78 protein-coding genes, 1 tRNA gene and 10 pseudogenes are annotated in these 87308 nt (G+C 70.3%); 39 read left to right on the top strand and 50 right to left on the bottom strand.

From position 1 onward, the window contains the following. Positions 1 to 196: 196 nt before the first annotated feature. Complete coding sequence (locus ACFWP5_RS12250; protein ID WP_384154153.1) at positions 197 to 1102, bottom strand: alpha/beta fold hydrolase; 906 nt, start codon at positions 1100 to 1102, stop codon at positions 197 to 199. 98 nt (positions 1103 to 1200) lie between these two features. Between ACFWP5_RS12250 and ACFWP5_RS12245 the strand changes: the two genes are divergently transcribed. Then, positions 1201 to 2121 (top strand): Rieske 2Fe-2S domain-containing protein, encoded by a 921-nt coding sequence (locus ACFWP5_RS12245; protein WP_384154151.1) that lies wholly within the window; start codon positions 1201 to 1203, stop codon positions 2119 to 2121. A gap of 180 nt (positions 2122 to 2301) precedes the next feature. Here the strand turns inward: ACFWP5_RS12245 and ACFWP5_RS12240 are convergent, their stop codons facing one another. The 3 genes and pseudogenes from ACFWP5_RS12240 to ACFWP5_RS12230 form a co-directional block, all read right to left on the bottom strand. After that, a complete protein-coding gene (locus ACFWP5_RS12240) occupies positions 2302 to 2598 on the bottom strand; it encodes a hypothetical protein (protein WP_384154149.1) in 297 nt (98 codons plus the stop codon). A 429-nt stretch (positions 2599 to 3027) separates the two neighbouring features. Continuing rightward, positions 3028 to 3348 carry a DUF6221 family protein gene (locus tag ACFWP5_RS12235; protein WP_384154148.1) on the bottom strand — a complete coding sequence of 107 codons (321 nt, stop codon included), beginning with the start codon at positions 3346 to 3348 and terminating at the stop codon, positions 3028 to 3030. 3 nt (positions 3349 to 3351) lie between these two features. Beyond that, positions 3352 to 3959: pseudogene (locus ACFWP5_RS12230) on the bottom strand (ATP-binding protein). 330 nt (positions 3960 to 4289) lie between these two features. Between ACFWP5_RS12230 and ACFWP5_RS12225 the strand changes: the two are divergent. From ACFWP5_RS12225 to ACFWP5_RS12215, 3 genes are all read left to right on the top strand, one after another. Then, positions 4290 to 5474, top strand: coding sequence for a glutamate--cysteine ligase (locus ACFWP5_RS12225; RefSeq protein ID WP_384154160.1), 1185 nt, complete (start codon positions 4290 to 4292; stop codon positions 5472 to 5474). 481 nt (positions 5475 to 5955) lie between these two features. Next, entirely contained in the window at positions 5956 to 6600 is a 645-nt protein-coding gene (locus ACFWP5_RS12220) for a hypothetical protein (RefSeq protein ID WP_384154146.1), read from the top strand. Positions 6601 to 6655: 55 nt separating this feature from the next. Next, positions 6656 to 7273 (top strand): class F sortase, encoded by a 618-nt coding sequence (locus tag ACFWP5_RS12215; RefSeq protein ID WP_384154144.1) that lies wholly within the window; start codon positions 6656 to 6658, stop codon positions 7271 to 7273. 163 nt (positions 7274 to 7436) lie between these two features. On the opposite strand, the pseudogene ACFWP5_RS12210 reads toward ACFWP5_RS12215, so the two are convergent. The 11 genes and pseudogenes from ACFWP5_RS12210 to ACFWP5_RS12160 form a co-directional block, all read right to left on the bottom strand. Next, positions 7437 to 7665, bottom strand: a pseudogene (locus tag ACFWP5_RS12210) (ATP-dependent helicase); the annotation flags it as partial. A 26-nt stretch (positions 7666 to 7691) separates the two neighbouring features. Continuing rightward, entirely contained in the window at positions 7692 to 8324 is a 633-nt protein-coding gene (locus ACFWP5_RS12205) for a hypothetical protein (RefSeq protein WP_384154142.1), read from the bottom strand. A 124-nt stretch (positions 8325 to 8448) separates the two neighbouring features. Next, positions 8449 to 9177, bottom strand: a complete 729-nt coding sequence (locus ACFWP5_RS12200) for a DUF6766 family protein (RefSeq protein ID WP_384154140.1) — start codon at positions 9175 to 9177, stop codon at positions 8449 to 8451. A gap of 86 nt (positions 9178 to 9263) precedes the next feature. Beyond that, positions 9264 to 9674 carry a hypothetical protein gene (locus tag ACFWP5_RS12195; RefSeq protein ID WP_384154138.1) on the bottom strand — a complete coding sequence of 137 codons (411 nt, stop codon included), beginning with the start codon at positions 9672 to 9674 and terminating at the stop codon, positions 9264 to 9266. Positions 9675 to 10031: 357 nt separating this feature from the next. After that, entirely contained in the window at positions 10032 to 10232 is a 201-nt protein-coding gene (locus ACFWP5_RS12190) for a hypothetical protein (protein WP_384154136.1), read from the bottom strand. A gap of 104 nt (positions 10233 to 10336) precedes the next feature. Continuing rightward, positions 10337 to 11452, bottom strand: coding sequence for an aromatic acid exporter family protein (locus ACFWP5_RS12185; protein ID WP_384154134.1), 1116 nt, complete (start codon positions 11450 to 11452; stop codon positions 10337 to 10339). Positions 11453 to 12737: 1285 nt separating this feature from the next. Further along, positions 12738 to 13105 (bottom strand): annotated as a pseudogene (locus tag ACFWP5_RS12180) (glycosyltransferase family 2 protein); the annotation flags it as partial. A 235-nt stretch (positions 13106 to 13340) separates the two neighbouring features. Beyond that, a complete protein-coding gene (locus ACFWP5_RS12175; protein WP_384154132.1) occupies positions 13341 to 13955 on the bottom strand; it encodes a TetR/AcrR family transcriptional regulator in 615 nt (204 codons plus the stop codon). Then, positions 13955 to 14803 (bottom strand): oxidoreductase, encoded by an 849-nt coding sequence (locus tag ACFWP5_RS12170; protein ID WP_384154130.1) that lies wholly within the window; start codon positions 14801 to 14803, stop codon positions 13955 to 13957. The genes ACFWP5_RS12175 and ACFWP5_RS12170 overlap by 1 nt, the downstream gene beginning before the upstream one ends. 215 nt (positions 14804 to 15018) lie before the next feature. Beyond that, a pseudogene (locus tag ACFWP5_RS12165) lies at positions 15019 to 15349 on the bottom strand (IS5/IS1182 family transposase); the annotation flags it as partial. Continuing rightward, positions 15350 to 15445, bottom strand: a pseudogene (locus tag ACFWP5_RS12160) (IS5/IS1182 family transposase); the annotation flags it as partial. A 473-nt stretch (positions 15446 to 15918) separates the two neighbouring features. Here ACFWP5_RS12160 and panD point away from each other — a divergent pair. From panD to ACFWP5_RS12140, 4 genes are all read left to right on the top strand, one after another. Continuing rightward, positions 15919 to 16338, top strand: coding sequence for an aspartate 1-decarboxylase (panD, locus tag ACFWP5_RS12155; RefSeq protein WP_384154128.1), 420 nt, complete (start codon positions 15919 to 15921; stop codon positions 16336 to 16338). A gap of 22 nt (positions 16339 to 16360) precedes the next feature. Further along, positions 16361 to 16705: a GNAT family N-acetyltransferase gene (locus tag ACFWP5_RS12150; protein WP_384154126.1), complete on the top strand. Its 345-nt coding sequence runs from the start codon at positions 16361 to 16363 to the stop codon at positions 16703 to 16705. A 110-nt stretch (positions 16706 to 16815) separates the two neighbouring features. Further along, positions 16816 to 17523, top strand: coding sequence for an aspartate/glutamate racemase family protein (locus ACFWP5_RS12145; RefSeq protein WP_384154124.1), 708 nt, complete (start codon positions 16816 to 16818; stop codon positions 17521 to 17523). A gap of 390 nt (positions 17524 to 17913) precedes the next feature. Next, positions 17914 to 18267: a hypothetical protein gene (locus ACFWP5_RS12140; RefSeq protein WP_384154122.1), complete on the top strand. Its 354-nt coding sequence runs from the start codon at positions 17914 to 17916 to the stop codon at positions 18265 to 18267. 115 nt (positions 18268 to 18382) lie between these two features. On the opposite strand, the gene ACFWP5_RS12135 is transcribed toward ACFWP5_RS12140, so the two are convergent. The 3 genes from ACFWP5_RS12135 to ACFWP5_RS12125 all read right to left on the bottom strand — a co-directional run bounded on the left by ACFWP5_RS12135 (position 18383) and on the right by ACFWP5_RS12125 (position 23275). Next, positions 18383 to 19270, bottom strand: coding sequence for a cellulose-binding protein (locus ACFWP5_RS12135; protein WP_384154120.1), 888 nt, complete (start codon positions 19268 to 19270; stop codon positions 18383 to 18385). A 199-nt stretch (positions 19271 to 19469) separates the two neighbouring features. Then, a complete protein-coding gene (locus ACFWP5_RS12130; RefSeq protein ID WP_384154118.1) occupies positions 19470 to 22247 on the bottom strand; it encodes an SUKH-4 family immunity protein in 2778 nt (925 codons plus the stop codon). Positions 22248 to 22255: 8 nt separating this feature from the next. After that, complete coding sequence (locus ACFWP5_RS12125; protein ID WP_384154116.1) at positions 22256 to 23275, bottom strand: SMI1/KNR4 family protein; 1020 nt, start codon at positions 23273 to 23275, stop codon at positions 22256 to 22258. A 336-nt stretch (positions 23276 to 23611) separates the two neighbouring features. Between ACFWP5_RS12125 and ACFWP5_RS12120 the strand changes: the two genes are divergently transcribed. Continuing rightward, positions 23612 to 24151, top strand: a complete 540-nt coding sequence (locus tag ACFWP5_RS12120) for a YwqJ-related putative deaminase (RefSeq protein ID WP_384154114.1) — start codon at positions 23612 to 23614, stop codon at positions 24149 to 24151. A gap of 115 nt (positions 24152 to 24266) precedes the next feature. Beyond that, on the top strand, positions 24267 to 24761 hold the full coding sequence (locus ACFWP5_RS12115) for an SUKH-3 domain-containing protein (protein ID WP_384154112.1): 495 nt from the start codon (positions 24267 to 24269) through the stop codon (positions 24759 to 24761). A 375-nt stretch (positions 24762 to 25136) separates the two neighbouring features. Here ACFWP5_RS12115 and ACFWP5_RS12110 read toward each other — a convergent pair whose 3' ends face one another. Beyond that, on the bottom strand, positions 25137 to 26453 hold the full coding sequence (locus ACFWP5_RS12110) for a sensor histidine kinase (RefSeq protein WP_384154110.1): 1317 nt from the start codon (positions 26451 to 26453) through the stop codon (positions 25137 to 25139). 217 nt (positions 26454 to 26670) lie between these two features. Here ACFWP5_RS12110 and ACFWP5_RS12105 point away from each other — a divergent pair. The 6 genes from ACFWP5_RS12105 (at position 26671) to ACFWP5_RS12080 (ending at position 31586) form a co-directional block, all read left to right on the top strand. Further along, positions 26671 to 26742: transfer RNA gene (locus tag ACFWP5_RS12105), tRNA-Gln, on the top strand. 131 nt (positions 26743 to 26873) lie between these two features. Continuing rightward, the gene (gene glmU, locus ACFWP5_RS12100; RefSeq protein WP_384154108.1) at positions 26874 to 28319 is read left to right on the top strand and encodes a bifunctional UDP-N-acetylglucosamine diphosphorylase/glucosamine-1-phosphate N-acetyltransferase GlmU; all 1446 of its coding nucleotides are present in this window, start codon (positions 26874 to 26876) and stop codon (positions 28317 to 28319) included. Between the two features lie 77 nt (positions 28320 to 28396). Continuing rightward, positions 28397 to 29377: a ribose-phosphate diphosphokinase gene (locus tag ACFWP5_RS12095; RefSeq protein WP_019064636.1), complete on the top strand. Its 981-nt coding sequence runs from the start codon at positions 28397 to 28399 to the stop codon at positions 29375 to 29377. A 341-nt stretch (positions 29378 to 29718) separates the two neighbouring features. Continuing rightward, complete coding sequence (locus tag ACFWP5_RS12090) at positions 29719 to 30303, top strand: 50S ribosomal protein L25/general stress protein Ctc (protein WP_384154106.1); 585 nt, start codon at positions 29719 to 29721, stop codon at positions 30301 to 30303. A 102-nt stretch (positions 30304 to 30405) separates the two neighbouring features. Further along, positions 30406 to 31008, top strand: coding sequence for an aminoacyl-tRNA hydrolase (gene pth / locus ACFWP5_RS12085; RefSeq protein ID WP_384154104.1), 603 nt, complete (start codon positions 30406 to 30408; stop codon positions 31006 to 31008). 77 nt (positions 31009 to 31085) lie between these two features. Further along, positions 31086 to 31586, top strand: coding sequence for a hypothetical protein (locus tag ACFWP5_RS12080; protein ID WP_384154158.1), 501 nt, complete (start codon positions 31086 to 31088; stop codon positions 31584 to 31586). A 74-nt stretch (positions 31587 to 31660) separates the two neighbouring features. Here the strand turns inward: ACFWP5_RS12080 and ppc are convergent, their stop codons facing one another. Beyond that, complete coding sequence (ppc, locus tag ACFWP5_RS12075; protein ID WP_384154102.1) at positions 31661 to 34402, bottom strand: phosphoenolpyruvate carboxylase; 2742 nt, start codon at positions 34400 to 34402, stop codon at positions 31661 to 31663. 307 nt (positions 34403 to 34709) lie between these two features. Here ppc and ACFWP5_RS12070 point away from each other — a divergent pair, with 307 nt between their 5' ends. Together ACFWP5_RS12070 and ACFWP5_RS12065 are read left to right on the top strand one after the other, a co-directional pair. After that, positions 34710 to 35726, top strand: a complete 1017-nt coding sequence (locus tag ACFWP5_RS12070; RefSeq protein ID WP_384154100.1) for an acyl-CoA desaturase — start codon at positions 34710 to 34712, stop codon at positions 35724 to 35726. Next, positions 35723 to 36400, top strand: a complete 678-nt coding sequence (locus ACFWP5_RS12065; protein ID WP_266771507.1) for a TetR/AcrR family transcriptional regulator — start codon at positions 35723 to 35725, stop codon at positions 36398 to 36400. The genes ACFWP5_RS12070 and ACFWP5_RS12065 overlap by 4 nt, the downstream gene beginning before the upstream one ends. Positions 36401 to 36496: 96 nt before the next feature. On the opposite strand, the gene ACFWP5_RS12060 is transcribed toward ACFWP5_RS12065, so the two are convergent. After that, positions 36497 to 36670, bottom strand: a complete 174-nt coding sequence (locus ACFWP5_RS12060; protein ID WP_384154097.1) for a CsbD family protein — start codon at positions 36668 to 36670, stop codon at positions 36497 to 36499. 168 nt (positions 36671 to 36838) lie between these two features. Between ACFWP5_RS12060 and ACFWP5_RS12055 the strand changes: the two genes are divergently transcribed. After that, positions 36839 to 37093, top strand: coding sequence for a type II toxin-antitoxin system Phd/YefM family antitoxin (locus ACFWP5_RS12055; RefSeq protein ID WP_384154095.1), 255 nt, complete (start codon positions 36839 to 36841; stop codon positions 37091 to 37093). Further along, on the top strand, positions 37090 to 37341 hold the full coding sequence (locus ACFWP5_RS12050) for a type II toxin-antitoxin system RelE/ParE family toxin (protein ID WP_384154093.1): 252 nt from the start codon (positions 37090 to 37092) through the stop codon (positions 37339 to 37341). The genes ACFWP5_RS12055 and ACFWP5_RS12050 overlap by 4 nt, the downstream gene beginning before the upstream one ends. Here the strand turns inward: ACFWP5_RS12050 and ACFWP5_RS12045 are convergent. Further along, complete coding sequence (locus ACFWP5_RS12045) at positions 37316 to 37699, bottom strand: VOC family protein (protein WP_384154091.1); 384 nt, start codon at positions 37697 to 37699, stop codon at positions 37316 to 37318. The two genes, ACFWP5_RS12050 and ACFWP5_RS12045, sit on opposite strands and share 26 nt — an antisense overlap. 3 nt (positions 37700 to 37702) lie before the next feature. Then, positions 37703 to 38506 carry a trans-aconitate 2-methyltransferase gene (locus ACFWP5_RS12040; RefSeq protein ID WP_384154089.1) on the bottom strand — a complete coding sequence of 268 codons (804 nt, stop codon included), beginning with the start codon at positions 38504 to 38506 and terminating at the stop codon, positions 37703 to 37705. Between the two features lie 119 nt (positions 38507 to 38625). On the opposite strand from ACFWP5_RS12040, the gene tamR reads away from it, so the two are divergent. Further along, on the top strand, positions 38626 to 39123 hold the full coding sequence (gene tamR / locus ACFWP5_RS12035; protein WP_384154087.1) for a MarR family transcriptional regulator TamR: 498 nt from the start codon (positions 38626 to 38628) through the stop codon (positions 39121 to 39123). Here the strand turns inward: tamR and ACFWP5_RS12030 are convergent. Both ACFWP5_RS12030 and ACFWP5_RS12025 read right to left on the bottom strand, forming a co-directional pair. Then, positions 39082 to 39189: pseudogene (locus tag ACFWP5_RS12030) on the bottom strand (DNA-binding response regulator); the annotation flags it as partial. The gene tamR and the pseudogene ACFWP5_RS12030 sit on opposite strands and share 42 nt — an antisense overlap. Before the next feature lie 56 nt (positions 39190 to 39245). After that, entirely contained in the window at positions 39246 to 40013 is a 768-nt protein-coding gene (locus ACFWP5_RS12025; protein ID WP_384154085.1) for a LuxR C-terminal-related transcriptional regulator, read from the bottom strand. A 262-nt stretch (positions 40014 to 40275) separates the two neighbouring features. On the opposite strand from ACFWP5_RS12025, the gene ACFWP5_RS12020 reads away from it, so the two are divergent. From ACFWP5_RS12020 to ACFWP5_RS12000, 5 genes are all read left to right on the top strand, one after another. Beyond that, a complete protein-coding gene (locus tag ACFWP5_RS12020; protein WP_384154157.1) occupies positions 40276 to 40746 on the top strand; it encodes a GNAT family N-acetyltransferase in 471 nt (156 codons plus the stop codon). Between the two features lie 62 nt (positions 40747 to 40808). Continuing rightward, positions 40809 to 41717 carry a sulfotransferase family protein gene (locus tag ACFWP5_RS12015; RefSeq protein ID WP_384154083.1) on the top strand — a complete coding sequence of 303 codons (909 nt, stop codon included), beginning with the start codon at positions 40809 to 40811 and terminating at the stop codon, positions 41715 to 41717. A gap of 55 nt (positions 41718 to 41772) precedes the next feature. Further along, positions 41773 to 43011 (top strand): MFS transporter, encoded by a 1239-nt coding sequence (locus ACFWP5_RS12010; RefSeq protein WP_384154081.1) that lies wholly within the window; start codon positions 41773 to 41775, stop codon positions 43009 to 43011. Positions 43012 to 43028: 17 nt separating this feature from the next. Continuing rightward, on the top strand, positions 43029 to 43271 hold the full coding sequence (locus ACFWP5_RS12005) for a hypothetical protein (protein WP_384154079.1): 243 nt from the start codon (positions 43029 to 43031) through the stop codon (positions 43269 to 43271). 8 nt (positions 43272 to 43279) lie between these two features. Next, entirely contained in the window at positions 43280 to 43594 is a 315-nt protein-coding gene (locus ACFWP5_RS12000) for a hypothetical protein (protein ID WP_384154077.1), read from the top strand. On the opposite strand, the gene galK is transcribed toward ACFWP5_RS12000, so the two are convergent. The 3 genes from galK to galT are packed head-to-tail and all read right to left on the bottom strand — an operon-like array spanning position 43534 to position 46719. Further along, entirely contained in the window at positions 43534 to 44676 is a 1143-nt protein-coding gene (gene galK, locus ACFWP5_RS11995; protein ID WP_384154075.1) for a galactokinase, read from the bottom strand. The genes ACFWP5_RS12000 and galK overlap by 61 nt on opposite strands. Positions 44677 to 44698: 22 nt before the next feature. Then, positions 44699 to 45661 (bottom strand): UDP-glucose 4-epimerase GalE, encoded by a 963-nt coding sequence (gene galE, locus ACFWP5_RS11990; RefSeq protein WP_384154073.1) that lies wholly within the window; start codon positions 45659 to 45661, stop codon positions 44699 to 44701. Next, positions 45661 to 46719 carry a galactose-1-phosphate uridylyltransferase gene (gene galT / locus ACFWP5_RS11985; RefSeq protein ID WP_384154071.1) on the bottom strand — a complete coding sequence of 353 codons (1059 nt, stop codon included), beginning with the start codon at positions 46717 to 46719 and terminating at the stop codon, positions 45661 to 45663. Before galT ends, galE begins: the two co-directional genes overlap by 1 nt. A gap of 173 nt (positions 46720 to 46892) precedes the next feature. Here galT and ACFWP5_RS11980 point away from each other — a divergent pair, with 173 nt between their 5' ends. Both ACFWP5_RS11980 and ACFWP5_RS11975 read left to right on the top strand, forming a co-directional pair. Further along, positions 46893 to 48572 carry a sodium:solute symporter family protein gene (locus ACFWP5_RS11980; RefSeq protein WP_384154069.1) on the top strand — a complete coding sequence of 560 codons (1680 nt, stop codon included), beginning with the start codon at positions 46893 to 46895 and terminating at the stop codon, positions 48570 to 48572. Positions 48573 to 48593: 21 nt separating this feature from the next. After that, positions 48594 to 48911, top strand: a complete 318-nt coding sequence (locus ACFWP5_RS11975) for a hypothetical protein (RefSeq protein ID WP_384154067.1) — start codon at positions 48594 to 48596, stop codon at positions 48909 to 48911. A 316-nt stretch (positions 48912 to 49227) separates the two neighbouring features. Here ACFWP5_RS11975 and ACFWP5_RS11970 read toward each other — a convergent pair whose 3' ends face one another. The 13 genes from ACFWP5_RS11970 to rsmI all read right to left on the bottom strand — a co-directional run bounded on the left by ACFWP5_RS11970 (position 49228) and on the right by rsmI (position 66909). Continuing rightward, entirely contained in the window at positions 49228 to 49920 is a 693-nt protein-coding gene (locus ACFWP5_RS11970) for a LuxR C-terminal-related transcriptional regulator (RefSeq protein WP_384154065.1), read from the bottom strand. A 256-nt stretch (positions 49921 to 50176) separates the two neighbouring features. Continuing rightward, entirely contained in the window at positions 50177 to 52036 is a 1860-nt protein-coding gene (locus tag ACFWP5_RS11965) for a PQQ-binding-like beta-propeller repeat protein (protein ID WP_384154063.1), read from the bottom strand. 46 nt (positions 52037 to 52082) lie between these two features. Next, positions 52083 to 53828 carry a PQQ-binding-like beta-propeller repeat protein gene (locus tag ACFWP5_RS11960; RefSeq protein WP_384154061.1) on the bottom strand — a complete coding sequence of 582 codons (1746 nt, stop codon included), beginning with the start codon at positions 53826 to 53828 and terminating at the stop codon, positions 52083 to 52085. A 201-nt stretch (positions 53829 to 54029) separates the two neighbouring features. After that, positions 54030 to 55832 carry an ABC-F family ATP-binding cassette domain-containing protein gene (locus ACFWP5_RS11955; protein ID WP_384154059.1) on the bottom strand — a complete coding sequence of 601 codons (1803 nt, stop codon included), beginning with the start codon at positions 55830 to 55832 and terminating at the stop codon, positions 54030 to 54032. A gap of 174 nt (positions 55833 to 56006) precedes the next feature. After that, entirely contained in the window at positions 56007 to 57014 is a 1008-nt protein-coding gene (locus ACFWP5_RS11950) for an N-acetylmuramoyl-L-alanine amidase (RefSeq protein WP_384154155.1), read from the bottom strand. Positions 57015 to 57299: 285 nt separating this feature from the next. Then, complete coding sequence (locus ACFWP5_RS11945) at positions 57300 to 59294, bottom strand: nitrate- and nitrite sensing domain-containing protein (RefSeq protein ID WP_384154057.1); 1995 nt, start codon at positions 59292 to 59294, stop codon at positions 57300 to 57302. 501 nt (positions 59295 to 59795) lie between these two features. Beyond that, on the bottom strand, positions 59796 to 60575 hold the full coding sequence (locus tag ACFWP5_RS11940; RefSeq protein WP_384154055.1) for an MHYT domain-containing protein: 780 nt from the start codon (positions 60573 to 60575) through the stop codon (positions 59796 to 59798). Between the two features lie 193 nt (positions 60576 to 60768). Beyond that, entirely contained in the window at positions 60769 to 61698 is a 930-nt protein-coding gene (locus tag ACFWP5_RS11935; RefSeq protein ID WP_384154053.1) for a 4-(cytidine 5'-diphospho)-2-C-methyl-D-erythritol kinase, read from the bottom strand. 27 nt (positions 61699 to 61725) lie between these two features. Further along, positions 61726 to 62802 (bottom strand): 16S rRNA (adenine(1518)-N(6)/adenine(1519)-N(6))-dimethyltransferase RsmA, encoded by a 1077-nt coding sequence (gene rsmA, locus ACFWP5_RS11930; protein ID WP_384154051.1) that lies wholly within the window; start codon positions 62800 to 62802, stop codon positions 61726 to 61728. A 145-nt stretch (positions 62803 to 62947) separates the two neighbouring features. Then, positions 62948 to 64249: a ubiquitin-like domain-containing protein gene (locus ACFWP5_RS11925; RefSeq protein WP_384154049.1), complete on the bottom strand. Its 1302-nt coding sequence runs from the start codon at positions 64247 to 64249 to the stop codon at positions 62948 to 62950. Between the two features lie 120 nt (positions 64250 to 64369). After that, positions 64370 to 65254, bottom strand: coding sequence for a TatD family hydrolase (locus ACFWP5_RS11920; protein ID WP_384154047.1), 885 nt, complete (start codon positions 65252 to 65254; stop codon positions 64370 to 64372). 47 nt (positions 65255 to 65301) lie between these two features. Next, a complete protein-coding gene (locus tag ACFWP5_RS11915; protein WP_384154045.1) occupies positions 65302 to 65745 on the bottom strand; it encodes a hypothetical protein in 444 nt (147 codons plus the stop codon). A 303-nt stretch (positions 65746 to 66048) separates the two neighbouring features. Then, complete coding sequence (rsmI, locus tag ACFWP5_RS11910) at positions 66049 to 66909, bottom strand: 16S rRNA (cytidine(1402)-2'-O)-methyltransferase (RefSeq protein WP_384154043.1); 861 nt, start codon at positions 66907 to 66909, stop codon at positions 66049 to 66051. Positions 66910 to 66971: 62 nt separating this feature from the next. Here rsmI and ACFWP5_RS11905 point away from each other — a divergent pair, with 62 nt between their 5' ends. Continuing rightward, a complete protein-coding gene (locus tag ACFWP5_RS11905; protein ID WP_384154041.1) occupies positions 66972 to 68714 on the top strand; it encodes a dolichyl-phosphate-mannose--protein mannosyltransferase in 1743 nt (580 codons plus the stop codon). Here the strand turns inward: ACFWP5_RS11905 and ACFWP5_RS11900 are convergent. Beyond that, complete coding sequence (locus tag ACFWP5_RS11900) at positions 68711 to 69574, bottom strand: calcium-binding protein (protein ID WP_384154039.1); 864 nt, start codon at positions 69572 to 69574, stop codon at positions 68711 to 68713. The two genes, ACFWP5_RS11905 and ACFWP5_RS11900, sit on opposite strands and share 4 nt — an antisense overlap. A 244-nt stretch (positions 69575 to 69818) precedes the next feature. On the opposite strand from ACFWP5_RS11900, the gene ACFWP5_RS11895 reads away from it, so the two are divergent. Together ACFWP5_RS11895 and ACFWP5_RS11890 are read left to right on the top strand one after the other, a co-directional pair. After that, a complete protein-coding gene (locus ACFWP5_RS11895; RefSeq protein WP_384154037.1) occupies positions 69819 to 71450 on the top strand; it encodes a penicillin-binding transpeptidase domain-containing protein in 1632 nt (543 codons plus the stop codon). A gap of 131 nt (positions 71451 to 71581) precedes the next feature. Then, a complete protein-coding gene (locus tag ACFWP5_RS11890; protein ID WP_384154035.1) occupies positions 71582 to 73261 on the top strand; it encodes a penicillin-binding transpeptidase domain-containing protein in 1680 nt (559 codons plus the stop codon). Between the two features lie 81 nt (positions 73262 to 73342). Here ACFWP5_RS11890 and ACFWP5_RS11885 read toward each other — a convergent pair whose 3' ends face one another. After that, positions 73343 to 73699 carry an SsgA family sporulation/cell division regulator gene (locus tag ACFWP5_RS11885; RefSeq protein WP_384154033.1) on the bottom strand — a complete coding sequence of 119 codons (357 nt, stop codon included), beginning with the start codon at positions 73697 to 73699 and terminating at the stop codon, positions 73343 to 73345. Positions 73700 to 73895: 196 nt separating this feature from the next. Between ACFWP5_RS11885 and ACFWP5_RS11880 the strand changes: the two are divergent. After that, positions 73896 to 74215 (top strand): annotated as a pseudogene (locus tag ACFWP5_RS11880) (energy-coupling factor ABC transporter permease); the annotation flags it as partial. 70 nt (positions 74216 to 74285) lie between these two features. On the opposite strand, the pseudogene ACFWP5_RS11875 reads toward ACFWP5_RS11880, so the two are convergent. Further along, a pseudogene (locus tag ACFWP5_RS11875) lies at positions 74286 to 74558 on the bottom strand (RNA-guided endonuclease InsQ/TnpB family protein); the annotation flags it as partial. 384 nt (positions 74559 to 74942) lie between these two features. Between ACFWP5_RS11875 and ACFWP5_RS11870 the strand changes: the two are divergent. From ACFWP5_RS11870 to ACFWP5_RS11845, 6 genes and pseudogenes are all read left to right on the top strand, one after another. Further along, positions 74943 to 75125, top strand: a pseudogene (locus tag ACFWP5_RS11870) (cobalt ABC transporter ATP-binding protein); the annotation flags it as partial. Then, positions 75122 to 75598, top strand: coding sequence for a MarR family winged helix-turn-helix transcriptional regulator (locus tag ACFWP5_RS11865; RefSeq protein WP_384154031.1), 477 nt, complete (start codon positions 75122 to 75124; stop codon positions 75596 to 75598). The pseudogene ACFWP5_RS11870 and the gene ACFWP5_RS11865, both read left to right, overlap by 4 nt. A gap of 123 nt (positions 75599 to 75721) precedes the next feature. Beyond that, the gene (locus ACFWP5_RS11860; protein WP_384154029.1) at positions 75722 to 76177 is read left to right on the top strand and encodes an organic hydroperoxide resistance protein; all 456 of its coding nucleotides are present in this window, start codon (positions 75722 to 75724) and stop codon (positions 76175 to 76177) included. Positions 76178 to 76214: 37 nt separating this feature from the next. Then, positions 76215 to 77390, top strand: a complete 1176-nt coding sequence (locus ACFWP5_RS11855) for a serine hydrolase domain-containing protein (RefSeq protein ID WP_384154027.1) — start codon at positions 76215 to 76217, stop codon at positions 77388 to 77390. 28 nt (positions 77391 to 77418) lie between these two features. Beyond that, positions 77419 to 77847: a RidA family protein gene (locus ACFWP5_RS11850; RefSeq protein WP_384154026.1), complete on the top strand. Its 429-nt coding sequence runs from the start codon at positions 77419 to 77421 to the stop codon at positions 77845 to 77847. Between the two features lie 93 nt (positions 77848 to 77940). After that, positions 77941 to 78222, top strand: coding sequence for a hypothetical protein (locus ACFWP5_RS11845; RefSeq protein WP_384154024.1), 282 nt, complete (start codon positions 77941 to 77943; stop codon positions 78220 to 78222). Positions 78223 to 78242: 20 nt separating this feature from the next. Here ACFWP5_RS11845 and ACFWP5_RS11840 read toward each other — a convergent pair. Further along, positions 78243 to 78362: pseudogene (locus ACFWP5_RS11840) on the bottom strand (EamA family transporter); the annotation flags it as partial. Between the two features lie 235 nt (positions 78363 to 78597). Here ACFWP5_RS11840 and chrA point away from each other — a divergent pair. Beyond that, positions 78598 to 79782: a chromate efflux transporter gene (gene chrA, locus ACFWP5_RS11835; protein ID WP_384154022.1), complete on the top strand. Its 1185-nt coding sequence runs from the start codon at positions 78598 to 78600 to the stop codon at positions 79780 to 79782. A gap of 523 nt (positions 79783 to 80305) precedes the next feature. On the opposite strand, the gene ACFWP5_RS11830 is transcribed toward chrA, so the two are convergent. The 5 genes from ACFWP5_RS11830 to ACFWP5_RS11810 form a co-directional block, all read right to left on the bottom strand. After that, entirely contained in the window at positions 80306 to 83059 is a 2754-nt protein-coding gene (locus ACFWP5_RS11830) for an alkaline phosphatase family protein (RefSeq protein WP_384154020.1), read from the bottom strand. A gap of 13 nt (positions 83060 to 83072) precedes the next feature. After that, complete coding sequence (locus ACFWP5_RS11825) at positions 83073 to 84422, bottom strand: ABC transporter permease (RefSeq protein WP_384154018.1); 1350 nt, start codon at positions 84420 to 84422, stop codon at positions 83073 to 83075. After that, on the bottom strand, positions 84419 to 85360 hold the full coding sequence (locus ACFWP5_RS11820; RefSeq protein WP_384154016.1) for an ABC transporter ATP-binding protein: 942 nt from the start codon (positions 85358 to 85360) through the stop codon (positions 84419 to 84421). Before ACFWP5_RS11820 ends, ACFWP5_RS11825 begins: the two co-directional genes overlap by 4 nt. A 120-nt stretch (positions 85361 to 85480) precedes the next feature. After that, positions 85481 to 86326, bottom strand: a complete 846-nt coding sequence (locus ACFWP5_RS11815; RefSeq protein ID WP_384154014.1) for a DMT family transporter — start codon at positions 86324 to 86326, stop codon at positions 85481 to 85483. Continuing rightward, positions 86323 to 86835 (bottom strand): YbaK/EbsC family protein, encoded by a 513-nt coding sequence (locus ACFWP5_RS11810; protein ID WP_384154012.1) that lies wholly within the window; start codon positions 86833 to 86835, stop codon positions 86323 to 86325. Before ACFWP5_RS11810 ends, ACFWP5_RS11815 begins: the two co-directional genes overlap by 4 nt. Positions 86836 to 87308: the final 473 nt, after the last annotated feature.

Raw genomic sequence — 87308 nt, 5'->3', positions numbered from 1 at the left:
GCTGGTCGGGCATGTCCTTCGGCACGGGCTTGGTCTCCCGCCCTTCGCCGTCCCCGTGACTCCCCGGACGGTGAACGCTCACGGTGCTCTCCCTCACTCGGCCAGACCTTGATTCGAGGCCGGGTACCCCGCACGGCGCGGTCGGCACTCTCCCGTACGCCCTGCTGCTCTGCCGCCCGATGCGCCGCCCACCATGTCAATCGGCTACGCCACCGTGCCCGTCGTGGTGCTCGTCCGCGTCCTCGTCGGCGAAGAAGTCCGCGGGGGAGCAGGCGAGTGCTTCCGGAGCCTGCTCCGCCATGTGGTGTCCCGAGTCGATGCCGTGACCGCGCAGGTCCGGCGCCCAAGCGCGCCAGATCCTCAGCGGGTCGCCGTACAGGTCCTCGAGGTCGTCCCGGAGCGACCACAGGATCAGTGCCGGACACCGGATGCGTGCCCCGGCCGCCCGGTCCTCCTCCTCGTGCTGCCTGTCGACGGTGAGACCGGCCCGGTAGTCCTCGAGCATCGCTCGTACGACATCGGGGTTTCTCGTGGCCTCTCGCCACTCGTCGTAGTTCTCCTTGCCCATGCTCCGCGGGTCGCCGCTGTACCAGCTGTCCGGGTCGGCATTGATGACCCTCTCGGGGATGTCCGGCTGGGCGAAGAAGAACCAGTGCCACCATCGCGTGGCGAATTCGGGCGTGATCCGGGACAGGTGCTCGGTGAGGGGCAGGCCGTCGATCAGGGCCACCTTCGACACGGCGTCCGGGTGATCGAGCACGAGCCGCAGGGCGACGCTGCTTCCGCGGTCGTGCCCGGCGAGGGCGAAGCGGCTGTGGCCGAGGAGACGCATCACCGCGACGACATCGGCGGCGACGGCCCGTTTGGAATACCCGTCGTGGTGCGCCGTGGGTACAGGCCCGCGCGAGCGGCCGTATCCCCGCAGGTCGGGACAGACCACGGTGAAGCCGCGCCGTACCAGCAGCGGTGCCGCCCGATGCCAGGTCGCGGAAGTCCGGGGATGACCGTGCAGCAGGACCACCGGTGGACCCTCGCCGCCGTGGCGGACAAAGATCGACGCGTCTTCGACCTCGACCCGCCTGACCTCGAAGCCCTCGAACAAGGCTCTACCTCCCACCCGAATGGACACAGAGTCGGCCGATGGCTCGCGTACCCCAGATGTTCGGGTTTGCCGCACGAGGAGCGGGAAAATCGGCAGCCATGACAACTGCCCCGAGCTTTCCGACAGCGGCCGCTCGAGCGGCCGCTCACGTACCCCGCCTGTTGCGTTCCTGCCTCGGCGCGCTGAAGCGGGTGGAGAACGCCGAGGCTCTCGACCGTGCGGTGACGCCCGCGCAGAAAGCCGTGCGGGCCCTCCCTCTCGGTCCGCTGCGCGATGTGCTCCACGGCCGCCAACTCGGCCATCCGCTCCATCCGGTCCTGGTGCAGGTGCCGATGGGCGCCTGGCTGTCGTCCGCCGTGCTGGACTTCGTGCCCGGTGCGCGGCGGCCCGCCCGTGTCCTCGTCGGCGTGGGCACGCTGGCGGCGCTTCCCGCCGCGCTGGCCGGCTGGACGGACTGGGCGGAGCAGCATGAGCAGCAGATGCGCACCGGCCTCGTCCATGCCGCCGCCAACGTCGGCGCCGTCTCGCTGTTCGGCGCGTCCTTCGCCGTGCGCGGACGTCACCCGGTGGCAGGCCGGGCGCTGGGACTCGGCGGCCTGGCCTTCGCGGGCGTCGGCGGGTTCGTCGGCGGCCACCTGGCATACCGGCAGGGTGCGGGAGCCAACAAGGCGGAGCCTGTTGCCCACTTGGTGGAGCCGGGCTGGCACCGGCTCGGTCCGGTGAGCGACCTGAAGGCCGGTGGGCCCGAGCGGCGCATGCTCGGCGAGGTGCCTCTGCTGGTGGTTCGCCACGAGGACGGCGGCGTCGACGTACTGGCCGACCGGTGCAGCCATCTGTCGGGGCCGCTGTCCGACGGCGCCCTCGATGACGGCTGTGTGACGTGCCCCTGGCACGGGAGTGTGTTCCGGCTGTCCGACGGCGCAGTGGTGAGCGGTCCCGCGACCGCGCCGCAGCCGTCCTTCGAAACCCGGATCGAACCGGACGGCATGCTCGCCGTCCGGCTGCCGGGCGCGGGCTGAGTAGGAGAAGGCCGAGAGGAGCGGGGGAGTGACGGGTATCGGGGGAGTCGCGGTAGGCGGCCGAGCCCTTTCCGAAGTGGCATCCCGTGGGGCCGAGTTGGCGTTCGCAGCCCACCCTCGGCGCCCAGTGCCGTCCGCTCAACCGCACGCCGGCCCACCCTCACCGCGCGTCCGCACGGTCTACAGCGCGTCCCTCGGGATCGATTCGCTCCACGTCCGGGAGGCGACGCGTCGGCCGCCCTCGTAGGCGTTCAGTGTGGCGTTGACGTGGAACTCCTCGGCGTCGCAGGTCAACGTCGTGCTCGTACGGACCTGTACGTCCCAGTTCCTGCGCCGGAAGCCCATCGTCCAGGTCACCTCGTCGGCCGGTGAGGTGAAGTCGTCGGCGACCGAGGTGTACCGCTCCTCAGCGCGGCAGCCGACGTCCAGGTCCATCGCGTCGAAGTGGACCGTGCCGCGGTCATTGACGATGTTCAACCGTGCCGGAGTCGATCAGCTCGCGGCTGACCTCCCAGCGCTGTTCGGGCGGAGTCATCCGGGTCGTCACGAGGGGGGCCGTGCCCTCGAACGTCTCGAAGGGGCCGGGGCATCCGGTTCGTCGGCCGGGCGGACCGGCAGGACGAGGCGGCACGGCTGCTCGTGCACGGTCAGGAGCGTGGGCCTCGGCGGTGGCCAGGCCAACGGCCAGTACGACGTGTACAGGGAGAGCTGGACGGATTTCAGCTGTCCGGAGAGGCTGGGGCGACAATGAGCCCTGCCGCGTCTGGCTGTGTAGGTGTCAGCAGGAGGCGTTTGTTGGTGACTTCGGATGGCGGTCGGCGGCCTGAGAGCCCGTAAATGTCGGTGAGATCTGTGCCAGAACCGAGATTTGAAGTCGCTCGGCTGTTCGGATCTGGCGGTTGCCGGTCAGGGATACCAGTTGTCCCGCCAGTCGGGATGCAGTTCGAAGGGCAGCGCGAGCGCCTTCATGGTCTGGAACGCGAGGGTCGAGTCCACGGGCCAGCCGGCCGCCTGCCGTTCGCGTTCGGTGCGCTGCTGGCAGTCCTTGAGGATGTGGCGGTCGGTCGCAATGCGTTCGAGCAGCCGGGCCGGGCAGGGACAGCGGCAGACGCGGCGGGTGTCTCCGTCCTGGATGGGGCGGTCCAGTTCGTGAAAGAGGGCGGTGTCGTGTTCTTCTTCGTCCCACCGGTCGTGGAGGAAGGACGCGAGATCGGTGAGGACTCCCACGGTTCAGCCGGCGTCGGCGCGTTCGGCGTGGGCCTTGGTCTGGGCGAGGCGGTAGGAGTCGGTGCCGGTCTCGATGATGTTGCCGCCGAAGGTGGGGCGGTCGACGATCGCGGAGCAGAGACGGGGATCGGTGAAGGTCTTCGGCCATCCGTCGAACGACTCGTTCGAAGCGATCGCCATAGAATTCTTTTCCTCACGCTCGCTCCGTCAAATCCTGGAAGAGGAGTTCGGCGCGCGGCGGTCCAGTTCCATGTAGCCGAGCTCGTCGATGCACAAAAGATCGACGCGTCCGTAACGGGCGATGGCCTTGGCCAGCACTTTGTCGTCGGCGGCCTCGACCAGCTCGTTGCCCAGCCTGGTCGCCAGCACGTACGTCACCCGGTAGCCCTTCATCGCGGCCTCCGTGCCCAGCGAGATCAGCAGATGGGACCTGCCCGTGCCCGAACCCCGATCAGGCAGAGCGGATGCCCCTTGCGGGCCCATTCGCAGGTGGCGAGCGTGTTGATGGTCGCCGCGTCGATGGTGGAGTTCGCGTCGTGGTCGAAGGCCCGCAGCGACTTCTCCCGCGGGAAGCCGGCCGCCTTGATGCGCCGCTCGGAGCGGCGCCGCACTCGGCCAGCACTCGGCCAGGAAACCCCGGTAGGACATCTGCTCGCGGGACGCGGATTCGGCAAGGTCGGGGAACCGACCCCGGATGGGAGGCAGCCGCAGCATCCGGCACGCCTGGTCGATGGCGGTGGTCGCGGCTTCCTCGGTCCATCGACGGAACGGAAAAACTGTTCATTCGGGGTGCGACAGCTTCACATGCGCGTGTCCGAGCCTATCCGCTCGCGTTCCGGGAACTCGACGGACATCGCACGCCGCCGCCTCCGCCGGACGTGGCCGCCCACCCCTCCGAGGCGGGTGGGCAGTCGGCACCACCTCAAGGAGTGACCGTGAACATGCGTATCGGAGTGGAGGAGGAGTTCCACATCCTGGGGGTGGAGAGCGGACGGCTCGTGCCGCGCGCCGACCCGGTGCTACGACGGCTTCCCCGGCGGAACTTCAGCCCGGAACTGCACCAATGCGTCGTGGAGTCGAACAGCGGGGTGCACATGACCCTGAACGACCTGTACGCCGACCTCGCCGAAACCAGACGGCGGCTCGACGCGGCGGCCTCCTCGCTCGGCCTCGCGGTGATGGCCGCCGGCGCGGCGCCCCTGGCGCCCGCGGCCCCCGGGCGCCCCACTCCCGACGCGCGCTATCGCCACATGGTCGAGGAGTACCGCCAGGTCGCCGACGAACAGCTCATCTGCGGCGCCCAGGTCCACGTCGACATACCCGATCGGGACACGGCGGTGCGGGTGATGTGCGCGGTCTCTCCCTGGCTGCCCGTGTTCCTGGCACTGTCCGTCAGCTCGCCGTTCTGGCGGGGGGCCGACACCGGCTACGCCAGCTGGCGCACGATGGTGTGGCAGCGGTGGCCCACCGCGGGACCGGTCGGCTGCTTCGCCGACGCGGCCGAGTACGACGCAGCGGTGCGCGACCTCATACAGGCCGGGATCATCACCGACGCCGGGATGATCTATTACGACATACGCCCCTCCGCACACCTGCAGACACTGGAACTCCGTATCTGTGACGCCTGCCCGCGCGTGGAGACCGTCGTGCTCATCGCAGCCCTGTTCCGCGCTCTGGTGACGGAGGCCTGCGAACTCCACCAGGCCGGTGCGCCGATGTGCCCGGGCCGCCACGAGTGGCTGCGCGGTGCCTCCTGGCGGGCTGCCCGGTCCGGCCTGGAGGGCGCCCTGATCGACCCGGAGACCCACAGGGAGGTACCCGCCGCGGAAGTCGTGCGACAGCAACTCGCCAGGGTGCGTCCCGCGCTTGAGGCCTACGGGGACTGGGAGACCGTCGAAGCCCTGACCGAGGCGGCTTTGGCCGACGGCAGCGCCGCCCAGCGCATGCGTCGCAGGGCACAGCAAGAGGGCCTGCCGGGCTGTGTGGACATGCTGATCGCCGAGACCCGTGGCGAGCGCGAGCGCCGCACGCCGACGCCCGCCGGTCGCAAGGACCTCCCGTCCTTTGTCGCGGGACTGCCCGGTCCCTCCTCGGGCTTCGGCGCGCCGGAGGCCATCGGCGGCTGACCTCCGGTGAAGGCGGCGAGGCCGACACCTGCCGTACGGCGTGCGCACTTCGGCGGCACTCGGCCCGTCATCGCCCTCTCGCGCATGTGTGGTTGGAGCGGAGAGATCGACTGTGACGGCCGACGCCGCCTCCTGGGCCCTACTGCGCTTGCGGTCCTCCTCGCCGGGCGTCGGCGCGCGCATCTGCCTGGTGATCCGGAGCGGGGTGCGCGGTTGAACGACCGTCTCCTCTTCCACCAACAGCGCGAGCCTTCTCCGCCGGACTTCCCGGCCGTTGGGCACCCTCGTGATCCCGCTCCCTCCTGCCACGTCAAGGGCCGGATCCTTCAGGTGAGGGGGACTCAGCTGCTGTATGGCGTGGGCTGTTTGAGCTATTTATGGCCGTCTTCGTGGTGTCTCAGTGGATCTTTCGAATCTTTATGACATTCATTACGTGTTCGCACGATTAGTACGACAATCGTTCTGGTTCGAAGGAGCCCGCATGTCCATCTCCTGGTCCCTCCGTTCGCGCAGCGCCCGTGGTGGCGCCGTGGTGGCCGCCGCCATCGCCGGTGCCACCCTCGCCGGAGCGGGCGCCGCCTATGCCGCTCCCGGCGACAGTGGCGACATCGACGTCCGCTCGATCGGGTGGCACGCGCGCGGCGGCGACGGGGTCGAGGTCTGTGAGTTCGTCCTCGCCGCCAGCAACTTCGAGTCGTTCCCGGCGGTGGCCTGGACGATCACGGCGCAGCCCCCGACCATTCCGCCCGGCGACACGCTGCAGAGCACACTGGCGCTGGTCAACGGGTCGGCGCATAGCGCGAAGTACCTGCTTCCGGAGGGTACGTACCAGCTGGTGTGGACCACTCCGGCCGGTCCGAAGCAGAAGAGGTTCTCGGTCGACTGCCGCAGGCAGGCCCACCACAGCCCGGGCCGCGCGGAAATCGGCCCGGGCACGGGCGGGTACTCCAAGCCCATCGGCGCGGTGCCCGCGGGCGGCGGTGGCGTTCCGGAGATGGAGAACCTCAGCTCCGGAAGCGACTCGAACGTCGGGACCACCGCCGCGCTGACGGCCGGCGGGGTCGGAATCGCGGCGCTGGTCCTGGCCCGCCGAGCCGCGCGCCGCCGTGCCCGCGACGAGGCGTAACGTCCCCAGCCGACGGCCACGACGACGGGGACCAAGTCGTGCGTGCCGTCTGTCGATGACGTTGGCTGTGACTTTCTCGCTGGTCACGGGCGTCTTCTGGGCGATTTCCGACTCATCGGACGGCCCATCATCGGTCACCGCCGTCCGCGGCGGTGACGCCGCGGGCGGCGCCCCGCCGCCGCGACAGGCGCCGCCCGCACCGCAAGTGCGCTCCCAGCCGGTGAAGATCGCCATCCCCGCCATCTTCATCGAGGCCCCGGTCACCAGCCTTGGCCTCGACAAGAAGGGCCAGTTGGGTGCTCCGCCCATGAGCAAGCCGAAAGAGGTGGGCTGGTTCCAGAACGGTCCCTCCCCCGGAGAGGCGGGAACCTCCCTGATCGTCGGTCATCGCGACACCAAGACAGGACCGGCGATCTTCCTCAACCTCAATGCCCTGCACCGCGGCGACGCGGTGAAGGTCACTCGGGCGGATCGGATCACCGCCATCTTCAGCGTCGACGAGGTGGAAAGGTACGCGAAGGACAAGTTCCCGAACGACAAGGTGTACGGGACCACCGGCCGACCCGAACTCCGGCTCATGACATGCGGCGGACGCTTCGACAAGCAGCACGGCTACTCGGCCAACGTCGTCGTCTTCGCCCACTTGGCCTCGCTCAAGAAACGAGCCGCCTGAGTAACGAGCCGCCTGAGTACGGAAAAAGCGCTGCGGAAGCGGCCGGTCACCTCGAAGGCGAGGTAACCGGCCGCCCGGCCTGTCCGCAGCTCATCTCCGCCAAGTGCGTATCTGGCTTTCGCGCGCGACCCGCAGGCCGAGGCCGAGGCCGACGAACGCGAGCGACAGGAACACCCACCTGGTTCAGTCGGCAGTCGCCGCGGTCGATCAGATTTGTGAGCCGGCCCGGGATCGCGACGACGGACCTCGGCCCTGCCTCGCAACGCGTCGGCCTGCTTGCCGATCGACATCCCGCCCACCACCGTGGCCGGCCGCAGCCTGAGGAGCGGTCGTACCCTGCCGGTCCGGCAGATGGAGGAACCCGACGACGTCACGAGGCCGGCCAGTTCCTTGAGGCACGTGTTGACGTCACCGCCGCTCACCTCGTGCCAGGCGCACCGCTCCCAGTAGGCCAGAAGCCGGTCATCGCCGCCTCGGCGCCGCAGCGCAGCGCGTTGAGGCTGCGGCAGGCGGCGGGGCCAGCGACGGCCTGGGCAATCTCCTTGCCGCGCTTGCCGGTGTAGGTGAACACGACCGCCCCGGCATGGCAGCGACTGTGCTCGCGCAGCAGCGTGGTGAGGCCGTAGCTGTCGTTCAGTTCGGTGTAGCGGTCGCTGCCGATGCGGAAGAAGCCCAGGTCGAGCAGGCGTACCGCCGTGGCCAGGACCCGCTGCCGGGTCAGCCGGCGGTCGCGCAGATGTCCCTCGACAGCCTCCCGTATCTCCGGCAGGGCCTCGGCCACATCGAGCACGTGCTCGTGCTTGGCCTGCTCCTGCTCGGCCCGGAACCGCGGGCGGTAGAGGTACTGGCGGCGTCCCGCGGCATCAGTACTGACAGCCTGCAGGTGGCCGTTGGCCCGGGTGCAGATCCACACGTCCCGCCAGGCCGGCGGTATGACCAACCCCCGGGTCCGGGCCAGCTGCTCCCCGTGGGCGTCGAGGTAACGGAAGCCGCGTCCGTGGCGCAGGCGGCGGTACCCGGGGTCAGTGGGACGGCTGTGCCGAAGACGCATCCCGGCCTCCTTGGACACACCTGCTGCGAAGCACCGCACAAGCTCCTTTCACCGCTCGGGGTGCGGCATGCCGCCGCCGCTTCGGAGCGTTCACCGGTTAGCGGTTGCCGGCCGGAGTTGCTCCTCATCCCCCCTCGATGCCGGTGGAGCCGTGGCTCGCGCCGACGGGCTTGGATTCCGGTGAGCCGCGTTGCCTCAGGTAGATGGAGAGAATGGCCATGGAGGCGACGGCCAACAGCTCGGACTGCCAGTTCTGCAGTGTGCGGCTCCAGAAGTCCGCGGAGGACAGGTACGCGGCCCAGCTGGTGGGGGCTTGGAGCTGCCGCAGCTGCTGTTCGTTGTAGGCGGCGACGCCGGTGATCGACTGGGCCAGCCAGGACAGCAGGAAGATGCCTCCCATGACGAGCCCCAGGGAGCGCGAGTAGACGAGCCCGCGCCAGTCCGTGGCCGCGGCCCAGCGCGGGGAACCCTCCTTGGCGTGCTCGCCGACCATCTGGTCCTTGTCCGACTCGGTGCCGGCCTTGTCGAGTTCCTTGGATTCCGGTGAGCCGCGTTGCAGCAGCCAGACCGTGCCGAAGATGTAGAGGAAGAACTGCAGGTACTCCGACTGCCAGTTCTCCGTGACGTCGACGGCGAAATCCGAGGTCGTCAGGTAGGCGCCGAAGCTGACGGGTGCCATGCCGTCGGTGACGAGCTGGTTGTTGAAGTCCGCGTGGCCCGCCACGGCCTGGCCTGCCAGAGCGAGCAGGAAGGCGATCAGGAAGAACAGACCGAGGCTGTTGTAGCGCAGGAAGCGCCGAACACGATGCCGGTCCGGTGCGGTGGCCTTGCCCGGGCCTGATGCGGGGCTCATCGGCGCATCAGTCCCAACGTCGTGAAGTAGACCAAGCCGACGGCGATCACCAGCAGCGTTCCGAGAAAAAGCACCCTCATGGCCTGTCACCCGCCCTTGATCTCGCATTGGTACGGCCGCTGCGGACGGGGCAGGCACCCGGCGGCCGTCACCTTCCAGACGGCGGAGAAACGCGCCAGGAACACCGTGTCGTGCTCAAGCACCACCCGGGCCTGGTCGCCGTACACATCCACGCCGCGCACGGCGCCCGCCGCAGGCAGGTCCTGCTCGCCGATCGCCTGCTCGCACCGGTGCTTGGCCGACTGCTCCAGTTCCTCTCTGGTGGCGGGCGCGAGCGCGGCGCACAGTCGTTCGGGCTGTCGCGCGTCCAGCGCCCGCTCGAACCGGGTGACCTCCGAGGTGACGGCATCCCGCCGCTCGGCCAGCGTGCCGCACCCGCTGACCGTGGCGAGGGCCACCGCCGCCGCGATGCCCACCCCGAACCACCGTCCTGACATCGCGCCTCCCATGCGGCCGGGGCTGGATCGGGCCGGGGAGCGCCCGGTCGAGCATGTGGAATGCGGCTACCCGCTCGTGGGACAACCACCCCGCCCTGTACGCAAGTGGAACCGGCTGCACGGTCCTCTGCGTCGTCCGGCGCGAGGCCGTCTCTCGTGGTCGTGGTGACGGCCGGGAAAGCCGGGTGGTCGAACGTCGCTGAGGCGGCGTTGAGGAACGCAGGGTCACGGGCCACAGCGTGGACGAACGGAGAGACCGTCTCCACGCCTCGCAGCCGGTGGGAGATGACCCGGTCGTCATGCACGGCGCGGGTTTTCGGTTCGTGGCGGATCTCGCCCCACCGCCGCGCGCCCGGCTCAGTCCTCGTGGGCGGCCTGCTCCTGCGCCTGCTGGTTGGGCGTGGTGGCGTCTCCGGCCTCGCCGCGCCGTCGCTCTGTTCGGCGTCGGTGTTCCGGGTTCGTCTGTGCCTCCTCGAACTCGTCAACGACCTGCTCCGCGGCCGTCTTTGCGTCGCGCTCAGGGTTGCGCTCGTGAGGACGGTCGTCTTTGTGGCGCATGACGCTCCTTGTCACCGGTGCTGAATATGCGGTACGGGTTCCCGTTACGGCCCGGTCGAAGCGGCGGTTCCTCGGGCGAGCCGTCCGGCGCGGTCGGGCGCTGGTCACGTCTTGTGGCCGATGGTGACCGAGGCCAGTTCTCCGAGCAGCCGTGTCGCGATGATCGCCAGTTCGCCCAGCGACGCCGTGCCGGCTCCCTCGCGGGGAGCGGAGAGCCCTGCGGCGAGCCTGCCGGCCGCGGCTTCGGCTTCTTCGAGGGCGGATTCGGCCTGCGGGGCTCGTTGACCTCCGGCGGTGAGGTGGCGCGCGTCCGCCTCGCAGGCACGGGCTGCGGCCTGGAGGAGCGTCGCCAACTCACGTTGGGCGGAGTACGGGGGAGCGGCGAACCGCGAGTTCTCGTAGGCGGTCTCGGCGAGGGAACGCAGCATGGCGACCAGATGGTCCGCGATCCTGTCCCAGCGGTAGGCGTCGTCACTGGGCGGAGGGGACGGCGGGGAACGGCGCAGCCGCCGGCCCGGGTTGAGGAGGCGGCTCTCCTCTGAGCGGCGCTGCGCCTCGTGCAGATCGGCCACGACCGGCAGGAGCCGCAGCGCGCGTCCGTACCAGTCCTCGGCCTCCTTGTCGCTGTAGCCCTTCTCGACCCCGTCGGCCACGTCGCGGAGCAGTCGTGCGAACTCGTCCGGGATGCGCGTCCGCAGCCGGATCAGCCCGCGGGTGTGGTCGGGCGGCAGGACCAGTGCGTTGACCGTGAGGCCGATCACCGCTCCCAGTACGGTCTCCAGGAGGCGGTGGAGGATGTCGACGGGTGCGGGCGTACCGTATGCCAGCACGAACACTGCGGCCGTCGGCGCGTACCACCCCTGGTCCTCGAGCCGGGGATAGGTGCCCATCAGCACGGTGAGCGGCAGGGCGATCGCCATCGCGGCCATCGCGTTGTGCGTGAGCGCCGCCGCCGCCGCGGCGACGAGTGTGCCGAGCGCGACGCCGGCGAACTGCTGGATCGCCGAGCGCACCGAGCGGTAGACGGTGCTGTTGACCAGGACCAGGGCTGTCCACGGTGCGAGCAGAGCCAGCGGCGCATGCCACCACCAACCCGCCAGCGCCCAGGCGCAGAGCGCGGCGCCGGCCGCCTTGAGGGCCTGCACGGCGGTGTCGCGCTCTGGGCCTGGCGCCGTCACCGCGTGGCGCACGGCACGTGCCGCCGCAGCGGTGTCCGTCATGAGTACGCGAGCCGGTTCACGTGACAATGTGCGGTCTCCCTCCTTGTTTCCTGTCGTCGTCGGACCGTCCGACGACGACAACCCGTATCGAGTCCCCCGCCAACTGGCAGGGCAGACATGGTCGGTGCTGTCGGTCGGCGTCCGGGCGCGGCCCGACAGCGCGTCGCGGGATGCCGGTCGGGTCGGCCCCGCGCCGGGTTTGTGCCGCATCGCAGGGGCACCCATGGAGGGTTCCAGCAGGGCAATTTCATCGCCCCCACGGCCCTGTGGCATCGGAGGACGCGGTGAGCCGGAAGATCACTCCCACCTGTCGCCGACACCGGGGATTCGGATGAACGACCTCATGACATCGCTGTCCCGGGCGCTGGCAGCCGCTGCTCGCGAACCCCCGGTGCCTGCTGCTGACCGGATGGTTCAGTTTCCTGGACGGGGAGGCGACCGCCGGCGACGTCCTGGCTCAACGCCGCGTCTCGGAGGCCCTCACCGCGAAGGGCATCCATCACGACACCGCGTGGAGTCCGGGCTTCCGCCCCGGCGCCCTCTCCCTGGAGGCGGCCAGACCGGACGACTACGACGCCCTGCTGTTCGTCTGCGGGTCCCTCCACGGCCTCCAGGTCATCGGGCTGCACCACCGCTTCGCCTCCTGCCGACGCCTCGCGGCCGGTGTCTCGGTGATCGGCGCCGGTGATCCGGGCGTCACGGGCTTCGACGTGGTGATACCGCGCGACGGCACGCCGGCCGGCCCGTCGCCGACCTCGCGGCAACCGCTCCGCTCGGCCCTGAACCGCCCGTGGTCGGGGTTGTGCTCGCCGCCGGACAAGGTGAGTACGGCACGCGCCGGATGCAGACGCCGGTCAACGACGCGCTCCGCCACTGGCTGCATTCCATGGACTGCACGCTCGTCGAGGCGGACACCCGGCTCGCGGTGGACGACTGGCGGCTGTGCGCCACGCCCGAGCAGTTCGTCGCGCTGGTCGGAGGGCTCGACTCGTCGTCACGACACGGCTGCACGGACTGGTTCTCGCCCTTCGTCGAGGCACACCGGTCATCGCCGGCGACCCCGTCGGCGGCGGTGCGAAGGTACGTGCCCAAGTGCACGTCCTGCGCTGGCCGGCGGTCCTCACCCCGGACGACATCGAGCCGACTGTCCTGGGACGTTGGTGGACCTGGCCCTGTCGGACGAGGGACGCGAAGCGGCGAGGGCCCACGCGGACGCCTGCCCGGGGACGGCAGGGGCTTCGGCCCGACGGCCTCAGCTCACGTAACGGCGAGCGGGCGAACGCCGTTAGGTTTCCTCCAGAATCCGCAGTCGCGCCTCGACCTCCGCCGGCAGCACCCGCCGCTCGGGCAGCACTCATGGCAGGGCGGTCGCTGCCTCCGTGAAGGCCCGTAGGAACACGATGTCGCGCGGGACCCTGCGCGCCAGGTTCACGGTGCGGCGCAGTGCGGGTGCGGCAGGGCGGCGCAGCCAGGTGAACCACAGGGTGTTGCGGATGCCGTGCGCCCGGCGCCGCACCGGATCCCGCACGGTGGACGGTTGGTGATGGGCCGTCAGGTGTCCGCGTACGTCAGCCACCAGCCGTTCGCCGCCAGGTCGGCGGCGAGTAGCTCCTCCTCGCCGCCCAGCCACAGCCGGGGGTGGAAGCCGCCCGCGGTAAGTGCCTGTTCCTGAGGCCGACATGACAGGACGTCGGCTGTGATTGGTCGGCGAACGGCTGGTTAGGCCGGCATGAGTAACGACACGGTCAGGACGGCCTGCGAGCTGGTACTGGGCTAGGGATTCACGCGGGTCCAGAACAGCAGGGAGAGCGCCCGCCGGGCCGCGTCGGTGAGGATGTCAGCCATGGTTCCGCGCCACACCTCACCGCGTCCATGGCAGACAGATACCTCAGGTGATCAGGCCGGCGCTGGTCAGCCAGATGTGTTCGCATGTCGCCGACGCCTCTTGGAGCTTCTCGCGGGATTCCTGGGAGGCGTGGTAGAAGGTCCGCTCGATCATCCAGCACAGGGCGCGTGCCATCGCCGAGGCCTGGTCCGGTGCGGCGCCGGCCTGGATGCCGGCGTGTTCCAGGACGGCGGTGATGGCCTCGATGAACAGGTCAGCCGTGTGGTTCCACAGTTCGCCGATCTCCGGGACGGTCAACGACAGGTCGATCGCCGTGCGCATGACCAGGCCGTGCTCATTCCACAGCTCGACCGTGCGCTGCATGGCCGCCGCGATGGCCTGACGCGGCTCGTCTGTCTGCGCGGTGGCCCGGGACCGCTTCCACAGATGCTCGACGGTCCGGGCCACGAGTGCCGTGACCACTTCTTGCTTGGAGCCGAAGTAGAAGTACAGGGCACCACGTGTGATACCGGCGCCTTGGGCTACGTCGCCGATGGTCATGGCGTCGTAGCCCTTGTGCGCCAGCAAGGCCTCGCAGGTGTCGAGGATGGCCCGCTCCCGGACATCCCCCTTGCGCTCGGTGGTGCGACGGCCACGCGCGGAATGGTGGCCGGACATCAGAGCTGAGCACCCTCGGCGAAGTCGGTCGTACGGGAGAGTGCCTCCCACGCGCGGATGTCCTCGTCCACGGCCGTGCGCGCGGCGGTGACCAGCCGCAGCGCGTCCGAGCCCAGGACGAGGTGGGCCGGCGGCTGCTCGACCGTCGTGATGTGTACGACCGCTTCCCCCGCCTTGGCCGGATTGCCCAGCTGGTTCCCGCTGGCCTTCTGCCGCGCTTCGCGGATGGGGGTGAACAGCTCGTCATAGTCGTCGACGGTCTGCGCGGTGCGTGTCATGGACCGTCCGGCCCAGTCGGTGCGGAAGGAGCCGGGCTCGATCGCCGTCACGTGGATCCCGAACTGCGCGACTTCCTTGCCCAGCGCCTCCAGGATGCCCTCCAGGGCGAACTTGCTGCCGCAGTAGGCGGACATACCGGGCACGGCCATCAGCCCGCCCATGGAGGTGACGGCCATCAGGTGTCCGCGGCGGCGTCGGCGCATGTGGGGCAGCGCCGCCTGAAGGGTGCCCACTGCCCCGAACACGTTGACCTCGAACTGCCGCCGCACCTCGGCCAGCGGGGTTTCCTCGAAGGTGCCCTCCAGGCCGTAGCCGGCGTTGGCGACGACGACGTCCAGAGGGCCGACGCTCCGCTCGACCTCCGCGACCACGCCGGAGAGGGCGTCACCGTCCGTCACGTCCAGGATACGGCCGTGAGCGCGCCCGGGACTGACCTCTTCGAAGGCCCGCAGGTCCTTCTCGGAACGGACGGTGCCGACGACGGTATGCCCGGCGGCCAGGGCGGCTTGGGCGAAAGCGCGCCCCAGGCCCGTGCTGACTCCGGTGATGAGCCAGTTCCGCTTCTCCATTGTTCCTCCAGAGAGGTCTCGCGAGGAGCCGGGATGCTCCCTTCAGCAAAAGTCTACGCGATGTCGATTTTTATCGTTACCGCGTCGATTATGCGCAGGCGTGCAGGGTCCGGCGGGGCTGTGCTTGCATCGTCTTCAGCCCGGCCGGCACGTGGTGCAGGCCAGAGGTGAGGGACGGGCTGATGCGGAGGCTCGGGGGTGAACCGCCGTCTGGATCACGGGAGTTCGTGGGAGAGTGGTCTCCTGGCCGGGGTTCCGGGCCGGTCCGAGTGGGGTTGCCGATCGTGAACTTGAGAACGATCAGTCCCGGTTGGCCTCGCGGGAGGCGGGCTGTCCGCTCCTGCGGGAGGTCCGGCGAGTGATACGCCTGGTCATGAGCGTGATCGCAGCTCAAGTGATCAAAGATTCCGAGTGCTGGATGAGTCGCTCGTAGTCCCGGGCGTGACGGCGGGCGTGCATGATCCACGCGAGCGATCTTTCGACGACCCAGCGGCGGGGCAGGATGATGAACCCGACAGCGTCCTTCGGACGGCTGACGGTCTTGAGCTGCGCCAGCAGCGGCTCCAGGCGGTCCCACAGCTCATCCGACACGATCCACGGCGATGTCCCCACACCAGACCGAACACTCAACTCCCGCACCAGTCACGGCAGCCGGGACCGATCCACCTCTTTGCGTTAGCCGTTGTAAGCCGCGATCGAGCGCTATGTGCGCCGCTGCGTCGGCCGCCCAGGTTTTGGAATTGCGAGTACCTCTTCCTGCGAGGTGGAATGAAATGAGGAGGGCTGGGCCGGCTGACCCATTGGCAGCACGTGGCTCGACTTCCGGACGAGCGTCTTCGCGCCTGACTACCGTCCAGACCGTCCGAGTGGCGGTGATCACGGACTTCCTTCCGATGGTGCTGCGTAAGCTTGGGTCGTCGTCGCGGTGGGGTCCGCGAGGGTAGGTGAAGCCCCTCCAGATGCCTGACGAAGTGTCAGGAAAGTCGGCAAGTGGTCAGCATGAGTCCTGAAAAACCCAGGGAAAGCTGCCCGTACATGCGACTCGTTGTAGGGTGAAGAAACAGCCCTTGACCTGCATAAACGCAGGCAGGGAGCCTACATTCGGGAGTGCCTCCATGCTGCGCACCATGTTCAAGTCGAAGATCCACCGCGCCACCGTCACCCAGGCCGACCTGCACTACGTCGGCTCCGTCACCATCGACGCCGACCTGCTGGACGCCGCCGATCTGCTGCCCGGTGAGCTGGTCCACATCGTCGACATCACCAACGGCGCCCGCCTGGAGACGTACGTCATCGAGGGCGAACGCGGCTGCGGTGTCATCGGGATCAACGGGGCCGCCGCCCACCTCGTGCATCCCGGAGACCTGGTGATCATCATCAGTTACGCTCAGGTGTCCGACGCCGAGGCGCGGGCGCTTCAGCCCCGGGTCGTGCACGTGGACTCCGCCAACCGGATCGTGGGCCTGGGCGCCGATCCGTCCGAGCCGGTGCCGGGTTCGGAGCAGGCGCGCAGCCCGCAGGCCGTCACAGCCTGACCATCGCACCAGGAGGATGCCCATGAGCGAGATCGAGATCCGCGACGACCGGGCGGCGGGCCGCCTGGAGGCGATCGCCGGCGGTGAAGTCGTAGGCCACATCGAGTACTTCGTCCTTGAGTCCCCTCAGCGCGCCCTGGTCCCGGTCCACACGCTCGTGGAACCGGCCCATGAGGGAAAGGGCATCGCGGGTTCACTGGCCCGCGAGCTGTACGGCATCGCGGCCCGCGAGGGCATCGTCGTCGCCCCGCTGTGCCCGTACGTCGTCAAGTGGGCGGAACGGCATCCTGACGAAGCGCCGGTCGCGGACCCGGAGTTGCTGCGGGCGGCGATGGAGTGGCTCAGGGCGCATCCGGGTCGTTTCTAGGTCAGCGTTCGCGGGTGCTGCTGGGCCGGTCTCGGAACGTTGCGAGACCGGCCCCACCTCCCGCTGAGTTGTTCTTCGAACCTTCGGAGCTGACGAAAGGCCCCGCCCGCGTGCTCGCCCTCCTGCACACCTCTCCCGCGCACATCCCGGTCTTCGACGCCCTGCGCGACGAGGACCACCAGGGCCTGGAACTACGGCACTTCGTCGACGAGGAGCTGTTGGCGCGTGCCCGGCGCGAGGGCCCGGAAGCGGTGGCCGGGGCGGTACGGGACGTGCTGGAAGAGGCCGTAGCCGAAGGGGCTCGGGCGGTGCTGTGCACCTGCTCGACCATCGGCGGGGTCGCGGAGATCGCCGGTGCGCGGGTCGGTGTACCGGTGCTGCGCGGTGATCGCCCGATGGCGGCGGCCGCGGTGGCCGCCGGTCCGCGCGTCGTCGTGGCGGCGACGCTGGAGAGCACCCTGGAGCCGACCGCGGCGCTGGTCGAGGAGGAGGGCAGGCGCATCGGCCGCGGCGCTCACGAACCGATCGCACGCCTCGAAGTCCGCACGCTGCTCGTCGAAGGCGCCTGGGCCCGCTTCGAGGCCGGCGACACCGAGGGCTGCGCCCGGCTGGTGGCGGATGCCGTGGACGCTGTCACCGGCGCCGACGCGATCATCCTCGCCCAGGGGTCCATGGCACCGGCCCAGCACCTGACGACCACGGCGATCCCGGTGCTGTCGAGCCCCCGCCCGGGGCTGGCCGCCGGGGCCCGGGCGGCGCGCGTCGGTGAGCCCAGCCGGGTGAGTGGCGGCGCGGGTGACGGGTATGCGGGGGAGTAGTCCAGAGCCGACATAGCCACTGGCTGGAGGACACGATGACCAACCCGTACCCCGACCCCGTCCCCCCGGGCCCGACTCCGGGCCCCGTGCCCACCCCGTTCCCGGACCCGGAGCCCCCCGCACCGCACCCCCCACCCCCCGCCGCCGCCCCCCCCCCCCCCCCGCCCCGCCCCCCCCCGGGGTTGGGGGCGCCCCCCCGGCACGACCACGCTCCGCGAGGCGGACCACCTGATCCGGGACCTGACGGTCACGCTGGACCTTCCGGCCGGGACGGTCGCCTGCACGCACCTGATCCGGACGAACGCGAGGAGGGGAACGGCTGTCTCGCTTGCCCTGCCGGAGGGTGACGAGTCGGCGGAGGAGGTCTGGCGCCGACTCACGGAGATGGAGATGGGCGCGGCCCTGGGCGACCGTGGACACGGTCCCGCCGAAGCCGCCGCCCTGGCCGCGGCCGAGCACGCCGCGCGCCGATCCGGCCGGGCGGTGCTCTACGCCGGCGTAGAACGACTCACCGGAACAGTCACCGTGGCCGACCTACTGGAGTCAACGGCGATCGATCAACTGACGTTAGTGGGCGCCCCGTTGACCACCCCGGACCCCACCACCCCGATCCTCACCCAGGACCACGTACGCCCGGAATGGCGCGAGGGCCGCCTGGTCCTGGCCCTGGTCCCGGCGGTAGGCAACACCCTGGCCCCGTTCGAGGTCCCCAACCCGACACCGTGCTGCGCCGATCACGGCTGAAAACCAAGAGAGGGGGCTGAGTTCACAACGCCGGACGCCCGTCCCTACCCAGGGGCGCGGGGAACTGCGCGACCAGCCCCCACGCACCCGCGCCATGACGACAAACCGAACCCGTTCACTCCGCCGCCGCCCGCCCCGTAAGCGCGGTCAAACTGTTCCGCACATGATCCATATGGGCCCGCACGTCATCCCAGGTCTCCCCGTGCTCACGCAAGACCCGCTCGGTATCCCGAGCAACCCGTTCCTCCCGGACCCGAGCCTGCGCCAACACCTCAGCCGCCCGTTCCGCCGCCTCCTCCTGCCGCCGCCGATCCGACAACTCGGCCTCGGCGAAAGCCTGTTGAGCCTCACTCAACGCAGCCTCCGCCCGAGCCACCCGCTCGGCGTACTGCGCGTCCAAAGCAACCGCCCGCGACTCCGCTTCCCGCTCAGCCAAGGCCCACCGCTCATCGTGCTCCTTCGCCTGCTCCCCCAACATCCCGGCGGTACGTTGCCGCACATCACGCAACGCGGACAGCGCCTCCGTACGCCCCTCCTTCACCTCACGCCGGGCGCCGATCCGGATGTCGTCGGCCTCGGCACGCGCCGCGAGAAGCCGCTGCCGGGCCCGTTCCTCGGCCTCCGCACGGAGCGCGTCGGCGTGCTCCCGCGCAGCCTGGAGCACACCCGAGGCGCGCGCCTCGGCCTGCGCGACCTGTTCTTCCGCCGCACGCCGCGCGGACTCCCGTAGGGCCGCGGCCTCTTCCACCCCGAGCTGGAACAGCCGCTGCGCCCGCTCGCCGAGCGTCTCGTACGTCTGCGGAACGAGCCGGGACACCGCGACCCGCATCCGCTCGGCCTCCGCCTCCATGTCCTTGGCCAGTACGGTCAGCCGCGCGGCCCGTTCCCAGGCCGCGTCCCGGTGCCGCGAGATCGCCGCCGCGTACGAGTCGACCTGGTCGGGGCGGTAGCCGCGCCCCCGTACGGCCACGAAGCCACGTGGTGACACCGATGCGCTGCTCATCCTGGAACCCCTCTCCATCCGACGGACACGAAATGATGATTTCGGGCATATCTTGATGGATTGGACGTAAGTGTTCATAACGCGACACTCCGCAGACAGGTCACGGGCATCACGCGAACGTGAACGACCAGCGGCGCACACAAAAGGGCCGGACCCGATCACACGACCGGGTCCGGCCCTTTTGTTCAGAAACCGAGTACTACAACAACCCGTCCCACATCTGCTCCAGCAGCACCGACCACCAGCTCTCCGGCGACCCGAGCGCCGCCTGATCCAGCGAAGCGAGCTGCGCCTGGAAGTCGACGGTCCAGCGGCCCGCCTGCTCCTGGTTGAGCCCGTACCGCAGTCGCCACATCCGGCCGAGCAGCGCCAGACAGCGCGTGAACTCGGGCAGCCCCGTGTTCACGAACTGCGGCGGTACGGGCGCACCGCCCGGCCCCGCCTCCACGGGCACCGCGACGATGTTCGCCGTGCCGTACTGGACGCAGATCGCGCGGCCGAAGTCGCTGCCCATGACGAGGTACGAGCCCGCGTCGGCGGACGGCCGCACCCCGCGCTCCTGCGCGAGTTCTGCCAACGTCGGTACCGGGCGGCCCGGTTGGGCCTGCGCCCAGAAGAACGGGCTCATGTCCATCGGCAGCCCCGCCGCGACCAGCGTGTGCGCGACGACCGGCGGTACACCCTGCCGGGACACCGCCGCCTGCTCGAACCGGAACACTCCCGGCCCGAACGCGCCCGCCAGTTCCTGCGCGATCGCCTCCGGCGGGATCGGCGGCGTCGGCTGCACGGGCGGCAACGGCGCCCGCACCGGGGCGAGTCGGGCCGGCCCATCGGCGACCTGGTGCAACTCGCCCTGGTGGGCGATCAGTTGGTGCATCCCCTGCTGCCGGCTCGCGTGATCCGTACCGTACGGCGCGATGCTCGCGATGCGGGCCTGCGGCCACTGTTCGCGGATCATCCGGGCGCAGTACGCGCCCGGCAGTTCGCAGGACTCCAACTCCGTGTGCAGTTCGAGTACTTGGTCCGGCGGGATGTTCATGCCGCGCAGCTCGTGGAAGATCTGCCACTCCGGGTGCGGCGTCCCCGGCGCGGACCGCCGGATCAGCTGCTGCTCGGAACCGTCCGGCGCGCGGTACCGCAACACGGCCTGATAACCCGGCCCGACGGTCGGCTGGCCCTGCTGCGGATAGCCGTAGGCAGGCTGCTGCTGCCCGGGGAACGGCTGCCCGGGCGCGGGCACGGGCATGGGCTGACCGGGCACCTGCTGCCCCGGGGGCGGCATCGCACCGGGAGGCATGGCACCCGGCGGCATCGGCTGCGGCGGGGCGCCCGGAGGCATACCGGGGGCGCCCAACGCACCGGGCGCGCCCGGGAACTGCGGCGGCGGAGGCACACCGGGCCCACCCACCGGGGGCCCGGCGAGCATGGTCTCCGCGTGGTGCACGGCACCGTGGGCGCCACCCTGCGAACCGGGGGCGTTCGGCGGCTGGGGCGCTCCGGGAGAGCCAGGGGCACCATGGCCACCGGGTCCGCCGGGAACTCCGGGACCACCGGGCGGCTTGGGCGCACCGGGTACCCCCGGGACACCGGGCGCGTGCGGCACGCCAGGAGCACCCGGCGGCGGCGGAGGCGGCGGCACCGCAGCCCCGGGCCCACCCTGTCCGGGGTCGGCAAGCATCGTGGCCGCATGGTGCACCCCACCCGGAGGCGGACCCCCGGGAGTGTTCGGCGCACCAGGCGCACCAGGCGCACCAGGCGGCTGCGGAGCACCGGGCCCCTCCGGACCGAGCCCCGAAACCATCTGCGTCGCCACGTACCCACCGGGCGGCGGAGGCGGCGGCGAGGCAGGCGCACCGCCCGGTCGCGCACCCGGCGTCCCCGGGGCACCCGGCGGAGGCGGCGTGATCGCGCCACCGCCCCGGCGCGGCGGAGGCGCCGCCTTGCTGGTGGCGGCGTCGGCGATGTCCCCGGCGTTGGGCGCGAGCGCCCGCCCCGGGACACCGGGCCCACCAGGAGGCTGAGGCACGTTACCGGCCCCTTGCGGATAGCCGTACGACGGCGGAGCCGGCTGAGGCGCACCCTGCGGACCACCGGGCGCCGACGCCCCGGGCCCCTGCGGATACCCGTACGACGGCGGGGTGTTGCCCTGAGCCGCACCCGCCGCACCACCAGGCTGTCCACCCGACCCCTGCGAACCCCCGACCCCACCACCGGAGTTGGAGTTGGAGTGGGAATCATCCAGCGCCGGAGACAGTGCCGTACGCGGGAGTTGACTGCCCCCGGAGATGAGCGCGGTCTTGGCGTCGGGCGGGGTGTTGTCCTCGGGCTCGCTCAGTGGCGGTGCGAAAACGGTCGCGGGCAGCGGTACCGAACGGTCCTCGCCGGCATCCGCGTTGGTGTCGGTCCCCGCCCAGGGAGTGGCCCCGGCAGGCACGGCGGGCGCGTCCTGCGCCCCGGACCCCCCGGCGTCCGGCCACGCCGAAGCGGCCGGCACCCCGGCCTGCGTCTCCGGAAGCGAACGCCCCGCCGAACTCTGCGCCCCAACACCCGCCCCGGCAGCGGGAGTCGAAGGCGCAGGCGCCGAATCCCCCCGCCGGTCCGGAATCCCCAGCTTGTCCGCCGCCTCCTGCAACCACTCCGGTGGACTCAGCAGGAACGACGTCTGGTTCAGGTCCACCCGCGCGGGAGGCGCCGGTACCGCGTCGGCGACCTCGTCGGGGCGGCCGTACTCCTCCTCGTAGCGGCGGACGACCTCACCCACCGGCAGCGAGGGCCACAGCGTGGCCTCGCCGCTGTCGCGGGCGAGCACCATCCGCTGTGCGCCGCCGTCCGAACGCGGCCCGTCGGCGCGGTCCTCGGCCCAGATCACGAAGCCGAGTTCGAACTCCCGCACCCGCACCTCGCGATGCTGGTACGACGGCACATCGCCGTTGATCCACTCCTCGGCGCGCTCCTGCGCCTGTGCGAAGGTCACCATCGTCCCGCTCACTCCCTCACCGAAGACGCGGAAGCCGAGGAAGACGCGGAAGCCGCCGCCGGCACCACGTTCGCGAACCCGCCGTCCACCATCAGATTCGCCACCGTCTCCAACTCCGGGGGATTTCCCGCGAGTCGGGCCAGGAACTGGTCGAAGTCGTCCCCGGCGGGCAGCAGCAGCCGCTCCACGCGGGCGGCCGGCGCCCAGGACGGGTCGACGTCGCGGGCGTCGTCGTAGGCGGAGAACCAGACCGAACCGATCGCCTGGCCCTTCACCTTGACGGCGAGCAGGCCGCCCTGGACGAAGCCGACGGCCAGGTAGTCCTTGGTGAGATGGTCGCGCAGGCATTTGTTGATGTAGACGAGGTCGTTGACGGCCGCCTCGTCGCGCACCGTGAAGAACGGCTGGTCGATCAGCAGCCCCAGCTCGGCGTCCAGCGCGGTGCCGATGGGCGCGCTGCCGCCGGCCGCCTTGAGGAACGACCGGTAGGCGCCCGGGAGTCGGTAGCCGAGGTCCTCCTCGACGCCCTGCACCTGCGCCTCGGTCACCGCGACCGTCGACTTCGGCAGTCCGAAGTGGGCGGGGCGGGTCTCCTGGAGCGGGCGGGTGCCGCGCTTGTCGTGGTCGACGACCGCCGTGGCGATCCCGCCGTGGTGGCGCAGCAGCGCCTTCACGTCGACGGGGACGAGTTCGAGGCGCCGGGTGCCGACCACGTGGTGCCAGGTCCAGCCGTGCGGGGTGGCCACCGCGGGCACGGTGTCCCACAGCTCGTGCCGGGTCGCGGCGAGCGCCGCGTTCGCCGACACATAGTCCGTGAGGCGCAGCTCGTCGACGCCGAAGCCCTCCGGCGGCTCGGCGATCTCCGCGGCGGCGCGGGCGTACGGCGAGAAGTCGGGATAGCCGTGCTCGTCCATCCGCACCCCTCTGGGGTGGCGGGCCGCCCGGACCGGGTCCGGGAAGTGCACGACCTGCCCGGCGTAGGCCGCGTTCGGTGGCGCGGCTCGCTGCCCGAGCCGACCTGTCGTCATGGCGGTTGCCCCCTGCGGCATTCAGTACGATTCACAGCAGCCGAAATGTCCAACTCGGCCCACTGTGCCCCGTATCGACTGTCTCGTCTTCTCGTCTTTTTCGACTGTCTCCACGCGTGCGACCGCGTGGATCGCGGTGCGGACAGCCTATGCGGTACGGCGACACCGGTCACCGGCAGCGGTCGGCCGTACCCCTCACCGGACCTTCACTTCCGTGACCTGCCGTCACCCTGCCGTGACAGCCCGCCGAAGCCCTGGCGTGTCGCACCGCCCCAGCTACCGCACCAGCCACGGCATTTGGCACTCTGTGACCCGCCGGGGGATGCTCGGGAGGGGATGACGATCATGAACATGACGCAGACGGGACCGCACACCGGGGCGCACACCGGGCCATCGGGCGACCCCCGGGTCGGCTGGAGCGCCACCGAGGCGCGGCACGCGCCGGCCCTCAACCACCGCCGTGACGGCATACTTCCGACCGTCGCCGCCGCCCTCTCCGTGCGCGGCGCCACCACCCTCACCGGCACCGCCGCCCGCGGCGACCAAGCGCCCGCGCTGCACCCGCTCGTGCAGGACTTCCTCGACACCCTCACCAGCGCGCAGCGCGACCGGTTCACCGGCCGCTGCGCCGAGGCGATCCTCATCTCCCGCCACATCGCCGCCGCGGACGCCGCCCGCAGCAAGCGCGCCGCGCGCAAGCCGATGACCAACGGCGAGGCCCGCAAGACCCTCAAGCAGGCCAAGCTCACCGCCCGCCGCATCCGCGAGGACGGCGACCCCCTGCACGGCAGCTTCGCGACCCCCTGCCGGGCCTGCACAGCCCTGAGCGCCCACTTCGGCGTCCGAGTCGTCGACCCCGCGACGGAAACCGGCTGACACCCACCCCCGCCACACCACAGCACCAAAACACCACAGCACCGCAGGACTTCAGCACCACCGCACGACAGCACCTCAGCACCACCCGTCCCTGACGCCGACGATCGAAGGGCAGATGCACGCCGACCGCCACTCCACCACGCGCTTCTCCGTACCCGTGGACGCCGCCCTGCGCGCCGCGGGCTGGCAGCCCGGCCGCTGGGACATAAAACAGGCCGAGATCTGGGCGGACACCCTGCGCGAGCACACCTCGCCCGCAGGACACCAGCACGCCGTCTTCCCGGCGGCGGTGGAGGTCTGGGCCGAGTTCGGCGGCCTGCACATCACGCCCTCCGGGCCCGGCCGCCAGATCTCCCCCGTGGCGCTCCACCTGGACCCGCTGCACGGCCTCCACATGGCCCGCACCCTGGGCGACCTGGGCCGGGCCCTGGACACCGACGTCAGCCCCTTGGGCGAGGAACCGGACACCCAGTCCCTCCTGGCCATCGACTCCGAGGGCCGCGTCTACGCCCTCGACCACACCGGCGACTGGTACCTGGGCTCCGACATCGACCAGGCCCTCGCCACCCTGGTCTCCGGCATGGAACCGGTACGGCTGACGGCGGGCTGACCTGAGCCCGGCCACACCACCAAAATCCGCAGCCTCACCCCACAGAACCGGCCGACCTGGCGGAGTTGTTCCTGGAAGACCTGCGCCTGCTGCTCACACAGCCGCGGAACCAGCCGTACCCCTGGCCCGCTACAAGCAGGGGCCGGGGCGCCCACGGAGCACCACGGCGAGGCAGGCCGCCGCCACCCGCGTACGGCGAGAAGGTGACGTGTCGGGGGGTGTCCGCCCGCAGCGGTTGGCGCGTCAACACGGGCACGTTGGTGAGAAACCGATTCCGCGCCGTTCCGAGGACGGACACCCCCCGGCGCGGCACCGACCCACGACGGCGAACCGGCGAACCACCCACGCACCCGCACCCCGCCGAAATCCCCGACCTCAAGCCGCCGGAATCACCGCAGACACCCGAAACCCACCCGCATCCGTAGGCCCCGAAACGAACACCCCGCCCAGCGCGAGCACCCGCTCCCGCATCCCCACCAGCCCGTTGCCCCCGGAGGGCAGCCGTGCCGCCGACGCGGACGCGAGCTCGGGCGGCGGTTCGTTCTCGACCTGCATCGCGATCTCCGACACCCGGTGCGCGAGCCGTACGTGGGTCTTCGCGCCGGCCGCGTGCTTGTGGACGTTCGTCAACGCCTCCTGGACCACCCGGTACGCGGTCTGCTCGATCTCCGCCGCGTACGAGCGGGTATCGCCCTCCACGGACAGGTCCACGGCCATCCCGGCCGCCGCGGACTGCCCGAGCAGTTCGTCCACGTCGGACAGGCAGGGCCCGTCGGCCGTGCCCTCGTCGTCGACGGCCCGTGAGGCCGCGGCAGCGGCGGCCACGCCCACCGCGACGAGCGGTACGGCCGCCCGCTCGCGCGCGTCCCGGCCGTCGCCGCTCCTCAACACCCCGAGCATCTCCCGCAGTTCGGTGAGGGCCTGACGCCCCATGTCCCCCACGAGGGCGGCGTTCTTGACGGCCTTCTCGGGGTCCTTGCGGGCGACCGCCTGAAGCGCGGCGGCGTGCACGACCATCAGGCTCACCCGGTGCGCCACGACGTCGTGCATCTCCCGCGCGATCCGGGTCCGTTCCTCGTTGCGGGCCCACTCGGCGCGCTCCTCGGCGCGCTCCGCGAGGAGTTGGAGTTCCCGCTCCAGGCTGTCCGCGCGTTCCCTGAGGCTCTCCATCAGGCGGCGCCGGGCGCCGACGTACATGCCGAGCAGGACGGGCGGCGCGGTCATGCCGACCGCGGTGGTGATCGAGGCGAACGGGAGGAACCAGTCCCCGAGTTCCCAGGTCCCGCGCTGCATGTCCTGCCGTACCCGCACGAACATGACGATGAGCATGCCGAGGAACGACATCCCGGCCAGCGACCCGATGATCCGGCGCGGCAGTTCGGACGCGGCGAGGGTGTAGAGGCCGACGATGCCCATCAGGTAGCCCATCTGGGCCGGTGTGATGGCGATGGAGACGAGGACGACGGCGATCGGCCACTTCCGGCGGACGATCAGCGCCGAGCCGGCCAGCACCCCGAAGACGACACCGACGGCGGCCGGGATGCCCGCGTCGTGCGCGAACCGGACCCCCTCCGCCCCGCACTCCGCGGCGGACCCCGCCGCGAGCCCCGTGTCCAGCACCGCACTGCGCCACCTGGTCCACCACCACGGCCCTCCCCGGGCCGTGGCATGGTCTTCCCCCGTCGTGGTCATGCCTCCAGCCTACGGGCGCCGGGGCCCGGTTTTCCGGCGAGTTTTCCCGACCGGCCCACACCACGACCCGTAATCGAACAGTCACGAAACCCGCCGGTGTCCCGCGAACCGCCCGGCCGCCCCCGACAAGTACCGTCGCACGGAGGGCATCGCGTACGGCATAGTGTTGGGTGCCCACTCGGCGACCAGGCTAAATGTCCGGTTCTCACGATTTTGATCCCCCGTGGTGTAATTGGCAGCACCGTGGCTTTTGGTGCCATTTGTCCAGGTTCGAGTCCTGGCGGGGGAGCAACAGCCTCTTCCAGCAACCCTGTTCGGGCCCTGACAGCACTGTCAGGGCCCACTCTCATGTCCCCCATGAAACGCCCCGGTATCCTGCGAATGTCCACCCCCAGCATTCCGAAGCCGAAGGGCAAACCCGTGAGCGCCATTCGCCCGGCAGCCGTCGTCGTCCTCGCAGCGGGTGAGGGCACCCGTATGAAGTCGGCCACACCGAAGGTCCTGCACGAGCTCTGCGGCCGGACCCTCGTCGGTCATGTGCTGGCCGCCGCCCGCGAGTTGGAGCCGGAGAACCTGGTCGTCGTCGTGGGCCACGCCCGCGAGCAGGTGACCGCCCACCTCGGCGCGACCGACCCCGGCGTACGGACCGCGGTCCAGGCCGAGCAGAACGGCACCGGGCACGCCGTACGCATGGCACTCGAAGAACTCGGCGCCGTCGACGGAACCGTCGTGGTCGTCTGCGGCGACACCCCCCTCCTGCGCGGCGAGACCCTCCGCGCCCTCGCCGCCAACCACACCGCCGACGGCAACGCGGTGACCGTGCTCACCGCCGAGGTCCCGGACGCCACCGGCTACGGCCGCATCGTCCGCGACGGCGCCTCCGGCGCGGTGACCGCGATCGTCGAGCACAAGGACGCCTCCGACTCGCAGCGCGCGATCCGCGAGATCAACTCCGGAGTCTTCGCGTTCGACGGGCAGTTGCTCGCCGACGCGCTCGGCAAGGTCAGGACCGACAACAGTCAGGGCGAGGAGTACCTCACCGACGTCCTCGGCATCCTGCGCGAGGCCGGGCACCGGGTCGGCGCCTCCGTCGCGGGCGACCACCGCGAGATCGCCGGCATCAACAACCGCGTGCAGCTGTCCGAGGCGCGCCGCATCCTCAACGACCGGCTGCTGACCGAGGCCATGCTCGGCGGCGTCACCGTCATCGACCCGGCGACGACCTGGATCGACGTCGACGTCACCTTCGGCCAGGACGCGATCGTCCACCCCGGCACCCAGCTGCACGGCACCACGCACATCGGCGAGGGCGCCGAGGTCGGCCCCAACAGCCGTCTGAAGGACACCGTCGTGGAGGCCGGCGCCCGCGTCGACAACACGGTCGCCGACAGCGCGCACATCGGGGCGCAGGCGACCGTCGGGCCGTACGCCTATCTCCGTCCCGGCACCCGGCTCGGCGCGAAGGGCAAGATCGGGACGTACGTCGAGACGAAGAACGCCTCCATCGGCGAGGGCACGAAGGTCCCGCACCTCTCGTACGTCGGGGACGCGACGATCGGCGAGTACACCAACATCGGTGCCGCCAGCGTCTTCGTGAACTACGACGGACAGGACAAGCACCACACCACCGTGGGATCGCATTGCCGGACGGGTTCGGACAATATGTTTGTGGCACCCGTCACGGTCGGGGACGGCGCGTACACCGCCGCCGGCTCCGTGATCACGAAGGACGTACCGCCCGGTTCGCTGGCCGTGGCCCGTGGCCAGCAGCGGAATATCGAGGGTTGGGTGGCCCGCAAGCGTCCGGGGAGCGCGGCGGCGAAGGCCGCGGAAACCGCTTCCCGCCAGGGCGAGAGCGAGAACTGACCGGAAACGGGTGCGTCGAACACGGCGTACCGTGATAAACGCACACCCAGTTGAATGACCTCTGAGGAGACAGTGCTGTGACCGGGATCAAGACGACCGGCGAGAAGAAGATGATGTTCTTCTCCGGCCGCGCCCACCCCGAGCTTGCCAAGGAGGTCGCCCAGCAGCTGGGTGTCGGGGTAGTCCCGACGAAGGCCTTCGACTTCGCGAACGGCGAGATCTACGTCCGCTTCGAGGAGTCGGTGCGTGGTGCGGACTGTTTCGTGATCCAGAGCCACACGGCTCCGATCAACCAGTGGGTCATGGAGCAGCTCATCATGATCGACGCGCTGAAGCGCGCGTCGGCCCGCTCCATCACGGTGATCGTTCCCTTCTACGGCTATGCCCGGCAGGACAAGAAGCACCGCGGCCGTGAGCCGATCTCGGCGCGGCTCATCGCGGACCTGATGAAGACGGCGGGTGCGCACCGCATCCTCACCGTCGACCTGCACACCGACCAGATCCAGGGCTTCTTCGACGGGCCCGTGGATCATCTCTTCGCCCTCCCCCTCCTCGCGGACTACGTGGGGAGCAAGGTCGACCGCAGCAAGCTGACCGTCGTCTCGCCGGACGCCGGCCGCGTGCGTGTCGCCGACCGCTGGTGCGACCGCCTCGGCGCGCCCCTCGCGATCGTGCACAAGCGGCGCGACAAGGACGTGGCGAACCAGGTGACCGTCCACGAGGTCGTCGGCGAGGTCAAGGGCCGCGTCTGCGTCCTGGTCGACGACATGATCGACACCGGCGGCACGATCTGCGCCGCCGCGGACGCCCTGTTCGCGCACGGCGCGGAGGACGTCATCGTGACGGCCACCCACGGCGTGCTCTCCGGCCCCGCCGCGGACCGCCTGAAGAACTCCCGCGTCAGCGAGTTCGTCCTCACGGACACCCTCCCGACGCCGGGCGAGGTCGGCGCCGACCTCGACAAGATCACGGTCCTGTCGATCGCCCCGACCATCGCGAGCGCGGTCCGCGAGGTCTTCGAGGACGGTTCGGTGACGAGCCTCTTCGACGAGCACTAGGCGCTCCGCTGGAAGGGCCGCGATGTGCCGTCTACCGGCTGCGGCGCCATCGTGGCTGGTCGCGCCCACGCGGCGGAGCCGCATATCGATACCGCCCCGCGCCCCTTTGGGTCGCTGGTGAACCGCAGTGGACTTCGCCCGAGCCGCTTGAGACCGCGCTTCACGAAGATCGATTTCTGATACGGCCTCCCCGCCGAGTAAGCTGGTGCAGTTGCTCGGCGAGGGAGGCCGTACCGCTTCGCAAGAAGTTCGTACGGCGGTCCGTTATCGACGCGCTCTTCGTAGCAGGCCGATGTTCGGCCGGGTGACCACCTTCCCCGACTGTTCTACGAGGAGTGACCATGGCCGACGTCAAGCTCGCCGCCGAGACCCGCACCGAGTTCGGCAAGGGCGCCGCCCGCCGTATCCGCCGTGACAAGAAGGTCCCCGCCGTGGTCTACGGCCACGGTGTCGACCCGCTGCACATCACCCTGCCGGGCCACGAGCTGCAGCTCGCCCTGCGTACCCCGAACGTCCTGCTCACCCTGGACATCGAGGGCACCACCCAGCTGGCGATCCCGAAGGCCGTCCAGCGTGACGCCATCAAGGGCTACCTGGAGCACGTCGACCTGCTCACCGTGAAGAGCGGCGAGAAGGTCACCGTCGAGGTCTACGTCCACACCGAGGGCGAGCTGGCCCCGGGCTCCTTCCTCCTTGAGCACGTGCTGAGCACGATCACCGTCGAGGCCGAGGCCACGCACATCCCCGAGTCGGTCACCGTGTCCATCGCGGGCCTGGAGGCCGGTGCCGCCATCGCCGCCAAGGACATCCCGCTCCCGGCCGGCACCACCCTGGCGATCGACGAGGACGCGGTCGTCCTCCAAGTCCTGGCCGCGCAGGCCGAAGAGGCCTCCGCCGACGCCGAGGCCGAGGCCACCGAGGCCTGATCCTCACCGCTCACCGTTTCGTCAGCCGCTGTTCCCACCGGGAGCAGCGGCTGGCTGCCGGGGGTCCGGGGGCTGTCCCCCGAAAAGCACAGCAATGGAGACATGGACGTGACGACCGACGCCAATGCCCCCTGGCTGATCGTGGGCCTCGGGAACCCGGGCCCCGAGTACGCCAACAACCGGCACAACGTGGGCTACATGGTGGCCGACCTGCTGGCCGAGCGGATCGGCGGCAGGTTCAAGCGGGCCGGGAAGGCACAGGCGCAGGTCCTGGAGGGCCGGATCGGAGCGCCGGGACCGGCGAGCCGCCGGGTCGTCCTGGTGAAGCCGACGTCGTTCATGAACCTGTCGGGCGGCCCGGTCAACGCGCTGCGCGACTTCTACAAGGTGCCGCTCGCGAACGTCGTTGCCGTGCACGACGAACTCGACATCGACTACGGCACCCTCCGCCTCAAGCTCGGCGGCGGCGACAACGGCCACAACGGGCTGAAGTCGATGACGAAGGCGATGGGCCCGGACTATCACCGGGTGCGGTTCGGGATCGGGCGTCCGCCGGGCCGGATGCAGGTGGCCGACTTCGTGCTGAAGGACTTCTCCTCCACGGAGCGCAAGGAGCTGGACTTCCTGGTGGACCGGGCGACGGACTCCGTGGAGTGTCTGGTGAGCGAGGGGCTGGAGCGGGCGCAGAGCGCGTACAACTCCTGAGCCGTCCGGCTGCCCGGCTTGCCTGACTTAACCGGCTTGTCCCCTGCGGGAGTTGACCGCGCGTGCGGGTATGGCCAATGATCCCCGCCATGTCACCCGCCGCCTCCACCTCACCCGGCGCCTTCGCCGCCCTGACCTTCGGGCGGCTCGCGGCGATGGGCACGGTCACCGTGCTGATCCTGATCGCCGGGGTGTGGGGCTCGTGGCCGACCGCGCACAACGTGATGCTGACCAAGGGGCGCGAGAGCGGCACGATCGAGGTCACCGCGTGCGGCGACGACACCTGCACCGGCCCGTACACACCGGTCTCCGAGGGCTCGAAGGCCCGTACCCGGGTCGTCATCGAGCACACGGTCGCGGTGAAGAAGGGCCGGACGTACACCGTCGTCGTGAAGCCGGGCACCGACGAGGTCATGCGCTCCGGTCCCGCCGGAATCCTCTACGCCTGGGTCCCCCTCGGCGGCGCCCTCCTGCTGGCCTCGGTGGTGGTCGCGGGCGGCCTGCGGCTGACCCGGGCCGCGTGGGTGCTGGCCGGGACGGGGATCGCACTGCTGACGGCGGCGTTCGTAGCACTCTGACGGCAGTCCGTCGTACGACATGAAAGTGCCCCCGAGCTTCTACGACAGCTCGGGGGCACCCTTGTTTTTGCGGGTCAGCCGGTGTTGCGCAGGCCCGCCGCCACACCGTTGACCGTGAGGAGCAGGGCCCTGCTCAGCAGCGGGTCGGGGTCGGCGCCGGCCGCCGCCTCGTCGCGCTGGCGCTTCAGGAGGGTGACCTGGAGATACGAGATCGGGTCGAGGTAGGCGTCGCGGATGGTGAACGTCTGCTTCAACACCGGGGTGGCGTCGAGGAGTTCGGCCTCGCCGGTGATGCGGAGGACCTCGGCCACGGTCAGATCGTGCTCGGCCCGGATGGTGTCGAACACGTGCTTGAGGTGGTCGGGGACGAGGGTGTCGACGTAGTGCTGGGCGATCCGCAGGTCCGTCTTCGCGAGCGTCATCTCGACGTTGGAGAGGAAGTTCTGGAAGAAGTGCCACTGGCCGTGCATCTCGTCGAGCACGGTGTCCAGGCCGGCCTCGCGCAGCGCCTTCAGCCCGGAGCCGACGCCGAACCAGCCGGGCACGATCTGCCGGGACTGGGTCCAGCCGAACACCCACGGGATGGCGCGCAGTCCGTCGAGCGAGACGCCCGAGCCGGGGCGGCGGGAGGGCCGCGAGCCCAGGTGCAGATCGGCGAGCTGGTCCACCGGCGTGGAGGCGAGGAAGTACGTCGGAAGGTCCGGGTCCTCGACCAGCCTGCGGTAGGCGGCGTGGGCGGCGTCGCTGACCACGTCCATGGCCGCGTCCCAGCGGGCGAGGGACTCGTCGGACTGGCGGGGCGAGGTGTGCAGGGCGGAGGCCTGGAGGGTTGCCGCGACGGTCAGTTCGAGGTTCTCGCGGGCCAGTGACGGCACGAGGTACTTGTCGGAGATGACCTCGCCCTGCTCGGTCACCTTGATCTCGCCCTCCAGGGTGCCCCAGGGCTGGGCGAGGATCGCGTCGTGCGAGGGACCGCCACCGCGGCCGACCGTGCCGCCCCGGCCGTGGAAGAGGCGGAGGCGTACGCCGTAGCGGTGGGCGACGTCACGCAGGCGACGCTGGGCGCGGTGGATCTCCCACTGCGACGTCGTGATGCCACCGAACTTGGAGGAGTCGGAGTACCCGAGCATGACCTCCTGCACATCCCCGCGCAGCGCCACGAGCCGCCGGTAGGACGGGTCGGACAGCATGTCCTCAAGGATCGTGTCGGCGGCCTTCAGCTCGTCCGTGGTCTCCAGCAGCGGCACGATGCCGACCTTCGCCCACCCGGCGTGCAGGTCGACGAGCCCGGCCTCGCGGGCCAGCACGGCGGCGGCGAACACGTCGTCGGCGCCCTGGCACATCGAGATGATGTACGACTCGATGACCTCGGGCCCGAACACGGCGAGGGCCTTCTTGACGGTCTCGAAGACGCCGAGGGTCTTCTCACCGGCCGCGTCGACGGGCGCGGGCGTCGGAGCCAGCGGCCTGCGCGACCGCAGTTCCTTGGCGAGCAGCTTGGCCCGGTACTCGCGGGGCATGTCGGAGTACCGCCAGGACTCCTCGCCGAGCCGGTCGAAGAGCTGGCCCAGCGCGTGGTGGTGGGCGTCCGCGTGCTCGCGTACGTCCATGGTGGCGAGCTGGAGGCCGAACGCGCCGAGCGTGCGGATCGTACGGTCCATGCGGCCGTCGGCGAAGAGGCCGCCGCGGTGGGCGCGCAGTGAGGTCTGGATCAGGGTGAGGTCGGCCAGCAGCTCGGCGGTGCCGAGGTAGTCGCGGCCGTCCTCGTGCGGGGTGCCCTTGGCCAGGCGGCTCTTGGTGTTCTCCAGCTTCTGCCGGATGCAGGTGGCCTTGAGCCGGTACGGCTCCTCGGCGTTGAGGCGCTTGTAGCGGGGGCTGATCTCCGGCAGCCGCTCCAGGTCGGCCCGGAGGGACTCCAGGAGTTCCTCCGTCGCACCCGTGTAGCGGATGGAGTTGGAGAGGAAGCCGCGCAGCTCGTCGATCGTCTCCAGGGCGTCGTTGATGCCGTGCTCGTGCTGGAGGATCAGGACGTCCCAGGTGACCTGGGGCGTGACGTTCGGGTTGCCGTCGCGGTCGCCGCCGATCCAGGTGCCGAAGGTGAGCGGGCGGGTGTCGTCGGGCAGCTTGACGCCGACGCGCTCCAGCTCGGCCGTGAGGTCTTCGAGGACGTCTCCGACGGCGCCCGCGTGCAGCTCGTCGAGGTAGTAGATGGCGTTACGGGCCTCGTCGGCGGGCTCCGGACGGACGACCCGCAGCTCGTCCGTCTGCCACACCAGGTCGATGTTCTCGGCCAACCGGGTGTCGTGGCGACGGCGGTCGGACTCGATGACCGGGGTCTCCAGGAGCGTGGCGATGCGCCGGAGCTTGTTGAGGACGGACCGGCGCGCGGCCTCGGTGGGGTGCGCGGTGAAGACCGGGCGGACGTTCAGGTTCTTGACCGTCTCGCGCAGGTGGTCGGGGTCGGCGTCCTTGAGGCGGTCGGCCGTACGGGCGAGGAGACCGCCCTCGGCGGCACGCCTGGCGCGCAGCTCGCGGCCGCGGTGCACCTGCTCGGTGACGTTGGCCAGGTGGAAGTAGGTGGAGAAGGCGCGGACCAGCTTGGCGGCGGTCTCCAGCTCTATGCCGCGCAGCAGCTCGGCGGCGGCCTCGCCGTCCTCCCGGGTGAGACGGCGGACCTTCTCGACCAGTTCGAGCAGCTCGGGGCCCTCCTGCCGGACGAGGGTCTCGCCCAGAAGGTCGCCCAGGCGCCGGATGTCGGCGCGCAGCGCACTGCCGGTCGAGGTGGTGCTCGTGGTCAGGTCGTCGGCACTGCTCACAGGTGCGGCTCCTTGCAGTGTTTGAAGCTCGTCTGGAGGGAACCCGGACGGCGGTCCCGCGGCGGCTGCCGCATACGGGACGGACATCCGGGAAGAAAACAGAACGGACCGCGCTGTCCGACCGACACCCAGGATAGGTGTCCACTCTGACGCGCGGTCTCACGGGCTTCGTCCACCGGTCGGCGCGCTGCCATACTTACGTTGCCGTAGGTTACGGAACCGTAGGGAAGTCCATGCTGAACTGTTGCTGCCCGGCTCCCGCCGTCCGACGCTCCGCCTCCACCTCCGAACCCCACAGGGGACGCCCATGACCACGAGCTCCGATGTGATCGACGACGCCCCGCGGGCGAACGGCGACGGCACTCCGCTCCCCGCCGCCACCCTGGGCGGCGAGAAGAAGGGGTCGCTGGAACAGATCACTCTTCTCCTCTTCATCACCCTTCCGTTCCTGGCCCTGCTCGCGGCGGTGCCGCTGGCGTGGAGCTGGGGCGGGGTGAGCTGGCTGGACCTCGGCCTGCTGGTGTTCTTCTACTACCTCGGCTGCCACGGCGTGACGATCGGCTACCACCGGTACTTCACCCACGGCTCCTTCAAGGCGAAGCGCCCGCTGCGGATCGCCATCGCGATCGCCGGGTCGATGGCGGTCGAGGGGCCGCTGGTGCGCTGGGTCGCCGACCACCGCAAGCACCACAAGTTCTCCGACGCGGAGGGCGACCCGCATTCGCCGTGGCGCTACGGCGAGACGGTGCCGGCGCTGATCAAGGGCCTGTGGTGGGCGCACATCGCGTGGATGTTCGACGAGGAGCGCACTCCGCAGGAGAAGTACGCGCCGGATCTCATCAAGGACCGCACGATCCGGGCGATCTCCCGCCACTTCATCTACTGGACGATGCTCTCGCTCGCGCTGCCGCCGCTGATCGGCGGACTGGCCACGATGTCCTGGTGGGGCGCGTTCACCGGCTTCTTCTGGGGCTCGCTGGTGCGGGTGGCGCTGCTGCACCACGTCACCTGGTCGATCAACTCGATCTGCCACGCGGTCGGCAAGCGCCCCTTCAAGTCCCGTGACCGGTCCGGCAACGTGTGGTGGCTGGCGATCCTGTCCTGCGGCGAGTCCTGGCACAACCTGCACCACGCCGACCCGACGTCCGCGCGGCACGGTGTGATGCGCGGCCAGCTGGACTCCTCGGCGCGGATCATCCGCTGGTGTGAGCAGCTCGGCTGGGCCTATGACGTGCGCTGGCCGTCACGCTCGCGTATCGATTCGCGCCGTATCTCCGGTACGGACGGCTCTCAGCCCCGGAAGGAGTCGGCGGAGGCTGCATGATTGACGCCGTGGCGACCGATCCCAGCAGCACCCCGAGCAACGAGAAGCCCCGACGCGCGCGCCGCACCCGGATGACGGGAGCGGAACGCCGGGCCCAGCTGCTGGAAGTCGGCCGCACACTGTTCGCGACGAAGGGCTTCGAGGCCACGTCGGTGGAGGAGATCGCGGCGAAGGCCGGGGTCTCCAAGCCGGTGGTCTACGAGCACTTCGGCGGCAAGGAGGGCCTGTACGCGGTGGTCGTGGACCGCGAGATGCGCCGCCTCCTGGACATGGTGACCAGCTCGCTCACGGCCGGCCACCCCCGCGAACTCTGCGAACAGGCGGCCTTCGCCCTCCTCGACTACATCGAGGAGTACACGGACGGTTTCCGCATCCTGGTCCGCGACTCCCCCATCCCCCAGTCCACGGGCTCCTTCGCGTCCCTCATCTCGGACATCGCGACCCAGGTCGAGGACATCCTGGGCCGCGAGTTCAAGAGCCGGGGCTTCGACGCCAAGCTCGCCCCGCTCTACGCCCAGGCCCTGGTCGGCATGGTCGCCCTCACCGGCCAGTGGTGGCTGGACGTCCGCCGCCCGAAGAAGGCGGAGGTGGCGGCCCATCTGGTGAACCTGGCCTGGCACGGGCTGGACGGGCTGGAGGCGAAGCCGCGGTTGATAGGCCACCGGAAGAGCTGAGCGTGCGGCGGTACGGAACGTCGAAGGGGCCCCTGCTGAAGAGCAGGGGCCCCTTCGGATTCGCCCAGTTCCCAGGGCGTCAGCGTTTTCGGGACATCAGCGCTTGAAGGTGTCCTTCGCCTTCTCCTTGGCCTGCCGAGCGTCCCCCTTGGACTTCTCGGCCTGGCCCTTGGCCTTCATGGTCTCGTTCCCCACGGCCCGGCCCACGGTCTCCTTGGCCTTGCCCTTGGCCTGTTCCTTCTTGGCCTTGGCCTTCTCGTCCTTTGCCACGGTTCATCACTCCCGGTCGGTTCGGAACTCGGAACTCGGCGCCACCGACCGGGTAGCCGCGACGACGACGGGCAAACACCGGTCGCGCATGCATCTGACAGGTCACCCAAAAGCTGAATCAACTTGAAGCAATAGACCACAAGATGCACCTTGTGCAATTATCCAGTCATGATTGAGATCGCGATCAGCGCAGCCCGTTCCCAACTCGGTGACCTCGTCCGCCGTGCGGCGCACGGACGCGAGACCATCGCCCTCACCGACCATGGCCACGTGGCCGCGCTCCTGGTGTCACCACAAGTCATAGAGGATCTCGAAGACGCTCTCGCCGTCGCCGACTACCAGCGCCGCAAGGCCGAAGGAACACTTGGTCCGGGCATCCCCATGGCCGAGGTACGCAAGCAGCTGGGGCTCGAAAACAAGTGACGTACGAGATCATCTTCGAACCACATGCTCTCGACTCCGCAACCCGGTTCTTAAAGGAGGACCCGACCGGCCTCGCCGTGGTACTGGACGCCATCGACAAGCTCGCCGATGCCCCTCACCCAGCGGGATCGATTCCCTACGGATCATCGGACATCCGCCGCCTGCGTGTCGGCGGTTACCGAGTTCTGTACGTCATTGACGACGAAGTGATCCGCATCCTCGTCACCCACCTGGGCCGGACGCCGTAGGAACCGCCTCCAAGAACTCCAGCCGGTTCCCCACCGGATCCTCCGAGTAGAAGCGCCGGTACCCCGGCAGCTCCTTGTCCCAAGTGACCGACGCCCCAAGGGACTTCAGCCGGGCCGCGTACGCGTCGATGCCGGTCACGCGGAGTCCGGGGTGGGCCTTCTTCGCCGGGCGGAAGTCGTCCTCCACGCCCAGGTGGAGCCGCACCGCCCCCGCCCCGAACCAGCACCCGCCCCGCGCCGCCAGCACGGGCGGCTTGGGGATCTCGGCCATCCCCAGGACGTCGACGTAATACCTCCGCAGCGCGTCCTCCGAACCCGGCGGGGCCGCCAACTGCACGTGGTCCACGGCCGTGAGCATCGTTCACGCCTCCTTGCGGGCCACCGCGAACAGGCGGCGGAACGGGAGGACCGTGCCGTAGGCCGTCGTCGGGTAGGCCTCGCGCAGCAGGTCGCGGTACTCCGTCACGAACGCGTCCCGTGCCTCCGGGTCGTCCGCCAGGGCTGTCAGGGCCGGGCGCAGGCCGGTGCCCTTGACCCAGTCGAGGACGGGGTCCTCGCCGGGGAGGATGTGCTGGTACGTCGTCTGCCAGACGTCCGGTGCGCAGCCCAGGCGGGCCAGGTGGTCGAGGTAGACGCCGGGCGCGTGGACCGAGTCCTCGCGGCGCAGGACCTCGCCGAGGCGGCCCTTCCAGCGGGCGCTGCCCGCCAGTTCGCGCATCAGGGCGTGCAGGGGCGCGTCGATGTTGTCCGGCACCTGGAAGGCGAAGGTGCCGCCGGGCGCCAGCGCGGCCACCCAGTCGCCGAACCGGTCCAGGTGCCCCGGCACCCACTGCAGCGCCGCGTTCGACACGATCAGGTCGTACGTCTGGGTCGGCGTCCACTCCGTCGCGTCCGCGAGGGCGAAGTCGAGGTGGCCGCCGCCGGGCGTGGGGCCCGCGTAGGGCTCGGTCTTCGCGAGCATCTCGGGCGAGTTGTCGTACCCGGTGATGTGCGCGGTGGGCCACCGGTCGGCGAGGACCGTGGTCACGTTGCCGGGGCCGCAGCCGAGGTCGGCGATCCGGGGCGCGGCGCCGGGGAGGTCCGTGACACGGGCGAGGAGGTCGGCGAACGGGCGGGCGCGGTGGCCGGCGTGGCGCAGGTACTGAGCGGGGTCCCAAGTCGTCATGCCTCCCACTCTCCCCGCACGCTTATCTCGATGTCAAGAGACTTGTAGTTGAGATAGTCGTAGTCGAGATAGTTGATATCAAGAGACTTCATGTCGACACAACCACTACACTGATCGTCATGGAGGACGAGGTCGATCGGCTTGTCGCAGCGTGGCGCCGGGAGCGCCCGGACCTCGACGTGGAGCCACTTGAGGTGCTCAGCCGGGTGAGCAGGCTGGCCCGGCACCTGGACCGGGCCCGTCGGCTGGCGTTCGCCGAGCACAGCCTGGAACCGTGGGAGTTCGACGTGCTGACGGCGCTCAGGCGCGCGGGCAGCCCCTACCAGCTCTCCCCCGGCCAGCTGCTGACGCAGACCCTGGTCACGTCCGGCACGATGACGAACCGTATCGACCGCCTGGCGAAGAAGGGCCTGGTCGAGCGGCTCCCCGACCCCAGCGACCGCCGGGGCGTACTGGTCCGCCTCACCGTGGAGGGCCAGGACCGCGCGGACCAGGCCCTGGCCGGCCTGCTCGCCCAGGAGCGCGCGATCCTCGCGGAGCTGTCCCGCGCCCAGCGGGGCGAACTGGCAGGCCTGCTACGCCAGTTGACCGCCCCGTTCGACAACATCCCCGGCTAGGTCGGCGGGCCCCACCCCCGCACGCCGGGCAAGAGCCACCGCCGCGAAGGTGGAATGGACGCCCAACCTGCCCAACACGCGCGGAACCCTCCCGCACCCAACAGGCCGAACCGGCAGGCCCGCTAAGCCAGTTGACCGCCCCGTTCGACAACATCCCCGGCTAGGTCGGCGGGCCCCACCCCGGCCCGCCTCGCCAGCGCAACCGCCGCGAGGGTGGAATGGACGCCCAACTTGCCCAGCACGTTCTGCATATGGGTGCGGACGGTGTGCGGGGAGAGGAACAGCCGCTCGGCGACCGCCTTCCGCCCCAGCCCGGCCACCATGCAGCGCAGCACTTCCCGCTCCCTCGGCGTCAGCGACTCCACCAGGCGCTCGCTCTCGGTGCGGTGCTTGCGCGCGGCCGTCAACTCCCGCAGGACGCCGGTCAGTAGAGCCGGCGGCAGATGCGTCTCGTCGCGCAGGACACCTCGGATGACGGTTAAAAGCCTGGACAGCGAGCAGTCCTTGGCGACCCAGCCGGAGGCACCGGCCTGCAGGGCCAGTGCGGCCCGGCGCGGATCGTCCTTCTCGGCCAGCACGACCATCCGTACGCTCGGCTGGGCCGAACGGACCCCGGCGACCAGGGAGATCCCGTCCACCAGCCCGTCCTCGTTCCCCGCCTGTACTGGTACGGCGGGCCGGACGCCCGGCACGTTGCCGCCCAGATCGGCGTCCACGAGCAGGACGTCGAATCTGCGGCCCTCGGCGATCGCGCGCTCCATGCAGCGCAGCGCGGCAGGACCGCTGCCGGCCGCGGACACGTCGACATCGGGCTCGGCCGCCAGTGCCGCGGCGAGCGATTCGGCGAAGATGCGATGGTCGTCGACGACCAGGACTCGGATGCGAACCACGAAACCCCCTTCCCCAGGCTCCTGGTGGAGCAGGGGATACCTCATCGTCGGGAGACGAAGCGATGATTGCGGGTACGACGCCCGGGAACGGCCTGCGCCGCACGGCCGCCGCCGTGCAGACACTGCTACCCCCACATCGGGCGTCGTACCCGACTTGTCTCGCCCCCTGAACAGCACCGGCCCCCACCGGTGCTGTTCACAGCGTACGGCCGGGGCGCAGCAGCGGAAGCTAATTTGCAGAACTGACTTGTCCGGCACGTTTATGGTGAGCCGCATGTTTCGTATTGAGACGGAAGTCGACAAGGAGCGACGCGATCTGCTCCGCGCCCGGCTGCTCGAAACCAACACGGCCGCCTCGCCGGTGCTGCGCGCCCTGCGCGGAACCCCTCGCGAACGTGAAGTTCCGCTCCAGGTGTGGGCGTTGGACGCGACGGGCGACCTGGCGGGCGGGCTGGTCGGGCACAGCTGGGCGGACTGGCTGCACGTGACGTACCTGTGGGTGGACCGCCGCCACCACGGAAGGGGACTCGGCTCCCGGCTGCTCGGCGAGGCGGAGCGCGTCGCCCGCGACGAGCGCGGCTGCGGGGCGGCCCGCCTGGAGACCTGGAACTTCCAGGCGCCGGACTTCTACAAGAAGCAGGGGTACGAGGTGGTGTGCGTGATCCCGGACTACCCACCGGGGCTCACCGAGTACACCCTGACGAAGAAGCTGGACCGAACGAACCTCGGGTAAACACATCCGGGGCGAACGAGACGCTCAGCCCAGTCTCATACTCTCCTCTTACCGTGCCCGCCATGAGCATGCTGCGGAAGCTGAACTCCAAGCTCGCCGAGACGACCGGCTACCAGCTACGCCGGGTGCCCCCGCCGCCCGGGGCGACGACCGCGGGCTCCCTCGGGGCGATTCCCGCGCCGCGCGGTTCCCGTCCCGCGCGCCCCGAACCCGTACCGGAGACGCCGACGGTGGATCCGGCGGTCGACCGGTTGCTGGAGCGACCGGTGTTCATCCTGGCCTCGGTGCGTTCCGGGTCGACGCTGCTGCGCATGATGCTGGGGGCGCACTCCCGGCTGCACGCCGCGCACGAACTCCATCTGACCGGTATCGAGGTCTACTTCAAGTCGGGCACCCCCACGGAACGTTCCCTGCGGACCCTGGGCCTGGGCCACGAACAGTTGGAGGGTCTGCTCTGGGACCGCACCCTGCATCGTGAACTGGTCAAGTCCGGCAAGCAGTTCATCGTGGAGAAGACCCCCGGCAACGCCTTCCAGTGGCAGCGCATCGCCGAGACCTGGCCCGACGCCCGCTTCGTCTTCCTGCGCAGACACCCGGGCGCGGTGGCCCGCTCCTGGCACGAGGCGGTACCGGACCGCACCCGCGAGGAAGCGGCCCGACGCGTCCTGAAATACATGGAGTCCATGCAGGAGGCCCACGCCGAACTCGGCGGACACATCCTCCGCTACGAGGACCTCACCACCGACCCGGCCGCCGAACTCCGCTCTCTCTGCGCCTACTTGGACATCCCCTACGAACCCGGGACGACGGACTACGGCAGCGGCCTGAAGGACGCCGTCCTGGGCGCCGGCTTCGGCGACTGGACCGACAAGATCCGCTCGGGCCAGGTCCAGCCGGACCGCCCGGCACCGGAGTTGGACGAGATCCCGGAAGTGCTGCGGCCGATGTGTCGGGCGTGGGGGTATCTCTAGGCGAAGTGGCCGGTTGTGGCCCCGCGTCGACGTGGGTCCCTTAAAGTCCCTGGCCGTGACATCCACTTCAGCCACCACCGCCGAGAGTCCCGGAAAATCATCGCTGTGGCGTGAGCCGGCGTTCGTGCTGCTCGCGAGCGCGCGAACCGTGTCCGTGCTGGGCAACGGCTTCGCCGCCGTGGCCCTCGCCTTCGCGGTACTCGCCCTGCCCGGAGCCAGTCCGGGCCGGCTGTCGCTCGTGCTGGCCTGCCAGGCGTTGCCGCAGCTGATGTTCATCCTGGTGGGCGGGGTCATCGCGGACCGCATGTCACGCGCCCGCCTGATGGCGCTCGCGGAACTGATGGGTGCCGTGGCCTACACGGGTCTGGCCACGTTGGTGCTGACGGGGCACGCACCGCTGCCCGCGATGTGTGTGCTGGCGGTGGCGGCCGGTACGGCCTCGGCCCTGTTCATGCCGGCGATGGACGGCATCGTGCCGCTGATCGTCTCCACCGAACGCCTCCAACAGGCCAACGGCACGCTGCGGGTGGGCACCAACAGCGCCCGGCTGCTGGGCCTGGCGCTGTCGGGTGTGACGGTGGCCCTGGTGGGCGCGGGCTGGGCACTGGCGTTGAACGCCGCGTCCTTCGTCGTCAGCGCGGCCCTCACGGCCCGCCTCCCGATCGCCGTACGCCCGCCCAGGAAATCCTCCGGCTGGGCCGATCTCCGCGAGGGCTGGCGGGAGTTCGCGTCCCGCCAGTGGCTGTGGGCCGTGGTGGCCCAGTGGTCGATCGTGATCGCGGCGCTCAACGCGAACGTGGGAGTCCTCGGCCCGCTGACCGCCGACCGCTACCTCGGCGGTGCCCGCGCCTGGTCGGTCATCGTCGCCGCGCAGGCCCTGGGCACGATCGCCGGCGCGGGCCTGGCCGCCCGGGTCCGGGTCCGCCGTCCCGTCCTGGTGGCCGTACTCGCCACCTTCCCGTTGGCCGTCCCGATCGCTCTCCTCGCCGTCCGGGCCCCTGTGTGGCTGATCGCCGCCGCGATGTTCACCGCCGGGATCTCCAGTGACGTCTTCGGCGTCCTGTGGGCCACCACGATCCACCGGGAGATCCCCGAGGAATCCCTCTCCAGGGTCAGTTCCTACGACGGGTTCGGCTCCCTGGCCTTCGCCCCGCTGGGGTTGCTCATCGCCGGCCCGCTCGCCGCGACCGTGGGCCTGGGCCACACCCTCGCGGGGTGCGCGGCACTGGTGGTCCTCGCCACGGTCGCGGCGCTGCTGGCCCCGGGGGTGCGGGGGCTGCGCGACACCCCGTGACGGAGGAGGCCGGGGCCGTGGACATCTGGTCGGACTGCTCCGCGTGGAGCCGTCGCATCCTGGCCGCCGCCGACCGGCTCTCCGGCTACCGTCACACCCGGCAGCGGCGATACGAGGGCTGGTGGCTGCATCCGGATTCAGGCGATGCGGTGGTGCGGACGCTGCTCGCGCTGAGCATCCATGTCCTCGTGCCGGACGCCGTGGCCCAGCGGCGGCCATACACACCGGCCGTGATCGGCGGCTACGGCTGGCCACCATAGGGAACGCGGTGACGAAGCGGCCCGACCATGAACTGCTCGCCGGTCTCCCCGCTCTCGGCGAGATCGACCGACTGCAGGTCGCCGTGGTGCGGATCCTGACCTACGACAACGCCTCCGCGCTGACCGCGGCGCGTCTTCGCACACTGGTCCACAGCGCGCTGCACCGACTGGCCGAAAGCGTCTCCGCCGACGACCCGTCCGCGACGACGTCCCCGGGTGAGCGGGACGCCCCGGAATCCCGGGGCGTCTTCGCCGTGCCCCGTCAGCTCAGTCGCCGTGCCCCCGCCGAAGGCACCGCCAAGAACACGCGCGGCGTCGTGTAACCCGCCGTCGCGAACGCCTCCTCGACCGCCTTCGTGACCGTGTCCGCCTCCGCGGCCTCCACCAGTACGACCGCCGAGCCGCCGAAGCCGCCGCCCGTCATGCGGGCACCCAGCGCGCCGGCGGTGACCGCCGTGTCGACCACGAGGTCCAACTCCGGGCAGGAGATGCGGAGATCGTCGCGGAGGGAGGCGTGGCCCTCGGTCAGGATCGGGCCGATCGCCCGGACGTCTCCCGCGTCCAGCAGGGTGATGACCTGGTCGACACGGTGGTCGTCGGAGACGACGTGGCGGACGTAGCGCTGGATCCGCTCGTCCGACAGGCGGGACAGGGACGATGACAGGTCCTCGTACGCCACGTCCCGCAGGAACGGCACGCCCAGCTGACGCGCGCCCTCCTCGCAGCCCTCGCGGCGTTCCGCGTACGCGCCGTCGCCCAGCGCGTGCTTCACACGGCTGTCCACGACAAGCAACGACAGGCCCTCGGACGCGAGGTCGAAGGGGATCTGGCGGATCGACAGGTCGCGGCAGTCGAGGTGGAGCGCGTGGCCCTCCTCGCAGCAGGCCGAGGCCGTCTGGTCCATGATGCCGCAGGGGACGCCCACGAAGTCGTTCTCCGCGCGCTGGGAGAAGCGAGCCAACTCCGGTGCGGACAGCCCGAGTTCGAAGAGGTCGTTCAGGGCCAGGGCCGTGACCACCTCAAGGGCCGCCGACGACGACAGGCCCGCGCCCGTCGGGACCGTCGAGGAGAGGTGGATGTCCGCGCCTGTCACCTCGTGGCCCGCCTCGCGCAGCACCCACACGACGCCCGCGGGGTACGCGGCCCAGCTGGTGTTCGTGCGCGGGGCCAGCTCGTCCACGTGCAGTTCCACCACCGGGCCCTCGATGTCCGCCGAGTGGAGGCGCAGGACGCCGTCGCCGCGGCGGGACACCGCCGCCACCGCCGTGTGCGGCAGGGCGAGCGGCATCACGAAGCCCTCGTTGAAGTCGGTGTACTCGCCGATCAGGTTGACCCGGCCCGGCGCGGCCCAGACGCCCTCGGGAGCCGTCCCGTACAGCTCCTCGAAGCCCTCACGTACACCCACGTGCGATCCCCTAGCCCTTCGATCAGTTCGATACGTTCTGCGCGAACGCCCACGCGTCCGCGACGATGCCCGCGAGATCCGCGCGGGACGGGTTCCAGCCGAGGCGCTCCTTGGCCCTGGCCGCCGAGGCCACCAGGGTCGCCGGGTCGCCGCCGCGGCGCGGGGCCACGACCTCGGGGATCGCGTGCCCGGTGACCTGACGCACCGTCTCGATCACCTGGCGGACGGAGAAGCCCTCTCCGTTGCCGAGGTTGCAGATCAGGTGCTCGCCCCCAACCGCCGCCTTCAGCGCCAGCAAGTGTGCGTCGGCCAGGTCCGCGACGTGGATGTAGTCACGGACGCAGGTGCCGTCCGGCGTCGGGTAGTCGTCGCCGTAGACCGAGATCGCGTCGCGCTTGCCCTGGGCGACCTGGAGCACGAGCGGGATGAGGTGCGACTCGGGCTGGTGCCGCTCGCCGCAACTGCCGTACGCGCCCGCGACGTTGAAGTAGCGGAGGGAGACCGCGCCGAGGCCGTGGGCCGCCGCCTCGCTGGTGATCATGAAGTCGACCGACAGCTTGGACGCGCCGTAGGGGTTCGTCGGGGAGGTGCGGGCGGTCTCGACGATCGGGACCTCGTCCGGCTCGCCGTACGTGGCCGCCGTGGAGGAGAAGACGAGCTTGCGGACGCCGGCCTCGCGCATCGCGGCGAGGAGGGCCATCGAGCCGCCGACGTTGTTCTCCCAGTACTTCTCCGGCTTGACGACGGACTCGCCGACCTGGGAGAACGCGGCGAAGTGGAGGACCGCCTCGTAGGAGGAGTCCAGCCACTTGGCGGCGTCGCGGATGTCGCCCTCGATGAACGACGCACCCGCAGGCACCCCTTCACGGAAACCCGTCGAGAGGTTGTCCAGGACGGTGACCTCGTGGCCCGCCTCCAGCAGGTGCTGGGCGACCACGCTGCCGACGTAACCCGCTCCGCCCGTGACCAGGTACTTACCGCTCATCAACTCGCTACCTCTCGCAGTCGCTCGGCCGCGCGCTCCGGCGGCACGTCGTTGATGAACACGCTCATGCCGGACTCGGAACCCGCGAGGAACTTCAGCTTGCCGGAAGTGCGGCGAATGGTGAAAAGCTCGAGGTGGAGCGCGAAGTCGTCCCTGCTCACACCCTCGAAGTCCTCCAGCGTGCCGAACGGCGCCTGGTGCCAGGCGGAGATGTACGGCGTCGGAGGCTCACCCTCACCGAAGATCCGGTCGAAGCGCCTCAAGAGTTCCAGATAGACCTTGGGGAACTCTGTGCGGGCCGCCTCGTCCAGACCGAGCAGATCGGGCACCCGGCGCTTGGGATACAGGTGGACCTCGTAGGGCCAGTGCGCCGCGTACGGCACGAAGGCCGCCCAGTGTTCACCCTCAAGGACGACCCGCTCACCGGCGAGTTCGCGCTCCAGGACGGAGTCGAAGAGGTTCTCCCCGCCGGTCGCCTCCTTATGAGTTGCCAGTGAGCGCAACATCAGGGCGGTGCGCGGGGTGGTGAAGGGGTAGGCGTAGATCTGGCCGTGGGGATGACCGAGCGTCACACCGATCTCTTCGCCGCGGTTCTCGAAACAGAAAACCTGCTCGACGGAGGGAAGATGCGACAGCTCCGACGTCCGGTCGGTCCACGCGTCGAGGACGAGGGCCGCCTGCTCCTCGGTCAGCGAGGCGAAGGACGCGTCGTGGTCGGAGGTGAAGCAGACCACCTCGCAGCGACCGGAGTCCCCGGCCAGCGAGGGGAAACGGTTCTCGAACACGGCGACGTCGTACGACGAGTCCGGGATCTCGCTGAGCCGGTCGCCCGTCGTCGGGCAGAGCGGGCACTGGTCGGCCGGCGGGTGGTAGGTGCGGCCCTGCCGGTGCGAGGCGATCGCCACCGAGTCGCCGAGCAGCACGTCCCGCCGTACCTCCGAAGTGGTGACCGTGCGCTCCAGCGGGCGTCGGTCCACCGCGTCGCGCACGGTGTCGTCCCGCAGGTCGTAGTAGATGAGCTCACGACCGTCGGCCAACCGGGTCGAGGTCTTCTTCACGCCGGGCTCTCCATCCGTACGTACATCCACGCTTCACAAGAAGCAAACACATAACCCAACACAGAACCGAACACATCAAACCACAAATCCCCCCAGCCGTCACCATCAAAGTCAAACAAAAAACACCAAACTAAGAACACTAATCAAGGAACACTGAACAAGGTGAGCGCTTGATGCAGACCCCCACCTCTCTCGCCGCCGGGCTCCGGCTCCCCACCAACGGGCTGGACTACGCGATCCTGGCGATCTACTTCGTGGTCGTCCTCGGTATCGGCCTGGCCGCCCGCAGATCGGTGAAGACGAGCCTCGACTTCTTCCTCTCCGGGCGCTCCCTGCCCGCCTGGATCACCGGACTCGCCTTCATCTCGGCCAACCTGGCCGCCACCGAGATCCTCGGCATGGCCGCCAACAGCGCCCAGTACGGCGCCTACACCGTCCACTGGTACTGGATCGGCGCCATCCCCGCCATGGTCTTCCTCGGCCTGGTGATGATGCCCTTCTACTACGGCTCGAAAGTGCGCTCGGTCCCCGAGTTCCTGCTGCTGCGCTTCGACAAGGCCGCACACCTGCTGAGTTCGATCCTGTTCGCCTTCGCCGCGATCCTGATCGCGGGCGTGAACCTGTACGCCCTCGCGATCGTCGTCGAGGCGCTGCTGGGCTGGCCGCAGTGGGTGGCGATCATCGTCGCCGGTGCCTTCGTGCTCGCGTACATCACCCTCGGCGGTCTGTCGTCGGCGATCTACAACGAGGTGCTCCAGTTCTTCGTGATCCTGGCGGCCCTCATCCCGATCTCCTACCTCGGCCTGAAGAAGGTCGGCGGCTGGGACGGGCTGACCCACAAGCTCGACGCGGCCCACGGCCACAACTTCACCACCGCGTGGGGCGGCACCGGCATCGGCAGTGTCAACCCGCTCGGTGCGAACTGGCTGACCATCGTGCTGGGGCTTGGCTTCGTGCTGTCCTTCGGCTACTGGACGACCAACTTCGCCGAGGTGCAGCGCGCCCTGTCCGCGAAGAACCTGTCCGCGGCCCAGCGCACCCCGCTGATCGCCGCGTATCCGAAGGTCTTCATCGTGTTCCTGGTGATGATCCCGGGCCTGGTCGCCGCGGCGCTCGTCCCGAAGATCGGCACCAGCGGCTCGGACCTGCAGTACAACGACGCGATCCCGTACCTGATGCAGGAGTTGCTGCCCAACGGCGTCCTGGGCATCGCGGTGACCGGTCTGCTGGCGGCCTTCATGGCCGGTATGGCGGCCAACGTGTCGTCCTTCAACACGGTGTTCACCAACGACATCTGGGGCAAGTACGTCGTCACCGACCGCGAGGACGAGTACTACGTGCGCTTCGGCCGCCTCATCACGGTGATCGGCGTAGCGGCCTCGGTAGGCACGGCCTTCCTCGCCTCGTCGTTCTCGAACATCATGAGCTACCTCCAGACGCTGTTCTCCTTCTTCAACGTGCCGATGTTCGTCGTCTTCATCGTCGGCATGTTCTGGAAGAAGGCCACCCCGAAGTCCGGCTTCTGGGGACTCCTCGCGGGCACGGTCACCGCGATGGTGAACTACTTCTGGATCTACAAGCAGGGGATCATCTCCATCCCCTCCGACCAGGGCGCCAACTTCGTCTCCGCCATCGCCGGCTTCGTCGCCGGTGCGGTGGTCATGTTCGTCGTGTCCCTGTTCACCCAGCCCAAGTCGGCCGAACAGCTCCAGGGCCTCGTCTACGGCACGACCAGCCCCGGCATGACCGAGGCGCCGGCCGCGGGCGACGACGCGTGGTATCGCCGGCCCGCGCTCCTCGGCTGGGGCGCGGTGATCCTGGCCGCCGTCTGCTACATCCCGTTCTCGTTCTAGTCGCGGGAGGATTGAGAGACCATGTCTGAGAACTCCGGACACTCGGGGCACGACGTCCAGCGCGAGGTCAGCGAGCTGGAGGGCAAGTCCACGACGGCGTCCCGCCTGTTCGATCTGCGGCTGATCATCGGGGGGTTGTTCGTCGTCTACGGCGTCATCGTCACGATCGCGGGGATCAGTCCGTCGCAGGCCACGCTCGACAAGGCCGAGGGCGTCAACATCAATCTGTGGACCGGGATTGCGATGTTGCTGCTGGGCATCTTCTTCCTGGGCTGGCTGAAGTTGCGGCCGGTACCTCCGGTGGAGGTGGTGACGGAGGAGGAGGAAGACGGGGCTTAGGTCGTCTGCCGGGTGCGGGTGGACTGTGGCTGGTCGCGCAGTTCCCCGCGCCCCTTGGGTGTCGGTGCCGGCCGTGTTGTGCAGTGCGCCCACGCGGCGGAGCCGCACATCGGTACAGCCCCGCGCCCCTTGGGTGTCGGTGCCGGCCGTGTTGTGTGGCGGGCCCGCGCTGTCCAACAGACCCCTGCCAGCTGGTCGCGCCCACGCGGCAGAGCCGCACATCGGCACAGCCCCGCGCCTCTTAGGTGTCGGTGCCGAACGTGTTGTGCAGTGGGCCCGCGCGGCGGAGCCGCACATCGGTACGGTCTCGGGCCTCTCAGGTGTCGGTGCTGGTCGTGTTGTACAGCGGGGCCGCCCTGTCCAACAGTCCTGTACGGGCCGCCAGTGCCGCCGCCTCCAGCCTCGAACCCACTCCCAGTTTCATCAGGACGCGTTGGACGTGAGTGCGGGCCGTGGACGGAGCGATGCCCATGCCCGCCGCTATCAGGCGGGTGTCCTCGCCGTCTGCTACCCGGACCAGGACCTCGACCTCCCTCGGGGTGAGCATCTGCAGCAACCGCTGGCCCTCGTCATCGGGTTGGGCTGCCGGGTTCAGGAGCTCGCTGAAGGCACCCTGCAGCAACTGTGGTGCTACCGCCGCCTCGCCCGCCCTTGCCTTCATGATCGCCCGCTCCACGCCCTCGATGCGCTCGTCGTGCCGGACGTAGCCGGACGCGCCCGCCGCGAAGGCCGCCGCGATGCCTCGGGGGCTCGGGACCGGGCCCAGGACCAGGACCGCGACCTGTGGACGCTCGCGCTTGATCTTCACCACCGGGTCGAAGATGCCCGGTTCGGCCGGTGTGGCCGTGCCGATCAGGCACACCTCGGGGGCGCGCGTGATCACCAGCTCCGCCGCGCCTGCCGCAGGCGCCGCCGCCGCCAGCACCCGGTGTCCCCGCAGCTTCAGCGCCGAGGCCAATGCCTCGGCGAGCAATCGGTGGTCGTCGACCACCATCAGCCGCACTCCCATCGAGCAACCCCCCAGTCCCCCCAATGGATGCCCACTATGGATGCCCACCGGTCCCCAAGAACAGAGGGCCCCCAGCACCCCCGCGCTTCATGCCCCCGGAAGCTACACGCTTGTTCGACGTTGCGCTGCCCCTACAGGAGAGAAGTGCCCCGGATCGACTGACTTTTTCGCATTCCTCGTATTCGGGGGTGATGAGCGGTACGCGCACGGCCCCGCCCCTGAGCAGGGACGGGGCCGGGTCCTTGGAGCGGTTGGATCAGCCGGTGGTGCCGAACGCGATCGCCAGGTCCTTGTCGTCGGTGGAGGACGACGAGGGCTTGTCCGCGTAGACCGCCGACATGTAGAGGTGGCCCTCCGCGTAGAGGATCTCCGCGTAGTCCGGCAGGAAGCTGGTCTCCTTCCCCCGTACCGTCTCCGTGCTCGGGTTCTCCAGCAGCTTCGTCTCCTTGAAGGAGGTGCCGTCGATGCTGACGATCTGGCCGCCCTTGTCGTAGGGCGGGGACTTGTAGGCGAGGAGGTTGCTGCCGTCCATGCGCAGCGGGGTGACGGTGTAGCCGTCGCCCGCGTCGGCGCGCTGGCCGGTCTGCTTGCCGGTGCCGAGGTCGAAGGCGACGATCTCGTTGGTCCGGCTGTAGGAGTCGCCGGACCCGTCGTGCTCCTCGGTCGGCACGTACAACCGGTCGTTCCCCACGGCCAGTTCGGTGCAGTACTCGACGCGCGTGATGCCGTCGCAGCGGGCCGCGTACTGCTTGCCCGGCGCCGAGATGTGCGAGCGCAGCGCGCCCGTCTTGTTGTCGATGGAGAAGAAGTCCGAGATGCCGCTGCCGTCGCCCGCGCTGTCGCCGACGTCGGCCGCGACGACCAGCGGGTCGGTCGACACGATGCTCGCGTACTCGATGCCCTGGGCCATCTTGTAGTCCGAGAGCACCTTCCCGGAGACCGGGTCGATGGTCTGGATGTGCAGCACGGGCGAGTCGTACGTACCGCACCTGCGCACCGCGACCAGCTTGGCGCCGCCGCCGTAGCCTGCGTCGTAGCAGTCGGCGACCTTCGGGCTCCACAGGACCTTGCCGGTGGAGATGTCGAAGGCGGCGCCGCCGTCGGTGCTGCCCACGGCGACCGTGTTCGCGCTGACGGTGACGTTCTCGAAACTGATCGGCTGGTCACCGGAGTTGGCGGTCTTCGTCCACAGTTTGGTGCCCGCGTTCAGGTCGAGCGCCGCGATCTGGCTGCACCCGTGCGAGGGCTTGTCCTTGGTCGGCATGGCGGGCTCGTAGAGGATGGCTGTTCTGCCGTCCGTGGTCGCGTGCTTCGTCGCCTGGCAGACCGGGCCGGGGAGCTTGATCGTCCACTGCTTGGCGCCCGTGTCGCGGTTGTAGCCGACGACCTCGGCGCTGCCGCTCTTGGCGTACACCTTGTCGGTGAGCCAGGAACCGGAGGTCACCATGGTGTCGCTGACCTTGGGCATCGGGACCTGGAAGAGAACCTTGGACGCGGGGTCGGCGGGCGCCTTCTCCTTGCCTCCGGAAGTGGTGCCGCCCTTGTCGTCGGTGCCGCCCGTGGTGCCGCTGGAGCTCGCGGTGTTCTTCTTGTCGTCGTCCTTCTTGCCGGACGAGGACGAGGACGAGTACCAGATTCCGCCGCCGACGATCAGCGCGATCGCCACCACGGCGGCGGTGATGATCACCGCCGGTGCCCCGAACTTCCGTCCGCCGCCGCCCGGTTGGCCCGGCTGCGGGTGCAGCGGCATGGTCGGCTGCCCCGGGTAGCCGTAACCCGGCTGCTGGCCATAGGGGTTGGGCTGCTGACCGTACGGCTGCTGCGGTTGCTGCTGCGGCTGGGCGTACGGGTTCGGCTGCTGGCCCGGGTAGCCGTAGCCGGGCGGGGTCTGCGGGGGTCCCTGGGGCGGCTGAGGGGCTTGGGGCTGCTGGGGTGCCTGGGGATAGCCGTAGACCGGCTGCTGGGGCCCGGGCACCTGCGGGTAGCCGTAGCCCGGCGGGGGCTGGGGCGGCTGGCTCGGGGTCTGGGGCGGCTGCTGCGGGGGCTGGTCCTGGGGTGGGCCGAAGCCGCCCTGCTGCGGGGGCTGGTTCGGGGGTGGCGGTGGGGGCTGGGTCATGACGAGTACCTCGGGGAGGACGGCGGGGCGGGGAGAAGTCGGGGTCTCACTTGCCGTACGCGAGCATCAACTTCTCCTTCGTGTCGTCATTGCCGTTCAGCCGGGTCGACGAGATGTAGAAGCGCCCGTCGACGTAGTCGATGTCCCGCGAGAAGAAGCTCGACTCGATCTTCGCGGTGGCCGCCGGCATCCGCAGCAGCGTCGTCGTGGCGTGCGAGGAGCCGGCCGTGGGGACGGACACGACCTGGCCGCCCGCGTCGTAGGAGGCCCCGACGTACGCGAGGAGCTTGCCGCCCTGGACCTTGATCGGGACCATCGACACGGATGCGGGCGACTTGACGCGCCACTTCTCCTTGCCGGTGGCCAGGTCGATCGCCACGATCTGGTTGGCGCCGGTCGTCGCGTCCGTCGGCAGGTACAGGGTGGTCGCGTCGACCGCGACGCCCTGGCAGCCCTGGAGGTCCCGGTCGAGGAACGACGAACCGCACGACGGCGCGAAGGCGGCCTTGGAGTCGACCTGCGAACGGACCGAACCGTCGCTCTTCAGCGTCGAGATGTTCCAGTGCTTGTCGTCCGAGTCGGTCATGTAGAGGACGACCGGGTCCACGGAGTAAGTACGCGCCACCGTCCAGCCCTTGGGGATCGACTTGGTCCACCTGGCCTTGCCGGTCGCCGGGTCCAGCTCCTGCACCTCGTCGTGCTCGGTCGAGGAGCCCGCCCCGCAGGACGCGACGGAGATCAGCTTCGCGCCGCCCGCGAACGCGGTCGGGAAGCAGGCCGCGCCGTACTTCTTCTTCTCGTAGAGCTTCTTGCCGGTGTCGAGGTCGTACGCGATCCCGGACTCCCCGCGGCCCACCATCAGCGTCTTGCCGGTGACGGACAGCCCGATGCTGATCGCGCTGTCGAAGAGGTCGCCGTCCGGGACGATTCCGCTCCAGCCCTTCGCCCCGGTGTCCAGGTCGAGCTGCTGGAGGTGGTTGCACTTGGCGTTGTCGCTGACACCGCTCTCGTACGCCACGACGATCTTGCCGTTCGCCGACTTCGCCGGGGTGACCGCGCAGATCTTCTGCGGGAAGGTGATCGTGGGCCAGGTCGGGTTGCCGTTGCCGACGTTGTAGGCGACGAGTTCCTTGTACGCCGCCTTCACCGCCGTCTTCCCGGTGATCCACATGCCGGGGGCGTCGGCGCCGGAACCGGGCGCGTCCGGCGCCTCCTTGTACCAGAGCACCTTCGCCTCGCCGGACTTGCGGCCCGCGTTGAGGTCCTCGGGGTCCTTGCCGCCGTCGCCGCTGCCGTCGCCGGGGTTGGCGGGGTCGTCGACGGCGCTGCTGCCGGAGGGCGTGGGGCTGTCACTCTTCTCGGCCACCGGCTTCTTGCCGTCGCCGCCGCTCGTGACCGCCCACACCGTGCCGCCCACGACCAACAGCCCTGCCACCGCTGCCGCGATCACCAGCGCGGGCCGCCCCTTGAAGGGGTTGCGGGAGCCGCCGCCGGGGGGCGGCGGGGTGAACTGCGGCGAGGGCGGCGGGTATCCGTACCCGCCGTAGGGCGGCTGCTGACCGTAGGGGCCGGGCTGCTGGGGCCGGCCGTAGGGACCCGGCTGCGGCGGCTGGCCGTAGGGGCCGGTGGGCTGCTGGCCGTAGGGACCGGGCTGTTGCTGCTGCGGATAGCCGTAGCCCGGCTGCGGCGGAACCGGCGCCCCGAAGCCGCCCGGCGGTGACGGTGGCTGTGGCGGTTGGTTCGGCGGCGCTCCGTAACCACCGGACGGCGGCTGTTCGGGCGGCTGAGTCATCAGCGGCTCCCCCTCGTTCACTGATTTTTAGCCACGCCCTGAGGTTCGCGAAGGACCCAGAGTCGTATTCAGACAGTGCTCAGACAGTTCTCAGACGGCTCTTTCTATCACCCGGCTGTCCATGAAGAACGGGCCGGTTCACCCCTGTTCCCAAGGGAGGACCGGCCCGTGACGCCCCCGTTATGCGCCTTCACTCACCCTTCACGCGTCCTCGGCGAGTTCCAGCCACCGCATCTCCAGCTCGTCCCGCTCGCCGCTCAAGTCCCGCAGTTTCGCGTCCAGTTCGGCCACCTTCGCGAAGTCCGTGGCGTTCTCGGCGATCTGTGTGTGCAGCTTGGCCTCCTTCTCGGAGACCTTGTCCAACTGCCGCTCGATCTTCTGGAGTTCCTTCTTCGCGGCCCGCTGGTCGGCGGCGCTGACCGCCGGTGCGGCCTTCTCCACGACGGGGACGGCGGCCGCGGCCACTTCCTCCATACGGTGGCGCCGCTCCAGGTACTCGTCGATACCGCGCGGCAGCATCCGCAGGGTCGCGTCGCCGAGGAGGGCGAACACCTTGTCGGTGGTGCGCTCGACGAAGAACCGGTCGTGGGAGATCACGATCATCGACCCGGGCCAGCCGTCGAGGACGTCCTCCAGCTGGGTCAGGGTCTCGATGTCGAGGTCGTTCGTGGGCTCGTCGAGGAAGAGGACGTTGGGCTCGTCCATCAGCAGCCGCAACAGCTGGAGCCGCCGCCGCTCACCACCGGACAGATCCCCGACCGGCGTCCACTGCTTCTCCTTGTTGAAGCCGAACGTCTCGCACAGCTGCCCGGCGGTCATCTCCCGCCCCTTGCCGAGATCGACGCGCTCCCTCACCTGCTGCACGGCCTCCAACACCCGCAGCGTGGGCTTGAGTTCGGCCACCTCCTGCGAGAGGTAGGCGAGCTTCACCGTCTTTCCCACGACGACCTTGCCGGCCGCGGGCTGGGTCTCGCCGTCACTGCGGGCGGCCTCCGTCATGGCCCGCAGCAGGGAGGTCTTTCCGGCGCCGTTGACGCCGACCAGGCCGATGCGGTCGCCGGGGCCGAGGTGCCAGGTGATGTGCTTCAGGAGGACCTTCGGGCCGGCCTGGACGGTCACGTCCTCCAGGTCGAACACGGTCCGGCCCAGGCGCGAGGAGGCGAACTTCATCAGCTCGCTGGAGTCGCGCGGCGGCGGCACGTCCGCGATCAGTTCGTTGGCGGCCTCGACGCGGAAGCGCGGCTTGGACGTACGGGCGGGGGCGCCGCGGCGCAGCCAGGCCAGCTCCTTGCGGACCAGGTTCTGCCGCTTGGTCTCCTCGGTGGCGGCGATGCGCTCGCGCTCGGCGCGGGCGAAGACGTAGTCGGTGTAGCCGCCCTCGTACTCGAAGACGTCGCCCTTCTGCACGTCCCACATCCGGGTGCAGACCTGGTCCAGGAACCACCGGTCGTGGGTCACGCAGACGAGCGCGGAACGCCGCTCGCGCAGATGCCGGGCGAGCCAGGCGATGCCCTCGACGTCGAGGTGGTTCGTCGGCTCGTCCAGGACGACCAGGTCCTGGTCCTCGATGAGCAGCTTGGCGAGCGCGATACGGCGGCGCTCGCCACCGGAGAGCGGCGCGATGACGGTGTCCAGGCCCTGCGGGAAGCCGGGCATGTCGAGCCCGCCGAAGAGTCCGGTCAGTACGTCGCGGATCTTGGCGTTGCCCGCCCACTCGTGGTCGGCCATGTCCCGGATGACCTCGTGGCGGACGGTCGCCTCCGGGTCGAGGGAGTCGTGCTGGGTGAGGACGCCGAGGCGGAGTCCGCCGGAGTGGGTGACACGTCCGGTGTCGGACTCCTCCAGCTTGGCGAGCATCCGGATCAGCGTGGTCTTGCCGTCACCGTTGCGGCCCACGACCCCGATCCGGTCCCCTTCGGAGACACCGAGCGAGACGCCGTCGAGCAGGGCACGGGTGCCGTACACCTTGCTGACGTTCTCGACATTGACCAGGTTGACGGGCATTTCTCTCCTGACAGGGGGGACGGTCAGCCTCCCAGGGTAGGCGCTGTGCTGCCCTTGCCGCGAAGTGCCGTCTTTTGGCTGCGGCTCCGTCGTGGCTGGTCGCGCCCACGCGGCGGGGCCGCACATCGACACAGCCCCGCGCCCCTGAAAGCGTCCCGTCCCCCCGTTGTCAGGTCAGCGAGTTGCCGCTGCCGTCCTGACCTCGGCCAGCAAGTCGTACATCGTCTGCCCCGGGCAGTCCGTCTGGAGCCAGTCCCTGTGGCCGCTGACCGTCTCGTTGTCCTTCTTCACGCCGTTCACCGGGTTGGTGTACGTGATCTTCGCCTGGGGGTCGAGGCCCTTGAAGCGGGCGATGACCTTGATCAGGCGGATCAACGAGGCCTTCGCCGCGTCCGTGGGTGCCTGGGCCACGAGGTTGCCGATGAGGGCGATGCCGAGGTTGCCGGAGTTGAAGCCCGCCGTGTGGAAGGCGGTGACGAGGTTGCCGTCCTTGTCGAAGGCCGGGATCGGGTCGTCGCCGGAGTAGCGGCCCTCGTAGACGATGCCCGCCTCGTCGATGAGGAAGTGGTAGCCGATGTCGCCCCAGTCGAGGGTGATCGCGTGGTACTCGTAGATCCCGCGGACGGTCGCGGCCGGGTCCGGGTCGGCGTTCGGGGTGTCCGTGTGGTGGACCGTGACCGACTGCAACGGGTAGTACACCTCGGGCGAGTTGACCTTGCCGTCCTTGTACCGCTTCGACTCGTCGGCGCCCCAGGCCGGGCGCGAGAGGTAGCGGACGCCGCGGACGCGGGTCGCCTCGGACGGCACGTGGAAGGTGCGGTCGGGGCCCCGGGTGCAGTCGATCGCGACCGAGCGCACGTCGCTCGCCCCGGCCGGTGCCTTCACCTCGTAGCGGGTGGCCTCGTCGGCCGCGACCAGGGCCGTACCGCCGCCGTCCACGGTCGCGCAACCGCTGCCCGTCTGCTGCCAGTCGCCGTCCGCGAGGCGGATGCCGGCGCCGTCCTGGTCGCCGGTCCAGCGCAGGCCGACGTAGGACGCGGCGAAGGTCGTGGTGGCCGGTGCGGTGCCGGTGGCGGTGGCGGAGCGGGTGGCCGGGAAGGACTCGGGCTTGGTGCCGGTGGGGGCGGCATCGGTGCTCGTGGAGCCGGAGTCGGAGCCGGAGTCGGTGGCCGCGAACACCACCGGGGTCAGGGCGGCCCCGGCTGCTACGGCTCCGGCGGCCCCTATCGCGCCGCGACGCGAGAGGGACCGCTTCCTGCGGTGGGACGGTGTGGGGGACGGCGGTGTGGGGGTTTCGGACACGGAAGTGACCCTTCCAGCAGTGCACTTGACACTTGACGGCGCACGCCCATCAGGCGCTTGAAGTATCAAGCGACCCTATCCGTCCCACCCGCCCCACTTGTACCGCGATTGCGGTACATCTGTGTGGAGATGGCGCGAAGAGAAGGAGATGGTGCGAAGAGTGCCTCAGGCACCGGCCCCGCGCAGCCGCTGCCGCGCGATCAGGGCCGACGCCGGCGCCAACCCCCGCCCGCCCGCGGCCTGTTGCTCCCCCACCGGCATGTCGTCGCGCATCAGGCCCTCGGGGATGAGCACCGCGGCCGTGACCCCGCCGCTCGACGAGTGCCGTACCTCCACGCGCAGTCCCTGCCGTTCGCGCAGCCGGTTGACCACGAAGAGGCCGATCTGCTTGGCGTCGAGGAGGTCGACCTTCTCGGACTGGATCTTGCGGTTGGCGTCGGCCATCGCGTCGTCCTTCATGCCGAAGCCGCTGTCCTCGATCTCGATGAGGACGCCCTCCCGCATCCGGGCCGCGCGCAGCTGCACCTGGGTGCTGGGCGGCGAGAAGGCCGCCGCGTTCTCGACGAGTTCGGCGAGCAGATGGATCACGTCGGCGACGGAACCGCCGGTCAGCGACACCTTCGGTACGGCCCAGATCTGTACCCGGGCCGAGTTCTCGATCTCGCCGACGGCCGCGCGCAGGATGTCGGACAGCGGGATCGGGTCCCGCCAGCCGCGGCCGGGCGCGATCCCGGACAGGATCAGCAGGCTCTCGGAGTGCCGGCGCATGCGCGTGGCCAGGTAGTCCACGCGGTACAGCTCGTGCAGTTCGGCCGGGTCCCGCTGTCTGCGCACCATCGCGTCGAGGAGGTCCAGCTGGCGGTGGAGCAGCACCTGGCTGCGGCGGGCCAGGCTGACGTACACCCCGGAGATCCCGCTGAGGAGTTCGGCGCGCTCGGAGGCGGCCTTGAGGGCGGCGCGCTGGACGGCGGTGAGGGCGGTGCCGACCTGGGCCAGTTCGTCTCCGGCGAGGCGGCGCATGGGGGCCTCGGCGTCGATGTCGACACCCTGGCCCGCGTGCAGCCTGCGCATGGCCTGCGGGAGGCGGCGCCCCGCCACTTCGAGGGCGGAGTTGCGCAGGTCGAGGAGTTCGACGATGAGGCCGCGGCCGACGAGCACGGAGACGAGCAGCGACAGCAGCACGCCGACCAGGCCGAGCACGACGGCGACCCCGGAGGCGCCGAGCGTGTCCCAGCCGAACGGGTCGGCGGCGGCCGTGGCTCCCGTACCGGCCTCGGTCTCGGCCGTGTCGAGCCCCTTGAGGACTCCGCTCACGGTGGAGTCCCAGCCCTTGAGGAAACCGGCGGACGCGGCCGAGGTGCCGGGGCCCGCGCTGCGCACCCGGTTCTCGACCGCCTGGAGCTGGGAGTACCCGCTGCCGTCGAGGACCTTGCGGTACGCCGTCCGGTGTTCGGCGTTGAGGTCGGCGACCGCGGGTGCGAGCAGCTCGCGCCGCGTGGCCACGGCACCGACGAACAGCGCGTACTGCTCCTTCGTCAGCTCGCCCCCGGTGCGGGCGGCGCCGAGGAGCGCCTGTTCCTGGGCGACGGCCTCGCGGGCCCGGGACAGTTCGAGCACCACGCGTGCCTCGGAGGCGTCGGCGGCGGTCTTGTCGCCGGTGAGGGCGCCGGTGACGGAGAAGCCGTGCTCGACGATCGCCGAGTAGTCGCCGTACGTGGTCGTCGACTTGGCGCCCTTGGCGGTGGCGTCCGCGCGGAGTGCCGCCAGGCCGTCGGCGTCGGCCTCCAGCTTGTCGATACGGCCGGGCAGCGTGGAGTCGATGAGCGCCGCGTCCGAGCTGGAGTCGTTGACGCCGTCGCGCAGGACGGAGGCGGCCCTGTCGGTGACCCCGGTGGCGCGCTTGAAGGCGCCCGGGGCGTCCGCGTGGCGCAGGACGGCGGTCCGCTCGCCCTGCACGGCGGTGACGAACTCGGCGACGGGGGTGAGGAGTTCGGAGTTGACGTCCTTGGCGGTCTCGGTGCCGGCGATGCTCGACGCGGTGGTGACCGCGGCGAAGCCCCACAGGGCCATCAGGGACACGACGGGCAGCATCAGCAGGGCGACGATCTTCGCGCGGACCGATCTGGGGCGCAGTCGGGCCGACGCACGGAGGACACGCATGGGAGACCTCGTTCAGGGGAAGTGCGGGGTGGTTCGTACGGCGGCCGCGGCCCGGGGAGTCGGGGCCGTGCCGTGCGGGGAGAGCCGAAGCCGGCTCAGACCATGGCGAGTTCGATCTCGCGCAGCGCATCGGGGTTGGTGGCCCCGGGAGTTGGGGCGGGCGCCGATCGGACTGTCGAAGCCCGACTCGGACCCGGGTGGGTTCGACCTCGCGGAACAACTCGGCGCCCATGAACCCGGGAAGGCGGGCCCGCGCCGACGGGAGGGCCGAAGCCCGGTTCGGACCGGGACGACGGGTCCGACCCACTCGGCGCCCACGTCCCGGGAGTTGGGGTCCGTCGCCGTGTGGAGATACGAACCCGGCTCGGACCGCGGCGGGTTCGGCTCCGTTCGGCAACCGGCGTCGACGCCCCCGGGAAGAGGGGCCGTTGCCGGTTCGGGCTCGCGCGGCGACCCGCGTCGACAGCTCGGGGCATGGGAGTCGGGGCGGTCGAAGTCCGTTCAGACCGTGGCCAGTTCGACCTCGCGCAGCAGCTCGGCGGCGATGGCCGACTCGTGGCGCTTGCCGGTCGGGGAGAGGGCGACGTACGCGGACGCCAGGAAGAGGAACGAGCCGAGCACGACGGCGAGCGGGAAGATGAACTCCGTGGCGGTGGCGCCGGAGAGGGTCGCGCTGCTGGGCGCGAGGGCGACGCTCACGGCGTACATCCCGGTGTAGTGCATGCTGCTGACCGCGAGCCCCATGACGAGGGCGGCGAGGGTGGCGAGGACCGGGCCGCGCACGACCAGGGTGAGGGTGAGTGCGGCGGTCGCGGCGACGACGGCGATCGCGACGGAGGCGATGACGAGCCGGGGGTCGTAGTCGATCTCGCCGTGCAGGTCGAGGGCTGCCATGCCGGTGTAGTGCATGGCGGCGACGCCGAGGCCGGTGCCGATACCGCCGAAGGCGACGGAGGTGACGCGGGAGCGGCCGTATCCGGCGGTGAAGACGCCTGCGGCGACCACGCCGATGGACATCAGCAGGCTGAGGACGGTGAGCGGGACGTCGTAGCGGATGGGGGTGCCTTCGACGCTGAAGCCGAGCATGGCCACGAAGTGCATGGTCCAGATGCCGGAGCCGATGGCGACGGAGGCGAGGGTCAGCCAGTTCCGCTTGGAGGCGCCGTCCGCCTCAAGTGCCCTTACGGTGCAGCGCAGTCCGAGCGCGGCGCCGACGCAGGCCATCGCGTAGGACAGGACCGGGGTGACCCAGCCCGCGCTGAAGTGATCCATGTGGCCCATAGGGAGGTTCCTCTCGGGCGTGGCGCGGCGAGACCGCGCGCGCAGGGAGTACCGCCGGTAACGAGGACCGGGGGTCGGCTGATCATGCCAGCCGTACCTCTGGGACAGAGGGCGCGAAAGGGACCTTGAGGTCGATTGGTGAACATTAAATCAATGTGGTTTGGATAACACCGAACATGCGCATTTTTGCAGGTCAGGCGGGTGTTCCGTGGACCTCGCGTGAAGGTCGGTCGATCACGGTCACCCCCGCCGCCGGAGCCGTCGCCGTCCGTACCGTCCGGCAGGTCCCGGAGGCCGCCAGCGCCTCCGCCACCTTCGCCGCCGACCCGGGGTCGCGGACGAGGAACGCCGTCGTCGGGCCCGAGCCGGAGACGAGCGCGGCGAGGGCACCCGCGGAGCGGCCCGCGGCGAGGGTGTCGGCGAGTTCCGGGAAGAGCGAAAGGGCGGCGGGCTGAAGGTCGTTGGAGACGGCGGCGGCGAGCGCGTCCGGGTCGCCCTTCGCCAGCGCGTCGAGCAGCGCCTGCGAGGCGACCGGCTCGGGGATGTGGGTCCCCTCCCCCAGCCGGTCGAACTCCCGGAACACCGCCGGGGTCGACAGCCCCCGCTCCGCCATCGCGAACACCCAGTGGAAGGTGCCCCCGACCTCCAGGACGGTCAGCTTCTCGCCGCGCCCGATGCCGAGTGCCGCCCCGCCCACCAGACTGAACGGCACATCGCTGCCCAACTCCGCGCAGATGTCGAGCAGTTCGGCCCGCGAGGCACCGGTGCCCCACAGCGCGTCGCACGCCACGAGCGCGCCGGCTCCGTCCGCACTGCCGCCCGCCATGCCGCCGGCGACGGGGATGTCCTTGGCGATGTGGAGATGCACGGCGGGGTCACGGCCGTACCGCTCGGCCAGCGCCACGGCCGCCCGCGCCGCCAAGTTCGTACCGTCCAGCGGCACTTGGGCCGCGTCCGGGCCCACGCAGGTGACACGGAGTTCGTCGGCCGGGGTCACGGTGACCTCGTCGTAGAGGCCGACCGCGAGGAAGACGTTGGCCAGGTCGTGGAAGCCATCGGCACGCGCGGCACCCACCGCGAGCTGGACGTTGACCTTGGCGGGGACGCGGACGGTGACGCTCACTTGCCGGGCTCCTTGTGGTGGGGACGGTCACTTGCCGGGTTCGTTGTGCTGGGCGGCCTCGGCCCGGGTGTCCCGCGCAGCCGTCGTCTTCGGCGCGGGCGCGTCCTGCCCGGCGTGCGCGGTGCGGTCGGCGTCTGCCTCATCCCCGGCGCCCAGCTTGTTCTCGGTACCCGCCTTGCCCTCGGCACCCGCTTTGCCCTCGGCACCCGCTTTGCCCTCGGCACCCGCCTCGGCCTCAGCACCCGCCTTGTTCTCCGCGATGCGCGTGAACTCCTCCACCGTGAGCGACTCGCCCCGGGCCTGGGGCGAAACCCCGGCCGCCACCAGTGCCGCCTCCGCCGCTGCCGCCGAGCCCGCCCAGCCCGCGAGCGCCGCCCGCAAGGTCTTGCGGCGTTGTGCGAACGCCGCGTCGACCACTGCGAACACCTCGCGCCTCGTAGCTGTCGTCTTCAGTGGCTCGGGCCTGCGGGTCAGGGCCACCAGGCCGCTGTCCACGTTCGGCGCGGGCCAGAAGACGGTACGGCCGATGGAACCGGCCCGCTTGACCTCGGCGTACCAGTTCGCCTTGACGGACGGGACGCCGTACACCTTCGAACCGGGCGGTGCGGCCAGCCGGTCGGCGACCTCCGCCTGGACCATCACCAACGTGCGCTCGATGCTCGGGAAGTGCTCCAGCATGTGCAGCAGCACCGGTACGGCCACGTTGTACGGCAGGTTGGCGACCAGCGCGGTCGGGGCGGGACCCGGCAACTCCGTCACCTGCATCGCGTCGGAGTGCACCAGCGCGAAACGCTCGGCCCGCTCGGGCATCCGGGCCGCGACCGTCGCCGGGAGCGCGCTCGCGAGGACGTCGTCGATCTCCACGGCGGTGACCCGGTCGGCGACTTCGAGGAGCGCCAGCGTGAGCGAGCCGAGCCCCGGCCCGACCTCCACGACCACGTCGTCGGGGCGAACGTCTGCGGTGCGGACGATACGGCGGACCGTGTTCGCGTCGATCACGAAGTTCTGGCCGCGCTGTTTTGTGGGGCGTACGCCGAGGGCTGCCGCCAGTTCGCGGATTTCGGCGGGGCCCAGGAGGGCGTCGGGGAGGGGGTTGCTGCTCACGGCACCTAGGTTACGGGGCCGTTCTTCGTCTGCGGGTCCGCTGTGGCTGGTCGCGCAGTTCCCCGCGCCCCTGGGGGGTCTGGGGGGCTGGCGCCCCCAGACGCCCCAGACCCCTCAGAACCCCAGAACCCCAGACCTCCGCCCCTCAGCCGTGCAGCCTCGTTCCGCAGTGCGGCCATGGGCTCGAACCCCGTCGTACGTACAGCCTCTTCGCTCGGAAGGTCTGTTCCTCCGCGCTCGCGTCCTGCGGACGTCCGCTCCCGCCCAGGCTGTGCCAGGTGTGGGTGTCGAACTGGTAGAGGCCGCCGTACGTCCCCGAAGGGTCCACCGCGCCGGGGCGGCCGCCGGACTCGCACGTCGCCAGGCCGTGCCAGTTCAGCTGATCCGCGCCCTGGACCGACGTGGGCATCGGTTTCGTGCCCACCTTCACGAGCTGCGAGCGGGGCTCCCGCACCAGCTCGTCGTCCACCCGGCGTGGCTTCTCCTTGACGCCGTTCACCGTGCGGAGGGCGTAGGTGACCCGGCGCACGCCCAGCCGGCCTGCCCGTTCCACGACCTCCGTGCCCTTGAACAGGGTGGGGTCGTCCTTGCGCTCGACCTTGAAGGGGATGGCCTCCTCGCGGACCTCGCGCGTCCCCGTCACCCGCAGGACCGTGATCGTCTGGCCGTCGCGCGGGAAGGTGGTCTGCGGAACCGACGTGGTGTCCTCGCCGTGCAGGCCGATGCCCGCCTCCTGGACCGCCTCGCCGACCGTCGCCGCGTTGGTGCGGATCGTGCGGGCGCGGCCGTCGGCCATGATCGTGACGGTGCGTTCGGTGCGCACGTCGAGGGCGAGTCCGGCGCGGCCGATCGGCTGGGAGCGCGAGGTGGAGACGTACGCGCCCTCGGCCCGCACGCCGAGTTGTTCGAGGGCTCCGTCGACCGTGCGTGCCGTCGTCCACACCTCGCGCCGGTGCCCGTCGATGGTGAGCCGTACGGGGCGGCCGTAGCGCACCGCGACCTCGTCGCCGCTGGCGAGGGTCGCGTCGCGGCCGGGGGCCACCACGTCGTGCGCGCCGACGTCCACGCCCTGCTGGGCGAGGAGTTCGGGGACGTCGTCGGCGAAGGTGTGCAGCGTGCGCGGCTCGCCGTCGACGCTCAGCTCGATCGCCTTGTCCTTGGCGACGAACGCGGTGGTGCCGCCGGCGAGGAACGCGACGACCAGCGCCTGTGGTACCAGCCGGCGCATCGCGGAGCCGGAGTCCGAACGCTCGGCTCTTCGCCGCCGCCCGTGCCGTGCCGGTGGCTCGCTCTCCGGCGGCACGGCGCCCGCCTGGCGCGGGAACACGGGTTCGTACGCCTCGTAGGCGGGGCGGTACGTGTCCTCGTACACCTCGGTGGGTCCGTCGGTGTACGCGTCGGCGCGCACTCCGCGGTCGTACGTCTCGTAGGTCTCGTAGTTGCTCACGCCGACACGCTCCAGAAGGCCACAGGGGTCCGGATCGGGCCAACAGAACCTAGCGGAGCGACCGTCACTCTCCAAAGCGACGCGGCTACCCAGAGTGTGTTCGATGAGGAGCCTGAGGGCTCAATAGCCGAAGGCTCGGGCCGTGTTCGCCGCGAGTGCCGTCGCCAGCGCGTCCTCCTCGATGCCCCGTACGGCCGCCATCGCGCGCACCGTGATCGGAATGAGATACGGGGCGTTGGGCCGTCCGCGGTACGGGGCGGGGGTGAGGAAAGGCGCGTCGGTCTCCACGAGGACCAGTTCGAGGGGGGCCACGGTGAGCGCGTCCCGCAGGTTCTGGGCGTTCTTGAAGGTGACCGTGCCGGCGAAGGACATGAAGTACCCGGCGCGGGCGCAGAGTTCGGCCATCTCGGCGTCGCCGGAGTAGCAGTGGAAGACCGTCCACTCGGGAGCGCCCTCCTCCTTGAGAACGCGGAGGACGTCGGCGTGCGCGTCGCGGTCGTGGATGACCAGGGCCTTGCCGTGCCGCTTGGCGATCTCGATGTGGGCGCGGAAGGACTTCTCCTGGGCCGCCTTGCCCTCGGGCCCGGTGCGGAAGTAGTCGAGGCCGGTCTCGCCGACGCCCTTGACCTGCTCCAGTCCGGCCAGGCGGTCGATCTCCGCGAGAGCCTCTTCGAGGGCCGTGTCGCCGCCCGGGACTCGCGCGCCCTGCCGGGACCACCCGTCGGGGTCACCGTGCACGATGCGCGGGGCTTCGTTCGGGTGCAGGGCGACCGTCGCGTGGACGGCCTCGTACCGGGCGGCCGTCTCGGCGGCCCAGCGGGAGCCCTTCAGGTCGCAGCCGACCTGCACGAGCGTCGTCACGCCGACCGACGCGGCCTTGGCGAGAGCCTCGTCCACCGTGCCGGACTGCATGTCGAGGTGGGTGTGGGAGTCGGCGACGGGCACCCGGAGGGGCTCCGGGAGCGGCGGTGCAGCGTTCTTCTCGCTGCCGCTGGAGGAAGGCATGCCCCGATCCTACGAAAGGGGCATGCCCGCCCGGTCGTCGGAGCCGGTCAGCTCGCCTTGCGGTGGAACGGGTGCAGGAGGTCGGACAGGTGCCAGTGGTGGTCCTTGTGCTCCGGCAGCGGGGTCACGGCGGCATCGTCGTCCGCGCCGCCGTCCTCCGCGGCCGTATCGGCTGCCGCCGCCGACCGGGCCCGCGGCGCCTGGTACTGCCGCTGCGCCGCCTCCCGTACCGACGAGACCTGGCCCGCGCGCATGATGCGCACGACATGTCCGTCGCAGTTGAGGCACGCGGGCCGGCTGAGCGGCGACGGCACGACCTGGCCCTCCGCCACGTACATCACGAACTGGTGGCCGTCGGTGTCGACGTGGTGCTCTATCTCGTACGACTGCTCCCAGCCGTGCCCGCACCGCATGCAGGCGAAGGAGTACGACTCGTTCACCACTGCGGTGGCACCGCCGCGGAGGCCGGTCTGCCCTGCGATCTCACTCATGCCAGCTCCTGCTTGCTTTCCGCTGGACAAGCGCCCCCGGCGAGGGGATTCCCCCCGGAATCCCGTTGGAGGCGAGGGACGGGTGCGTCCCTTCATCCAGTGGACGCCTCCAGCGGGGCGAACGCATCAGTCCTGTCGACTGTTGGAGGCGATTTGGACTTTCCTTGTCGAATCGCCCCGCCCAGCCGGTCAGGCCTTTGCTTTCGCCGACCGCGCTTTGCCCCGCCATGGGGCGCGCGCTCATGGGAGAAGCTCCTCGCTCAGAGGAACTTTTTCCGCAGGTCAGAGGGGTTTTGCGCAAGCTCAGACGGGTTTTTGCGCAGTCTTCGCCGCCACCACGGCATCGAACACCTCGCGCTTGGGAACGCCTGCCTCGACGGCCACGGTGGCGATCGCCTCCTTACGCCGCTCCCCCGCCTCCTCACGCACCCGAACCCGCCGTACCAGCTCGTCGGCATCGAGCTCTTCGGCCTTCTCCGGCGCCCCTTCCACCACGACGGTGATCTCGCCGCGCACGCCCTCCGCCGCCCACTCGGCCAGCTCGCCGACCGGGCCGCGCTTGATCTCCTCGTACGTCTTCGTCAGCTCCCGGCACACGGCGGCCCGCCGCTCGGCGCCGAACACCTCGGCCATCGCGGCGAGGGTGTCGTCGAGCCGGTGCGGGGCCTCGAAGTAGACGAGGGTCCGCCGCTCACCGGCCACCTCCCGCAGCCGCGACAACCGCTCGCCGGCCTTGCGCGGCAGGAACCCCTCGAAGCAGAACCGGTCCACCGGCAGCCCCGACAGCGCGAGCGCGGTGAGCACGGCGGACGGCCCCGGTACGGCGGTGACCTTGATGTCCTTCTCCACGGCGGCGGCGACCAGCCGGTACCCCGGGTCGGACACGGACGGCATCCCGGCATCGGTCACCAGGAGCACGCGCGACCCGCCCAGCAGCGCCTCGACCAACTCCGGTGTCCGCGCGGCCTCGTTGCCCTCGAAGTACGACACGACACGCCCCTTGGGCTGCACCCCGAGCGCCTGCGTCAGCCGCCGCAGCCGCCGCGTGTCCTCGGCGGCGACCACGTCGGCCCCGGCCAACTCCTCGGCGAGCCGCGGCGGGGCGTCCGCGATGTCGCCGATGGGGGTGCCGGCAAGGACCAGAGTTCCGGGAGCAACTGTCACGTTTCCATCCTCTCAGGGGAGAGAGGCGGGACTCACACAGACCTGTTCCCTACGATGGCGCGGTGACCAGTACCGCGTCCTCCACGGACACCCGGCAAGGGCAGGCCCCGCAAGAGCAGCGGCCGTCGTGGCAGCAGAGGCTGCGCCGATTCGGCTACACGGCAGGGTCCAGAAGCGACGTACGCGACCGGCTGGTGCCGCCGTACGCGGAGCCCAGCCCGCGGCTGTGGGCGGCGCTCGGCCTGTCGCCGACGCTCGTCGACCGCGTCACCCGCTGGTCGGCGTGGGGCGGTCCGCTGCTGGTCACGCTGATGGCGGGCCTGATGCGCTTCTACCGGCTCGGCAGCCCGAAGGCGGTGATATTCGACGAGACGTACTACGCGAAGGACGCGTGGGCGCTGGTCCACCGCGGCTTCGAGGTCAACTGGGACAAGAACGCCAACGACGTCATCCTGCAGAACAACGGTCACATCCCCATCCCGTCGGACGCGGCCTACGTCGTGCACCCGCCGGTCGGCAAGTACGTCATCGGGCTCGGCGAGCTGATCTTCGGCTTCAACCCCTTCGGCTGGCGCTTCATGACGGCGCTGCTCGGCACCCTCGCGATCCTGATGCTGTGCCGCATCGGCCGCCGCCTGTTCCGCTCCACGTTCCTGGGCTGCGTCGCGGGCACCCTGATGGCGCTCGACGGCCTGGCCTTCGTGATGGCCCGCACCTCGCTGCTCGACGGCGTGCTGATGTTCTTCGTGGTGGCCGCGTTCGGCTGCCTGCTGCTGGACCGGGACAGGGCCCGGGCAAAGCTCGCGGCAGCGCTACCGGTGGACGCCGACGGCCGCGTCCGCCCCGACGCGCACACCGCCGACACCCTGTTCCTCGGCTGGCGCCCCTGGCGCTGGACGGCCGGCCTGATGCTCGGCCTCGCGATGGCCACCAAGTGGAACGGCCTCTTCTACGCCGTCGCCTTCGTGCTGATGGCCCTGCTGTGGGACGTCGGTTCCCGCAAGGTCGCGGGCGCGAGCAGGCCGTACGTCGCGGTCCTGAAGTACGACCTGGGCCTCACCTTCGTAGCCACGGCCCCGGTCGCGGTCTCGGTGTACGTCCTGTCCTGGCTCGGCTGGATCCTCTCCCCGGCCAACGGCAGCGGCGGCTACTTCCGCGACTGGGCGGCGGGCCCCGGCAAGGGCGGCTTCTGGAGCCACTTCATGCCGGACTGGGCGCGCAGCCTGTGGCACTACGAGCACGAGGTCTACGAGTTCAACGTCGGCCTGCACTCGCCGCACACGTACATGTCCAACCCGTGGAGCTGGCTGGTCGACGGCCGCCCGGTCTCATATTTCTACGAGTCCCCGTCCCCCGGCTCGGACGGCTGCCCGGCGAGCGCCGGCGAGAAGTGCGCCCGCGAGGTCCTGGCCATCGGCACCCCACTCCTGTGGTGGGCGGCCTGCTTCGCGCTCCTGTACGTCCTGTGGCGCTGGGCGTTCCGCCGAGACTGGCGCGCGGGTGCGATCGCCTGCGGCGTCGCGGCCGGCTACCTCCCCTGGTTCATGTACCAGGACCGCACGATCTTCTTCTTCTACTCCATCGTCTTCCTCCCGTTCCTCTGCCTCGCGGTCGCCATGCTCATCGGCGCGCTCATCGGCCCACCGGGGTCGAGCGATACCCGCCGGGTGACGGGGGCGGTGGGGGCGGGCGTGCTGGTCCTGCTGATCACGTGGAACTTCATCTACTTCTGGCCGCTGTACACGGGGACGGCGATCCCCATCGACCAGTGGCGGTCGAGGATGTGGCTCGACACCTGGGTCTAGTCCTGCTGGACGAAGTCGTCGGCGGGCCCGCCGTCCAGCTTGTCCGTGCCCGGCCCGCCGTACAGCTTGTCCTTGCCTCCGTCGAACCTGCCGCCGTCGCGTTTGTCGCCATGGATGATGTCGTCGCCGCTGTTGCCGTGAAGGACGTCCGCGCCGACGCCGCCGTACAGCTGGTCGTCACCGGGGCCGCCGTAGATCGTGTCGTCTCCCGCGTCGCCGTTCAGGCCCTGGTCGCCCGCGCCGCCGTAGAGGACGTCGTCGCCGGGGCCGCCTTCTCCGCCCGCCTGTTCGCCCTCGGCGTGGATCGTGTCGTCGCCGCCGCCGTCGACGTATCGGCTCACCTTGAGGGTGTCGTCGCCGTCGTCGCCCCAGACCGCTTGGGCGTCGTCCCCGACGCCGGTCCAGGTGTCGTCGCCGTCTCCGAGGTGGACCTCGTTGCGGCCGAGGGTGTCGGCGACGTGGTGGTGTATCGCGGCGGTGTCGTCGCCGTCGCCGAGCTGCATCACGAACGTCGTGTACGGGTCCCTCGCCATCTCCTCGATCACCACCGTGCAGACGGCCTTGGTGCGGTCCCCGGCATCGGGGTGGGTGCAGCCGGGTCCTGTCGCGGCGATCGGTACCACGTCGTCGATCGCGTAGCGGAGGACCCGCCCGTCACCGTCCGACGTCTCGGTGACGGTCACGTGGTTGGCCTGGCCCGGGGCCGCCTTGTAGACACCGCTCCGGGCTGTGGCCGGCGGCCCCTTGTACGGCTCGGGCCCCCGGTGCAGAGCGATCCGTACGGCAACTCCCAGAGCCAGTACCAGAGTCAGCACCACCGCGACGCGGAGCGCCCGGTGCCCGCCGAGTCGAGGGATCAACGCACTACCTCCATGGGCCTGTTGGGGACCGGTTGTGGATCCGGCACCACGACCGACCCCCGACCCCCGCCCCCGGTTGCCCGGTACCTCCCAGCGTTCGCAATACGTTCACATACGTGGTCTGCCGGGCGGTGTGATTCAGTCAGCTGATCTCTGTTAGGACAACAAAAGGCAACACCCCTCACAGCTTTCCCCCACGCCACTTAAAGTTCGAAGGACTCGTAACGGGGAGGGGAACCGCGTCATGCGCAAGGGGGTAAAGGCCACCGTCATCGGCAGTGTGTTCGCTGTGATGGTGGGCGGGGCGGGGTACGGGGCGTTCAACGTCGTGTCCGCGTTGGGCGGTTCGGACGGGGTGGGCGGGGTCGGTGGGGCCTCGGCGAAGAAGACCGGGCCGCCCAGCAGCGGCGAGGTCGAGGAGACGACGAAGAAGTTCTTCTCGGCCTGGGAGAACGGGAAGTCGGTGACCGCCGCGTCGTACACGAACAACGACGCCGCCGCCGGCACCGTGCTGGAGTCCTACAGCGGGGCCGCGCACATCACGAAGGTGAAGATCACGCCCGGTACGACGACCGGGGCCACCGCGCCGTTCACGGTGAAGGCGACGGTGTCGTACCAGGGCATCGACAAGCCGCTCAGTTACCGGAGTCAACTGACCGTCGTACGCGGGAAGACGACCGGGCGGGCGCTCGTCGACTGGCAACCGTCCATCGTGCACCCGGAGTTGAAGACCGGCGACACGCTCGTCACCGGGGAGTCCGCGAGCCCGGCGATCGAGGCCGTGGACCGTGACGGGATCGTGGTGACGAAGGAGAAGTACCCCTCCCTCGGGCCGATCCTGGACGAGTTGCGCGCCAAGTACGGCGACAAGGCGGGCGGTACGCCCGGCATCGAGCTGTCGATCAAGCACGCCGTCGCGGACTCGGCCGACACCACGCTGGTGACCCTGGAGAAGGGCAAGGCCGGCAAGTTGCGCACGACGCTCAGCGCGAGCGCGCAGGCCGCCGCCGAGAAGGCCGTGACGAAGTACTCGGAGTCGTCCGTCGTGGCCGTGCAGCCGAGCACCGGGCAGGTGCTGGCGATCGCCAACAACCGCAACGACGGCTTCAACGCCGCGTTCCTGGGCCAGTTGGCGCCCGGCTCGACGATGAAGATCATCAGTGCCGCCACGCTCATCGACAACGACATCACGACGATGAGCGGCGCGGCCCCGTGTCCGCCCACCGCGACCTGGCAGAGCCAGACCTTCAAGAACCTGACGGGCCTGTCGCCGGACGAGAGCGCGACGCTCGCCGACAGCTTCGCCCGCTCCTGCAACACGGCGTTCGTGAAGTTCGCCGACTCGGTCAAGGTGGACTCGCTGACCAAGGAGGCCGAGGACCGCTTCGGGCTCGGCCGGAACAACTGGAAGACCGGCATCCCGTCCTTCGACGGCTCGGTCCCCGCGTCCGGCGGCCCGGACACCGCGGCCAACCTGATCGGCCAGGGCCAGGTGCAGCTGAGCCCGCTGAACATGGCGTCGGTGACGGCGACCGCGAAGACGGGCACGTTCCGGCAGCCGGTGCTCGTCGCGCAGAGCCTCGACGACCGCCAACTGGCCACCGCGCAGGGCCTGCCGGCGAGTACCTCGGCCCAACTGCGGGCGATGATGAACCGCACCGCGACCAGCGGCACCGCGGCGGGCATCATGGCCGGGCTCGGCGGCAACATCGGCGCGAAGACGGGGTCCGCCGAGGTCGACGGGCAGTCCAAGTCCAACAGTTGGTTCACCGGCTACCGCAACGACGTAGCGGCGGCGGCCATGACACAGGACGGCGGCCACGGCATCGACGCCGCGGGCCCGATCGTCCGGGCGGTACTGGCGGCAGGTGGCTGATCTCACTCCGCGGGCAAAGAGACTCACCCGCACAGGACGGGACTCTAGGCTGTGCCCCGTCGTTGGGGTGTGTGAGGGCTGAGGGCCAAGAGCGACGGGGGCCCAAAGGGATTCGCGGAGGATCGGGAACTGTGGGCACGAGGGGCAAGAAAAAGGTCGTCGCCGAGCGGCGCAAGGCGAGACCCGCCGTGGTCGGCGGGGCGATCGCCGTGGCCGTCGTCGGCGCGGGCGTCGGCGCCTACGCGCTGTACGACGGCGGGGCGTCGGCCGAGGCGCGCACATCGACCACCGCCGACCACAAGGCCGTCAAGACGGGCCCGTTGTCCGCGACCGAGGTGCAGACGACCGCGAAGCGGTTCCTCACCGACTGGCAGCAGGGCAAGGTCGCCCAGGCCGCCGCCACGACGGACAAGTCGACGGCGGCCACCGCCCTGCTCACCGGGTACACCAAGAACGCCCACATGAAGGGCATCACCGTCACCGAGGGCGCCCGCGCGGGCGCCAAGGTCCCCTTCTCCGTGAAGTGCACGGTGACGTACAAGGGCATCAACAAGCCGATGACGTACGCCACTTCACTCACCGTCGTGCGCAGCGCGAAGGACGGCAAGCCGTACGTCGCCTGGCACGCCTCCGTCGTCCACCCGGACCTCGCGGACGGCGACACCCTGGTGACGGGCGAGTCCGGCACCCCGCCGATCAAGGCGTACGACCGTGACGGCGGCGAGCTGACGGTGGCCAAATACCCGTCGCTGGGCTCGGTGCTGGACGGTCTGCGGGAGAAGTTCGGCAAGAAGGCGGGCGGCAAGGCGGGCATCGAGCTGCGGGTGATCCGCGGCAAGAAGTCCAAGGAGTCCGACAAGACCCTCGTCGAGCTGAGCAAGGGCACGCCCGGCAAGGTGAAGACGACGCTCAGCCCGACCCTCCAGGCGGCGGCCGAGCAGCAGGTCACCAAGCAGAAGAACTCCTCGGTCGTCATGATGCGCCCGTCGACCGGCGAGATCCTGGCCGTCGCGAACGCCTCGCACGGCTTCAACGTGGCCTTCCAGGGTTCCCTCGCCCCCGGTTCCACGATGAAGATCGTGACGTCGACGATGCTCTTCGAGAAGAACCTCATCACCCCGGACGCGTCCCACCCCTGCCCCAAGACGTACAAGCTGGCGGGCTGGACCTTCCACAACGACGACGACTCGGAGATCAAGAAGGGCACGTTCAAGATGGCCTTCGGGGCCTCCTGCAACAACGCCTTCATCAACTTCGCGCCCAAGCTGTCCAACAGCGACCTGACGACGGAGGCCCAGCAGGTCTACGGCCTCGGTATGAACAACTGGGCCATCGGCGTCCCCACCTTCGACGGCTCGGTCCCGGTGCAGAGCGGCGCGCAGATGGGCGCCTCGCTGATCGGGCAGGGCGGCGTCCGCATGAACCCGCTGAACATGGCGTCGGTGGCGTCGACGGTCGACACGGGCACCTTCCACCAGCCGTACCTGGTCTCGCCCACGGTCGACAACCGCACGATCGCGAAGGCCTCGCGCACGATGTCGTCGACGACCCAGTCGGAGCTGAAGGAGGTCATGAAGTACACGGCGGACTACGGCACGGCGGTGAAGGCGATGGCCGGCCTCGGTCCCGACTACGGCGCGAAGACCGGCTCGGCGGAGGTCGACGGCCAGAAGAAGCCCAACGGCTGGTTCACCGCGTACAAGGGCGACCTCGTCGCCGCGGGCGTCGTCCAGGCGGGCGGCCACGGCGGCGACACGGCGGGCCCGATCGTGGCGGCACTGCTCAAACTGGGCAGCAGCCTCGGAGGCTGAGCCTCCGGGGCTCGGCCCGCGACGGGTGCGGACCGGCCTCCGAGGCTCAGCGTGCGACGGGCACGGGGTGACCGCTGAGGCTCAGCTCGCGACCGGCGTCGTCGCCGCCGTGTAGGTCCGCCGCAGGAACCGCATGATCGTCTTCGTCTCGAACTGGACGACGGAGACGCCCTGTTCGGAGTGGAACTCGACCACGGCCTGCACCCGCCCGCACGGCCACACCCGCACCTCGCCGCTGCCGGCCGGGGCACGCAGCCCCTGCTCCAGCAGCGCCCGGTCGAAGGTCCATTCATGCGGTCCGGGCAGGTCGATACGGACGGCTCGGGGATCGGATTCGGGGTCGTACCGCAGGACGACCGGGACCGCGTCACTGTCCAGCCGGTCCACGTCCTCGTCGGTGACGATATGGGCTCGCGCGTACTGTTCGACTACGGACATCGGGCGGCCCCTTACGCTGAGTGACCTGTGCGAAAGCTATGCATCCGCTTCCACTACCCAAATGTCGCACATTTTCCCGGGAGCGCCCCTCGGGGCGACAGATCTCACATCCACGGGGGTCCACGGAGGGTGCGTGACCGACAAGCGAGCGTCTGGCTCTTGCAAAACCCTCGCAATAACCATCTAAAATCATCCCGTGCATGTGCCTGACGGTTCATCGACGCCCCCATGTCCGCCGCGACCGGAGTGGTCGCCGCCGGCGCCATCGCCGTGAGCCTGCGCGGCGCCCGCGGCGAACTCGACGAGCGGACGGCGCCGCTGGCGGGCCTGGTCGCCGCGTTCATCTTCGCCGTGCAGATGCTCAACTTCCCGGTGGCGGCCGGAACCAGCGGCCACCTCCTGGGCGGCGCGCTGGCCGCGATCCTGGTGGGCCCCTACACAGGCGTCCTCTGCGTCTCGGTCGTCCTCCTCATGCGGGGCATCCTGTTCGCGGACGGCGGCCTGACCGCGCTCGGCGGCGGGGCGGGCGGGCGGCGTGAACATCACCGACGTGACTCCTCCCCCTCGTGAACGAGGGGGCTTCTCGCTATGCCGGGTGGGCGTTGCGACGGACCAGCCCGGCCCGTAGAACGTTGATGGCTCCCACTGTGTCGGCGTGCGCGGTGTGGCCGCAGACGACGCAGTGGAACTTTTCCTGTGTGGGCCGGTTCTCCTTGGCGGTGTGCCCGCATGCGGGGCAGGTGCGGGAGGTGTTGCGGGGGTTGACGGCGATCACTTCCCGTCCGACGCTCTCAGCCTTGGCGTGCAGGATCGTCAGGAACACCCCCCAACCGGCATCGTTGATCGACTTGTTGAGCCCAGGCACTTGATCATACCCATCTCACCTACAGCGCCATATAGAGCATCAAGTCATCACATTAGATGGAGAATTGCTTCATATCTGGCCCCCCTGCCCACCCGGTGCCCGCCCCAGGCATCGGAGCACAGCCTTCAACAACGGGATGCTGACGTGCCTCGGAGCGCTCGGACAGGACATGCGCGAGCGCTTCAGCGCGGAACCGCGCGAGTCCAACAGCAAACTCGGTCACTTTCATCCGCTCGCGCACCACTTGCCGAAGGCCGTCTCGTCGTCCAGTCCGACCCTCACCCCACAGACACAGAGATCTCCGGCGCTCCGTGCCTCCGCGCCGAGGATCGCATTCCCGCCCGGCCTGAAGGCCGGGATTCCCTGCGAAGAACAGGGATGGTCACGCACGACCTGCCGTACGCACTGGAGTTGTGCCCGCGCGCGCTCATCCTCAGCGAGGGCGTGATCGCGGCGGACGGGAAGACCGGCGAACTCCTCTCCGACGACGCGTTGATGCGCGCCCATCGCCTGGAGTTGCCCTTCGGGTTCGACCCGCGGTCCGTGACAATGGGTGCGTGACGAACGAGGAGCACGAGGACCACACCGCTGCCGGGTCGCTGCTGCTCGACGAGCAGTTGTGCTTCGCGCTGTACGCGGCCCAGCGGGCGCTGACGGCCGCGTACCGCCCACTCCTGGAGGAGTTGGAGCTGACCTACCCGCAGTACCTCGTCCTCCTCGTCCTGTGGGAGCGCGGCGAGACCCCGATCAAGGACCTCGCGACGGCCCTGCGCCTCGACTACGGCACGGTGTCACCGCTCCTCAAGCGCCTGGAGACGGCGGGTCTGGTCCGCCGCGAACGCGCGGCACACGACGAGCGCTCGGTACTGGTCGCCTGCACGGAACGCGGTACGGCCCTCAGGGAGCGCGCGACCCGCGTACCCGGCGCGCTGCTCGCGGCGACGGAGCTGGAGATGCCGGAGGTCGAGCGCCTGCGCGGGGAGCTGTGGCGGCTGGCGGAGCGCGCGGAGGCGGCGGCGGAACGGGCCCGCTGAGCCACTGACCTCGGGTTACCGAGAGTTCCCACCCCTGGTGGGCAAGGGCGTGCTACCGGTCAGTATCTTGTGCACGATGCAGTTGCGCGCTCTCGTGTTTCCGCCCCTGGGGGAGGCCCCGCCATGACCGATGACACCGCTGACACCGCTGTCGACACCCGCCCCACGAAGATCATGTACGTCGCCGAGGCCACCGCCCACGGCGGCCGGGACGGCTTCGTCAGCAGCCAGGACGGCCAGCTCGCCCTCCAGGTCGCGATGCCCCCGGCACTGGGCGGCGACGGCAACGGCACCAACCCCGAGCAGCTCTTCGCGGCCGGCTACAGCTCCTGCTTCCACAACGCGCTGGTCCTGGTCGGCCGTAGGGCCGGCTTCGACCTGACCGGTTCCACGGTCGCCGCGAAGGTGGGCATCGGCCCCAACAAGCAGCGCGGCTACGGCCTCGCGGTCGCCCTGAGCGTGTCCCTCCCGATCCTCGACCCGGACATCGCGGCGAAGCTGGTGGACGCGGCGCACGAGGTCTGCCCGTACTCGAACGCGACCCGCGGGAACATCGACGTGACGATCCTGCTTGGTTGAAGGAGGAGAACGGGACGGCGGAACGAGGAGCGCGGACGTGGACGTGAACGGCGTGGTGGCCGAGGGCTTCGAGCCGGTCAGGGATGCGTTCGTGGGGAACTTCGAGGCGCGCGGGGACCGGGGCGCGGCAGTGACCGTGTACCGGGACGGGCACCGGGTCGTGGACCTGTGGGGCGGCACGAAGAACATCGACGGAACCGCCCCCTGGGAGCAGGGGACGGCCCAGATCGTCCGCTCGGCGACGAAGGGTGTGGCAGCCGCCGTACTCCTCCTGCTGGCGCAGCGCGGGGAACTGGACCTGGATGCTCCGGTGGGCGAGTACTGGCCGGAGTACAAGGCGGCCGGCAAGGAACGGACCCTGGTGTGGCACCTGCTGGCCCACCGCGCGGGCGTGCCGGTACTGGACCACCCGCTGACCCCGGAGCAGGCCGCCGACCCGGTGCTCAGTGCCACGGCGGTGGCGGCGCAGGCACCGGTGTGGGAGCCGGGCACGGACCACGGGTACCACGCGCAGACGTACAGCTGGCTGACCGGTGAGCTGGTACGCCGGGTGACGGGCCGGTCGATCGGCGAGTGGATCGCGGACGAGATCGCCGGTCCGGCCGGGGCGGACCTGTGGGTGGGCCTGCCGGCGGCCGAGACGGACCGGGTCGGCCGGGTGGCGCAGGTGGAAGCCCCAGTGATGACGCACGCGGGTGTCCTCCACACCCGCCCCAAGCGGTCGGTCTCCGAGGCGTACGCGAACCCCGACTCCCTCACCCGGCGCGCCTTCGCGGCGATCACGCCGATGCCCGACGAGAACGACCCGGCGTACCGAGCGGCCGTACTCCCCGCGTCGAACGGCATAGCGACGGCGGACGGACTGGCCCGCTTCTACGCGTCACTGATAGGCGAACTGGACGGCGGAGCAAGGCTGTTCACCCCGGGGACGACGGAACTGGCGCGCACGGAACGCTCGTCGGGCCCGGACCGCGTCCTCGTGATCCCCACCCGCTTCGGCCTGGGCTACATGCTGCACGGCAGCGCGTCCCCGCTCCTGTCGGAGACCTCCTTCGGCCACCCGGGCCGAGGCGGCGCACTGGGCTTCGCCGACCCGGAGTCAGGCATCGCGTTCGGCTACGTCACGAACGGCTTCCGCAAGAGCGTGACGGCGGACCCGAGGGCACAGGCGCTGGTGAGGGCGGTACGGACGTCTTTGGCGTCAGCGGAATGAACCGGGCCGACCGGGAGGTTCCCCGTCCATGACGCCCAAGAACGATGCCGCCGACGCCGACGCCCGCACGATCACCAACCCGCCCGCGCTCCACGACCCGACCCCGTTCGGCTACAGCCACGCGGTCTCGGCACCCGGTGAACTCGTCTTCATCGCCGGCCAGTACGCCTCCGACGAGACGGGCACGCCGGTACCGGGCGACTTCGCGGCACAGGTGGAGGTGGCGTTCACCCGACTGCGATCGGCACTGGAGGCAGTGGGCCTCGACTTCGAACACGTGGTCCGCCTAGGCACGTTCATCGTCGACCACGACCTCGACAAGCTGGAGACCCTCGGCAAGGCACTCCACACCCACTTCGGCGACCGCCTACCGGCCCAGACCCTCAGCGGGGTCGCGTTTCTCGCGCTGCCCGGGATGCTGTTCGAGGTGGACGCGGTGGCGGTACGGCGACCCTGACGGGCGCGGCCCGGGTCGTCGGATGTCGCCGTATCCGATACCGATACTCTCGTGCGTCGCCGACGGAGGGTCGGCGGAGATCGGGGGAGAACCGTGAGCAGAGCCGACGTCCCACTCCGCGTCCCGGTCCTGTACGCGATATCCGCGACCTGCGCCGTCATAGGCGCGCTGCTGTGGATACGCGGCGAGATGAACACACCCGCCACGCTGCAGTCCAGTTCCTACGGTTCCTTCCTGGCAGCCGAGACCTCCGCGGAGTCGACCTGGCGGGTGTGGTCACCGACTGTCCCCCAAGCTCGCCTCGGCCTGTACCTCATCGCGGTCGCGCTGGTGCTGACGGTGACAGCACGCCTGTTCTCGATCCGCCGGGACTGAGCCTGTGCCGCGGAACCCCAACCGGCGCGCAGCATCAGTCCGATGCCGACGACCAAGAGGCCTGCTGCCGCGACGCGTGGGGCTCCGAAGCGTTCCTCGAAGAAGACTGCTCCGATGGCCGCGCCGCCGATGATCGATGTCATACCCGGCTCATGCAGTGTGTGTCATGAGCCGTTCAGCTGCGTGCCTAAGCAGTCCACGTCCACGTGGCCGCCAACGGACGGGGTGGGCAGCGCGCCGCGCGGTCGAGGACGGCGCGCCTGTCACCCAGGTCTCTCCGGCGGGCGGAGGCCCGGCCCGGTCGTCGTTGTCCGTTCGCTCACGGCCGGTAGGGTCGCGCCGCTGGTGGGTCGGTGAGGTGGGGAAGAGAGCGACGTGACGGTGGCGGACGAGGGCCGGGTGGACGGGCCCCGGGTGGGGTTGGTGACGATCGCCCGGGAGTGGGGCGGGATCGGCTGCATCGGGTTCGGTGGGCCGCCGACGCATATCGCGCTGCTGCGGCAGTTGTGTGTCGAGCGCCGCACATGGATCACGGCTGAGGAGTTCGAGGACGGAATCGCCGCGACGAATCTGCTGCCGGGGCCGGCGTCGACACAGCTGGCGATCTTCGCCGCGTGGCGACTGCGGGGAGTTGCCGGCGCCGTGGTGGGCGGAGTGTGCTTCATCGCGCCGGGCCTGGTGCTGATCCTGGCGCTGGCCGCGCTGTTCCTGGCCGGGGACCCGCCGTTGTGGGTGCGGGGCGCGGCGGCCGGTGCGGGGTCGGCGGTGGCGGCCGTGGCGGTGCAGGCGGCCTGGTCGCTGGTCCCGGCGAGCTGGAAACGGGCCGGGCCCGCGCGGCCGGCGCGGGCCCGGTGGATCGGCTACGGCCTGGCCGGCGGGACGGCGGCGGCGCTGACCGGGCCGTGGCTGGTCCTGGTGCTGATCGCCGCCGGTCTGGTGGAGGTCACCGTGCGGACGGACGCCGGGCCGGGAGCGGTCCGGCGCTTGCGGTCGTGGCCCCTACTGGCATCCGCTCCGGCGGCCGGTGGCGGGCTGCCGGCGCTGGTGTGGGTGGCGCTGAAAATCGGTGCGCTGTCCTACGGCGGCGGCTTCGTGATCATTCCACTGATGCAGGCCGACGCGGTCGACCACTACCACTGGATGAGTGACGGGCAGTTCCTGAACGCCGTCGCGTTGGGGCAGATCACCCCGGGTCCGGTGGTACAGACCGTCGCGGTGGTCGGCTATGCCGCCGCCGGCGTGGGAGGCGGGCTGCTGGCCGCCGCGGTCGCGTTCGCCCCGTCCTTTCTGTTCGTGATCCTCGGCGGGCCCCGGTTCGACCGGTTGCGGGCCGATCCGCGGGTGCAGGCGTTCCTGACCGGTGCCGGCCCCGCGGTGATCGGCGCGATCGCCGGGTCAGCGATCCCGCTGGCCCTGGCCTTGCAGCACGCCTGGCAGTTCGGCGTACTCGCCGGCGCAGCCATCTGGCTGCTGGCCGCCCGCCGCGGCGTGGTCAGCGCCCTGCTCGGAGCGGGTGCCCTCGGCGTGGTGGCGGCGCTGGTCGGCTGGTCGGTGACCTGACGACCCGCAACGCGGGAAAACACCTCACAGTCCCGCCGCAAGCCCCCGGCCGGCATCGGAACAGAGCGACACCGCGAACCCGGTGAGACGGTGACTCCCCCACCTCGCGCTGGGACAACAAGGCCTGCCCGGCGCACAGTTGAGGCTGACGAACCACTCGCCCGCGATGAGCGGCCGGTATCCGCAGTCCGTGCCTTGCTGTCCGAGCAGTCGAGGTAGTACTCCGGGCGACGGGTGGGGCCCCAGGTGAAGACGACCCGCCTGCGGGCGTCGCGGCGCGGTCGCCGGGTCCGCGGTACCGGTCGGGCCGGTGATGGATCACGGCGTGCGGCCGGGGATCGGGACGTCGTACGTCCCTGTTTCCGGCGCCGATACGGTCGTAGGTCACCGACGGACGGTCGGCAGCTGCGGTGTCCATGGCGCGCCAGGCCCAGCAGATCGGAAAGGGCGGTGCCCGGAGATTCGGCATGCCCTGGCCGACGGTGACGCCGGCCAGGGGCCCTCGACGCGATGGGGCTGTGTGTCAGCCGTCGGACTCCGACGACGGGAGGTAGGCGCCCGGTACGTCGTTGGGCGCGTAGATCTTGCTGTCGCCGGGGTACGGCTTGGTCCAGTTGTGGGTCTGGTACCAGGTGTAGCGGTTCATCTGGGTGGGGTTGGCGTAGTCCGGTACGGCGTGCGGGCCGGTCAGCCGCTGGTGCGACGCCCAGGTCTTCCACTGGGCCGCGACCGTCTTCTCGGCCGCCGGCACCGAGACCGTCGTCGGTGCCGCCGCCGCCCTGGTGTCCTGGGCCGCCGGAGTGTCCGAGCCGCAGGACGGCTGGGGGCTCACGCCGAGGGTCAGCGAGGTCCGGTTGGGGACCGCCGTGAACGGGGTGTCGTCGGCCTTCTTCGTGAACGCCCCGTACATCGGGGTGGCCGCGCTGTCGAGCTGGTTCATCGGGTGGATCCCGAGGATCTGCTCGATGGTGCGGACCATGGTGATCTGCGAGTAGTAGTGGTCGTCGACCGTGCCGTGCTTGGCGTACGGGCTGATGACCTGGACGGGGGCGCGGTGGCCGTCGACGTGGTCGAGGCCGGCCTGGGAGTCGTCCTCGACGACGAAGATCGCCGAGTCCTTCCAGTCCTTGCTGTGCGTGATCTCGTCGACCATCCGGCCGACCGCGAGGTCGTTGTCGGCGACCTCGGCGGCCGCGTTCGCCGGGCCGCCCGTGTGGTCGTTGGAGAACCAGAACATGTTCAGGTTCGCCGGGCCGTTCTTCTCGAAGTCCTGCTTCCAGATCTGCTCTTTGTAGATGTCCGGGACGTCGAGGTCGAACAGCGGGAAGCCCTGCACCGACACGTTGTTGAGGGAGGGGATCGCCGAGCCCGTCTTGATGGGGTAGGCGGTCTGCGCGCCGGTCGCGGCCATGTTCTTGCTGTCGCAGTACAGGTTCTGCCAGCTCGCGCCGGACGGCTTGGTCTCCAGCGACTGGAACTCGCCGAAGTCCTTGACGGTCTTCCCGGCCGCCTGCGCGCCGGTCCAGATGAAGCCGGCCTTCTGGTGGCCGAGGACGTCGTTCTCGGTGTCGTAGCTGCGCGTGTACTCGCCGGCCGAGGACTCGGTGTACTCCGGGTTGTCCGACTGCATCAGCCAGTTGTGGCCCTCGGCGGAGTTGGTGCCGATGTCGTAGAAGTTGTCGTAGAGCCCGAACTGCTGGGCCAGCGCGTGCTGGTTGGGCGTCACGTTCTCGCCGAACTGGGTGAGCGAGGAGTTGCCGTTGCCCTGCGGGAGGTCGCCGAAGACCTGGTCGTAGGTGCGGTTCTCCTTGACGAGCAGGAACACGTGCTTGATCGTCGAGGGGTCGCCGAGCCGCGCCGGGACCGGGACAGCCTTCGCGTGACTCTTGCCCTTGGCCGTGCTGACCGAGCCGGCCGTCCAGCCGTTCTGCTTGAAGACCTTGGCCGTCTGTGACCTGACGACGAGGTCGCTCGGCAGCGTGAACTGCGTCAGGCTCGACGTCGTGTCGTGGGTGTTGTGGCCGGCGGCGTCGGGGCGGAGCGCGTCGATGCCACGGGTGTTGGAGACGACGACCGTCTTGCCGACGGTGGTGATCCCCGAGGGGAAGTAGTCCGTGGGGAGCAGGCCGACGTAGCGGGCGGGCTGCTGCGGGGAGGTGTAGCGGTAGACGGCGACCGCGTTGGCGCGGCCGAGCGTCACCAGCAGCCGGCCGTCGTCGGTGAGCGTCACCGCGTTGGGCTCGTAGCCGACCGATGCCTCGGGCCACGGCTGGGTGGCGATGGTCTGGACGACCTTGTCCTTGCGGGTGTCGATGACCGACACGCTGTTGTCGGCGGTGTTGGTGACGAACACCGCGCCCTTCTTGGCGTACACAGCGGTCGGGTGCAGTCCTACGGCGATGGTGCCGACGGCGGCGGACGGGTCCGCGGTGTCGATGACGCTGACCGTGCCGGTGGTGCTGGCGCCCGTGTTCGGATTCGCCGGCACGTCGGTGCCGTAGGAGTTGATGGTGGTGTCGCCGGCCTTCGCCGGGCGCCCGCCCTCGTTGCTGACGTACAGCTTGCCGCCGACCAGGGCGATACCGCGCGGGGCGGTGCCGACTGCCCAGCTCTGCTTGATGGTTCCGGTCGCCGCGTCGATGGCGACCACCTTGTTCTGGCCGTTGACCGCGGAGTACACGGTGGAGCCGTCGGCGGAGAACACGGCCGCGCCCACCAGCGCCTGCTTGGCACCGTCGGCCGCGATCGGGACGGCCGTCGGGCCGGAGAGGGTGCCGTCTGCGTTGACGGTGAACTTGGTGTAGCCGCCCGCCTGCCCCAGCCACAGCTGCTTGCCGTCGGGCGAGTACGTCGGGCCTTCCTGGCCGACGGCACCGCTGCTGATGCGCAAGTCGTCGGCCGCGGAGGTGCCGATCTTCTGCTTCACCTGACCGGTGGCCAGGTCCATGACCACCAGGGATGCGTCACCGTCGGCGACCGAGGCCGCGAGGCGGGTGCCGTCCGGGCTGACCGTCGACGACATGATCTTGCCGTCGTTGAGGACGGTACGGCTGCCGTACGGCTTGATGTACTGGTCGCTGGAGATGACCTGGCCGTTGGCGGTGGTCTGGCCGACCTGCTGGGTGCCGAACTGGTACGTCGAGGCGACCGCGGTGCCCGTGACACCGAGGGTGACGGCGATACCCGTCGTCACCAGCAGTGCACGGCGACCGACGTGTCTGCCGAAGAGGTTGACCTGCTTCTTCTCGTTGATCCGACGCTGGCGGGTTACCTGCACGGAACTGTTCCCTTCAGTGGGTGTCGAGCAACTCGACATTGCCGTCGAACTGCCACAGCGGATTGGGGGCGTCACCGGTCGAAGTCCGCACCAGGAAGTAGCCGTTGACCTCCTTGGGACCGTCGCCGTCCGCCACGAACCGCCCGTCCGAGGTGATGTCGAGCTGGTAGATCGCCGTCCCCGTGACCGCGACCCCGGGGAGATGCCAGCTCACGACGCAACGCCAGTCGTTGCCCGCGCCCTCCTGGGCGGCCTGGCCGTCGCTCTTGGTGCACGCCGCCGTGGTCCGCAACTGGGCCTCGGTGACTGCGGGCCGGTGGAGTTGCCGCGTCTGGAGGCGATAGAGGTGCGCGAACACCGTCGCGAGGGACTTCTGCACCTTCTCCTGCTCGATCCCGGAGCCCGTCGACGGTGTCGCCACGGCGACCGCCCCCACGGTGACGGCGGTCAGCGCGGCCAGCGGCAGCAGCCCGAGGGTGATCGCGCGGCGCCCGGAACCGTCGTAGGCCGGGTTGGTGAAGTCGCGCCGTACGAACAGCACATAGGCCAGCGCGGTCGCGAGTACGGCCCACACCAGGCTGACCGCGATGCCGATCAGGAGCGGGGCGAGCTGGGCCGGGCCGGTGAACAGTCCGTTCCAGGCGATGAAGGCGTAGCCGGGCAGGGCGAGGCGCACCGCGACGGGCAACGGCAGCATCTGGGCGACCTGCATCGCCAGCGCGACCAGTACGGGCAGCAGCAGTCCCATCGAGGAGCGCCCCAGCGCGACCGACCCGAGGAGTCCGATCGCGGCGAGGGCCAGGGTCGGGGCGAGGGCACAGAGCCAGGCGAGCAGGACCTGACCGGCCGCGTCCCCCGGCGCCAGCAGGTGACCGTCGAGGCCGACCAACGGCTGGTTGCCGACCGCCACGAGCCCGCCGGCCGCGCTGGAACAGGCCATCCCGGCCACCAGAACGAGGATGACGGTGAGGCTGGCCAGCGACTTCGCCACGAAGATCCGCGCAGGCGAGCGGACCGCCACCAGCAGATGACGCCAGGTGCCGAGCCGGTCCTCGGAGGCGAACACGTCACCGGCGACCAACGACGTCAGCAGCGGCAACGCCCAACTGCCCGCGAAACCCAGCATCACCAGCGGTCCTGCCCACCCCGTGGCGTGCATCCAGCGGCCGAAGAGAGTGTCGGAGGGGAGCGTGCTCTGCCCGCTGACCCCGGCCACGAAGAGCGCCGGCGCGACCCAGCACACGAGAACCAACAGGCGGATCCGCCACTGCGAGACCAGCTTGACCAGCTCGAAACGGTAGCTGCGCGCGACCGGGACACGGCGGGCTACGGCGGCCTGTTCGGCGACAACGGTCGCGGTCACCGGTCGGCCTCCTGCTGCTCCGTGAGCGCGAGGAACGCGGTCTCAAGGGGCGACACCACGGGGGCGAGCTCGCGCACCGCGATGCCCGACCGCACGAGACCCGCCACCAGTTCGTCGAGGGCGGGCACCATCGCGCGCACGACGAACACCTCGGCGTCCTGCCGTGCCTCGACGTCGTCGACGACCCGAACCCCGCCCGCCTCGGCGGCAATCACGCGCGCGGCCCGCGGATCGGAAGTCCGCAACCGGTACTCGAGTTCACGACTCTCGGCGGCCAGCTTGCTCAACGGGCCGGAGAAGACGACCCGTCCGGTGGCGAGGATGGTGACCTCGGAGCACAGCGCCTCCACATCGTCCATACGGTGGCTGGAGAGCACCACGCTGGTCCCGTCGGCGGCGAGCCGGGTGAGGACACCGTGCACTTGTCTCTTGCCCGCCGGATCAAGGCCGTTGGACGGTTCGTCGAGCACGAGCAGACGGGGCTTGGTGAGCAGGGCGGCGGCGAGCCCGAGCCGCTGGCGCATACCGAGCGAGAAGCCGCGGGCCCGGTCGTCGGCGACATCGGTGAGCCCGACCTGGTCGAGCACGTCGTCGATCCCCGCCGTCCGCGCGTCATGGCCGCGGAGAGCGGCCAGCGCGGCGAGGTTCTGCCGGGCGGTGAGCGAGGGATAGAGACCGGGCCCGTCCACGAACCCGGCGACCCCGTCGGGAGCGGCGAACGCCCGCCCGACCGGCGTACCGAGAATCTCCAGGCGGCCGCTGTCGGCGACGGCCAGGCCCAACAGGAGCCCGAGCAAAGTCGTCTTGCCGGCCCCGTTCGGCCCGACCAGACCGTGGATCTGTCCCTGCGTCACGTCCAGATCGACGCCGTCGAGCGCGACGACGTCGCCGAAACACTTGGTGACCTCGCCGGCCCGGACCGCGTGGAGTCTCTCCATGTGCCCCTTCTTTCGAATCCTCAGGGACCCTAGGGGCACCACACATCACACACACAGACAGCCGTCTGAACGCCCAGGAAACGGATCGTCAAGTCGTCGGCAAGCCGGGTGAAGGAACGGTCAACCTGCCCGCAACATCAGCCCGATCCCGGCCACGAGCAGTACGGCGGCGGCGATACGCGGCGCCCCGAACCGCTCCTTGAAGAACACGGCACCGATCGCCGCGCCGACGATGATCGACGACTCGCGCAGGGCGGCGACAGGGGCGAGTTCGGCGCGGGTCTGGGCCCACAGGACGAGGCCGTACGCGGTCACGGACAGGGCCGCGCCGAGGAAGCCGACGGCGGCGAACGGCCGTAGCTTCGTGACGAATTGGCCCCGCCAGCGGTGCAGTGCGTACGCCGGGACGACCAAGCCCTCCATCCCCATCAGCCAGGCGATGTACCCGAGCGAGGTCCCCGAAGCGCGCACGCCCAGTCCGTCGACGACGGTGTACGCGGCGATCGACACCCCCGTCGCCAACGCGGCCCCGATCGCGGGCCAGTTGGGCCGCCGCCCGCGCATTCCCCACAGGGCGACGCCGGTCAGGCCCGTGCACGACAGGACGATGCCGGCGGCGGCCCAGGCGTTCGGCACCTCGTGGGCGAAGACGGCGGCGAGGACGGTCACGAGGAGGGGCGCTGTGCCGCGCGCGATGGGGTAAGCCTGCCCGAAGTCCCCCAGCCGGAAGGACTTCATCAACAGCACGAAGTACACGACGTGGATGACCGCCGACACGATCAGATACGGCCACGCCTCGGCCGCCGGGAACGCGGCGAACGGCGCCAACGCCAACCCGATCACCGTCCCGCCGCCCGCGATGAGCGTGAACCCGACGAGCTTGTCCGTGATGCGGTGGGCGAGGGCGTTCCAACACGCGTGGGTGACGGCGGCGAGGAGGACGGCGGCGGCGACCTCCGGAGTCACGAGGACTGCTCGCGCACATCCACCAGGGTGGCACCGGCGTGCGCGACGAGTTCCTTGGGCTCCATGGGGAACACGGCGTGCGGATTGCCTGCGGCGGCCCATACGACGTCATGCGCGAGCAACGACCGATCGGCGAGCACGCGAGTCTTCGTACGATGCCCAAAGGGGGGCACGCCACCGATGGCATACCCGGTCGTCTCCCGTACGACGTCCACCTTGGCCCGCGTGACCTTCTCGACTCCGAGTTCCCGTCGGACGAGGTCCACATCCACGCGGGACGCCCCGTCCATGAGCACCAGGACCGGAACCCCGTCCGCCGCGAAGATCAACGACTTGCAGATCTCACTCAACTCGCATCCGATCGCGGCGGCGGCCTCGGCTGCGGTACGGGTGGCGTCCGGGAAGCGCCGAATACGACCGAGCAGGTCCCCTAGCCCCAACTCCCGTAGCGCCTCGGCGAATCGGGGGTTGGCGCCGGTGTTGTCGTCTTCGGTGTTGTTCATGCTCATGCAGGCACGGTAGCGGTGGGTGTACTGGGCCTGCGACTGAGTTCCGACCGTCGGACCGCCCGCTTCTTGGCCAGTGTCGGGATTGCGTGAGCCGAGTAAAGGGCGCTCCCTGCGGTCGCGTCGGCTACGCCGATTCCGCTCCGCTCCACCCTTGACTCACCTCACACAATCCCGTTTCAGAAGCGAGCGAGCGGCCCCGAGGGATGGGTGACCAAGGGATGAACCCCCTTGCCTGTACTGCGTTCCGGGCCGGAGCGGAGGGCGCGCTCGCGCCTCGCCAGCACGCCGGGCCGGCTCAGCGGCCAACCCCGAGTGGGGGGAGGGGGGTACGGGTGGGGGCCGACCCCATGGGCGTGCACGCAACTCCGGGCCGGGGGCGAGGGGACGCGCGCTGGCGTCTCGCCTGCACGCCGGGCCGGCTCAGCGGCTACCGGCCGGTGGGGACTTACTGCGCAAGAGACCAAGAGACCAAG

This window comes from Streptomyces sp. NPDC058469, from assembly GCF_042721125.1.
In the GTDB taxonomy this organism is placed as follows: domain Bacteria; phylum Actinomycetota; class Actinomycetes; order Streptomycetales; family Streptomycetaceae; genus Streptomyces.
The sequence above is the reverse complement of the archived record's forward strand: the minus strand, read 5'-3'. Positions and strand labels throughout refer to the sequence as shown.

Excerpts from the sequence above, each read along its gene's own strand:
- ACFWP5_RS12245 (WP_384154151.1), top strand. The coding sequence starts at position 1,201 with ATGACAACTGCCCCGAGCTTTCCGACAGCGGCCGCTCGAGCGGCCGCT.
- ACFWP5_RS12225 (WP_384154160.1), top strand. The coding sequence starts at position 4,290 with ATGCGTATCGGAGTGGAGGAGGAGTTCCACATCCTGGGGGTGGAGAGC.
- ACFWP5_RS12220 (WP_384154146.1), top strand. The coding sequence starts at position 5,956 with ATGTCCATCTCCTGGTCCCTCCGTTCGCGCAGCGCCCGTGGTGGCGCC.
- ACFWP5_RS12215 (WP_384154144.1), top strand. The coding sequence starts at position 6,656 with ATGACGTTGGCTGTGACTTTCTCGCTGGTCACGGGCGTCTTCTGGGCG.
- ACFWP5_RS12205 (WP_384154142.1), bottom strand. The coding sequence starts at position 8,324 with ATGCGTCTTCGGCACAGCCGTCCCACTGACCCCGGGTACCGCCGCCTG.
- ACFWP5_RS12200 (WP_384154140.1), bottom strand. The coding sequence starts at position 9,177 with ATGAGCCCCGCATCAGGCCCGGGCAAGGCCACCGCACCGGACCGGCAT.
- ACFWP5_RS12195 (WP_384154138.1), bottom strand. The coding sequence starts at position 9,674 with ATGTCAGGACGGTGGTTCGGGGTGGGCATCGCGGCGGCGGTGGCCCTC.
- ACFWP5_RS12190 (WP_384154136.1), bottom strand. The coding sequence starts at position 10,232 with ATGCGCCACAAAGACGACCGTCCTCACGAGCGCAACCCTGAGCGCGAC.
- ACFWP5_RS12185 (WP_384154134.1), bottom strand. The coding sequence starts at position 11,452 with ATGACGGACACCGCTGCGGCGGCACGTGCCGTGCGCCACGCGGTGACG.
- ACFWP5_RS12175 (WP_384154132.1), bottom strand. The coding sequence starts at position 13,955 with ATGTCCGGCCACCATTCCGCGCGTGGCCGTCGCACCACCGAGCGCAAG.
- ACFWP5_RS12170 (WP_384154130.1), bottom strand. The coding sequence starts at position 14,803 with ATGGAGAAGCGGAACTGGCTCATCACCGGAGTCAGCACGGGCCTGGGG.
- panD (WP_384154128.1), top strand. The coding sequence starts at position 15,919 with ATGCTGCGCACCATGTTCAAGTCGAAGATCCACCGCGCCACCGTCACC.
- ACFWP5_RS12150 (WP_384154126.1), top strand. The coding sequence starts at position 16,361 with ATGAGCGAGATCGAGATCCGCGACGACCGGGCGGCGGGCCGCCTGGAG.
- ACFWP5_RS12140 (WP_384154122.1), top strand. The coding sequence starts at position 17,914 with ATGGGCGCGGCCCTGGGCGACCGTGGACACGGTCCCGCCGAAGCCGCC.
- ACFWP5_RS12135 (WP_384154120.1), bottom strand. The coding sequence starts at position 19,270 with ATGAGCAGCGCATCGGTGTCACCACGTGGCTTCGTGGCCGTACGGGGG.
- ACFWP5_RS12130 (WP_384154118.1), bottom strand. The coding sequence starts at position 22,247 with ATGGTGACCTTCGCACAGGCGCAGGAGCGCGCCGAGGAGTGGATCAAC.
- ACFWP5_RS12125 (WP_384154116.1), bottom strand. The coding sequence starts at position 23,275 with ATGACGACAGGTCGGCTCGGGCAGCGAGCCGCGCCACCGAACGCGGCC.
- ACFWP5_RS12120 (WP_384154114.1), top strand. The coding sequence starts at position 23,612 with ATGACGATCATGAACATGACGCAGACGGGACCGCACACCGGGGCGCAC.
- ACFWP5_RS12115 (WP_384154112.1), top strand. The coding sequence starts at position 24,267 with ATGCACGCCGACCGCCACTCCACCACGCGCTTCTCCGTACCCGTGGAC.
- ACFWP5_RS12110 (WP_384154110.1), bottom strand. The coding sequence starts at position 26,453 with ATGACCACGACGGGGGAAGACCATGCCACGGCCCGGGGAGGGCCGTGG.
- ACFWP5_RS12090 (WP_384154106.1), top strand. The coding sequence starts at position 29,719 with ATGGCCGACGTCAAGCTCGCCGCCGAGACCCGCACCGAGTTCGGCAAG.
- pth (WP_384154104.1), top strand. The coding sequence starts at position 30,406 with ATGGACGTGACGACCGACGCCAATGCCCCCTGGCTGATCGTGGGCCTC.
- ACFWP5_RS12080 (WP_384154158.1), top strand. The coding sequence starts at position 31,086 with ATGATCCCCGCCATGTCACCCGCCGCCTCCACCTCACCCGGCGCCTTC.
- ACFWP5_RS12070 (WP_384154100.1), top strand. The coding sequence starts at position 34,710 with ATGACCACGAGCTCCGATGTGATCGACGACGCCCCGCGGGCGAACGGC.
- ACFWP5_RS12065 (WP_266771507.1), top strand. The coding sequence starts at position 35,723 with ATGATTGACGCCGTGGCGACCGATCCCAGCAGCACCCCGAGCAACGAG.
- ACFWP5_RS12055 (WP_384154095.1), top strand. The coding sequence starts at position 36,839 with ATGATTGAGATCGCGATCAGCGCAGCCCGTTCCCAACTCGGTGACCTC.
- ACFWP5_RS12045 (WP_384154091.1), bottom strand. The coding sequence starts at position 37,699 with ATGCTCACGGCCGTGGACCACGTGCAGTTGGCGGCCCCGCCGGGTTCG.
- ACFWP5_RS12040 (WP_384154089.1), bottom strand. The coding sequence starts at position 38,506 with ATGACGACTTGGGACCCCGCTCAGTACCTGCGCCACGCCGGCCACCGC.
- tamR (WP_384154087.1), top strand. The coding sequence starts at position 38,626 with ATGGAGGACGAGGTCGATCGGCTTGTCGCAGCGTGGCGCCGGGAGCGC.
- ACFWP5_RS12020 (WP_384154157.1), top strand. The coding sequence starts at position 40,276 with ATGGTGAGCCGCATGTTTCGTATTGAGACGGAAGTCGACAAGGAGCGA.
- ACFWP5_RS12015 (WP_384154083.1), top strand. The coding sequence starts at position 40,809 with ATGAGCATGCTGCGGAAGCTGAACTCCAAGCTCGCCGAGACGACCGGC.
- galE (WP_384154073.1), bottom strand. The coding sequence starts at position 45,661 with ATGAGCGGTAAGTACCTGGTCACGGGCGGAGCGGGTTACGTCGGCAGC.
- ACFWP5_RS11980 (WP_384154069.1), top strand. The coding sequence starts at position 46,893 with ATGCAGACCCCCACCTCTCTCGCCGCCGGGCTCCGGCTCCCCACCAAC.
- ACFWP5_RS11975 (WP_384154067.1), top strand. The coding sequence starts at position 48,594 with ATGTCTGAGAACTCCGGACACTCGGGGCACGACGTCCAGCGCGAGGTC.
- ACFWP5_RS11970 (WP_384154065.1), bottom strand. The coding sequence starts at position 49,920 with ATGGGAGTGCGGCTGATGGTGGTCGACGACCACCGATTGCTCGCCGAG.
- ACFWP5_RS11965 (WP_384154063.1), bottom strand. The coding sequence starts at position 52,036 with ATGACCCAGCCCCCACCGCCACCCCCGAACCAGCCCCCGCAGCAGGGC.
- ACFWP5_RS11960 (WP_384154061.1), bottom strand. The coding sequence starts at position 53,828 with ATGACTCAGCCGCCCGAACAGCCGCCGTCCGGTGGTTACGGAGCGCCG.
- ACFWP5_RS11955 (WP_384154059.1), bottom strand. The coding sequence starts at position 55,832 with ATGCCCGTCAACCTGGTCAATGTCGAGAACGTCAGCAAGGTGTACGGC.
- ACFWP5_RS11945 (WP_384154057.1), bottom strand. The coding sequence starts at position 59,294 with ATGCGTGTCCTCCGTGCGTCGGCCCGACTGCGCCCCAGATCGGTCCGC.
- ACFWP5_RS11940 (WP_384154055.1), bottom strand. The coding sequence starts at position 60,575 with ATGGGCCACATGGATCACTTCAGCGCGGGCTGGGTCACCCCGGTCCTG.
- ACFWP5_RS11920 (WP_384154047.1), bottom strand. The coding sequence starts at position 65,254 with ATGCCTTCCTCCAGCGGCAGCGAGAAGAACGCTGCACCGCCGCTCCCG.
- ACFWP5_RS11915 (WP_384154045.1), bottom strand. The coding sequence starts at position 65,745 with ATGAGTGAGATCGCAGGGCAGACCGGCCTCCGCGGCGGTGCCACCGCA.
- ACFWP5_RS11895 (WP_384154037.1), top strand. The coding sequence starts at position 69,819 with ATGCGCAAGGGGGTAAAGGCCACCGTCATCGGCAGTGTGTTCGCTGTG.
- ACFWP5_RS11885 (WP_384154033.1), bottom strand. The coding sequence starts at position 73,699 with ATGTCCGTAGTCGAACAGTACGCGCGAGCCCATATCGTCACCGACGAG.
- ACFWP5_RS11860 (WP_384154029.1), top strand. The coding sequence starts at position 75,722 with ATGACCGATGACACCGCTGACACCGCTGTCGACACCCGCCCCACGAAG.
- ACFWP5_RS11850 (WP_384154026.1), top strand. The coding sequence starts at position 77,419 with ATGACGCCCAAGAACGATGCCGCCGACGCCGACGCCCGCACGATCACC.
- ACFWP5_RS11820 (WP_384154016.1), bottom strand. The coding sequence starts at position 85,360 with ATGGAGAGACTCCACGCGGTCCGGGCCGGCGAGGTCACCAAGTGTTTC.
- ACFWP5_RS11810 (WP_384154012.1), bottom strand. The coding sequence starts at position 86,835 with ATGAGCATGAACAACACCGAAGACGACAACACCGGCGCCAACCCCCGA.